The following is a 115,343-nucleotide window of genomic DNA, read 5'->3' as shown; positions in this document are numbered from 1 at the left end:
ATGCGCTGCGCCAGGGCGGAGCCAAAATTGACTATCTGGAGCAGGAAAACTATCCACCTTTACGTCTGCGCGGTGGCTTTACCGGAGGCCAGGTTGAGGTAGACGGTAGCGTTTCCAGCCAGTTCCTCACTGCGCTGCTGATGACTGCGCCGCTTGCGCCGCAGGATACGACGATTGCAATTAAAGGTGACCTGGTATCCAAACCTTACATTGATATCACACTGAACCTGATGAAAACGTTTGGTGTTGAAATTGAAAATCAAAACTACCAGCGCTTTGTCGTGAAGGGGCAGCAGCAGTACCAGTCACCGGGTGCATACCTGGTTGAAGGTGATGCTTCTTCCGCTTCCTATTTCCTCGCGGCGGGTGCCATTAAAGGCGGTACGGTAAAAGTTACCGGGATTGGCCGTAACAGCATGCAGGGTGATATTCGTTTTGCCGATGTACTGGAAAAAATGGGTGCTACCATTACATGGGGCGACGATTTTATTGCCTGTACTCGCGGCGAGTTGAACGCAGTGGATATGGATATGAACCATATTCCTGATGCGGCGATGACCATTGCAACGGCGGCGCTGTTTGCGAAAGGCACCACGACATTACGTAATATCTACAACTGGCGCGTCAAAGAGACCGATCGTCTGTTCGCGATGGCGACGGAGTTACGCAAAGTGGGCGCGGAAGTGGAAGAGGGGCATGACTTTATCCGCATCACCCCGCCTGCAACATTGCAATTTGCGGACATCGCGACCTACAACGATCACCGCATGGCGATGTGTTTCTCGCTGGTGGCGCTGTCTGACACGCCTGTGACCATTCTTGATCCAAAATGTACCGCCAAAACTTTCCCGGATTATTTCGAACAGCTGGCGCGTATTAGTACATCTGCCTGATTTCATTGCCGCACTTTCGGGTGCGGCACATTCTGACATCTCCGATTGCCTATTTATTCTACACTCAGCTTCAATGATTCTGCATTTTTCACACAAAGATAACGATCGTTGGCGTTGGCGCGTATAATGCGCGGCGTTCACGTTAATGTACGCCCGTTTAAGGAGAAAAAGATGACGGCAATTGCCCCGGTTATTACCATTGATGGCCCAAGTGGTGCAGGAAAAGGCACCTTGTGCAAGGCAATGGCGGAAGCATTGCAGTGGCATCTGTTAGATTCAGGCGCGATCTACCGCGTACTGGCGCTCGCAGCGTTACATCACCATGTTGATGTAACATCTGAAGATGCTCTGGTACCGCTTGCCTCACACCTTGATGTGCGTTTTATCTCAACAGACGGCAACCTTGAAGTTATTCTTGAAGGTGAGGATGTCAGCGGTGAAATCCGTACCCAGGAAGTGGCGAATGCCGCCTCTCAGGTCGCGGCGTTTCCTCGCGTGCGTGAAGCGCTTTTACGTCGTCAACGCGCATTTCGCGAAACCCCAGGTCTGATTGCTGATGGACGTGATATGGGGACCGTGGTGTTCCCGGATGCGCCGGTGAAAATTTTTCTGGACGCCTCCTCGCAAGAACGTGCGCATAGACGTATGCTACAGTTGCAGGAGAAGGGCTTTAGTGTTAACTTTGAACGCCTTTTGGCCGAGATCGAAGAACGCGATTATCGCGATCGTAACCGTGCTGTAGCGCCGCTGGTTCCTGCTGCTGATGCTTTAGTTTTGGATTCAACCCGATTAAGCATTGAGCAAGTGATTGAAAAAGCGTTACAATACGCGCGCCAAAAACTGGCTCTCGCTTAAGTGCGACCGAATTTGCAGTACCCCCGTTGCAATGGATTGACAGCGGGTATGTTAAACAACCCCATCCGGCATGGAGCCAGGTGGACGTTAAATATGAAACCTGAAGATTAAACATGACTGAATCTTTTGCTCAACTGTTTGAAGAATCCTTAAAAGAAATCGAAACCCGTCCGGGTTCCATCGTTCGTGGTGTTGTTGTTGCTATCGACAAAGACGTAGTACTGGTTGACGCTGGTCTGAAATCTGAGTCCGCCATTCCGGCAGAGCAGTTCAAAAACGCCCAGGGCGAGCTGGAAATCCAGGTTGGTGACGAAGTTGACGTTGCTCTGGATGCAGTAGAAGACGGCTTCGGTGAAACCCTGCTGTCCCGTGAAAAAGCTAAACGTCACGAAGCTTGGATCACGCTGGAAAAAGCTTACGAAGAAGCTGCAACCGTTACTGGTGTTATCAATGGCAAAGTCAAGGGTGGCTTCACTGTTGAGCTGAATGGTATTCGCGCGTTCCTGCCGGGTTCCCTGGTAGACGTTCGTCCGGTCCGCGACACGCTGCACCTGGAAGGCAAAGAGCTTGAATTCAAAGTAATCAAGCTGGATCAGAAGCGTAACAACGTTGTTGTTTCCCGTCGTGCCGTTATCGAATCCGAAAACAGCGCAGAACGCGATCAGCTGCTGGAAAACCTGCAGGAAGGCATGGAAGTTAAAGGTATCGTTAAGAACCTCACTGACTACGGTGCATTCGTTGATCTGGGTGGCGTTGACGGCCTGCTGCACATCACCGACATGGCATGGAAACGCGTTAAGCATCCGAGCGAAATCGTAAACGTTGGCGACGAAATCACTGTTAAAGTGCTGAAGTTCGACCGCGAGCGTACTCGTGTATCTCTGGGCCTGAAACAGCTGGGCGAAGATCCATGGGTAGCTATCGCTAAGCGTTATCCAGAAGGTACCAAACTGACTGGTCGCGTGACCAACCTGACCGACTACGGCTGCTTCGTTGAAATCGAAGAAGGCGTTGAAGGCCTGGTTCACGTTTCCGAAATGGATTGGACCAACAAAAACATCCACCCGTCCAAAGTTGTTAACGTTGGCGACGTAGTGGAAGTTATGGTTCTGGATATCGACGAAGAACGTCGTCGTATCTCCCTGGGTCTGAAGCAGTGCAAAAACAACCCATGGCAGCAGTTCGCGGAAACCCACAACAAGGGCGACCGTGTTGAAGGTAAAATCAAGTCTATCACTGACTTCGGTATCTTCATCGGCCTGGATGGCGGCATCGACGGCCTGGTTCACCTGTCTGACATCTCCTGGAACGTTGCAGGCGAAGAAGCAGTTCGTGAATACAAAAAAGGCGACGAAATCGCAGCAGTTGTTTTGCAGGTTGACGCAGAGCGTGAGCGTATCTCTCTGGGCGTTAAACAGCTCGCAGAAGATCCGTTCAACAACTGGGTTGCACTGAACAAGAAAGGCGCAATCGTAAACGGTAAAGTCACTGCAGTTGACGCTAAAGGCGCAACCGTAGAACTGGCTGACGGCGTTGAAGGTTACCTGCGCGCTTCTGAAGCTTCACGTGACCGCGTTGAAGATGCAACTCTGGTTCTGAGCGTAGGCGACGACGTTGAAGCTAAATTCACCGGCGTTGATCGTAAGAACCGTGCAATCAGCCTGTCTGTTCGTGCTAAAGACGAAGCTGATGAGAAAGATGCAATCGCAACTGTTAACAAACAGGAAGATGCTAACTTCTCTAACAACGCAATGGCTGAAGCTTTCAAAGCAGCTAAAGGCGAGTAATATCGAGTGCTCTAAATCCTTTGTGCCGTTAACAGCACAAAGGATGACGAGTAGCTTGACAGATTACAGGATTCGTCCTGTAATCAATGACAAAGGGCGGCTACGGCCGCCCTTAATCAATGCAGCAGCTAATTATGCCTTTAAGGAACCGGAGGAATCATGACCAAGTCAGAATTGATTGAAAGACTTGCAACCCAGCAACCTCATATTCCCGCGAAAGCGGTTGAAGATGCAGTTAAAGAGATGCTGGAACATATGGCCTCGACTCTTGCGCAGGGCGAGCGTATTGAAATCCGCGGTTTCGGCAGCTTCTCTTTGCATTACCGCGCACCACGCACCGGACGTAATCCGAAGACCGGCGATAAAGTGGATCTGGAAGGGAAATACGTTCCGCACTTTAAACCAGGTAAAGAACTGCGCGATCGCGCCAATATTTACGGTTAAGTTTTTAGCGAGACTTAACGCCGAGAAAAGCACCCGCATGGGTGCTTTTTTCATTTCTGTGCGCCTATCCTGGAATCCTCATCCCAGTTAATTTGTACGTTACAACCCCCACTAAATGTCTGCGGAACTCAGGTCGTATAACGATAAATTGATGCCAGACAACCGTCGAAGAGTACTGCACACTCCCTATAACAGGGAGGTTATTGATGAAAATAACAACGGTGAGTACGTGTGCATTATTCGGCATTCTCCCACTCATGCTATTACCTACGCTGCCAGGCATGTTGTGTATCGGCATTGTATTTTGTCTGGCATGTCTGCTCTGTTTTCTCCCCCACAAATACATACGTTCCGCCGGACTAACCCTGCTGTTTTTTCTTTGGGGAATCCTGGCTGCGAAAGAGGCTCTGTGGGCCGGTAATACGCTGCCTGCGAAAACCCAGCAAGCCATTGTGCAGATAACCGGAACTGACAATATGACAACGCACTACGGCCAAATCACTCACCTTCAGGGGAGACGAATCTTTCCTGCACAAGGAATCGTCTTGTACGGACAGTATTTACCCGGTGATGTTTGTGCGGGTCAGACATGGGCGATGACATTGAAAGTCCGCGCCGTACACGGTCAATTAAACGAAGGCGGATTTGATAGCCAGCGTTACGCATTGGCGCAGCATCAACCGTTGACGGGGCGATTCTTACAGGCTTCGGTTATCACACCACAATGCAGTTTGCGTTCGCGATTTCTCGACTCATTGAAAACGGTACTCGCCGACTATCCCTGGCAGCAGGTCATACTGGGTCTGGGAATGGGTGAGCGCTTGTCCGTGTCACAAGAGGTGAAAACGATTATGCGTGATACCGGCACGGCTCATTTGATGGCAATCTCCGGGCTGCATATTGCGTTTGCTGCACTTCTGGCTGGCGGAATAATTCGCGCGGGACAATTTTTTATGCCCGCCAGATGGATTTGCTGGCAGGTTCCATTAGTGGGTGGGATTGTCTGCGCCACATTATATGCCTGGCTGACGGGGCTGCAACCCCCGGCATTACGAACGGTTGTTGCGCTGCTAGTCTGGGGGGCGCTAAGACTTAGCAGCAGGCAGTGGAGCGGATGGTCGGTATGGATCTGCTGTCTGGCAGCCATTCTGGTGGTGGATCCTGTTGCCGTTCTTTCGCAAAGCCTATGGTTGTCTGCATCCGCCGTTGCGGCACTGCTGTTCTGGTACCAATGGGTACCGCTCCCGGACTGGCCGCTGTCGCGTGCTGGTCGTCAATTTCTGGCGCTGGCTCATCTGCAATTGGGTATTACGCTTCTGCTTCTTCCCGTACAAATCGCAATGTTTCACGGTTTTAGTCTGACCTCGTTTCCGGCTAATTTGTTTGCCGTCCCTTTGGTCACGTTTGTTTCCGTACCCTTGATATTAGCAGGCATGATCGTGCATTTAGCCGGACTGGTGATGATTGAATCGAATCTGTGGTATTTAGCGGATCGCTCTCTGGCGCTACTATTTTGGGGGCTCAGGAGCCTGCCTGAAGGGTGGATCAATATTGATGCACGCTGGCAATGGCTCGCATTTTTACCCGGAATGATGATTACCGCATGGCGACTAAATATCTTGCTTACGCTACCGGTGGTCTGTTTCTCTGCGCTACTTTTGCTGAGTGGGCCGCTTTGGCGTGCACCGCGTACAGATGTGTGGCAAGTGCATATGCTGGATGTCGGGCAGGGGCTGGCGATGGTGATTGTGCGTAATGGAAAAGCGCTGCTTTACGATACCGGTCTGGCATGGCCTGAAGGCGATAGCGCGCAACAGCTGATTATTCCCTGGTTGCGTTGGCATAATCTGGAGCCGGAAGGGGTCATTTTAAGCCATGAACATATGGATCACCGGGGAGGGTTGCACTCCTTACAACAAGTCTGGCCATCACTATGGATAAGAAGTCCGCTAGGCTGGAAAGGACACCTCCCGTGTTTTCGCGGAGAACGTTGGCAATGGCAAGGGTTAACCTTCAGTGCGCACTGGCCTGTGCGTGGAAATACAGGGCAGGGGAATAACCACTCCTGCGTGGTTAAAGTTGATGATGGGTATCAGAGTGTTCTGCTGACCGGCGATATTGAGTCTCCCGCTGAACAAAAAATGCTAAGTCACTACTGGCAGCATCTGCAGTCTACGGTGGTACAGGTTCCGCATCATGGCAGCAATACTTCATCATCACTGGCACTCATTCAGCGAGTTGACGGGCAGGCCGCACTAGCCTCTGCATCTCGTTACAACGCCTGGCGTCTGCCATCCTGGAAAGTGAAGCAACGTTATCGGAAACAAAATTATCAATGGCTGGATACACCACATCAGGGGCAGATTACGCTGGATTTTTACCAAAAAAACTGGCGAATACACAGCTTGCGGGATCAGATTTTACCTCGTTGGTATCATCAGTGGTTTGGCGTGTCGGAGGATAACGGGTAGAATATGCGGCTATTCTAACAAATGCTGGTTTTTTGAATGCATAACGATAAAGATCTCTCTACGTGGCAGACGTTTCGCCGACTATGGCCAACCATAGCGCCTTTTAAATCGGGTCTGATCGTGGCGGGTATAGCGTTAGTCCTTAACGCGGCCAGCGATACCTTCATGTTATCGCTCCTTAAACCATTACTGGATGATGGTTTTGGTAAAACGGATCGTTCGGTGCTGCTGTGGATGCCGCTGGTGGTCATTGGGCTGATGATAGTTCGTGGCTTAACCAGTTATGTCTCCAGCTACTGTATCTCATGGGTGTCAGGCAAAGTGGTCATGACCATGCGTCGCCGCCTGTTTGGTCATATGATGGGCATGCCAGTCTCCTTTTTTGATAAACAGTCTACAGGTACGCTGTTGTCACGTATTACCTATGATTCAGAGCAGGTCGCGTCATCGTCTTCCGGCGCGCTGATCACCGTGGTACGTGAAGGGGCATCAATCATTGGCCTGTTTATCATGATGTTCTATTACAGCTGGCAGCTGTCACTGATCCTGATTGTACTGGCGCCAATTGTGTCAGTGGCGATCCGTGTGGTTTCCAAGCGCTTTCGTAGCATCAGTAAAAACATGCAAAACACTATGGGGCAGGTTACGACCAGTGCGGAGCAGATGCTGAAAGGCCACAAAGAAGTTCTGATTTTTGGTGGTCAGGAAGTCGAAACCAAGCGCTTTGATAAGGTCAGCAACAAGATGCGTTTGCAGGGTATGAAGATGGTTTCCGCTTCTTCTATCTCCGACCCTATCATCCAGTTGATTGCGTCTCTGGCTCTGGCCTTCGTGTTATATGCGGCCAGCTTCCCAAGCGTAATGGAAAACCTGACGGCAGGGACAATTACGGTTGTCTTCTCCTCAATGATCGCGCTGATGCGTCCGTTGAAATCGCTGACCAACGTCAACGCGCAGTTCCAGCGCGGTATGGCGGCATGCCAGACCTTATTTACGATTCTGGATAGCGAACAGGAGAAAGATGAAGGTAAACGTGTTATCGAGCGTGCTACCGGCGATCTCGAATTCCGCAACGTGACTTTCACCTATCCGGGACGTGAAGTACCGGCTCTGCATAACATCAACCTGAATATTCCCGCGGGTAAAACCGTTGCTCTGGTTGGCCGTTCGGGCTCAGGAAAATCCACCATCGCCAGCCTGATTACGCGCTTCTACGATATTGATGAAGGGCAGATTCTGATGGACGGACACGATCTGCGCGAATATACCCTGGCATCCCTGCGCGATCAGGTTGCGTTGGTTTCGCAGAATGTGCACCTGTTTAACGATACGGTTGCCAACAACATCGCCTACGCGCGTACCGATATGTACAGCCGTGAGCAGATCGAAAAAGCGGCACAGATGGCCTACGCCATGGATTTCATCAACAAGATGGATAATGGTCTGGATACGGTGATTGGTGAAAACGGCGTCCTGCTTTCCGGCGGACAACGTCAGCGTATCGCTATCGCCCGTGCCTTGTTGCGTGACAGTCCAATTCTGATCCTTGATGAAGCAACATCAGCTCTTGATACCGAATCTGAACGTGCGATTCAGTCTGCGCTGGATGAGCTACAGAAAAACCGTACTTCTCTGGTCATTGCTCACCGTCTTTCAACCATTGAACAAGCCGACGAAATCATCGTGGTGGAGGATGGTCTGATTGTCGAACGCGGAACCCATAGCGACCTGATTGAGCAGCGCGGGGTCTATGCGCAATTACACAAAATGCAATTCGGTCAATGATCGCACGTATCTGGTCTGGTGAATCGCCGCTGTGGCGATTGTTACTTCCACTCTCCTGGCTTTATGGCCTGGTGAGTGGCGGGATCCGTCTATGCTACAAGCTTGGGCTGAAACGCGCTTGGCGCGCGCCAGTACCTGTTGTGGTGGTCGGAAACCTTACAGCCGGCGGCAATGGCAAAACACCGGTGGTGATTTGGCTGGTTGAACAACTGCAGCAACGCGGGATTCGCGTGGGCGTGGTGTCGCGTGGTTACGGCGGGAAAGCGGCTGCTTACCCGTTGTTATTGACCGCAGAGACCACTACCGCAGAAGCGGGTGATGAACCTGTGCTGATCGCCCAACGTACCGGCGTGCCGGTAGCGGTATCCCCGGTAAGATCGGATGCGGTAAAAGCCATTTTGGCCCAACATGACGTGCAGATTATTGTGACCGACGATGGGCTACAGCACTATCGTCTGGCGCGAGATGTTGAAATCGTGGTTATTGACGGCGAACGTCGGTTTGGCAACGGCTGGTGGCTTCCCGCTGGTCCAATGCGGGAACGCGCAGGTCGCTTAAAATCGGTGGATGCGACTATTGTTAACGGTGGCGTTGCGCAACCAGGGGAAATCCCTATGCGACTTGAACCGGGGCTGGCCGTTAACTTACGTACAGGTGAACGCCGTGATGTATCGCAATTGCCCAATATTGTCGCCATGGCGGGCATTGGCCATCCACCGCGTTTTTTTGCCACGTTGAAAGCATGTGGTGCTAGCGTGCAAAAAAGCATTGCGCTGGCAGACCATCAGTCTCTGACCTACAGTGACGTCAGTGCGTTTGTAAACGCCGGGCAAACGCTGGTGATGACGGAAAAAGATGCGGTTAAGTGCCGGGCATTTGCCGATGAAAACTGGTGGTATTTACCTGTTGACGCTCATTTGTCAGGCGATCGGCCTGACGTGTTGCTGGATAGTTTAATCTCGCTGACTCGCTAACTGATTCACGCTGCGGCAGCGAATCATTTATGAGGCCATAGATGTCGTTGCCGCACCTTTCTCTGACGGATGCCCGTCATCTTCACCTTGCCGCTCAAGGTCTGCTGAAAAAAACACGCCGTCGGGCAACCCCGGCAGATATTCTCGCGACTATTTCGCGCATGTCGTTACTGCAAATCGATACTATCAATATTGTGGCGCGAAGTCCTTACCTGGTGCTGTTTAGTCGTTTAGGAGATTATTCACCCCAATGGCTGGACGACTCATTACAGCAGGGCGAACTGATGGAATACTGGGCGCACGAGGCCTGCTTTTTGCCGCGCAGCGATTTTATGCTGATACGTCACCGCATGCTGGCCCCGGAGAATATGGGCTGGAAGTATAAAGCGGCGTGGATGAAAGAACATGCTCATGAAATTGAGCAACTGCTCCAGCACATCCAGCATAACGGACCGGTACGATCTGCTGATTTTGAGCATCCACGCAAGGGGACCAGCGGCTGGTGGGAATGGAAACCGCAGAAGCGTCATCTTGAAGGGCTGTTCACTGCCGGGAAAGTGATGGTGGTGGAACGGCGTAATTTCCAGCGCGTGTATGATTTAACCCATCGCGTCATGCCACACTGGGACGATGAACGCGACCCACTTTCGCAGGAAGATGCTGAAAGCGTTATGCTGGATAACAGCGCCCGCAGTCTGGGGATTTTCCGCGAACAATGGCTGGCAGACTACTACCGCCTGAAGCGCCCGGCGCTAAAAAACTGGTGCAACGAACGGGCGGAACAGCAACAGATTATTCCTGTCGACGTTGAAGGGCTGGGAACGCTATGGCTGCATAGCCACCTTCAGCCGCTACTCGAACAGGCGCTGGCGGGCAAATTAACGGCGACCCACAGCGCAGTGTTATCGCCTTTTGATCCGGTGGTTTGGGATCGTAAACGGGCAGAGCAGCTATTCGATTTTAGCTACCGGCTGGAGTGTTACACGCCAGCACCAAAACGTCAGTACGGTTATTTCGTCTTGCCGTTGCTGCACCGCGGGCAGTTGGTTGGGCGAATGGATGCCAAAATGCACCGTAAAACGGGCGTGCTGGACGTGATTTCGCTGTGGTTACAGGATGGGGTTAAGCCTGGGGTGACTTTGCAAAAAGGATTGTTTCAGGCGATTGACGATTTTGCCCGCTGGCAGCAGGCAACACGCGTTACGCTGGGACGTTATCCTGAAGGTTTATTTGCTGATGCACGCCATGGTTGGGAAATAGAACCAGCCCTTTAAGCGATTATGTTAATATTTACGGATTCACAATCCGGTCCATCTGGAGGAACTATGGATCATCGTCTACTTGAAATCATTGCCTGCCCGGTATGCAATGGCAAACTCTGGTTTAACCAGGAAAAACAGGAACTGATTTGTAAACTGGATAACCTTGCTTTCCCACTGCGTGATGGCATTCCTGTGTTACTGGAAACCGAAGCCCGCGTTCTGACTGCTGATGAGAGTAAATCATGAGTTTTGTGGTCATTATTCCTGCGCGTTATGCGTCCACTCGTCTGCCGGGCAAGCCGCTACTGGATATCAACGGCAAGCCAATGATCGTGCATGTCCTGGAGCGTGCGCGTGAATCTGGTGCTGAACGTATCATCGTGGCCACCGATCACGAGGATGTCGCTCGCGCGGTAGAAGCGGTGGGGGGGGAAGTATGCATGACCCGCGCCGATCACCAGTCTGGTACGGAACGCCTGGCGGAAGTCGTCGAGAAATGTGGTTTTAGCGATGATACCGTTATTGTGAACGTACAGGGTGATGAGCCGATGATTCCGGCGGTCATTATTCGCCAGGTGGCTGAGAATCTGGCGCAACGTCAGGTCGGTATGGCGACTCTTGCGGCTCCGATTCACAGTGCGGAAGAGGCATTTAATCCGAATGCGGTAAAAGTCGTTTTGGACGCTGAAGGATATGCGCTCTATTTTTCACGCGCGACCATCCCATGGGATCGCGATCGTTTCGCCAAAAGTCTGGAAACGGTGGGGGACACCTTCCTGCGCCATCTGGGCATTTACGGCTATCGCGCCGGTTTTATTCGCCGCTATGTTAACTGGCAGCCTAGCCCGCTTGAGCATATCGAAATGCTGGAGCAGCTGCGAGTGCTGTGGTACGGTGAAAAAATTCACGTCGCCGTCGCAAAAGAAGTCCCGGGTACCGGCGTAGACACTACCGAAGATCTCGAGCGCGTTCGCGCCGAAATGCCTTAGTTTTTCTCACGGCACTCCCCCATATTGATGCGTATTTTTGGGAGGAGTGTCGTATCGTTGCGCTTTCCCTCCACTTTTCTTTTCATCAATTGATCTCATCCGGGTGACATCTGTCTGCCCGACGCTCATTATGAAAGCAGTAGCATTTATGAGGGCAATCTGAAATGGAACAGTTGCGTGCCGAACTCAGCCACCTGCTGGGCGAAAAACTCAGTCGTATAGAATGCGTGAATGAAAAAGTGGATACGGCCCTGTGGTCACTGTACGACAGCCAGGGAAATCCGATGCCGCTGATGGCGAGAAGTTTCACCACGCCAGGTATGGCGCAGCAACTGGCATGGAAAACCTCCATGTTAGCGCGCAGCGGTACGGTGCGTATGCCCGTCATTTACGGGGTCTTAACCCACGAAGAGCATCCCGGCCCCGATGTGTTACTGCTTGAGCGTTTACGGGGTGTGCCGGTGGAAGCGCCAGCCCGAACGCCCGAACGCTGGGAACATTTAAGAGATCAGATCGTAGAAGGTCTGCTGTCATGGCATCGGCAGGATAGCCGTGGCTGCGTGGGAATGGTGGATAACACGCAAGAGAATATCTGGCCATCCTGGTATCGCCAGCGTGTTGAGGTGCTGTGGACCACGTTAAATCAGTTCAACAATACTGGCTTGACGATGCAGGATAAGCGGATCCTGTTTCGTACCCGTGAGTGTTTACCCGCTTTATTTGAAGGATTCAATGATAACTGCGTACTGATCCACGGTAATTTCAGTTTACGTAGCATGCTCAAAGACGCCCGTAGCGATCAGCTACTGGCCATGGTGGGACCGGGGTTGATGCTGTGGGCGCCCAGAGAGTATGAATTGTTCCGTTTAATGGATAACGCGCTGGCGGAAAGCCTGCTTTGGCAATACCTGCAACGCGCGCCCGTGGCGGAGTCCTTCATCTGGCGGCGCTGGCTGTATGTGTTATGGGATGAGGTGGCGCAACTAGTCAACACCGGACGTTTTAATCGCACCAACTTTGATCTGGCAACGAAATCACTGCTGCCGTGGCTCGCCTGAACCTTTTAACCACTGCCAGATGCGACCCAATGTTTCGTAACCAGCGCGATCGCTGTGCATCAACCAGACGGGAGAGGGGAGCGCGCGTTCCCACGGATTTAGCGGTGAATCAATTGCTAACTGATTAGCCGGCGCGGGCAACGGGTGTAGTCCAGCCTGTTGGAAGAAAATCATTGCTCGTGGTAAGTGCGATGCGGAGGTCACCAGCAGGAACGGCGCGCTGCCGATGGCCTGCTTAACTGCTGCGGCTTCTTCTTCAGTATCTTTAGGTTTATCCAGCGTGATGATATCACCGGGTGGCACACCCAGTGACTGCGCTACGCGGGCTCCCGCTTCTGCAGTACTGACGCTATTGCTCTTTGCCGCAGCACCGGTAAAGATAAGCTTCGATCCCGGATTAGCACGCCAGAGGCGAATACCTTCATTCAGACGCGGAAGACTGTTGCTGATTAGGTTTGAACTTGGTGCCCACTGAGGATTCCAGGTATACCCTCCGCCCAGCACCACAATGTATTCCACTTTTTGTGTATCCTGCCAGGTTGGATAGCTGTCCTCAATCGGTTTCAGTAGGCTATCAGCGACGGGTTGCAAGCTAAGAAGTAACAGCGCCAGCCAACTCAGGCTAATGCACACTTTCCCTGTTTTTTGAAAGCGGCTAAACCAGAGCAGCGCCAGGCCTATACCCATGATAATGAGCATTAGCGGAAGTGGCAGCATCATACCGCCAATCACTTTCTTCAGCGTAAAAAGCATCCTTTTTGGTTCCTTTTTTAACCATACAGCAGGGGATCTGCAGCGATATTACACCAGGAAGGTTCATTCTCGGCGTGGGTGTGACAAAATAGCGGTTTTACTTAGTCACCCTAAAGCCAGCATGTGGAGAGCCTGATGCGGGATCGCAATTTTGATGACATTGCAGAGAAGTTTTCCCGTAACATTTACGGCACCACTAAAGGTCAGCTTCGCCAGACGATCCTCTGGCAGGATCTGGACAAACTTCTTGCCGACTACGCGGGCCAAACATTGCGTGTGCTTGATGCGGGTGGCGGAGAAGGGCAGACAGCCATTCTGATGGCGCAGCGGGGCCATCACGTTACCTTGTGCGATCTTTCTGCTGAGATGGTGGCGCGAGCGCAACGGGCGGCAGAAGAGCAAGGTGTGAGCGACAACATGCATTTTATACATTGTGCCGCTCAGGACATCCCACAGCATTTGGATTCTCAGGTTGATCTGATATTGTTTCATGCTGTGCTGGAATGGGTGGCCGATCCACAAGCCGTCTTAAAAACATTGTGGTCGATGTTACGCCCGGGCGGTGCTTTATCGCTGATGTTCTACAATGCAAATGGCCTGTTGATGCGTAATGTGTTGGTCGGTAATTTCGGCTATGTACAGCAGGGAATGTATAAAAAGAAACGGCGCACGTTGTCTCCCGATTTCCCGCGCGACCCTCAGCAGGTCTATGGCTGGCTGGAGGAGATTGGCTGGGAGATAACCGGTAAAACGGGCGTGAGGGTGTTTCATGATTATCTGCGTGATAAACAAAAACAGCATGACTGTTTTGATGCTTTAACAGAAATAGAAACGCGCTATTGCCGCCAGGAACCGTATATCAGCCTTGGGCGCTATATTCATGTCACCGCGATTAAACGTCCGGCCCGAGCCGCAGATGCAAGGATAACCTATGAGTGAATTTTCCCAGACAGTCCCCGAACTGGTTGCCTGGGCCAGAAAAAATGACTTCTCCATCTCTCTGCCGGTAGACAGACTTTCGTTCCTGCTGGCGGTCGCCACATTGAACGGTGAGCGACTTGACGGTGAGATGAGTGAAGGTGAACTGGTGGATGCGTTCCGCCATGTGAGTGATGCGTTTGAGCAAACCAGCGAAACCATCGGCGTCCGCGCCAACAACGCGATCAACGATATGGTGCGTCAACGTCTGCTGAACCGCTTTACCAGCGAGCAGGCTGAAGGCAACGCCATTTACCGTTTAACGCCGCTCGGGATTGGCATCACAGATTACTATATTCGTCAGCGCGAGTTCTCTACGCTGCGTCTTTCCATGCAACTGTCGATTGTTGCAGGCGAACTGAAGCGCGCGGCGGATGCGGCAGCGGAAGGTGGCGATGAGTTCCACTGGCACCGCAACGTCTATGCGCCATTGAAATACTCGGTGGCGGAGATTTTCGACAGTATCGATCTGACCCAGCGCATCATGGATGAACAGCAGCAGCAGGTAAAAGACGACATCGCACAGTTGCTAAACAAAGACTGGCGGGCGGCGATTTCCAGCTGTGAACTGTTGCTTTCTGAAACGTCTGGTACGCTGCGTGAACTGCAGGATACGCTGGAGGCGGCGGGGGATAAGCTACAGGCTAACCTGTTACGCATCCAGGACGCCACAATGACGCATGATGATTTGCATTTTGTTGATCGGCTGGTGTTTGATTTACAAAGCAAGCTCGACCGCATTATTAGCTGGGGTCAGCAGTCCATTGACTTGTGGATCGGCTACGATCGTCATGTGCATAAATTTATCCGTACCGCGATCGATATGGATAAAAACCGCGTCTTCGCCCAGCGTCTGCGTCAGTCCGTGCAGACCTACTTTGACGACCCATGGGCGCTGACCTATGCCAACGCCGATCGTCTGCTGGATATGCGTGACGAGGAGATGGTGCTGCGTGACGAAGAGGTCACCGGTGAACTTCCGGAAGATCTGGAATATGAAGAATTTAACGAGATCCGTGAACAACTGGCGGCGATCATCGAAGAACAGCTGGCTATCTACAAATCCAGACAAACACCACTGGATCTCGGTTTGGTAGTGCGCGAGTATCTGGCGCAATACCCACGTGCGCGTCATTTCGACGTCGCGCGTATTGTTATCGATCAGGCGGTACGCCTTGGCGTAGCGCAAGCAGACTTCACCGGACTGCCAGCCAAATGGCAGCCGATTAATGATTACGGAGCCAAGGTACAGGCGCATGTCATTGACAAATATTGAACAAGTGATGCCGGTAAAGCTGGCGCAGGCGCTGGCGAATCCGTTATTTCCGGCGCTGGATAGCGCCTTACGTTCGGGCCGCCATATCGGTCTGGATGAACTGGATAATCATGCCTTCCTGATGGATTTTCAGGAATATTTTGAAGAGTTTTACAGCCGCTACAACGTGGAATTGATCCGTGCGCCGGAAGGGTTCTTTTACCTTCGTCCGCGTTCAACGACGCTCATTCCGCGTTCGGTCCTGTCTGAACTGGACATGATGGTGGGTAAAATTCTGTGCTATCTCTATCTCAGCCCGGAACGCCTGGCGAACGAAGGGATTTTTACCCAGCAAGAGCTGTATGACGAGCTGTTAACGCTGGCGGATGAAGCCAAACTGCTGAAGCTGGTAAACAACCGTTCAACCGGTTCTGACGTTGACCGCCAGAAGCTACAGGAAAAAGTGCGTTCTTCGCTCAACCGCTTGCGCCGCTTAGGCATGGTGTGGTTTCTGGGCCACGACAGCAGCAAATTCCGTATTACGGAATCTGTCTTCCGCTTTGGCGCGGATGTGCGTAGCGGTGACGATCCGCGTGAAGCACAGCGTCGCTTAATTCGTGATGGTGAAGCGATGGCGGTCGAGAACCGTCTGCAGCTCAACGATGAGCCCGAAGAGAATCAGCCGGACAGTGGAGAAGAAGAATAATGATTGAACGCGGAAAATTTCGCTCACTTACGCTGATTAACTGGAATGGTTTTTTTGCCCGTACGTTTGATCTCGATGAGCTGGTCACCACGCTGTCCGGTGGTAACGGTGCGGGTAAATCCACCACCATGGCGGCATTTGTTACGGCGCTCATTCCGGACTTAACCCTGCTGCATTTCCGTAACACCACCGAAGCTGGTGCAACCAGCGGTTCACGTGATAAAGGTCTGCACGGTAAGCTGAAAGCAGGGGTCTGTTACTCAATGCTCGACGTCCTCAACTCGCGTCATCATCGCGTGGTCGTGGGTGTGCGTCTGCAACAGGTTGCGGGTCGTGATCGCAAAGTGGATATCAAACCGTTTGCCATTCAGGGGCTGCCGATGTCGGTACAGCCAACCCAACTGGTGACGGAAACGCTGAACGAACGCCAGGCGCGCGTACTGTCTCTACCTGAGCTGAAAGAGAAGCTTGATGAGATGGAAGGTGTGCAGTTTAAGCAGTTCAACTCAATAACCGATTATCATTCGCTGATGTTCGATCTGGGCATCATTGCCCGTCGTCTGCGCTCCGCGTCTGATCGTAGTAAATTCTACCGTCTGATTGAAGCCTCGCTGTACGGCGGGATCTCCAGCGCCATTACCCGTTCACTGCGTGACTACCTGCTGCCGGAAAACGGCGGCGTCCGTAAAGCGTTCCAGGATATGGAAGCCGCGCTGCGTGAAAACCGCATGACGCTGGAAGCGATTCGCGTAACCCAGTCTGACCGCGACCTGTTTAAACATTTGATCAGCGAAGCGACCAACTATGTGGCTGCGGATTATATGCGCCATGCCAACGAACGTCGTATCCATCTGGATAAAGCACTGGAATATCGTCGTGAACTGTATACCTCACGTAAGCAACTGGCGGCAGAGCAGTACAAGCACGTGGATATGGCGCGTGAACTGGGCGAGCATAACGGCGCCGAAGGCGATCTGGAAGCCGATTATCAGGCCGCGAGCGATCACCTGAATCTGGTGCAAACCGCGCTGCGTCAGCAGGAAAAAATTGAACGCTACGAAGCGGATCTCGAAGAACTGCAGATCCGTCTTGAAGAACAAAATGAGGTGGTTGCGGAAGCCGTTGACCGCCAGGATGAAAACGAAGCCCGCGCGGAAGCCGCCGAACTGGAAGTGGATGAGCTGAAAAGCCAGCTTGCCGATTACCAGCAGGCGCTGGACGTCCAGCAGACGCGAGCCATCCAGTATACCCAGGCGATCCAGGCCCTAAATCGGGCGAAAGAGCTCTGCCACCTACCGGATCTGACAGCCGACAGCGCCGCCGAATGGCTGGAGACTTTCCAGGCCAAAGAGCAGGAAGCCACTGAAAAACTGCTAACGCTTGAACAAAAAATGAGCGTGGCGCAAACCGCGCATAGCCAGTTCGAACAGGCTTATCAGCTGGTGGCGGCTATCAACGGCCCGCTGGCACGTAGTGAAGCCTGGAGCGTGGCGCGTGAACTGCTGCGCGAAGGCGTTGAACAGCGCCACCTGGCGGAACAGGTTCAGCCATTGCGTATGCGACTGAGCGAACTGGAGCAGCGTCTGCGCGAACAGCAGGATGCCGAGCGTCTGCTGGCCGAATTCTGCAAGCGTCAGGGTAAACAGTTTGATATCGATGAGCTGGAAGCGCTGCACCAGGAACTGGAAGCGCGCATCGCCGCCTTGTCGGACAGCGTCTCGTCTGCCAGCGAACAGCGTATGACGCTGCGTCAGGAACAGGAACAGCTACAATCCCGTATTCAGCATTTGATGAAGCGGGCACCTGTCTGGCTGGCTGCGCAAAATAGCTTGAATCAGCTTAGCGAGCAGTGTGGCGAAGAGTTTACCTCCAGCCAGGATGTGACCGAGTATCTGCAACAATTGCTGGAGCGCGAGCGTGAGGCCATTGTTGAGCGTGATGAAGTCGGTGCACGTAAAAATGCGGTTGATGAAGAGATTGAACGTTTAAGTCAGCCGGGCGGGGCGGAAGATCAGCGTCTGAACGCGCTGGCGGAACGCTTTGGCGGCGTGCTGCTGTCAGAAATTTATGATGACGTTAGCCTTGAAGATGCCCCGTACTTCTCTGCGCTGTATGGTCCTTCGCGCCATGCTATCGTGGTACCAGATCTATCACTAATTACCGAACAGCTTGAAGGGCTGACGGATTGCCCGGAAGATCTCTATTTCATCGAAGGGGATCCGCAGTCGTTTGATGATAGCGTCTTCAGCGTTGATGAACTGGAAAATGCGGTGGTGGTGAAAACCGCCGAGCGTCAATGGCGTTATTCCCGCTTCCCGAAGGTGCCTATTTTTGGTCGTGCAGCCCGTGAAAGCCGTATCGAAACCCTGCATGCCGAGCGTGAAGGGCTGTCTGAACGTTTCGCCACGCTCTCCTTTGATGTCCAGAAAACCCAGCGTCTGCATCAGGCGTTCAGCCGCTTTATCGGCAGCCATCTGTCGGTGGCGTTTGAAGCCGATCCAGAAGCGGAAATTCGCCAACTGAATAGCCGTCGCGTTGAACTGGAACGTGCGCTGACTAATCATGAAAATGATAATCAGCAAAGCCGTATGCAGTTTGAACAGGCGAAAGAGGGCGTCTCCGCGCTGAACCGCCTGCTGCCACGCTTGAATCTGCTGGCCGATGACACGCTGGCCGATCGCGTGGACGAAATTCGCGAGCGTCTGGATGAAGCTCAGGAAGCCGCGCGTTTTGTACAGCAACATGGCAATCAGTTAGCGAAACTGGAACCTATCGTTTCAGTTCTGCAAAATGACCCTGAGCAGTTTGAACAACTGAAGGAAGACTATACGTATTCCCAGCAGATGCAGCGCGACGCACGTCAGCAGGCTTTTGCGCTGACTGAAGTCGTACAGCGTCGGGCGCACTTTAGTTATTCCGACTCAGCCGAAATGCTGAGCGGTAATAGCGATCTGAACGAAAAATTGCGTGAACGCCTGGAACAGGCGGAAGCCGAACGTACCCGCGCTCGTGAGGCGCTGCGCAGTCATGCTGCACAGTTAAGCCAGTACAACCAGGTCATGGCATCGCTAAAAAGCTCTTATGACACCAAAAAAGAGCTGCTTAATGATTTACAACGTGAACTGCAGGATATTGGCGTTCGTGCGGACAGCGGTGCCGAAGAGCGCGCGCGTATCCGTCGTGACGAACTGCATGCGCAGCTCAGCAACAACCGTGCACGCCGCAACCAACTTGAGAAAGCACTGACCTTCTGCGAAGCGGAGATGGAAAACCTGACCCGCAGACTGCGCAAGCTGGAACGTGATTATCATGAAATGCGTGAGCAGGTAGTCACCGCCAAAGCCGGCTGGTGTGCAGTCATGCGGATGGTGAAAGATAACGGTGTGGAACGTCGTCTGCACCGTCGCGAGTTGGCCTATCTTTCCGGTGACGAACTGCGTTCTATGTCGGATAAGGCGCTCGGTGCGCTACGTCTGGCGGTTGCGGATAACGAACACCTGCGCGATGTGTTGCGTATGTCTGAAGATCCAAAACGCCCAGAGCGCAAAATCCAGTTCTTCGTCGCGGTTTACCAGCATCTGCGTGAACGTATTCGCCAGGATATTATCCGTACCGACGATCCGGTTGAAGCCATCGAACAGATGGAGATTGAGCTGAGCCGTCTGACGGAAGAGTTAACCTCTCGTGAACAGAAACTGGCGATCAGCTCACGCAGCGTGGCGAACATTATTCGTAAGACCATTCAGCGTGAACAGAACCGTATTCGCATGCTGAACCAGGGGCTGCAAAGTGTGTCGTTTGGCCAGGTTAACAGCGTTCGCCTGAACGTCAATGTGCGTGAAACGCATGCTACCTTGCTGGACGTACTTTCAGAGCAACATGAACAGCATCAGGATCTGTTTAACAGCAATCGCCTGACCTTCTCAGAAGCGCTGGCGAAGCTGTATCAGCGCCTGAATCCGCAGATCGACATGGGGCAACGCACGCCGCAAACCATTGGTGAAGAGCTGCTGGACTATCGTAACTATCTGGAAATGGAAGTTGAGGTTAACCGTGGTTCTGACGGCTGGCTGCGTGCTGAATCTGGCGCGCTGTCAACGGGTGAGGCGATCGGGACCGGGATGTCTATTCTGGTGATGGTGGTGCAAAGCTGGGAAGATGAAGGTCGCAGATTGCGCGGGAAAGACATCTCTCCTTGCCGCCTGCTGTTCCTTGATGAAGCAGCACGACTCGATGCGCGCTCTATTGCGACTCTGTTTGAGCTGTGTGAGCGTTTGCAGATGCAGCTGATTATCGCTGCGCCGGAAAACATCAGCCCAGAGAAAGGCACCACCTACAAACTGGTGCGTAAAGTCTTCCAAAACACCGAGCACGTTCATGTGGTGGGGCTGCGCGGATTTGCGCCTCAGTTACCGGAACCACTGCCGGGGACTGAAGATGCCTCCTCGCAGGCAAGCTAAGCAAAAAGGCGGCTACAAGGCCGCCTTATTTTTTTCCGCAAAGACGTCATGCCTGGTGTAATTTCTTTAGACTTCTTTACATTAGGTTAGGCAAAAACTTTTTGATGTTTATATACTAAAGGTAAGCCCAACGCGTCACGGGCTTGCTCGTCATACTTCAGTTTGTATTGGCGTTTTACAGGTCCGACCCCGTCAAAATAAAGGGGAATACAGGCGGCCTGGCTATTCAGAGTATGATAAAGAAAACAGGGGGCAAGGGATGTTGCTTAATAAAATGTGTGGTCGTCGGCTGTCGGCAATCAGTTTATGCCTGGCCGTAACATTCGCTCCACTGTTCAATGCGCAGGCCGATGAGCCTGAAATGATCCCTGGCGATAGCTCTGCGACCGTCAGTGAACAGCCAACAGCGTTGTCGCAGCCGCAGGTTCAATCTTCTGCGACGGCTATTATGGCGGGGATTCAACCGTTACCGCAGGGCGTGTCAGTTGATCAAGCCCGCGCCGAATTACAATCTCAACTTCCAGCGGGCTTCACGCCAGTGTATATGAGCCAGCTGGAATTGCTGTATGCCGCACGTGAAATGAAGCCGATGTGGGAAAATCGTGATGCGGTAAAGGCCTTTCAACAACAGTTGGCCGAGGTCGCGATTGCTGGCTTTCAGCCGCAGTTTACTACCTGGGTTGCACTTCTGACTGATCCGGCAGTAACCGGTCAGGCGAGAGACATTGTGCTCTCGGATGCGATGATGGGGTATCTGCACTTTATCGCTAATATCCCTGTCAAAGGTAATCGCTGGCTTTACAGCGGTAAGCCCTATGCGCTAACGACGCCGCCGATTTCTGTCATCAACCAGTGGCAGGTCGCACTGGATAACGGTCAACTAACTTCGTTTGTTGCCAGCCTGGCACCGCAGCATCCGCAGTACGCCGCAATGCATGAATCGCTGCTCAAGCTGGTAGGTGATACACGTCCCTGGCCGCAGCTCACCAGTACAGCAACGCTACGTCCGGGGGAGTGGAGTAATGACATCCCTGCGTTGCGTGAAATTTTGCGTCGTACGGGAATGCTGGAGTCCACCGTCAGTACATCTGCTAAAGAAGGACGTAGCGCTTACGATCGTGAACTTGTCGATGCGGTAAAGCGTTTTCAGACGTGGCAGGGACTTGGCGCCGATGGCGCGATTGGCCCTGCCACGCGTGACTGGCTGAACGTGACGCCCGCTCAGCGTGCGGGCGTGCTGGCGTTAAATATTCAGCGCTTACGCCTGCTGCCGAGTGAGCTGTCTACCGGTATCATGGTGAACATTCCTGCCTATTCGCTGGTTTATTATCAGAATGGCAATCAGGTGCTGGCCTCGCGCGTTATTGTCGGGCGTCCAGATCGCAAAACGCCGATGATGAGTAGTGCGCTGAATAACGTGGTCGTTAACCCACCGTGGAACGTTCCACCGACGCTGGCCCGAAAAGATATTCTGCCTAAGTTATGGAATGATCCGGGATATCTTGAACGTCACGGCTATACCGTAATGCGCGGCTGGAACAGTAAAGAGACGATAGATCCGTGGCAGGTTGACTGGGCCACCATCACTGCGTCCAATCTGCCGTTCCGCTTTCAGCAGGCTCCGGGCGCACGTAACTCGCTCGGACGCTATAAATTCAATATGCCGAGTTCGGACGCTATTTATCTGCACGATACGCCGAACCACAATCTGTTCCAGAAAGATACGCGGGCGTTAAGTTCCGGCTGTGTGCGTGTGAATAAGGCATCTGAGCTGGCGAATATGCTGCTACAGGACGCGGGTTGGAATGATACCCGCATCTCGGATGCCCTGAAGCAAGGGGATACGCGGTACGTGAATATTCGCCAGAATATTCCGGTCAACCTCTACTATCTGACCGCATTTGTTGGCCCTGATGGTCGCACGCAGTATCGTACAGATATTTACAATTACGATCTGACAGCGCGATCCAGCGCACAAATTGTGTCAAAAGCCGAGCAATTAATCAGATAAATGAAGCAGTTCGAGGAAAATGATTGTCGTAAGTTATGCTGGAAACGGGGCAAAATGGCTGTGAGCCCCGTATTTCCTGGGGTTGGGAGCCTTGACGTGGACTACTTAGCCAGATAAGGTTTCCCGCGTGCGCTAGAGCATACATACGATAACATTGACCTTGTAGACCTTAATACCATGGACAAATTTGACGCTAATCGCCGCAAACTGCTGGCGCTTGGTGGTATTGCCCTCGGCGCTGCCATCCTGCCTACGCCTGCGTTTGCAACACTCTCTACCCCACGTCCGCGTATATTGACTCTGAATAACCTGCATACCGGTGAGTCAATAAAAGCAGAGTTTTTTGATGGCAGGGGCTATATTCAGGACGAATTAGCAAAACTTAACCACTTTTTCCGTGATTTTCGGGCCAATAAAGTGAAATCCATTGACCCCGGACTGTTTGATCAACTCTTCCGTCTGCAGGGCCTGCTGGGTACGCGTAAACCCGTACAGCTGATCTCCGGTTATCGTTCCGTCGATACCAATAATGAACTACGTGCGCGCAGTCGCGGTGTGGCCAAGAAAAGCTACCACACCAAAGGGCAGGCCATGGATTTCCATATTGAAGGCATCGCATTAAGTAATATTCGCAAAGCTGCGTTATCTATGCGCGCAGGTGGTGTAGGATACTACCCCAGCAGTAACTTTGTGCATATTGACACCGGCCCTGCACGGCACTGGTGATCCATAAGCTTAATGAAACAGGAGCTGTATGAACTATCGTATTATTCCGGTCACTGCATTCGCCCAGAACTGCTCGCTAATCTGGTGTGAGCAGACTCGTCTGGCCGCGTTGGTCGATCCCGGCGGCGATGCCGAGAAAATCAAACAGGAAGTGGATGCCAGCGGTCTGACGCTAATGCAGATCCTGCTTACTCACGGTCATCTTGATCATGTTGGGGCTGCAGCTGAACTGGCACAGCATTATGGTGTACCGGTTATTGGTCCGGAAAAAGAAGATGAGTTCTGGCTACAGGGTCTCCCTGCGCAGAGCCGCATGTTTGGCCTGGGCGATTGTGAGCCGCTGACGCCCGATCGCTGGCTGAACGAAGGTGATCGGGTCAGCGTTGGCAACGTGACGTTGCAGGTGTTGCATTGTCCGGGTCATACACCGGGACATGTGGTCTTCTTTGATGAGCAATCAAAGTTACTGATTTCGGGTGACGTGATTTTCAAAGGTGGCGTAGGGCGCAGCGATTTTCCGCGCGGAGATCACAGCCAACTGATCGATTCGATTAAACGTAAACTGTTGCCGCTGGGCGATGACGTGACGTTTATTCCGGGTCACGGCCCACTTTCTACGCTGGGTAACGAACGGCTTCATAACCCGTTCCTGCAGGACGAAATGCCTGTCTGGTAATACCGCAGATAAATAAAAAGGCCGCTATTGCGGCCTTTTTTGTACGCGATAGATTACAGTACTGCGACAATCGCTTCGCACAGCGGCGCCATGTTATCTGGCGTCATTCCAGCTACGTTTACACGTCCGGAAGCGACAGCGTAGACACCAAACTCTTCACGCAGACGCAGAACCTGCTCTTTTGTCAGGCCGCTGAATGAGAACATGCCGTTCTGTTTGATGATAAAGCTGAAGTCGCGATTCGCACCTTTCTCCTGCAGCGTATTCACGAACAGTAAACGCATGCGCTGAATGCGTTGGCGCATATCGGTCAGTTCCTGTTCCCAGATGGCACGCAGCGCGTCATTGCTCAGAATCGTGGCAACTACGGATGCGCCGTGTGCTGGCGGGTTGGAATAGTTAGCGCGAATGGCTGATTTCATCTGACTAAACGCACGGTCGACGGTTTCAGCATCAGCAGCAACCAGCGTACAGGCACCTACGCGCTCATTGTACAGACCAAAGTTCTTGGAGTAGGAACTGGCAACGATCAGCTCTTTGTGCAGCGCGGCGAATGCGCGCAGACCTTCTGCATCTTCTTCCAGACCGCGGGCAAAGCCCTGGTATGCAAAGTCAAACAGCGGCAACCATCCTTTCTCGACAGAAAGCTGAGCCAGCGTTTGCCACTGCTCAAGCGTAGGATCGATACCGGTTGGGTTATGGCAGCAGCCGTGGAACAGTACCACATCGCCAGCCTGAGCTTCGCTGAGGCTGGCCAGCAGCGCATCAAAGTCTAATGAGTGGTTCGCTGCATCGTAATAGTTGTATTCACGAACTTCCAGACCGGCAGAGTTAAAGATGCTCTTATGGTTCGGCCAGCTTGGGTTGCTCACCCATACGCGTTTAGCCGACGTATTTCTTGCGAGAAAATCAGCTGCCACGCGCAGTGCGCCAGTGCCGCCAGGGGTCTGTGCTGTACGTGCGCGTTTATCGTTGATAAGCGAACTCGTTTTACCAAACAGTAATTCCTGAGTGCAACGACCAAACTCTGGAATACCGTCAATGCCAAGGTAGTTTTTGGTGGTTTCATTTTCCAGTATATATTGCTCGGCTTTTTTAACGCTGGTCAGCACCGGCGTTTTGCCTGTCTCATCTTTATATACACCGATCCCGAGGTTTATTTTTCCAGGGCGGTCATCGGCACGAAACAAATCAGCCAGACCCAAAATGGGGTCGGCAGGAGCGGCGGTAATGTTCTCAAACATGACGAGGTTCCATAGTGATTACAGAAGGGAAGTCCGCTATCAGGTTAACGGTAGATTTACAAAATGCCAACCGTTACTGACGAAAAGCTGAGGTGTTTTTTTAAGACGCAAGAATTCGCTAGCAGATATAAAAAAACAGGACCGAAGTCCTGTTTTTAAGGCATTTAACAAAGAGGTCTGCTATTAGAACTGGTAAACGATACCGAGTGCTACGGTGTCGTCAGAGTTCACACCCAGTTTGTTGTCAGAGTCGATCTGGTTGATCTGGTAGTCAACATAGGTGGACATGTTTTTGTTGAAGTAGTAGGTTGCGCCTACTTCAATGTAGTTCACCAGATCTTCGTTGCCTACACCTTCTACGTCTTTCGCTTTAGATTTGTTGTAGGAGATGGACGGGCGCAGACCGAAATCGAACTGATACTGAGCGACAACAAAGAAATCTTGCGTTTTGTTGGCGAAGCCGCTGGTGGTCACGCCATTCTGGGTAGTGGAGAGGCGGGTTGCGTTACGGGTTTCACCGTAGTTCGCTGCCAGGTAGATGTTGTTAGCATCGTACTTCAGGCCGGTTGCCCACTGCTCAGCTTTTTTGCCACCGTTAGCGTAGAAAGAGTTTTCCTGCGCGTTGGTACGGTCAGCTGCACCGTAAGCACCAACGATACCGAAGCCATCCATTTCGTAGCTTACAGAACCGCCAACGCCGTCGCCGTTAGAACGACCGGTATTGCCATCACGCTCGTTTTTACCCAGATACTGGATACCGAAGTTCAGGCCGTCAACCAGACCGAAGAAGTTAGAGTTACGGTAGGTCGCAACACCACCTACACGGCCAACGAAGAAGTTGTCGCTGTACGCGGTATCACCACCAAATTCTGGCAGCATATCGGTGTAACCCAGAGCATCGTAAACGATACCGTAGTTACGACCGTAGTCGAAAGAGCCCAGATCGGCATATTTCAGACCAGCAAATGCCAGACGGGTTTTGTTACCGTTCTGAGCGTCGCTGCCGCCTTCAGAGTTGTTACCGGCAAAGTTGTATTCCCACTGACCGTAACCGGACAGATCGGAATTAATCTGAGTTTCCCCTTTGAAACCAAGACGGGCATAAGTCTGATCGCCATCGTTGCCAGCGTTATCAGAAAAATAGTGCAGACCTACGGTTTTACCGTATACATCCAGCTTGTTGCCATCTTTGTTATAAACTTCTGCAGCGTTAGCTGCCCCGGCTACCAGCAGAGCAGGGATAACCACTGCCAGAATATTGCGCTTCATCATTATTTATTACCCTCATCGGTTTTTATATGACACCTGCCACTGCCGCCAATAAATTCCGTCAATGAAAATTTACGGAACTATTGATGAGAGTTTGGTGTCTTTATGTGCCTGACAGGCATCTTTCCATTCAAACTACCGTTTCGCTACCGTCAAAGTGCTACAAATATAAAGATTTGGTTTCAAAAAGAAAAAATGTGTAACAAAATGTTATTTTTGTGCGACTTTGTGAACAGCGTCAAACTTCGGATACCCTTGCGCCCAAAATTCTCGTTTTTATTTCTATTTATATGATTTTCTTATATTTAATTTTGCTAAGGTTATTTTTTCTCCGTAATACCGGAAAGTTTGGATTTTACGGGTAACGATTTTTGGACGTCTGGAGTGCCGTGCGAAAGGCTAAAAAATGTACTATTTAATCAGAAAATGCTAATCCACAATAAAATTACTGGTTATTTTTTGTGCAAATGTATTGCGATGAAATATTACGTAACAGGTGGAGGGGATTGAAAGGTTGTGTTTAACGTGAGATGGGTATCCAGATAACATGAAAAGGGTATAAAAAAGGCCAGCAATGCTGGCCTTTGAAACAATAACGCACGTTTAGAAGGTGGCGTTACGCGGAGTACGCGGGAACGGAATAACATCACGGACGTTTTGCACGCCGGTGACGTAAGCGATCAGACGCTCGAAGCCCAATCCGAAGCCGGAATGCGGAACGGTACCGTAGCGACGCAGGTCGCGATACCACCAGTAATCCTCTTTGTTCAGACCCATTTCCAGCATACGGGCATCCAGCACGTCCAGACGCTCTTCACGCTGAGAACCACCGATGATTTCGCCGATTCCAGGAGCCAGAACGTCCATTGCAGCAACGGTTTTACCGTCTTCGTTAAGGCGCATATAAAACGCTTTGATATCTTTCGGGTAGTTTTTCACCACCACCGGCGCTTTAAAGTGCTCTTCAGCAAGATAACGTTCATGCTCGGAAGACAGATCCACACCCCAGTAAACCGGGTTTTCAAACTGTTTGCCGCATTTTTCCAGAATGCTTACCGCGTCGGTGTAATCCACCTGCGCGAAGTCAGCGTCAATGAAACGTTCCAGGCGTGAAATCGCGTCCTTGTCGACACGTTCAGCGAAGAATTTCATATCATCCGCACGCTCTGCCAGTACGGCTTTAAACGCGTATTTCAGCATCGCTTCAGCCAGGCCTGCAACATCGTTCAGGTCAGCGAACGCCACTTCTGGTTCCAGCATCCAGAACTCTGCCAGGTGACGACTGGTGTTAGAGTTTTCTGCACGGAACGTCGGGCCAAAGGTATAAATTTTGGACAGGGCGCAGGCGTAAGTTTCACCGTTCAACTGACCGGAAACGGTCAGGAAGGCTTCCTTACCAAAGAAGTCTTTATCGAAATCGACTTTACCCTGATCGTTGCGCGGCAGGTTTTCCAGATCCAGCGTAGAAACACGGAACATTTCACCGGCACCTTCCGTATCGGAAGCGGTGATCAGCGGAGTCGATACCCAAAAGAAACCCTGCTCGTGGAAGAAGCGATGCAGCGCTTGCGCCAGCGTATGACGTACGCGCGCTACCGCACCAATCATATTGGTGCGCGGACGCATATGCGCCACTTCACGCAGATACTCGATGCTGTGACGCTTAGCCGCCATTGGGTAGGTATCAGGATCTTCAACCCAGCCCGCGACTTCAACTTCAGTGGCCTGAATTTCAAAGCTCTGTCCTTGTCCAGGTGATGCAACGACTTTACCCGTTACGATAACTGAACAACCCGTCGTCAGGTGCAGTACGTCCTGATTGTAATTGGGCAGAGAATTATTGATGACGGCCTGTACAGGATCAAAGCAGGAACCGTCATAAACGGCGAGGAAGGAGATGCCAGCTTTTGAATCTCGGCGGGTACGCACCCATCCGCGCACGGTGACTTCGCTGTCAACGGCTACGCGGCCCTGGAGTACGTCGGCTACAGGCACAACGCTCATAATATTCTCTCTGTTAATAGTCGGATATATAAACACATGTCCACCCATAATGGGGGGGATACCTATGTTACCTGGCATCTGCAATCAGACAAGCAGAATTCGTAGCTGGAGTGAAAGATTTCGGAAATAAACGCGAATAAGGGAGCCAAAATGGCTCCCTGGAAGGATTAACTGGCTTTTTTAATATGCGGGAGATCGAAGGCTTTGCGCAGTGCACGAACAAATGCTTTATCGTGGCAGATGGTTTTACCCGGGCTGTCAGATAACTTCGCCACTGGTTTGCCGTTACATTCCACCAGCTTAATTACGATATTAAGCGGCTTAACCTGTGGAATGTCGCATGTTAGCCGTGTCCCAATACCAAAACTCAACTGTACGCGGGAAGAGAAGTGGCGGTAGAGTTCAATCGCTTTTTTCAGATCGAGGTTATCTGAAAAGACCAGCGTTTTGCTCAGCGGATCAATACCCAGTTTTTCATAATGGGCGATGGCTTTTTCACCCCATTCCACCGGATCGCCTGAGTCATGGCGTAATCCCTGGTAGCGGGTCGCAAACTCAACGCCAAAGTCGCGTAAAAATGCGTCCATGGTGATGCAATCGGTCAATGCAATGCCGAGTTGATCAGGATACTCATTTAACCAGGCGGCCAGGGCTACACGTTGGCTGGTGGCAAGTTCAGGACTGATTTGCTGATGAGCCTGGAACCACTCATGCGCCTGCGTACCCATTGGGGTTAATGACAGGCGGCGGGCCAGATCGTAGTTACTGGTGCCGACAAACCAGGGCTCTTGCTGCAGGCGTTTAACGATAGCCTGCTGTACTTCGCGCGAAAAACGACGACGCGTACCGAAATCCATCAAATGGAAGCGGGACATATCGACATCTTTTGTTAAAGCAGAGAATTCTACTAGTTTGCTTTCCAGCTCATCGAGTGCCTGCGGGACGCCTGATTCAGGTGAGCGGTAACGGTGTACCAGTTCGCTAATCACCGCTAACAGCGGGACTTCCCACATGATCACTTCACGCCACGGACCGGTTAAGCGGATGTTTAGCTTACCGTTATCATTGGTGACGCAAACCTGTTCCGGGTTATAGCGGAAATCACGTAACCAGGTGAGGTAATCAGCTTTAAAGAAAGGCAGGCTGGAGAGCCACTGGTACTCATCCTCCTGCAGTCGCAGGTGCTGCATAGCATTCACCTGCTCACGAATAGAATCGGCATAAATACCGAGCAGGTCATCGCCACGGCAACGAAATTCAGCCGCTACTTGTACGTCATAGTAGTGGTGAAAAACGGCTTGCTGCATATGCAACTTATAAGCGTCTGTATCCAGCAGCGAGTGCAGAACAGGAGAAGCGAATTGTGTCATAGGTGCGCAGTAGCATCCTCTCACGGGAGCGTTTAGTACAATAAACAACTAAGAAAACCGCTGGAGTATACCCTGTTTAGCGATTTATTGAACCCCGATCACACCATAAGCTCTCTTTCTGGTCGAGGGCAATTCGTGCCACGTGTTATAAAAATGTAGCAAAAAGGGTGTTTGTGCCTGAAAAGATGAACATTCTGCGTAGCGCGATTTACGCAACAGGAATAGACTGAAGCCGAGACTCTATTAAAGATGCTAAAGGTTTTTTTATGACACAACAGCCACAAGCCAAATACCGTCACGACTATCGTGCGCCGGATTACCAGATTACTGATATTGATTTGACCTTTGACCTGGATGCTGAAAAAACCGTGGTCACCGCAGTGAGCCAGGTTGTCCGTCATGGCGCGTCCGACGCGCCCCTGCGCCTGAATGGCGAAGATCTGACGCTGGTGTCGATCCACGTAAACGACGAGCTGTGGACAGAGTATAGAGAAGAAGAGGGCGCTCTGGTCATCAATCAACTGCCGGAACGTTTTACGCTGCGTATCGTGAATGAAATTAGCCCAGCGGCGAATACCGCGCTGGAAGGGCTGTACAAGTCAGGCGATGCGCTGTGTACCCAGTGCGAAGCAGAAGGTTTCCGCCATATTACCTGGTATCTTGATCGCCCGGACGTGCTGGCGCGTTTTACTACCAAAATAATCGCCGATAAAACGCAATATCCGTTCCTGCTCTCCAACGGTAACCGCGTGGCGCAGGGTGAACTGGAAAATGGTCGCCACTGGGTTCAGTGGCAGGATCCATTCCCGAAACCGTGCTATTTATTTGCGCTGGTGGCCGGTGATTTTGACGTCCTGCGCGATACTTTTACTACCCGCTCAGGGCGTGAAGTAGCACTGGAACTGTACGTCGATCGCGGTAACCTGGACCGCGCGCCATGGGCGATGACCTCGCTGAAAAACTCCATGAAATGGGATGAAGAGCGCTTTGGCCTCGAGTATGACCTCGACATCTATATGATTGTCGCTGTGGATTTCTTCAACATGGGCGCGATGGAGAATAAAGGTCTGAACATCTTTAACTCCAAATACGTGCTGGCGCGTACCGATACCGCCACCGACAAAGATTACCTCGATATTGAGCGCGTCATCGGTCACGAATATTTCCATAACTGGACCGGCAACCGCGTGACCTGTCGCGACTGGTTCCAGTTGAGCCTGAAAGAGGGTTTAACTGTGTTCCGCGATCAGGAGTTCAGTTCCGATCTCGGCTCACGTGCGGTAAACCGCATCAGCAATGTGCGTACCATGCGCGGTCTGCAGTTTGCTGAGGACGCCAGCCCGATGGCGCATCCTATCCGCCCGGATATGGTCATCGAAATGAACAACTTCTATACCCTGACCGTGTACGAGAAGGGTGCGGAAGTGATTCGTATGATCCACACCCTGCTGGGTGAGGCTAACTTCCAGAAAGGGATGCAGCTGTACTTTGAGCGTCACGACGGTAGCGCTGCAACCTGTGATGATTTTGTGCAGGCGATGGAAGATGCGTCTAACGTTGATCTCTCCCATTTCCGCCGCTGGTACAGTCAGTCCGGTACGCCGATTCTGACCGTGCGTGATGACTATAACCCATCAACTGAACAGTACACGCTGACCATTAGCCAGCGCACGCCGACCACGCCGGATCAGGCCGAAAAACAGCCGTTGCATATTCCTTTCGCTCTCGAGTTGTATGACAACGAAGGGAAAGTGATCCCGCTACAAAAAGGCGGGCACCCGGTGAATTCCGTACTCAACGTCACCCAGGCAGAGCAGACGTTTGTCTTTGATAACGTCTACTTCCAGCCGGTTCCGGCGCTGCTGTGCGAATTCTCCGCGCCGGTAAAACTGGAATATAAATGGAGCGATCAGCAACTGACCTTCCTGATGCGTCACGCGCGTAATGATTTCTCTCGTTGGGACGCGGCGCAAAGCCTGCTGGCGACCTACATTAAGCTCAACGTTGCCCGCCATCAGCAGGGACAACCGCTGTCGCTGCCGGTACACGTGGCCGATGCATTCCGCGCAGTTTTGCTGGATGAGAAAATCGATCCGGCGCTGGCGGCAGAGATCCTGACGCTGCCTTCAGTAAATGAAATTGCCGAACTGTTCGACATCATTGATCCGGTGGCGATAACCGAAGTACGCGAAGCGTTAACCCGCACGCTGGCCGCCGAGCTGGCGGATGAATTCCTCGCCATCTATAACGCTAATCATCTTGATGAGTACCGCGTTGAGCATGCCGATATTGGCAAGCGTACGCTGCGTAACGCCTGCCTGCGATTCCTGGCCTTTGGCGAAACCCATCTGGCTGACACGCTGGTAAGCAAGCAGTACCGTGAAGCGAACAATATGACCGATGCGCTGGCGGCGCTATCCGCGGCAGTCGCGGCGCAGCTTCCTTGTCGTGACGCGTTGATGCAGGAGTATGACAATAAGTGGCACCATGACGGTCTGGTGATGGATAAATGGTTTATCCTGCAATCCACCAGCCCGGCTAGAAACGTGCTGGAAACGGTACGCGGCCTGTTGAAGCATCGCTCTTTTAGCATGAGTAACCCAAACCGCATCCGTTCGCTGATCGGTGCCTTCGCGGGCAGCAACCCGGCAGCATTCCATGCGGAAGATGGTAGCGGTTATCAGTTCCTGGTTGACATGCTGACTGAGCTCAACAGCCGTAACCCGCAGGTGGCGTCACGCCTGATTGAGCCGCTGATTCGCTTAAAACGTTATGATGCAAAACGTCAGGCGAAGATGCGTGCGGCGCTGGAACAGCTGAAAGGTCTGGAGAATCTGTCAGGCGATCTGTTCGAAAAGATCTCTAAAGCGTTAGCCTGATAATATTGCCGGATGGGTCCGGCCTACCATTCACGCGTAGGCCGGATAAGCGGTAGCGCCATCCGGCATTTTTAACCTTGCTTGCGTAGCTGAACTTCATTGTCGCCACGCTGCATCACCCGGTTCAACACCTCGGCTTCCAGTTCTGTCAAACGCACGGTACCAATCCGGCGAGGTCGTGCAATATCCACCGTTAAATCCAGCCCGATTTTTCCGTCCTCAATCAGCAAAACGCGATCGGCCATTGTTACCGCTTCGCTGACGTCATGGGTGACCAACAGTACGGTAAAGCCGTGCTCTTGCCATAAAGAGACGATCAGCTCCTGCATTTCAAGGCGGGTTAAGGCATCCAGTGCGCCGAGGGGTTCATCCAGCAGCAGCAGACCAGGACGATGAATTAATGCCCGGGCCAGGGCCACGCGCTGTTTTTGTCCGCCAGAAAGCGCTGCGGGCCACTCCTGAGCACGATTCTCCAGTCCAACGGCGGCCAGCGCATCTCGGGCTGCATTGTGCCAGTGACCTTTCAGACCCAGACCGACGTTATCGATAACCGTCTTCCATGGCAGCAGACGCGCATCCTGAAACATCATACGCGTATCATCCTGAATTTCCGCCAGTGGGGTGGTTCCGGCAAGTAATGCGCCTGAGGTGGGCGACTCCAACCCTGCCAGCAGACGCAGCAACGTGCTTTTACCACCACCGCTGCGGCCAACCACGGCAACGAATTGCCCGGCCTGTATATGCAAATCTAACTGATTGAGCACCGTATTGGCGGCGTATTGTTTTGTCACGGCGCTCAGCAACAGCGGCGTACCTTGGTTCAAGCGAGCGGTATTCATACGGTAGCCTCCTTTATATGGTAAGCCGGGTGCCAGCGCAGCCAGACTCGCTCCAGCAATTGGGCGCTGACGTCGGCAAGTTTGCCGAGTAAGGCGTAGAGAATAATGGCCACCACGACCACATCGGTTTGCAGAAATTCGCGGGCGTTCATCGCCAGGTAGCCAATACCGGCATTGGCTGAAATGGTTTCTGCGACGATAAGCGTCAGCCACATCAGCCCGAGAGCGAAACGCACGCCGACCATAATTGAGGGCAGAGCGCCAGGGAGGATGACATGAACAAACAGTGAAAAGCCGGACAACCCATAGCTACGCGCCATTTCTACCAGCCCACGATCGATATTACGGATCCCATGCCAGGTGTTGATGTAAATCGGAAACAGCGTGCCCAACGCAACGAGAAAGATCTTGGCGGATTCATCAATGCCGAACCACAAAATCACCAGTGGGATCAGCGCCAGATGCGGTACGTTACGCAGCATCTGCACCGAGGTATCTAGCAGGCGTTCTCCCCAACGCGAAAGACCGCTGATCAGTCCCAGCGTCAGGCCAATCGATCCACCGATGGAGAATCCGATCAGCGCGCGCCAGGAACTGATGGCCAGATGCTGCCAAAGCTCGCCGCTGGCGGAAAGCGTCCAGAAGGCTTCGATAACACCCTCTGGAGAGGGCAGTATGCGGTTGGACAGCCAGCCCATTGATGATGCGAGCTGCCAGAGCGCCACCAGACCTACCGGTAAAAACCAGGGCGCGAGGCGCAATAACCATCTGTTTTTCGTCGTTGCCATTAGCCGCTCCTTAGCTTTGTGCGACTTTGCGCGGGATGAATTCGTTTGCAACCGCTTCTCCTTGCTGTTGCAGGCGCTGCGGTTGCGGAATTTCTGGTATCGCGACATCCAGATGCGGGAACAGCAGCTCACCAACCTTGTACGCTTCTTCCAGATGCGGATAGCCGGACAGCACAAAGCTGTCGATTCCCAGCGCGGCATACTCGTTAATACGTGCTGCGACCGTAGGACCGTCTCCAACCAGTGCGGTCCCTGCGCCACCGCGTACCAGTCCTACCCCTGCCCACAGGTTCGGGCTAATTTCCAGTTTGTCGCGTTTACCGTTGTGCAGTGCAGCCATTCGCTGCTGACCAACCGAATCCGTTTTTGAGAAGGCGGCCTGGGCTTTGGCGATGGTGTCGTCATCCAGATGGGCTATCAGACGATCCGCTGCCTGCCATGCCTCGTGCGTTGTCTCTCGTACGATCACATGCAGACGAATACCGAAGCGAATCTTACGCCCGAGCGCCGCTGCTTTGGCCCGCACCTGTTCAATCTTCGCTTTCACCTGTTCGGGAGGCTCGCCCCAGGTCAGGTAGAGATCAACCTGTTCTGCAGCAAGATCTTGTGCGACATCAGACGAGCCGCCGAAATAAAGCGGTGGTCGGGGTTGTTGTACGGGAGGGAAAAACAGCTTCGCGCCGCGGACGTGAATATGTTTGCCGTTGAAATCCACCGTTTCACCTTGCAGCAAGCGCCGCCAGACCTGAGTAAATTCAGCAGAGGCTTCATAGCGCTCGGTGTGATCGAGGAACACGCCGTCGCCTGCCAGCTCCTGTGGATCGCTGCCGGTCACCAGGTTAAATAACGCCCGGCCATTTGAGAGTCTGTCGAGCGTTGCAGCCTGACGTGCGGCAACCGTTGGCGAGGTAACGCTTGGACGCAGCGCGACCAGAAACTTTAATCGCTGGGTGACCGGGATCATCGAGGCGGCGACCAGCCAGGCATCTTCGCAAGAGCGACCTGTTGGGATCAGAACGCCGGTAAACCCAAGACGATCGGCCGTTTGCGCGATTTGTTGCAGATAACCGTGATCGACAGGGCGCGAACCTTCTTCCGTTCCAAGATAATGACCGTCACCATGGGTGGGTAAAAACCAAAACATGTTCAGACTCATAATTTTTCTCCTGCCTGCTGAGTGGGTTGCCAGATACGCTGGCGAATATCGATTTTTTTCGGCACCAGACGGTTGTCATAAAACAGATCGGCGGTTTGTTGTTGCAGGGCTGCAACAGAGGCGTTGACTGGCACAATGGTGGTTGGCGGACGGTGATCCAGATAAGACGCAATCACCGGTGCTGGCAGTCCCATGGTTTTGGCCAGCAGGGTAATACTTTGCTGGCGCTGGCTGAGGGTTAACGCATCGGCCTGGCTAAAGGTATCCAGTACGCCAAGAACAAATGCGCCATTTTTCTCGGCATAGGGACGGGCGGCGAGATAAAACGAACCGGTTTGCTTGAGGTCTGAGCCGTCTTTTAGCACGCGTACATCACCTTGCAGTAACGCGGCGGAATAATAGGGGTCCCAGATAGCCCATGCATCAACGTTTCCTTGCTGAAAGGCTGCTCGCGCGTCGGCGGGAGTCAGATAGGTCGGTTGAATATCGGTAAATTTCAGTCCGGCCTGCTGCAGCGCCCGGAGCAGTAAATTGTGGGCGCTGGACCCTTTCTGGAAGGCGACTTTATGTCCTTTAAGCTGCGCGACGCTCTGGATCGGGCTATTTTTCGGCACCAGAATCACTTCTGCTTTCGGCTTGGGCGGCTCGACGCCCACGTAAACCAGATCGGCTCCGGCAGCCTGGGCGAAAATTGGCGGAATATCACCGGTGCTGCCGAGATCGATACTGCCGATGTTGAGCGCTTCCAGCATTTGCGGCCCAGCCGGGAATTCGACCCACGAGATTTTAGTCTGCGGATAGCGTTTCTCCAGTAGCTGATGGCTTTTGGCCAGCACCATACTGACGCTTCCTTTCTGGTAACCAATACGCAGGGCATCGGGGGCCGATTCTGCGGCATGCCCCAGAGTTGACAACGACAACAACCCACTCAGTGCCAGCCATGACGTGTGACGCTTGAGAAGATCAAGCATGGGCGGCACCTCGCAGGGTGTTCAGTTGAGGAAGTTGGACATCGCGACGATGCAACGCCAGCCAGAAGGTATCAAGCGCACTGTCCAGACGCTGCTGAAGGTTGGGCGTAAACTGAGGTTTATGTTGATAATCAATTACCTGCGAATCATCGGCAAACACACCGTGCAGGATCTCCTGGGCCTTTAATGCGCTCAGTACCGGTTTCAGCGCGTAATCGACGGCAAGCAAATGCGCCACGCTGCCGCCGGTAGCCAACGGCAAAACTACTTTCCCTTCCAGCGCTCGCTCGGGGAGCAGATCGAGCAGGGTTTTCAGGGCGCCAGAGTAAGCGGCTTTATAGACCGGCGTGGCGACAATCAGCCCGTCTGCATCCTGCAATTGTTCGCTAAATGTCTTCAACGCCGGACTGTCAAAACGGGCATAGATTAGGTCTTCCGGGGCAAAGTTATGCAGGTTCCAGTGAAAGACTTCGACATCATGACCGTTTAGTTTTTCTCGGGCATATTCCAGTAACGCGCTGGAGCGAGAGGGAAAGCGTGGGCTTCCCGCCAGAGTAATGACGCGCATAATTTTAATCTCCCCTTATAACTAATTGTTTGCTTTTGCTTAACATTGATAACAATTTATGCAGTCTGGCAGAGAGATTTTGTTTATCGAAATGATTTATACGGGATAGAAAAGTTGGAAATTGAATAAAAAGGCAGGGACCAGGAAAACGATTGCTATTTATTGCCGCAGGTCAATTCCCTTTTTGCTCGCGATCGCACATAATACGCCCCCGGTTTGCACACCGGGAATCCAGGAGAGTTCATGTACTACCCCTTCGTTCGTAAAGCCCTTTTTCAGCTCGATCCAGAGCGCGCTCATGAATTGACATTCCAGCAATTACGTCGCATTACCGGCACACCGCTTGAAGCGCTTGTGCGCCAGAAAGTACCGGCAAAACCGGTTACCTGTATGGGGTTGACGTTTAAGAATCCGCTCGGGCTTGCTGCCGGACTGGATAAAGACGGGGAGTGCATTGATGCGCTCGGCGCGATGGGATTTGGTTCCATTGAGATTGGTACCGTGACGCCACGCCCTCAGCCGGGTAACGATAAACCGCGTCTGTTCCGTCTGGTCGATGCAGAAGGTTTGATCAACCGTATGGGGTTTAATAACCACGGGGTTGATAACCTGGTTGAGAACGTTAAAAAATCGCATTTTGACGGTATTCTGGGGATTAATATTGGTAAGAATAAAGATACCCCAGTAGAGAACGGCAAAGATGACTATCTGATTTGTATGGAAAAAGTCTATGCTTATGCGGGTTATATCGCGATTAATATCTCTTCACCGAATACGCCGGGATTACGTACGCTGCAATACGGCGAGGCGCTAGACGATCTTCTGACGGCAATTAAAAATAAGCAAAATGATCTGCAAGCGATCCACCATAAATATGTTCCAGTGGCGGTAAAGATCGCGCCGGATCTTTCTGTGGAAGAACTGATCCAGGTTGCTGACAGTTTAGTTCGTCATAATATTGATGGCGTAATTGCGACTAACACTACGCTCGATCGTTCTCTCGTTCAAGGAATGAAAAATTGCGATCAAATGGGTGGCCTGAGCGGTCGACCGTTACAATTAAAAAGTACAGAAATTATTCGCCAGTTGTCTCAGGAATTAAAAGGCCAGCTGCCGATTATTGGTGTTGGTGGTATCGACTCGGTGATTGCTGCACGTGAGAAAATAGCTGCTGGTGCCACCCTCGTACAGATTTATTCGGGCTTTATTTTTAAAGGTCCGCCGTTGATAAAAGAAATCGTCAGCAATATCTGAATGCTACCTTAATCACAAACCAGGGCTTTATTTCTAGCCCTGGTTGTTTTATATTCCTTTACTGTTGCTTATTTAAACATTCTGAGCTTTTATTATTAGGGCAATAAACGAAGCGGCAAAAGGATACTGTCGTAACGGTGATGATTAAGGAAAGGAGAGAAACTGATGCGAATTAAACCCGACGATAACTGGCGCTGGTATTATGATGAAGAGCACGATCGTATGATGCTCGATTTAGCCAATGGCATGTTATTCCGTTCGCGTTTTGCTCGTAAAATGCTCACTCCTGATGCATTTTCTCCGTCAGGTTTTTGTGTTGATGACGCCGCGCTTTATTTTTCCTTTGAAGAAAAATGTCGCTACCTGGATTTAGCCAAAGAACAAAAAGCGGAACTGGTGCTCAATGCGCTGGTGGCGATTCGTTATCTCAAACCGCAGATGCCGAAAAGCTGGCACTTTGTTGCACACGGTATTAACTGGTCACCGGTCGTGGGTGACGCTGCCTGTGTTGATTTAAGCGATACCGATGAACAGGTAAACCTGTTAGTGGTTGAGCCGGGTGAAAACGCCGCGCTTTGTCTGCTTGCGCAACCTGGTGTGGTTATCGCCGGGCGTACGATGCAGCTTGGCGATGCGATTAAAATAATGAATGACAGACTGAAACCGCAGGCAGTAGTTGACAGTTTCAGCCTTGAGCAGGCGGTTTAGCTCTCCAGCCTGATTGCTGTTTTGGGAACACAGCTGCAGCACAGAATCGTTCCGTCGTCCCCTATCGCTGATTTCTTCAACGGGCTAACTTCGCCATCTACCAGTCGAATTCGACAGCATCCACAAATGCCTGCCCGGCATGAATAGGGAACCCGGATACCCTGGTTTTCCAACTGCTCAAGCAATACCTGCTGATTATTTCCGCGAAAGGTCTGTCCCTGCCAGTCAATAAGCACCGTGGCATCAGGTTGTTGTTCGGGTGCAGTGTCGTCTAATTCCGCTGCGCCGTACGCCCTGGCGGGGCCGGTTGCCAAAATCTCTACCTCATCGCCGACGCGAATAACGCCACTGTTGCGTGCGATAAGATTCTGGCCGAAATCGACATCGCCATTATCTACCGCAGTACGGAAGGTTTGCAGTGTTGCGAGCGGTTCGCCGGATGGATGTTTCTGGCCTTTTTCCGGGCTAACGGTAGTGAAAATACAGCGGCTACAGGGTTTTGCAACATCAAAAATGACGTCGCCAATACGAATCACTTTCCAGGTATCTTCTTCCCAGGCGGCAGCTCCCGAAACCACCAGATTGGGGCGAAACTGTTCCATTTTGACGCTTGCCGGACAGCGCTGTTGCACATCGCGCAGGGATGCTTCGTTGGCCAGCAGATAGGGATAACCATCAGCGAAGGATAAAGGAACATCAACATGTCGTTTTACACGGCGCGTCAGCTGCGGACCGACCCAGCGTAGCTGCACGTCACGGGAGAAAAAACTGCTAAGCCACTGGTTAATAGCCACTGGCGCAATGCGCGCGGTAAAATGATTACCCCATACTTCAGTTGGCGCATCCTGGGTGGCGAAGTCGGCAAACCGTACGAGCGCACTGCTGCCGTCTGGAGCCGTAAGATGCAGCCCATCGTGGAATGGGGAAGGCGTAAAACGGACCATTTGTGGGAACTGGCGGGCGGTTATGAACGTTCCGTCAGGTTCAGTGATCATAAATATGCGATCAAAGGCGAGACCGCTAATATCTGCCAGGGCATGCGTAAGCCCAATGCCGCGCATTGATTTAACCGGATGAATAAAAAGTCGGGTTAACGTGACCACTGTACAGCCCCTCGAATGAAAATAAGCCTTCAACTTTATGACATACAGCCCATATTAGCTATAATGCGCAGCAATTTTCTCGGAGTAAAAGTGACATTATGAATTCTCTGTTTGCCAGTACGGCCCGCGGGCTGGAAGAGCTGTTAAAAACTGAACTGGAAAACCTCGGCGCGCTGGAGTGTCAGGTCGTTCAGGGTGGGGTCCATTTTAAGGGCGACACGCGGCTTGTTTACCAGAGCCTGATGTGGAGTCGCCTGGCCTCGCGCATTATCCTGCCGATGGGAGAGTGCAAGGTCTACAGCGATCTTGATCTGTACCTCGGCGTTCAGGCAATCGACTGGACAGAGATATTTAACCCTGGTGCTACGTTTGCCGTTCATTTTAGCGGCCTGAACGAAACCATTCGTAACAGCCAGTACGGTGCGCTAAAGGTCAAGGATGCGATTGTCGATGCATTTACCCGTAAAAATATGCCGCGTCCGAATGTGGATCGTGAATCTCCGGATTTGCGCATCAACGTCTGGTTGAACAAAGATACCGCCAGCATTGCGCTCGATCTGAGCGGTGATGGTTTGCACCAGCGTGGCTATCGCGATCGCGCGGGTCAGGCACCGATTAAAGAAACGCTGGCCGCCGCTATTGTTATGCGTTCTGGCTGGCAACCGGGAACCCCGTTACTCGATCCGATGTGTGGTTCCGGCACACTGCTGATTGAAGCGGCGATGTGGGCAACCGATCGCGCGCCGGGCCTGCACCGCGGGTACTGGGGCTTCAGCGGTTGGACGCAGCACGACGAAGCCGTCTGGCAAGAAGTTAAAGCCGAAGCGCAGGTGCGTGCGCGTAAGGGACTGGCTGACTATACCTCGCATTTTTATGGATCCGACAGCGATGCGCGAGTGATTGAAAAAGCGCGCAGTAACGCTCGCCGCGCCGGTATCGCCGATCTGATGACGTTTGACGTTAAAGATGTCGCCAAACTGAGCAATCCGTTGCCGAAAGGACCGTATGGGACAGTTATCAGTAACCCGCCTTACGGCGAACGTCTGGATAGCGAACCGGCGCTGATTGCCCTGCACAGCTTGCTGGGCCGTACGATGAAAAACCAGTTTGGCGGCTGGAATTTGTCGCTGTTCAGCGCCTCTCCGGATCTGCTCAGCAGCCTGCAATTACGTGCCGACAAGCAGTTCAAGGCGAAAAACGGCCCGCTGGATTGTGTGCAGAAAAACTATCACGTTGCAGAGATCACCGCGGACAGCAAGCCTGCCACGGTCGCGGAAGATTATGCTAACCGCCTGCGCAAGAACATCAAGAAACTGGAAAAATGGGCGCGTCAGGAAGGCATTGAATGTTATCGCCTGTATGACGCTGATCTGCCGGAATACAACGTTGCTGTGGATCGTTACGGTGAGTGGGTCGTGGTTCAGGAATATGCTCCACCGAAGACCGTTGATGCGCAAAAAGCGCGCCAACGCCTGTTTGACATTATTGCCGCAACGCTGTCAGTACTGGAAATCGCGCCCAATAAACTGGTGCTGAAAACCCGTGAACGCCAGAAAGGCAAGAATCAGTATCAGAAGATGAATGAGAAGGGTGAATTCATTGAGGTAAGCGAGTACAACGCGCGCCTGTGGGTGAACCTGACTGACTACCTTGATACGGGTTTATTCCTCGATCACCGTATTGCGCGCCGTATGCTGGGGCAGATGAGTAAAGGTAAGGACTTCCTTAACCTGTTCTCCTACACCGGCAGCGCCAGCGTACATGCAGGATTGGGCGGTGCGCGTAGCACCACGACGGTTGATATGTCGCGTACCTATCTGGAATGGGCGGAACGCAACCTGCGTCTGAACGGCCTGAGCGGTCGCGCTCACCGTTTAATTCAGGCCGATTGCCTGGGCTGGTTGCGTGATGCCAATGAACAGTTTGATCTGATTTTCATCGATCCACCGACGTTCTCTAACTCAAAACGTATGGAAGACTCGTTTGATGTGCAGCGCGATCATCTGGCGCTGATGAAAGATCTGAAACGTCTGCTGCGTAAAGACGGCACGATCATGTTCTCCAACAACAAACGTGGGTTCCGTATGGATCTCGACGGTTTGGCTGAACTGGGATTGAAAGCACAAGAAATCACCCAAAAAACGCTTTCCCAGGACTTTGCCCGTAACCGTCAGATCCACAATTGCTGGCTGATTACCGCAGCCTGAAAGGAAAATTAAATGTCATTAATCAGTATGCATGGTGCATGGCTGTCGTTCAGCGATGCGCCGCTTCTTGATAATGCTGAACTGCATATCGAAGATAACGAGCGGGTCTGTCTGGTTGGCCGTAATGGCGCGGGCAAATCGACGCTGATGAAGATCCTGAACCGTGAACAGGGTCTTGACGATGGGCGTATTATTTATGAGCAGGATCTGGTTGTGGCGCGTCTGCAGCAGGATCCGCCGCGCAACGTGCAGGGTAGCGTCTACGATTTTGTCGCCGAAGGGATTGCAGAACAGGCGGTTTACCTCAAGCGTTATCACGATATCTCGCATCTGGTGATCGCCGATCCGAGTGATAAAAACCTCCAGGAACTGGCGAAGGTTCAGGAACAGCTGGATCACCACAATCTGTGGCAGCTGGAAAACCGTATTAATGAAGTACTGGAACAGCTTGGCCTGGAAGCAGACATGGAGCTGGCATCGCTTTCCGGCGGCTGGCTACGTAAGGCGGCGCTGGGCCGCGCGTTAGTGAGCAACCCGCGCGTGCTGCTGTTAGATGAACCGACGAACCACCTGGATATTGAAACCATTGACTGGCTGGAAGGGTTCCTGAAAACCTTCGATGGGACAATTATTTTCATTTCCCATGACCGTTCATTTATCCGCAATATGGCGACGCGTATTGTCGATCTTGACCGCGGCAAGCTGGTGACCTATCCGGGGAGTTACGATCAGTATCTGCTGGATAAAGAAGAAGCGTTGCGCGTAGAAGAGTTACAAAACGCGGAATTTGACCGCAAGTTGGCGCAGGAAGAAGTCTGGATCCGTCAGGGTATCAAAGCGCGTCGTACGCGTAACGAAGGTCGCGTGCGCGCACTGAAAGCCATGCGTCGCGAGCGTGGCGAACGTCGCGAAGTAATGGGCACAGCGAAGATGCAAGTCGAAGAGGCTAGCCGTTCAGGCAAGATTGTTTTCGAAATGGAGAATGTGGATTACCAGGTTGACGGAAAGCAGCTGGTGAAAGATTTCTCCGCGCAGGTGCAGCGTAGCGACAAGATCGCGCTAATCGGACCTAACGGCTGCGGCAAAACAACGCTGCTGAAGTTGATGTTAGGTCAGCTTCAGGCTGACAGCGGACGCATTCACGTCGGTACCAAGCTGGAAGTGGCCTATTTCGATCAGCACCGCGCCGAACTGGATCCCGATAAAACCGTGATGGACAACCTGGCTGAAGGTAAGCAAGAGGTGATGGTTAACGGTAAACCTCGCCATGTGCTGGGTTACCTGCAGGACTTCCTGTTCCATCCAAAACGTGCGATGACGCCAGTACGTGCGCTCTCTGGCGGGGAACGTAATCGCCTGTTATTGGCGCGTTTGTTCCTGAAACCCAGCAATCTGTTGATTCTCGATGAACCAACGAACGATCTTGACGTCGAAACGCTGGAACTGCTCGAAGAATTGATTGATAGCTACCAGGGCACCGTGCTGCTGGTGAGCCACGACCGTCAGTTTGTCGATAATACCGTGACCGAATGCTGGATCTTCGAAGGCGGCGGTAAAATTGGTCGTTATGTCGGCGGTTATCATGATGCGCGCAGTCAGCAATCGCAGTATGTGGCGTTTAAGCAGCCAGTTGCGAAAAAAACAGAGGAGCCAGCCGCTCCTAAAGCAGAAATTGTCAAACGCGGCACCAGCAAACTAAGCTATAAACTGCAGCGCGAACTGGAGCAGCTCCCCGCGTTGCTTGAAGAACTGGAAGCTAAGCTGGAAGCCTTACAGGCTCAGGTTGCTGACGCCGCGTTTTTCAGTCAGCCTCACGAGCAAACGCAACAGGTGTTAGCTAATTTGAACGAAGCGGAACAAGAACTTGAGCAAGCCTTTGAGCGCTGGGAGTATCTTGAGTCTTTGAAGAATGGCGCATAATTAAAGGAGCACCTATGTGCGAACATCACCATGCCGCGAAGCATATTTTGTGCTCGCAGTGTGACATGCTGGTGGCGTTACCTCGCCTTGAGCATGGTCAGAAAGCGGCATGTCCACGATGTGGCACTACGTTAACCGTTGAGTGGGACGCGCCCCGGCAGCGTCCCACTGCCTATGTTTTAGCCGCACTATTTATGCTGCTGCTGTCAAACCTCTTTCCCTTTGTGAATATGAACGTCGCAGGGGTGAGTAGTGAAGTGACGTTGCTGCAAATTCCCAGCGTGCTCTTTTCTGAAGATTACGCCAGTCTCGGCACCTTCTTTATCTTATTCGTTCAGCTGGTTCCGGCTTTTTGCCTGCTGACGATCCTGCTACTGGTAAACCGGGTTCAGATGCCCGAGCGGCTTAAAGCATGGCTGGCGCGCATTTTGTTTCAGTTAAAAAGCTGGGGAATGGCAGAAATCTTCCTCGCCGGCGTGCTGGTGAGCTTTGTTAAGCTGATGGCCTACGGCGATATCGGCGTGGGCAGCAGCTTTATTCCGTGGTGCTTCTTTTGCGTTTTACAGTTGCGTGCATTTCAGTGCGTTGACCGTCGCTGGCTATGGGATGATATTGCGCCAATGCCTGTCATAAAGCAGGCCTTAAAACCTGGCGTGCCTGGTATTCGACAGGGACTGCGTTCCTGCTCTTGCTGCACTGCAATACTTCCCGCTGATGAACGGGTGTGCCCACGCTGTCAGACGAAAGGCTATGTGCGGCGTAAAAACAGTCTGCAATGGACGTTGGCATTACTGTTTACGTCAATCATGCTTTATCTTCCTGCCAATATTCTGCCGATTATGATTACCGATTTGCTCGGGTCAAAGCTGCCGTCAACCATACTTGAGGGGGTGGTTTTAATCTGGAGCGAAGGCTCGTATCCGGTGGCTGCGGTTATCTTTATCGCCAGTATTATGGTGCCGACGTTGAAAATGATCGCCATTGCCTGGCTATGCTGGGACGCCAAAGGGCACGGCAAACGCGACAGTGAACGTATGCACCTGATTTATGAAGTTGTGGAATTTGTCGGTCGCTGGTCAATGATCGACGTATTTGTGATTGCGGTACTCTCTGCGCTGGTGCGCATGGGAGGGTTAATGAACATTTATCCTGCAATGGGTGCTTTGATGTTTGCTTTAGTCGTCATTATGACAATGTTTTCTGCGATGACATTTGATCCGCGTCTGTCGTGGGATCGTGAACCAGAACCAGGCCATGAGGAGTCCTGACAGCATGGAATCTAAAAGCGGGGAAGCCAAAGTGCAAAAGGTAAAAAACTGGTCGCCCGTGTGGATATTTCCTATCGTCACTGCACTCATTGGCGCGTGGGTTCTGTTTTATCACTACAGTCATCAGGGGCCACAGGTCACGCTTATTACCACCAATGCCGAAGGTATTGAAGGGGGCAAAACGACGATTAAGAGCCGCAGTGTAGACGTCGGCATTGTTGAGAGCGCAACCCTGACGGATGATCTGACCCATGTGGAGATTAAAGCGCGTCTTAACTCCGGAATGGAAAAGCTGCTGCATAAAGATTCTGTCTTTTGGGTGGTGAAGCCGCAGGTTGGACGTGAAGGTATAAGTGGGCTCGGCACGCTATTGTCCGGGGCTTATATTGAACTGCAGCCTGGCAATAAAGGCAGTAAGCTGGAAAATTACCAACTGCTGGATTCACCGCCGCTGGCCCCGCCAGATGCAAAAGGGATCCGTGTGATTCTGGACAGCAAAAAAGCCGGTCAGTTGAGTCCGGGCGATCCGGTGCTTTTTCGCGGCTATCGTGTAGGTTCGGTTGAAACCAGCACATTTGATGCGCAAAAGCGTACGATCAGCTATCAGCTTTTCATTAATGCGCCTAACGATCGTCTGGTGACCAGTAATGTGCGTTTCTGGAAAGACAGCGGGATCGCCGTAGATCTTACCTCAGCAGGTATGCGCGTAGAAATGGGTTCGCTCTCCACGCTGTTTGGCGGTGGTGTAAGTTTTGATGTGCCAGAAGGTTTAGAGCAGGGCGAGCCGGTCGCACAACAGTCAGCGTTTAATCTTTATGACGATCAAAAAAGTATTCAGGATTCACTGTATACCGATCATATCGATTATCTGATGTTCTTTAAAGATTCGATTCGTGGCCTGCAGCCTGGTGCGCCGCTGGAATTCCGTGGCATCCGCTTGGGTACGGTGAGTAAAGTACCTTTCTTCTCACCGAATATGCGCCAGGTGTTCAACAATGATTACCGCATTCCGGTGCTGGTACGCATCGAACCAGAACGTCTGAAGGCGCAGCTGGGCGAAGATACTGATGTTGGTGCTCATCTGGCGGAATTGCTTAAACGCGGATTACGGGCATCGCTCAAAACCGGGAACCTGGTGACCGGCGCGCTGTATGTCGATCTCGACTTCTACCCGAAAGAGCCGCCGATTACTGGTGTGCGTGAATTTAATGGTTATCAAATTATTCCGACCGTGAGCGGTGGTCTGGCGCAGATCCAACAGCGTCTGATGGAAGCGTTGGATAAGATTAATAATCTGCCGCTGAACCCGATGATTGAGCAGGCAACCAATACGCTGTCGGAAAGCCAGCGCACGATGAAGCATCTGCAAACCACGCTGGATAACATGAACAAGATCACGTCCAGCCAGTCGATGCAGGATCTTCCGGCGGATATGCAGAACACGCTGCGTGAACTAAATCGTAGCATGCAGGGCTTCCAGCCTGGTTCCGCGGCCTACAACAAGATGGTGGCAGATATGCAGCGTCTTGATCAGGTGCTACGTGAACTGCAACCGGTACTGAAAACGCTGAACGATAAGAGTAATGCGCTGGTATTTGAAGCGAAGGACAAAAAAGATCCAGAGCCGAAGAGGGCGAAACAATGAAAAAGTGGCTAGTGGTGATGATGGCGGTCTGGCTGACGTCATGCAGCTCCAGCGGAGAGAATAAAAGCTATTACCAGCTCCCTATCGCACAAGGCGGTGTGCAGAGCTCCGCCAATCAGGGAAACCGTCTGCTGTGGGTTGAACAGATTGCGGTACCTGATTATCTGGCCGGTAATGGGGTGGTTTACCAGACCAGCGATGTGCAATATGTTATAGCCAATAATAATCTCTGGGCCAGCCCATTAGATCAGCAATTGCGCAATACGCTGGTTGCTAACCTCAGCATGCAGTTGCCTGGCTGGGTTGTTGCTTCGCAGCCGCTGGGAAGCACTCAGGACACGCTGAACGTCACCGTAACCGGCTTCCACGGTCGTTACGATGGTAAGGTTATCGTGAGTGGAGAATGGTTGCTGAATCATCAGGGACAACTGATCAAACGTCCATTCCACATCGAAGCTGTACAGACTAAAGACGGCTACGATGAGATGGTGAAGGTTCTTGCCAACGCCTGGAGTCAGGAAGCGACGGCTATTGCTCAAGAGCTGAAACGCATCCCATAAGCTTAAATAATTGTAAATTATGCCGCCCCTGGCTCACTGCCCGGGGCGGTTTTTTTATTTTTTTAGCCGTGGAGATAGCTGTTCTGAATGACTATTTTTGTACAAATGATTTAGAGGCTAGCTCACAAATATGACACTGGCGTGAATTTTGCGCATTGACGAGCCTAATGTTTAGGGGTATTCGTTTAGTGTGATTGCACACTTAGTAATCACTGTTTTCTTTTCCACCAGACCAAAAAATGAGGGAAACGAGGCATGAAGAGACAAAAACGAGATCGCCTGGAACGGGCACATCAACGTGGATATCAGGCCGGCATTGCCGGACGCTCAAAAGAAATGTGTCCCTATCAGACGCTGAATCAGAGGTCATACTGGCTGGGAGGCTGGCGAGAAGCCATGGGGGATAGGGTTTTAATGGCCTGATTCTGTCTCTTTAGATAAAAGAAACCTCCGCAGAGCGGAGGTTTCGCCTTTTTGCACACCAGATAAAACGGAGAAACGTTAATGTCTGGCTGCTACGCAGTCCTGGATTAAAACGCGGAAGTGTCCTGGAACAGACCCACTTTCAGATCGTTTGCGGTGTAGATCAGACGACCATCAACCAGCACTTCACCATCAGCCAGGCCCATGATCAGGCGACGGTTAACGATACGTTTGAAGTGAATGCGGTAAGTGACTTTCTTCGCAGTCGGCAGAACCTGGCCGGTGAATTTAACTTCACCTACGCCCAGCGCACGGCCTTTACCTTCGCCGCCCAGCCAGCCGAGATAGAATCCAACCAGCTGCCACATGGCGTCGAGACCCAGGCAGCCCGGCATCACCGGATCGCCGATAAAGTGACAACCGAAGAACCACAGGTCTGGGTTGATATCCAGTTCAGCTTCAACATAACCTTTGTCAAAGTTGCCACCGGTTTCGGTCATCTTGATGACACGGTCCATCATCAGCATGCTTGGTGCTGGCAGTTGTGGCCCTTTTGCGCCAAACAGTTCACCGCGACCAGAGGCAAGAAGGTCTTCTTTCGTATAGGATTCGCGTTTATCTACCATGTTCTCTGTAAGCCTTATTTTATTGAAGCACGCAGGATAGCTAACACGTGTACGCTGAACAAGTCCGATCAGTTCGGAATAATCCAGTTCAGCCAACGTAGCGGCCATGGAAAACGGTGACGACCTTCCTGTTGCGTAGCCGTGGCAATACGCTCCTGAATGGTTTGCATCAGCGTTGTCTGGCCTTCGCCATCCCACACCAGATTTAACAACAGTGGCAGCGCATCAGTTACGTCGTCCACCGCCCAGATAGTGAATTTTTCTTCTTCTATGGCCTGTAGCAGCGCGGGATGCAGGCTGAGGTGTCTGACGTTAGCCGAAGGAATGATAACGCCCTGCGTGCCCGTCAGCTCACGCTGCTGGCAGATGGCGAAGAAACCTTCAATTTTCTCATTCAGACCACCGACAGGTTGCGCCCGACCAAACTGATCGACAGAACCGGTAATGGCGATACTTTGATTAACAGGCACGTCGGCGAGGGCGCTGATCAATGCGCACAGTTCTGCCATAGACGCGCTGTCACCGTCCACTTCGCTGTAAGATTGCTCAAAGGTCAGCGAGGCAGAGAAGGGGATTTGCTGCTCAAGCTGGAGTTCCGACATCAGGAAAGCCTGCATAATCATCATACCCTTGGCATGAATATTTCCGCCGAGCTCGGCTTTGCGCTCAATGTCCGTAAACTCGCCGTCACCAATATGCACGACGCAACTGATACGAGAAGGCTCGCCAAATGCGCGTGGGTGGCCGGGAAACTCAATCACCGACAAGGCGTTGATCTGGCCAATACGCTCGCCTTCTGTCTCGATAAGGATCTGCTCTTGCAGAATTTCATCCTGCATGCGTTCAGCCAGGAATCCCTCACGCCATTCGCGCTGAGCCAGCATCAGGCTGAACTGCTCAGCGTTGCAGGTTTCGCTCTCGCATAACGGGGCCACCTCTTTGAACTGTCTGGTGATCCACAGCGGGTTAAGAGGCAATGTATCCTGTTCACCGGTATAGCGAACGGCTTCACGGATCAAAACCTGCCAGGCATCAGGAGCGGGGTAAGGCAAATTATTGCGCATGGCAGTATGCGTGACCCACTGACACCACTGCGTCATGGTTTCGGCATCCACTATCTGCAGATTATCTTCAAACTCGCTGTAAATGGCCTGCTCAGCCAACTCTGGTTCCATATCCTGGAAATCCGCCAGCGATTCACGCTCACCCACCAAAATCACTTTCAGTTTAAGCGGCATAGGCGGAACAGAGACAGGCAGTGGGCGAGACTCATCAAAAGCCACCCAATCAAAACGCTCGTGGCTGACAATGGCTTTCAGACGCATCCACAACAGAGGTTGGGCCAACAGCGTGCGCAATGAGATAACCAGCACCCCCCCATTGGCCTGATGTACCAGACCTGGCTGCAGCGTAATTTCGCCATTGAACTGACGTAGACAGCCAAACAGTTGTTCGGCTTCGGCCCAGTCAGCGCTGACCACCTGCGTCAATGTCGCAAAATTGTCTTCCGCTTTTTCAGCTGTACGATAACGAATAGTGTGACCGGAGATGTCGTAATGACCGCCAGTCAGGCTTCCTGCATCCGTGTGTAAGGGACGTGCAGCCTTTGCAATAAGGTTGAGATACTCAAGCTCCTCCGGTGCTTTCACCAACATGAACGAGGATGTAGTCCAGTGCTGAAGAAGCTGCTCTAGCGCGAATTGTAAACGTGGCTGAGTATCACTAAGTAAGGTGTCGGTGTCGTCAGTGACGTGCGGCTGTGCAAATACTTCCTGATAACTGTCGGTATCAGGAACCAGATCACGCCATGCAAGTTTCGTAATGGTCAAAGTTGATGTTTTTTAGTCTGTTGTAAAAAACGAGATTATACCGTAACCCTCACCACTAAACACCTGGAAAGCGCCGCGAAACGGTTGTGATGACGCGCGGCAGTTCACAGGCTGGATATTCTTTTCTTCAGATGCCGAAAAAGCTGATATTCTGATAAGAGTTACACGGTAACATTGAGATCGCAATGAAATATCAACAACTTGAAAATCTTGAAAGCGGATGGAAATGGAAGTACCTGGTGAAGAAGCATCGCGAGGGGGAGTTGATTACCCGCTATGTGGAAGCCAGCGCTGCCAAAGAAGCCGTTGATTTGTTGCTAACCCTCGAAAATGAACCGGTTCGGGTCAACGCCTGGATTGAAGAATACATGAACCCTGCACTGCTCAATCGTATGAAGCAAACGATCCGGGCGAGGCGTAAGCGGCACTTTAATGCAGAACATCAACATACGCGTAAGAAATCGATCGATCTGGAGTTTATGGTCTGGCAGCGTCTGGCTGGTCTTGCGCAGCGGCGTGGAAAAACGTTTTCTGAAACTATAGTGCAGCTGATTGAAGACGCAGAGCATAAAGAGAAGTACGCGAACAAAATGTCGACATTGAAACAGGATTTACAGGCGTTGCTGGGAAAAGACTAGCGGTTGGCTGGTGTAACAAGAGGCTTGTTTTGAGTGGAAACAGATGAAAAAAACCCCGCATAGCGGGGTTTTTTTATAAGACGATAACTTAAGCCTGAGGCTGAGTTACAACGTCTTTGATGCCTTTAACTTCGATCTCAACACGACGATCCGGAGCCAGGCAGTCGATCAGTGCAGCGCGAGCTTTCACGTTGTCACAGGTGTTGCCAGTAACTGGGTTGGATTCACCCATGCCACGTGCAGAGATTTTGTCAGAAGGAATACCTTTAGAGATCAGGTAATCAACAACGGACTGAGCACGTTTCTCGGACAGACCCTGGTTGTAAGCGTCAGAACCGATGCGGTCAGTGAAGCCCAGAACCACTACGGAACCGTCTTTCGGATCCAGGTTGCTCAGCTGGCTGTACATCTGGTCCAGAGCCTGCTGGCCTTCTGGTTTCAGAGTTGCTTTGTTGAAGTTGAACAGAACGTCAGACTTCAGAGTGAAGTGCTTGGTCTGTACTTCTGGAGCCGGAGCCGGAGCAACAACTACTGGAGCTGCTTCTTCCTGCTGGCCGAAACGGTAAGAAACACCAACGCTCAACAGGCCGTTATCCGGACGACCACCAACGGTGTTCGCGTCACCGATGTTGTTGGTCCACTGGTATTCCAGACGGGTAGCGATTTCAGGAGTAATTGCATACTCTACGCCACCAGCGAATACTGGGGATACACCAGTGTCGTGGTCTTTGAAGCCTTCGTTGTTTTTAGCGTCTGCACGCCAAACCATACCACCCAGACGGGTATAAACGTCCAGATCGTCAGTGATTGGGTAACCCAGTTTAGCGGTCAGCTGAACGCCCTGAGCTTTGAAAGCGCCGTTTTGATGAGTCTGGTCGGTGTAGCCTTTGTACGGCATACGGCCTAACCAGTCGTAACCCATTTCAAAACCAACGTACGGGTTAACCTGATAACCACCGAACGCACCGGCACCCAGTTGGCTTTCGTGGGTCGGACCGGCGTTGTTGATCTGGTTGTTGCCAATATCATGGTACTGAGACCAGCCCATTTTAGCACCAGCGTACCAGGTGTTATCTTTCGGAGCGGCCTGCGCCACGGTAGCGAAACCAGCCAGTGCCACTGCAATTGCGATAGCTGTCTTTTTCATTTTTTGCGCCTCGTTATCATCCAAAATTCGCCATGAATATCTCCGAAGAGAGATAACACGGTTAAATCCTTCACCCGGGGACCAGTTCAATAGTTGCTCTACCGATATCTGCGGCTTACGCCGAGCACCCCTGGCGATGTAAAGTCTACAACGTAGTTGAAAACTTACAAGTGTGAAGTCCGTCAGGCATATGAAAAAAAAAGGCTTGTATACATAATATTTAACATTTATTGATGACTAAATGCACTGAGGATTTCCTGAAAACCGCTTGAGACAGGCGTTCGGACGAAAAACGCGTTAAAGCTCAAAGGCAAATTGAAGCATGAAAAAAAATTCCAGGATAAATCCTAATTTTACTCAATGATACAAATTCGAGTGAATTTTTAGCCCGGAATGCTGTCTCCCCGCAAGTGACTGTGCGCAAACAGGACGCATGATAAAACCCATCGCATTTCCTTCATTAGCCGCTTTTACCAGCTCGGCATGTTCATCTTCCGTTAATTCTTCTGCCAGCCAGCCGATAACGACACTGTAATTACCTGTGCGCAGCGCACGGATCATCGATTCCAGCGTATTGCAGGGGGAGAGTTGGCTAATCTGCATTACTTTTGTCAATGGAAGTCCGGCTGACTGCACCCACTCCCGGCTTAATTTTTGCTGAGGCGTCAGCCACAGCTGCCAGCGTGATTGCTGCCCTAACTGTTGCAGCAGAGGAAGCAGCAGTAGTTGCGTCATCATGGGCTGGTCCTCGCGATAGACTACTTCACTGATAAGCCCAGCGGTTGCGTTCTCTGATGAAACGCGCGCAATGTTGCTTGATGCGGAAGAGAACGACGAAGAACGATTTGCATAGCCTGAAGTGTACATAATCAATCCAGCCCTGTGGGTTACTGTATGGATATACAGTAACCCTGCTATCAACAAAGATCAACCTTATTTTCGGAAACAGGTTCGCAATTTTTAGTCATCGTCACGGGAAAAATAAAATTCATCTTGCCCCATACGCATAAGTTGCCTATTTTCGTCATTAACGGATCCGCTATTGAAAATCATTTGCTTACGTTATGATTTAAAAAGGATTTTTATGAAAGAGCTTTCTTATGCACGGATCTATAAATCGCAGGAATATCTGGCTTCTCTGGGGACAATTCACTATCGCTCACTGTTTGGTGGCTACAGTCTGACGGTTGGCGATACTGTCTTTGCCATGGTCGCCAATGGTGAGTTGTATCTTCGCGCCTGTGAGCAGAGCGCCCAGTATTGTGTACAAAATTCTCCTGTCTGGCTGACATTTATTAAGCGAGGACGTCCTCTTGTACTTAATTATTACCAGGTGAATGATGCCCTGTGGCAAAACCAGCAGCAACTGGTGTCGTTATCGCGATATTCGTTGGATGCAGCGGTTAAGGAAAAACAGAGTCGCTTTACCCAGCATCGTCTGCGGGAATTGCCGAATATGACGTTTCATCTGGAGACTCTGCTGAATGAAGTTGGAATTAAAGATGAGGGGACAATGCGGTCGTTGGGAGCACAAATGTGCTGGCTGAAACTTCGGCAAAATAACCCGGCTCTGACGGTAAAAGTACTCTATGCCCTTGAAGGCGCGGTAGGGGGGATACACGAAGCCGCGCTCCCGGCGACGCGTCGCCAGGAGCTGGTGGAGTGGGTAAGTTCTCTTACGCCGGAACCGGGGTATTAGAAGGTAGTACGGCAATTTGCTGCTGTAATCGCCGGATTTCCGGGAGCAGAGCGATCAATAACCCAACTTGCTGAACGACCAGAGGCTCTTTACTGTCCGGGCGTGGTTCCAGGTGCTGAATTCGCTGCTTCAGCCCTTCTAACGCCTGGTATACGCGTTGCTCGTCAGCGGGTTGATGGTGAAGGGCATCATCAACATAGCAAACAGCGTCATCCAGCAATGCCAGAACGTCTGGATTGGTCAACTGTTCGCGATGTGCGCCAAGCGCAGAAATATAGCTGGTAAACGTATGGTTGAGACACAGTAAACGGAACGCCGTTTCGCGGGTTTGGGCCGTCACATCCGGCTCGCTCGACATGTTTGACACCACGGAGGCGAGTTCAGCATCACGGTTATGCGCGTCACGGCGAGCGATACGGTAGGCCAGGCGATTATCACGACCCTGATGATATTGTTCGAGAATTGCATCAAGGTAGCGGCAGTTAGCGTCAGTCGCCCGCTCAATTACCCGTGGTAGATTACGAAAACGCCAGTCTGGCCAGATGAAACTGACAGCCGCCCAGGCGATAGCACAGCCAATTAGCGTATCGATGACACGCGGCAGCGCAACCTCAAAGCCTTCGCCGAGCAGGTTAAAGCACAGTAATACCAGCAGCGTGATAAACATGGTGGCATGCGCATACTGGACGTTGCGAAAGGCAAAAAACAGTACACCAGTGATCACTAAAAGTATTAGCTGCCCTTCTAAAGAGGGCACAAACCACAGGATCGGTAAACCGATGGCAATCCCAACCAACGTGCCGATAATCCTGAGCGCCAGGCGATGTCGGGTGGCATTGTAGTTTGGTTGACAGACAAACAGGCTGGTCAGCAAGATCCAGTATCCGTGATTCATGCCGGTTACCTGGATAATGGCATAACCAACACAGAGCACTAACGACATGCGGACGGCATGGCGAAACAGTGCGGACTCTGGGGTGAAATTACGGCTCAGGCGTAACCAGATATCACTGAATCCATGGGGACTGTCATCAGCAAGCTGATTTTCAGACTCATTGCGCGAGAGTACCTGAGCCTGTTCAGACTCAATGGTGGCCAGTTGCGCATCGATAGCCCGCAGGTTCGATAGTAAGAATCCCAGCGTATTGAGCAGATCTGCAGGCTCACCACTGGCACGCATGCGCTCAAGTGCGGCATCTATATGGGTGAAGACGCGTTCAAAGTGCGGATCGTGCTGGTAAGGCGTACGTAATAAAATACAACGAGACAATTGTGAACAGGCTTGTCCTTGCATCGACATCAACCGCTGGAAGCGGAACATCACATCGCTGTGACGGAAATGATCGCGTAGCGTTTGATACTGAATATGTGAGGAGCTTGCGCGTTCATGAATATCCTGCGCCACAAAATAGTAATGTAGCGTGCGACGTGTTCCCCGTTGTCCACGGTCACCGCGCAGGCGAGTCAGCAGCGACACTTTGGTCTGGTTTAGCGTTGCCATCAGTTGCCCATTAGCGAGGGCTAAATCATACAACGGCGCCTGGCTTTCATCTTCTATGTCGGGATCAAAAAGACGCGACTTCAGTTCCAGGTAGTGCGCTAATTGTTCGTAGCTGCGTGCAAGATTATCCTGTAAGGGGCGGATGGGAAACAGAAGATGTCCGGTGAGCGTCAGCAGGTTATACCAGATAGCGCCCGCGAGCAGCAGGATTGGTTGTTGATACCACTGATCGTAAAGCGAGGTGCCCAGCATCGTGTAAATGGCGATCAGCAACGCGCCAAAAGCGATGGTTGCATAGCGCTGGCCTAATCCCCCCAGCAGAATAAAACCGCTGGTGGAAAGCGTTAACCCAATAGCAAACAGCCAGGGCCATGGGAAGAGCAGTTCAACGGAGGCTGAGGCAATAAAAAAGCACACCAGCGTGATGATTAAATTGCGCAGTCGGCCCGCGAGACGATCGTCGAGATCGGTAAGTGCGGCAGCGACCATACCTAGCGTGAGGGGGATGGTCAGCTTGACGTCACCCAGCCACCAGGGCAGCGCCGTTGTACCGCATAGCGCGATAAAAATCCGCACGTAGTACAACCAGGTGCTGTTCCAGGTATAGCGTTTGAGCAGAGGACTTAACATAAAGGCCATTGGTCCTGATTATTCAAAGCGACGACGTGCATTGGCTTCACGCGCTGCACGGGCAACTTCTACTGAAACTACCCGGCGACCCACCGGCCAGAGCGCAATAGCAGCGATTTTAAAGTTCGCAATGCCAACCGGAATACCAATAATCGTTATGCACTGAGCAATACCAGAGACAATGTGCATCAGACACAACCACCAGCCGAAGAAAATCAGCCAGAAAATATTGAGCACGGTGCCGCCGGTATTCAACAGGACGCTTTTACCGGCCGGATTCAGTTCATCGACATGTATCGCTTCGTTGCCATAGGGAAACAGCGAAAGTCGGGTTATCTCCCAGCATGAACGGGTCAAGGGTAAAGTAAAAATAAGCACGATACTGACCAGCGTTGCCAGTAACCAGGCCAGGGTGGTGGCGAACCCCCCAAGCACAAAATTTAAAATATTCAGAACAGTACGCATAAACCCTCGGTTAACTCTGGTTTTCTGTGAATTCGGCAATTGTAACGTTTTTTTGGGCTGGAGCACGTTTTCTCTGGCGGTTACACTGATAAGCAAACCTCTTCGTGTGGATCCGCTTGAGTCTTATGGAACTGAAAGCTACTTCTCTTGGAAAACGTCTGGCACAACACCCTTACGATCGGGCCGTTATTCTCAATGCCGGGATTAAAGTTTCCGGCGATCGCCACGAGTATCTTATTCCCTTCAATCAGTTACTGGCTATTCATTGCAAACGTGGTCTGGTGTGGGGCGAGCTGGAGTTTGTACTCCCGGATGAGAAGGTGGTTCGTCTTCACGGTACAGAGTGGGCGGAAACCCAGCGCTTTCATCATCATTTGAATGCACTCTGGCAGCAGTGGAGCCAGGAAATGAGTGACGTTGCTGCGGGGGTTTTACAGCAGCAGTTGGATGCGATAGCGGCGCGTACTAGTGAAAGTAAATGGCTGACGCGCGAACAAACGTCAGGGTTGCAGCAGCAGATTCGCCGTGCCTTTGCTGCTTTACCGCTCCCGGTTAATCGGCTGGAAGAATTTGAAAATTGCCGGGAGGCGTTACGTCAATGCCAGGCGTGGTTGAAGGACATTGAAGCCTGCCGCTTACAGCACAATCAGGCGTACACCGAGGCAATGCTGGAAGAGTATGCTGAGTTTTTCCAGCATATTGAATCTTCGCCGTTGAATCCGGCTCAGGCGCGTGCGGTAGTGAACGGTGAGCAATCCTTATTGGTTCTTGCGGGGGCCGGAAGCGGCAAAACATCCGTATTGGTCGCCCGTGCGGGCTGGCTGCTTGCTCGAGGAGAGGCGGCGGCTGAACAGATCCTGTTGCTGGCGTTTGGACGCAAAGCAGCCCAGGAGATGGATGACCGCATTCGTGAGCGTCTGCATACGGACGAGGTCACTGCGCGGACGTTCCATTCACTGGCGTTGTACATTATTTCGCAAGGTAGCAAAAAAGTTCCAACAGTGAGCAAGCTGGAAAATGATGCCGCCGCTCGCAGTAAACTCTTTATAACGACCTGGCGTCAGCAGTGCAGTGAGAAAAAGGCTCAGGCTAAAGGCTGGCGACAATGGTTAGAAGAAGAAATGCAGTGGTCTGTACCCGAAGGTAACTTCTGGGATGACGAAAAATTACAGCGCCGTCTGGCCTCCCGGTTGGATCGCTGGGTTAGTTTGATGCGGATGCATGGTGGAGCACAGGCGGAGATGATTGCTAATGCTCCGGAGGAGATCCGCGATCTGTTCAGTAAACGCATAAAGCTAATGGCGCCGCTGCTCAAGGCCTGGAAGAGTGCCCTGAAGGATGAGAATGCCGTCGATTTCTCCGGGTTGATCCATCAGGCTATTGTCATTCTGGAGAAGGGGCGGTTTATCAGTCCGTGGAAACATATTCTGGTCGATGAATTTCAGGATATTTCCCCTCAGCGCGCCGCCCTGTTAGCCGCCTTGCGAAAGCAAAACTCGCAGACCACGCTGTTTGCCGTGGGAGATGACTGGCAGGCCATTTACCGGTTCAGCGGAGCACAGCTTTCTCTGACGACCGCATTCCAGCAAAATTTTGGTGAGGGCGATAGCTGTAATCTGGATACGACTTACCGTTTTAATAGCCGGATTGGCGAAGTCGCAAACCAGTTTATCCAGCAAAACCCACATCAGCTCACGAAACCGCTGAACAGTCTGACGACCGGTGATAAAAAAGCAGTCACGTTGCTCGATGAAAGTCAGTTAGATCTGTTGCTGGATAAGCTGTCGGGTTTTGTGAAAGCTGAAGAGAGAATTCTGGTGCTGGCGCGGTACCATCATCTGAAGCCAGCCAGCCTGGACAAAGCGACCACCCGCTGGCCCAAGCTGCAGTTGGATTTTATGACTATTCATGCCAGCAAAGGGCAGCAGGCGGATTACGTCATTGTTATGGGGCTTCATGACGGGAATGACGGTTTTCCGGCTCCGGCTCGCGAGTCGATTATGGAAGAGGCGTTACTCCCGGCTGTTGAAGATTTTCCTGATGCTGAAGAGCGGCGGTTGCTGTATGTGGCGCTAACGCGTGCACGACATCGGGTATGGCTACTGTTTAGCAAAGACGCGCCATCATGTTTTGTTGATGAGCTTAAGCAATTAGACGTTCCGGTGACCCGGAAACCCTGAAAAGCAGGCGGCAGTTGCCGCCTGCTTAGCATTTATTTGAGGCGTTCTGCAAGATAACGGGCGTAATCCGGGATCAAGATATCCGTTGCGTCGTTGAAGTTTGGCGACTGGATAATAAAATCAGCCGTTGACACGTTGGTGGCGACCGGAATGTTCCAGACTGTGGCCAGGCGTAGCAGGGCTTTGACATCAGGATCGTGGGGAACGGCGTTGAGCGGATCCCAGAAGAAAATCAGCACATCAATTTTCCCTTCTGAAATTAGCGCACCCACCTGCTGGTCACCCCCCATCGGGCCGCTCAGCATGGCGTTGACGTCCATTCCTGTCGCGCGTTGAATTAAATTTCCTGTTGTTCCTGTAGCATACAGAACGTGTTTTTCCAGTAATGGCTGGTGGCGTTCAACCCAGCTCATCAACATCTTTTTGCAGTGATCGTGTGCGACCAACGCAATATGTTTCTGCGCTGGTAATGTGCGAGTCGTTAATTCCATAGTACAGCTCCCAAGTTAACCTTGTTACAGAGTACTGGAAGCACTTGACGCTGCAAGAGAAAGACAAAAAAAATGCGTATACGAACATAAATGTCACGATGGGGGCTGTTTCTCAGCCCATTGTAAGAAGTTACTTCGCGTTTGTGCGTCAGCCTGTTGAAACCAATATTTTAAGCGTTGCTCAGTCAGCGTTTGCGACTGAGGCGGCACGCGGTCCAGTTCAGATACCCCGGAAAGCAGCGAACTGTCATCGGCCATCATCGTGGCAAATTGCGGTAAAGACGCATGCTTAGCCGCTTTGTTATAGCGCTCTGTTTCCATTTCATAATCTACGATTTTTGCGGTGGATGTGATTGACAGAATATCCAGCTTAACCGGTATAGGCATGGAATCCCCATCCAGCAGTTCTACGCGTGGGGCATCATCAAAATGCGTTGCATCTCGCTCGTTGCTCAGACGTGGCAGGTGAAAATTAACCTGACTGACGAGTTGGGTATCAAAGCTGATGACCAGCGGGGGCGAAATATACAGACGTTCTTCGTGGCTGGACAGGCGAATGGTTTTTTCTACGCGAAACACGAGCTGGTGTCGACCATTTTCCAGCTCAATACTTTCGGCACCACGCAGTAATGAGCTGGAGACTTTTTTTCCGTCCAGCACCAGAAGGTCAATATCATTAGACAGACGTAGAGAGGTAGCAAAAACGGTTACCGGCAAACACAGGGCAATTAAGGCTGTCACAATGCCGGCTTTCATAGGTTTCTCCTGTCCAGAAAAAATCTGTATAAGATGTATCTAAATTTTTCGATAATCATGTTTACTAACATATAGACATATTTTTGAGTTTAGCTCTCATGCGCCAGTATGGGATGAATGGTCGCAAAGTCCGGTTTGTCGTACACTTTGCTAAACAGCCTGGAGGAAAACGATGAAAGAGACCGATATTGCTGGCATTTTGACAACGACCCGCACGATTGCACTGGTGGGAGCAAGCGATAAACCCGATCGCCCAAGCTATCGGGTTATGAAATATTTACTCGATCAGGGCTATCACGTTATTCCTGTTTCACCGAAAGTTGCCGGAAAAACATTGCTGGGGCAGCAGGGCTATGCGACGCTGGCAGATGTACCAGAGAAAGTGGATATGGTAGATGTCTTCCGTAATTCCGAAGCGGCGTGGGGTGTTGCTCAGGAGGCAATTGCCATCGGCGCGAAGACCCTATGGATGCAGCTCGGCGTGATTAACGAGCAAGCAGCCGTACTGGCTCGTGATGCAGGGTTGACGGTGGTGATGGATCGTTGCCCGGCGATTGAGATCCCGCGGCTGGGACTGGCTAAGTAAGGTTGATCTGTAGCCGAACAAAACGCACAGACCCGATTAGCTAATCGGGTCTGTGTTTGCATCAATTGCGCAGGCGCGGGGCCTGAAGCTGTTTTCGAATTGTTCGCGCCAGTTCATCCATCGACGGTTGCTCCGGATGTTCTTCCTGTAGCTCGCTACTCAGTTGTGCTTCGGCCAGATACGTATGTACTGGCAGACCATTATCGTCTTCCATCACCACGTGATACCAGGGAGCGGCGCGAAGTTCGTCGTTAACCGCCAACTCATCGGCTGACGGTTGATCAAGCGAATATTCCGGGTCGATATCCACGACCACTCCGAGGTAACCTAACAGGGAATGGCGGACCTGCTGGCCGATACCGAATTTGCTGGCAATCATAGTCACCTCCCGGGAAATAGATACCCTCTATGTAAGGGTAATATTCCACTTTTCAAGTTACATGATGCGACAGGCAAACCCTTTGAGATACAGCCCTTCCGGGTAGGTAGCGATCACCGGGTGATCGGCGGCCTGACGGAACTGCTCTATAAATTGTACATCACGACCAGCATCTATTGCGGCATCAGCGATGATTTTCTGAAATAAATCGGTGGTCATCAGCCCAGAGCAGGAGAAAGTCAGCAGTACGCCGCCCGGATTGAGCAACTGAATAGCCAGCATATTGATGTCCTTATAGCCGCGGCAGGCGCCCATCAACTGGCTTTTGTTTTCGACAAATTTCGGCGGATCCATCACGATGACGTCGAATTTCTCACCACGATCGCGATAAGCTCGCAGAAGTTTGAACACATCATCACGCACGAACTCAGCTTTGCTCAGATCCAGCTTGTTCAGTTCCACGTTCTGGCGGGCAATATCGAGCGCTTCCTGAGAGGTGTCAACGCTGACGACCTGACGGCAGCCACCCATTAATGCTGAAACCGCAAATCCACCGGTATAAGAGAAACAGTTCAGCACACGCTGATTTTCCACATAACGACGCGTGGCCAGGCGGCTATCGCGTTGATCGAGGTAGTAGCCGGTTTTGTGACCATGCTGAATATCAACCAGCAGCTTCATGCCGTGCTCTTCAATTGGCAGCAGTGCTGGCGGAAGCTCGCCCGTTACTGGCCCTTGAGTCAGCTCCATACCTTCTTTTTTACGCACCGCAACATCGCTACGGTCATAAATGGCGCAGTTCGGGAAAACAATTTGCAGAGCGCTAATCAGCGCGGCGCGTTGGTATTCAGCCCCCGCACTGAGCAACTGCAACACCAGGAAGTTGCCGAAGCGGTCAATGGTGACACCCGGCAGACCATCGGATTCGCCGGCGATCAGACGGTAGCTGTCCAGACCGTCTTTTTTCGCCAGCCAGTCACGCCATGTCTGCGCCTGCTGCAGACGACGGGTGAAGAAATCAATATCGATGGACTCAGACTTGTCAAATGTCCAGACGCGTGCGCGGATCTGCGACGCGGGTGAGTACGCGCCGCGTGCTAACCATTTACCCTGATGATCAACAATATCGATGGTTTCACCGAGGTTGGCTTTACCTTCCATACGTGCGACAGCACCGGAAAATACCCACGGATGGCGGCGCAGTAATGATTTTTCGCGCCCTTTGGCTAACACTAAACGTACACTCATAATTTACTATTCTGTCAATTCAAAGAAATGGGCGCCATTGTCCTGAGTTTTACGCATATTTGCAACGCGCGCTGTGATGATAAGGAGAACCGCAATGTCGAAAGTCTGCATAATCGCCTGGGTCTATGGCCGGGTTCAGGGGGTAGGATTTCGCTACACCACCCAGCATGAAGCACAACGGCTGGGATTGACCGGATACGCGAAGAATATGGATGACGGCAGCGTAGAGGTTGTCGCCTGCGGTGAAAGTGACCGGGTGGAACAACTGATGAAGTGGTTGAAAGCCGGGGGGCCGCGAAGCGCCAGGGTAGACAGAGTTCTCAGCGAACCCCATCGTCCTGGCGACGAGCTAAAGGGATTTAGTATCCGTTATTAAATACATTTCACCGGTTTCGGCAGGCCGGCAATTTTAGTCGCCTGCTTGGCCGGACCTTTCGGGAACAGGCGGTAGAGATAACGGCTGTTGCCTTTCTCTTCGCCAAACTTGTTGGCCATCGCTTTTACCAGCATGCGGATAGCGGGGGAGGTATTAAATTCCAGATAAAAATCGCGGACAAAACGCACCACTTCCCAATGTTCTGCGGAGAGCGTAATGCCTTCGTTTTCGGCGATTTTCTCCGCCAGCGGCTCGCTCCACAGCGTGGTATCTTTCAGATAGCCTTCGCTATCGGTACTGATTTCTTTACCTTCAAAGATCAACATAATTCGTCACTACGTTAGTCAAACTGGCGGCAGTTTACCAAAAAAGAAAGCCCCGCATAAGCGGGGCTGGATAGTGCGAGTTGACAACTTAGTCGCGGCTGGCGAAGCCCAGAATGCTCAGCAGGCTGACGAAGATGTTGTACAGCGAAACATACAGGCTGACCGTTGCACGGATGTAGTTGGTTTCACCGCCACGGATGATATTGCTGGTTTCAAACAGGATAGCGCCTGAAGAAATCAGAATAAACACCGCGCTGATGGCCAGATGCAGAGCTGGCAGTTGCAGGAAGATATTCGCAACCATACCAATCAGCACCACCACGATACCTGCCATCAGCATACCGCCGAGGAAGGACATGTCTTTACGGGTGGTCAGCACATAGGCAGAACAGCTGAAGAAGACCAGAGCAGTGCCGCCCAGCGCCATACCGATAACATCACCCATGCCTGCAGACAGGTAGGTGTTCAGAATCGGTCCCAGAATGTAGCCCAGGAAGCCGGTGAATGCGAAAGCAGACAGAATTCCGACCGGCTTATCCGCAGTTTTATATGTCAGGAACATCAGACCATACATACCCACCAGCGTCAGGATTAGACCCGGGGATGGCAGCATCAGCACGGTGCTTGCCGTTGCGGTGATGGCAGAAAACGCCAGCGTCAGGCTGAGCAGAAAATAGGTATTGCGCAGCACTTTATGCGTGCTGAGTAGCGATGTACGGTCGCGCGAAGAACTAATAATACGATCCATGAGTCACTCTCTTATGACAGATGTAATTAATGACGGAGGATAATGAAATCACGGGTAATGACACAGCGATTTTACCCATCTTTACGCATTTTAACCCGCCAGACTTAAGCATTTTATTTCAGCAAAAGTGCCTAAATCAGATGTTACCACTTATTGTTTGAAAATGTCAGATCGACATCTTATAGGTCACTGAAAAATATTGCGTTATTTACTGTATCCCTTTATGAGTGATTGCGGTGTCATCACAAAACAGAACAATAAGGTGCAGGGAATGACTCAACACAAATCGAAGGTATTTACGTTTACGCTGTTGGCCGCCTGTGTGATATCAATAAACGGCGCGGCATGGGCAGCTCATGTTCCCGCAGGAACAGCATTGGCTGAAAAGCAGGAACTGGTGAGAAATAACGGCAGTGAGCCGGCATCGCTGGATCCGCATAAAGTCGAAAGCAACGTTGAGTTTAATTTAATCAGCGATATGTTCGACGGTCTGGTTGCTGTCAAGCAGGATGGGTCTATCGAGCCCCGCCTTGCGGCATCCTGGGAGAATAAAGACAATACTATCTGGACCTTTCATTTACGTCCGGGCATTACCTGGTCTGATGGCTCTGCGATTACCGCACAGGATGTTGTCTGGAGCTGGCAGCGTCTGGTCTCGCCGCAAACGGCTTCACCTTATGCTTCGTATCTGGGCAATATGCATGTTGCGAATGCGGTTGATATTGCCCAAGGGAATAAAGATCCCGCTACACTAGGGGTCAAAGCCCTGGATGATACCACGCTGGAAATTACCCTGACGCAACCGACGGCGGCGTTTCTGGCGATGCTGGCGCATCCATCGCTGGTGCCGCTGGATAAAGTTCTGATTGGGCGTTTTGGCGACAAGTGGACCCGACCAGAACATTTTGTCAGCAGTGGGCCGTACAAACTATCGCAATGGGTGGTCAATGAGCGCATCGTTGCCGAGCGTAACCCACATTACTGGGACGATCGGCATACGGTTATTAATAAAGTTACTTATTTGCCCATCAGCTCAGAGTCTGCTGACGTAAATCGCTATAAGGCCGGTGAAATCGACATTGTTTATAGCGTACCGGTCAATCAGTTCGCCCAACTGAAAAAAACGATGGGCGATGAACTGCATGTCTCTCCTCAGCTTTCAACGTATTACTATCAGTTCAATACAACCCGCGCGCCGTTTAATGATCCGCGCGTGCGCCGGGCGCTGAATATGGCGTTGGATAAAGACATCATTGCGCAAAAGGTGATGGGGCAGGGACAGCGAGCAGCGTGGGTTATCAGCCAGCCGGAAATAGGTGGGGTGAAACTGCATGCACCGGAGTATGCGTCATGGCCGCTCGAAAAACGTATTGCTGAAGCCAAAAAACTGCTTGCTGAAGCCGGTTTTGGTCCTGAGCATCCGCTTAGCTTGAATTTGCTCTACAACACCTTCGAAACGCACCAGCGTATTGCGATTGCCGCATCGTCGATGTGGAAGAAAAACCTTGGCGTCGAGGCGAAGCTGCAAAACCAGGAATGGAAAACCATGCTGGACACTATGCACACCGGTAATTTTGACGTCGTGCGCTATGCGTGGATAGCCGATTATGATGATGCTTCAAGTTTCCTCAATATTTTCCGTACCGGTGATAGCGAGAATACTACCAAGTACAGCAATCCCGCCTTTGATGAAGCGATGCGTAATGCGGCGAAAGCAAATTCACTGGAAGAACGAGGCAAATACTATCAGCAGGCTGAAGATCTTTTAGGTGATGATGTCCCTGCGATTCCGGTTTACCACTATGTCCGCACGCATCTGGTGAAGCCGTGGGTGGGGGGATTTGCGCCGGATAACCGGGGAAATTACTACACCAAAGATATGTACATCAAAAAACATTAAGCGTTGTAGCTGGTATTTGTGCTGATTAAATGGTCAATCTGTTGTTATTTCAGTCGATTAACAATATTTTGGCTGTTTTTCAGGCAAACGAACACATTGGTGCTTTACAGGCCCGTTCGGGATGTTTATAGTGCGCCTCATTGGAAGCGTGGCCGAGCGGTTGAAGGCACCGGTCTTGAAAACCGGCGACCCGAAAGGGTTCTAGAGTTCGAATCTCTACGCTTCCGCCAAACATAAACCCCAAGCTATCAAATAGCTTGGGGTTTTTTCGTTTTGCTCGGTTTATATTTTGTCTTCCTTTACTCGTCTTAGTCGCGCAAGAGCAACAGTGCTGCTGACCGGTTGAATGCTGGTGAACTGAGTAATCCCCCGCCTCGCAAGACCTACATGAGCGAACGTCTCTTCATTCGTCGTAATATCCATAGCAGCCCCAGCATAATAGCCAGATAGCCCATAACGTAATTCCCTTGCTGTTTTCGTTCAGAGAGCGCCGGATCGGCTGCCCATGCCAGAAAGGCGGTAACATCCCTGGCGTATTGCTCCTCAGTTTCAGCTTTCTGTGACGCCGGACTCCATTGGATCTCTCCGCTATTCAGCGGTTTCGGCATGTTAATCACGCCGCCCGGAAAATAGCGGTTAGCCTTCAGTTCGGGATCGTCAGGCAGATAGCCGGTGAGTAGTGCGTAGACGTAATCAGCTCCCTGGTCCGTGTAGGGCAGAAAAGCATCTAACAGGAATTGCGGAAATCCACGATCGTATGAGCGGGCGCGGACGATATAGCTCAGGTCAACAGGTTCTGCGCCATTATTAAGGTATCGAGCTTCCCGCTCGTTTAAATATGGCGATATAAAGCTGTCATTTAGCGTCCCGTCCCGCTCACCCATCTGGCCGTCATCCTGAATCTCAGGAAACTGATAGCCGTTAGCGATACTTCTTGCTTCTTCTTCCGTGAGTTCCGGGCCGCCGGATCTGGTCAAGGTTCGAAAGGTAAGGTGCTTCATGCCGTGACAAGCGCGACACTTCTCTTCATAAACCTGCAGACCACGCCGAAGCTGCTCTTTATCATACTGGCCATTGATGCCGCTGAAACTCCATTCCTGTCGTTCAGGCGTGGTTTCTTGCGCATAGGTGGAGCCCAGTCCCAATAGAGAAAAACACAGAACACTGAATTTCAATAGTCGTTTCATTATCAGTCCTGTTTTTCCAGAAAACGACGGCAAGGTAATACGATTAAAAACCAGGCAAACCAAATCAGCGTCGAAAGCTGGGACGCGGCACGTATCCAACCTTCTTCGTTACGAAAACCGTCAAGAAGGTCGGGGCCAACCAGCGCTTTCGATCCTAACCAGCCTAAAAAGCAGGCATTGATGACCCACAGCCAGAATCCGCATTTGACCAGCTTGCTGTAATGGCGAAAACGAGCCCGGGAGGTATCAAGCCAGGGAAGAAAATAGAAAATCAGTATCGAACCGCACATCGCGGCTAGTCCTACGAATTCATTCGGGAAGCAGCGCAAGATGGAGAAGAAGGGAAGGAAATACCATTCTGGCGCAACAATTGCCGGTGTAATCGTTGGGTCTGCGGGAATAAAGTTATCGGCGCTGCTCAGATAGTGCGGAGCAAAGAATAAAAACCAGGCGAAGAGCATCATAAAAAGGGTGATTTTGATGGCATCGAGATCGGTAATTTGGTAATCGAACAACAGGCTCCTGGACTCTTTCTCGCTGAACCTCTTTTTCATCGCTTGGGCAAACGCTGACTGTACGGTACGTATATGAAAAACCGTTGCCACGACAATCACAAAAGGAAGAATAAAGTGGATAACAAAAAAGCGGCCAAGCATCGGTGTTCCCGGCGTATGGCTACCGACTAAATATGCGTATAACGTATCACCCACTAGCGGAATGGCCTGGGCAAAGCGAGTAATGACCGTTGCCGCCCAGTAGCTTTTTTGCCCCCAGATAAGACTATAACCAAGAAATGCGGTTATCATCAGGAGGATATACAGCGTGACGCTAATCAACCACATTGTTGTCCAGGGCTTGCGGTACACGTTGTAGTACATACCGCGAAAAATATGCAGATAACAGGCAAAGAAAAAGAGCGATGCGCCAATAGCATGCATATTGCGTATCAGTTCTCCATGGCGAACCGCACGCATAATATGAATAATGGAGTCAAATGCCAGCCCGGCTGTCGGCACGTAAAACATCGCCAGTACGATACCTGTCAGGATCTGCACGCCGAGCATAACCAGCAGGATTGCGCCGATAGCGAACAGCCAGAGTCCGGCAATCGAACGAGGAAAAGGAATTCGCCAGCGAAGCGAATAGACGCGCTCACTCATCATGTCAGGCTTCCTTAGTGCCGATACGCACGATCTGACCATCAGAATGAAAGGCGTAATCCGGGATTGCCAGGTTGGCCGTTGCGGGGCCGCGCGTCACGCGCCCGGAGGTATCAAATTCCGAGCCGTGGCACGGACAAATCCAGCCCAGCCCTCCCGGCTGGGCGTTGGGGACACATCCGGCATGTGGACAGTACCCTTGAACCACTAGCCATTGGGGATGAACGGCAGAGACCCTCTCGCTGTCAGACTGTGGGTCAATAAGCGTATGCCAGTCGGTATTTCTGGCGGCGACAATCTCTTCCTGCGTGCGGTGGTGAATAAGAATCAGCTTTCCCTGCCATATGCGCCTGATGGTTTGTCCAGCAGCAACACCCGCAAGAGAAACATCAATCGGTTCATTTTCCCCTAGCGTTTTCTCATCCGGGCTTAAGGCCGAAACCAGCGGCCACACGGCAGCCGCGACGCCCGCCGCGCCGACGAATTTCGTCAGTTTACACAGGCATTCCCGACGCTGTTCCTGGATTTCGCCATCTGCAAGTTTTTTATCTGCCACCTTGTATTTCTCCCAGAGTAATGCGGATTATTGTTTGTCGATACGCGCGTAAATTTCCTGAAAGCGCTTATCAGCAATACCCGGCGCTTTGAATGCCCGATAGCTGTCCGGTAACGTGGTATCGCCAACCTTAATCATCATCACCATGCCCTGAGCGTAATGCGGTGAACATTTGATGCCGTAAAATCCAGGATTGTCATAAGTCACCTCGATCTCTTCATCTATTTTTCCCATGAAACCGGGATAGTCAGCCGGAGACAATTCAGCAATTGAAGCCGCGTTGTGGCTCTTATGCTTACGGATAAACTTCACCGTATCACCGGGTTGGATCTCCAGATAATCCGGCTCGTAGACCATCGGCCCCGCAGACCCACGATTCTTCATCAACACTTCGTGAGTTTGCGCGAAGGCTGAAGAGGCGAGGGCGAGTAAACACAAAACTTTCAGACTCTATTTGAGGTATTTCATCGATTCTTCCTTAAAATTCATCAGGTCTTTGATAACGAATAAAACAGTTTTCACTACCCGCTTCATGTTCGACAATGGCGTCGATACCAAACCAGGCATGGAGATTTTCGCGGGTAAAAACGGTGCAAGGTTTACCCTGCATCGCCATATGTCCGGAGGTCATTACGATGATGCGATCGCAGAACATCGCGGCATGATTAAGGTCGTGCAGAGCAGCAATCACCGTGAGCTTTTCACGTTTAACCAGACTCAGCAGGCCAATCTGATGTTGAATGTCGAGATGGTTGGTGGGTTCATCCATCAGCAACAATTGAGGCTGCTGCGCCAGCGCCCGTGCGATATGCAGGCGCTGTTTTTCTCCCCCGGAAAAGGTATGCCAGCAGCGGTGCTGGAATTCACTGAGATCGACCTTCTCCAGCATCGTTTGTACGATATCGTCATCTTTGGCAGACCAGGGGGTGAGCAGGCTAAGCCAGGGGGTCCGTCCCAGAGAAACGGCTTGTAAAGCGGTAAGCCGCTCGCTGGTTTCAGCCTGTTGTTCGACCAGCGCCACCTGTTGCGCAAGATGACGCCGCGAATAGTGCTGGAGCGCTTTTTGCCGCAGAGTGATGTGCCCGGAAGTCGGCTTCAGCAAACCGGCCAGCAGTGAAATCAGTGACGTTTTGCCCGAGCCGTTGGGACCGATGATACCGACAAACTCGCCGGGAGTTACGCGAAGAGAAATATCATCAACAATCGTCTTACCCTTTACCTTCCAACGCAGATTGCAGGCTTCAATAACGGCTTGCGCAGAGGTAACAAGTGGCTGTACGAGGTTTACCGTCATTTGTTCTGGTTTCCTCTTATCAGAATGATTGAAAACGCAGGCGCGCCGACTAAAGCCGTGATCACCCCAATTGGCAGTACCTGACCGGGTAGTAACGTGCGGGAAATAACATCGGCGACAATGAGGAAAATGGCGCCGGTAAGCGCACTAACCGGCAGCAGTCGATGATGCTGGTTGCCGACCAGCAAACGAGCGGCATGAGGGATCACCAGACCGACAAAGCCGATCGCACCAACAATGGAGACCATAATCGCTGTCATACCGGTGACAGCAGCAATCAGTACTGCGCGGGTACGTTTGACCGGAATACCCAACGATGCCGCGGATTCAGCGCCAAAGGAGAACGCATCAAGGTGGCGGACATAACAGAAGCACAGCGCAATACCGACCAGAGCGGTAGGAATAGCTAAGACAACATCGGGCCAGCGTACACCGCTCAAATTGCCTAACAACCAGAACATAATACCGCGCGCTTGCTCGGCGTTTGCTGAGCGGGTGATGATAAGCGACGTAATCGCATTGAACAGTTGCGAACTGGCGATCCCGGCAAGAATGATTTGGGTTGTAATCCCGCCACCTTGTTTACCGCCAGCGGCCATCGCCAATAGTGCAACGAACAGAAATGCCGTCAGCGCACCAATGAACGCCCCTAAAGACATACTGATGATGCCAGCCCCCAGTCCCGTGAGCGCAATCAGCACCGCACCGGTAGATGCTCCGGCAGAAATCCCCAGTAGATAAGGTTCGGCGAGCGCATTGCGTAGCAACGACTGTAACACTACGCCGGAAACAGCCAGGCAGGCGCCGCAGCTGGCTGAGACCAGTGCTCGGGTCAGGCGGTAGTTCCAGACGATCCCGGCATCCAGTGCATCGACAGGATAGTGGGTATCGAAAAGATGATTTGCCAATGTGCTGAGTACGTGCTGCCAGGGGATAAACGTTTCGCCGATGGAAATCCCCGCCAGCAGTACGCAACACATCAGCGCACTGACCCAAACGGCATGACCACCGACTCTCACCGCAAGCTGACCAACAGCGCGACGCATCCTGCGAGAATCACTCATGATTATCTGCGTTCCTGAGTAACGGAGATGCGCTATACCGTGCCGTGATATAGCGCAAAATGTAGATTAATGAGCAGCCTGCGGATGCGCTAAGCCATATTCAACCAGAGCGTCAGCCAGTTTTTCCACTCCATCAATAGTTCTGATCCCGGCATTCATTGTCTGTACGTCAATGGCCGGCAGATGGTTTTCTTTGACGGCAGGAATCAGTTTGGTGACAGGATCGGACTGGAGGTATTCCATCTTGATCTTCCAGTCATCTGCCGGGAAGCGTCGGCGGCTCATCTCACCGAGCACAATGACAGAAGGGTTAGCTTTAGCGATGGTTTCCCAGCCCACCGTTGGCCACTCTTCAGCAGAATCAATGACATTTTTCACACCCAACGTTTGGGCTATCCATGCTGCTGGGCCAAACTTCCCGGCAACGTAAGGATCGAGCTGTAAATCGGCGCTTGAGAACCAGAACACGGCGGAAACATTCTTATCCATGCCGGTAATTTTATTTTTTGCTGCTGATTCACGTGCTTTAAGGCTGGCAATCAGCGCTTCGCCTTTATCCTGAACATCAAAAATTTTTGCCAGATCGGCGACTTCCTGATACACCATGGCAATATCAAACATGCCCTTACGAACACCATCACCCCCATCTTCGTTATCCTTAGCACAGTCAGCTGGTGCAGTGTAAACGGGCACCTTCAGTTCACTAAACTGTTCGTATGAGGCAACTGTGCCAGCAGGGCCGATTTGCCACTCAAATTGGCTGGCAACCAGATCTGGTTTTTTAGCCACAATTCCTTCAAAGCTGGGAATATTTTGCGCAATAACGGCAACTTTTTCATTTGCTGCTTTGTAAGCATCCAGTACTGGGCCAAACCACAACGAAGTACCCACGACACGATCGGCCAGTCCCAATGAATAGAGAATCTCGGTACTGTTCTGACCCACCGTTGCCACACGCGTTGGTGCCTGATTAAAGGTAATATCGCGGCCACAGTTTTTAATCGTCAGAGGATATTCGGTTTTTGCCGCGTTAGAAAAACCGGAAGTCAACAGTACAGTGGTTCCAACAATAGCCAGAAGCGTTTTTTTAGAAGAGAAAAATGTAGAATTAGCGTGCATTATCATCGTCCCGTTGATGCCAGAATCTTAAAGTCTGGTCATGGCTCATTTCATTCCATATATCGGGAGGAGACATGAAGATAGATGACATTGAATCGTGAATTTTAAGAATGAAGATATGCAACAAATGCAAATAAGCCTTACTTAGCCAAAATCTTATTCATAAATACACTACTGCTTGCGTCAAATAATTCATCCCATGGACCATCCCGTCCACTTAATGGTATACATCGTTGACAGCAGGTCTCCTGACTCACGGTAATCAGAATATCGGCCTTCCCATAAAGACGAGCTTTACAGTGACCTGTGGCTTATTAACCACACAAGGATATTCTGCATCCGCCTACAGTTGCGGGGGCAGTTATGGAATTGAATAATTCTCACCATATTCCTATTCATATACAAAAATGTAATGAAATGCTGTCAAAAGCGACTCTAACGGCAATTGTTAACGAGGTCAACCGTATGAATAAACAGGGAAAACCTCACACCTCTGGTAAAATTGTTATGTTTTACAGTTGGTTATGCTTAAATCCTTTATCTCGGATGTATACATGAAAATAACAATAAAAATCTAAATGAGAATTGATTGATATTGATCAAGCTATAAACGCGGTTTTATTTTTTCAATTTAATCATATTGATCGTTATCAATAACGCAGTTAATTAGCGTTGGGTTAATTTAATAATGTGATCTCTGCATATGTACCAATTGCCATTCATCCTGCATATCCATAACGACGCTAAAATCTTTACGCAACCAAAAATGATACCCTCCAGGCAAGAAATGATGAGTATGAAGATATAAGGTTTTATATTTTTGCTGCTGGCAGAACATTTGAGCTAAAGCAAACAACCGGCTTCCGATTCCCTGTCTGCGGTAGCGCGCATCCACGTAGCAACGACAAATTTCTGCCGTTTCAGGCAAATTATAGTGCCCACGTAGCTCAGTGATACGATCATCATATTGACATACCGCAAGTGTAGCGATGAGCTCTTGTTTTTCACTCCATGCGCAAAGTAATAGATTTCTTTCTTGCAAAATATACTGCTGCTTGAGATCGAAGATATCTTCCTCGGCAGCAGGCATGACTCTCCCGGCATTGAAGAACAAATTAAGATGCTTAATAAGGAACGACTGAACAGCAGGTATATCGGCGTGAGTCATCTCACTAAACCTTAATCGGGTCATGGCAGGCATCCAAGCTTAGAGTGGAATACGATAATAACAATAAGACCACTTTCAAAACAATATTGACGCTGCTATGGCTACTCGCGCCAACGCGGTAGTCACCAGCGATTTGGGGGCTAATCTGTTCTTTTATTGTTCTGGGTCTTGCTTTTCCTAACTGTTGCCGGGGCATAGTTTTCCTCTGCATCCTAAGCCTGCAACTCTAACTCTCAGAAATGAGAGGCCGATCCTTTGAGCAGGACTTTTGTCCTCAATCCTCTGCAAACGTCTGGTTACAATCCCTGCATATCTCCAATACCCATAATTCAGGAATTGTTATGACTGCACATATTAATGCTAAAGCGGGTGATTTTGCGCCAACTGTGATTATGCCGGGCGATCCGCTGCGCGCAAAATTTATTGCCGAAAATTATCTTATGGATTACCGCGAAGTTACCAACGTGCGTAATATGCTGGGCTATACCGGTCTTTATTTTGGTCAACCTGTTTCGGTGATGGGACACGGTATGGGTATTCCGTCTATGACGCTATACGCCCATGAGCTGGTACATGATTTTAATGTGAAAAGAATTATTCGCGTCGGTAGCCTGGGGGCAACACAACCGCATGTCAAAATGCGCGACATTATTCTGGCTCTCGCTGCCGGAACGGACTCTGTCACAAATTTAAAACGTAGCGCGGGCTACACGATGGCGACATCCGCTCACTTCCCATTACTACAACAGGCGTGGATGCTGGCGCAGAAGGCCGGAATCGACATTAAGGTCGGTAATGTTTTCAGTGGCGATCTTTATTACGATCCTGACGAAAACCTCATTCCTGCACTGGAAAAGTTTGGTGTACTGGGTGTGGATATGGAGGTGGCCGGCTTATACGCCTTAGCACACCAATTTAATATTGAAGCACTGGCTATTTTAACGGTGTCCGATCATTGCCTGACAGGCGAAGAAACCACGGCAGAGGAACGACAATTAACTTTTAAAAATATGATTGAGCTGGCGCTAAATACAGCCGTTACGGCTTAGCATTGGCTTTTAATTGAACCAATCAGGGATGTCATTATATGAAGAATAAAATAGCACTTACACTGATTAGTTTTCTGGCAAATTTTATTATGGCGGGGTTTGCCAGTCAGTTTGGAATGCTGATTGAACCGATTGCGGTACGTTACAGTGCTGATGTGAATACCGTTGCCTCGATATTTTCGCTGCTTAACGGTGGGGCATTAGCCGGGACCATCGCCGCCTTTTTCCTGATAGAAAAAATTGGCGTCAAGCGAATGACGTTTATTATCTATTCGATAGTGTTCCTTTGTTCGCTGGCAATGCACTTAAGCCCCGACTTATGGCCGGTGATGGTTGCCATGACTTTGGTGGGCTTTTGCGGTGGGATTGGCCTGTGTGTGGCAGGAACGATTGTTGTTTCGGTATGGCAGGATCGCATTCAAAGTACAATGTTGGTGGTACAAGACGCCACCTTTAACGTCGCAGGCGTGGTTTTTCCGCTGATCACCACCTACGCCCTGACGCACAATATGTCATGGAGTTACAGCTATCTAAGTGTTGGCATGGTAGCCTTACTTACGTTAGGTGTGGTGGCGCTCACTCGTTTTACTGCCTGTGAAACCGCGTCTGTGGAAGATCGGACAGACGCGGTGAAGTCTGAGTGGAACCCAGGGATTATTAGCGGAGGTATTGGTCTGTTCTTAGGTATGCTGGCGCTGTATACCTTCCTGACCTGGGCACCATTATTTGTGAAGAATAAATTTGGCATTCCATTTGAAGAAGCCGGTAATATTATTACGCAATACTGGGGAGCGGCGTTGGTTGGGGCGCTAGTATCAACTGTCATTGTTTCTCGAGTGAGGATACATTATTTCCTGTTGAGTATTATTTTGCTCGCTTGCGTTATTACGACCATTATTGTAACGAAAGACAACATCTCGGGGCTTGATTATCTGGCTTATAGTTACGGATTCGTCTGTGCGGCGCTGTATAACTCCTTTATTGCCTACGGAGTTTCATTTGTGAAGCGCGCAAGTAGTCAGAATGTTTCATATATTTTAATTAGCGGTAGCGCCGGGGCTATGTTTAGTCCAGCGATCAGTGCGCTAATGGAAAAAACAATGGGCTTGCAGAAAATTATGTACGCAATACCAGTATTATATTTAATAATCTTTATCATGTTGATGGGTACATTAAAACTTAAACGTAACAAAGCACAGTAATAACACTTACCTCTCTAATTAGATAGTCAGTCGCCACACCATTTATTTGGTGGGGCGACACTCAACCTTGCTCAAAGGAATTGAAAATGATGAAGAATAAATCAATGATTAAAAAAACAGTTCTGGGCGCAATCGTTGCAATGAGCTGTACGCAAGCGCTTGCTGCTGATTATACCGATGGCAACGTCCGTAAAAATGATTTTAACTGGATGCAGATGAACTTAATGCAAAGTGTGGATGCGAAAGTGCCTTATGGTATTCGTAATGACACTTATCTGGAACTGGAGTTTGGGGCGCGTTCCGGAATTATCGATCTGTATGGTTATGTCGATTTCTTTGATATTTTTGACCGCAAGCAGGATGACCGCCATGGTGGCGATAACTTTTTCGCCAAGATATCCCCACGGTTTTCCCTGGATGCTATTTTTAATAAAGATTTATCCGTTGGGCCATTTAACGAATTCTATATCGCAACGGTAAATAACATTGGCGACCGGGAATTATTTGAACATTATGTCGGTCTGGGCACAGATGTTAAGGTTCCGTGGTTTGGTCTGGTGGGAATGAACATCTATGCGCATTATGTGCGTGAAAACTACGGTGCGGATAACGAAGGCAAGTGGGATGGCTACATGTTCTCGACTAACTGGTCGACGCCGTTCTATACCTTTGCCAACGGCAGCTACCTGAACTATCAGGGTTACTTTGACTATCAGTTCGCCGCTAACAAGATTGCTAATCAACCGTTATACAGCAATAACGCGATTGAATGGTATAACGGTATCTACTGGCATTCAGAGCATTATGCGGTGGGTTATGGCCTGAAGTATTTCCGCAATATGGCATTGATGGAAAATCACGGCGGAGCAGGGCGCACCACCGGACTCGGTCACTACTTCAACCTTACCTATAAATTCTGATTGCGCTGAACTGACACACCAACCTTCTCTACGGGGATGGTGTGTCAGTCAATGATGTCATTGCCGAGGAATTTACGCAGCCCATCCAGATCCTTAATTTCCAGTCCTTGCTTCGTGCGCGTTACCAGTCCGGCATCCGTCAGGGCTTTAACCGCCCGCCGATAGACCCGATCGGTGGTGCCGAACCGTTCTGCTTCCTGGTATTTTTTATGGAAACCATCCATCGGCTGTTTGTTCTGATGCTGGCGATACAGATCATACGCCACGTTATGAACGATAGGGTAGAGCATCCGGTGCAGGAAGATTTCCAGCATATCCTGATAATCAATCGCCATCGCACTGGCAAAAAATATCGCCAGTCTCGGGTGCTGGTTTAGCGCTTCTTCCAGACGCTCACAGCTGCACACCGCCACGGTCAACGGCTCTTCGGCCACGATATCAAGCTGGCAGCGATACCCGGTAAAAAACTCCATTTCACCAAATAGTTGCTCATCACATTCCATTGCGCCCAACTGAAAACGGCGACCATTTTCCGCGCTGTAACGCAGGGAAATTCTGCCTGATTGCACCATGATAAGTCGATCGACTACCTGTCCCTGGCGATAGAGATACTCATCTTCGTGGATCATCTGCGTTTCAGAGAGCAGTTCCTGGAATATCTTCTCAATTAAGGCATCATCTTGCTGCCAGATATTGTTAAAACGACCTTTTGTGAGGGGCTTAAGCTGCATGGCTCAACGTCTTATTGTTTGAGATAATTCTTATCGCTGACTGTATGCCATCTACTGCTTAATGTCATTAAGAGCAGGTTTCGGGACAATAAAAGGGCCAGCACCATGCTGGCCCTGACGCACTAAGGATGGCTGATAAAACGGGACAGCCGCTGGCGCAGCAGGCGGTTTTCCTGACGCAGCTGCGCGTTCTCTTCCAGCAACGTCAATGCAACGGCAATCCCTGGCCAGTCAAGTTCCAGCTCCTGACGCAGGCGCACCGCGCGACGCATTACGGTCAGCGCATGATCGTCAAACGTCTCGTCTTCGTAGGGTTCTATCACCCCTAAGCCGACAACCTCATGCAGTTCTTCTTCTGACACACCAGTGTACAGACAAAATTCGGTAATGGTAAAAGTGACGGTAACGTTAGCCATTATGCTTTCCCCCACTCTTTGCGCGGATCAAAGGTCTTTTGTGCATCTGCCAGTTGTTGCCACAGGGCGGCACTGGTGTCGTCAGGTTTCGGTGGCATGACGATCTTGATCACCGCATACAAATCGCCTGTATGTTTTTTACTTACCAGACCCTTGCCTTTAATGCGTAGCCGCTGACCGGCCTGGCTGCCTGCAGGAATGGTCAGCAGGATGCTCTCTTTCAGCGTCGGAACGGTTACTTTCGCACCCAGCGCAGCTTCCCACGGCGCCAGAGGAACGACAACTTCCAGATCCTGATTAACGATATCGAACAGCGGATGCGGCGCAATATGAATCACCAGCCACAAATCACCGTTCGGCCCACCGTTTTCGCCGGGCGTACCCTGACCTTTCAGACGGATACGCTGACCGTTACCGACGCCAGCCGGAATTTTCACGTTCAGTGTTTTAGGAATTTCTCGTTCTACCATGCCAAACGCATTGTAGACTGGCAGGTTGTAACTGATAGTGCGGCTATGCTCAGTAAGCGTTTCTTCGAGGAAGACGGCAACTTCTATTTCGATGTCGTGCCCGCGGCTGGCAGGGCGCTGGCGCGACTGGTGCGCACGCTGACCAAAAATGGAGGAGAATATATCGTCGAAATCTTCGGCGCTGTAGCTTTGCCCCTCTCCTTGCTGGAATTGACGGCTGAACTGAGGGTCGTTGCGATGCTGCCACAGTTGGTCGTACTCGGCTCGTCGCTGTTCATCACTCAGGACTTCCCAGGCTTCAGCAACCTCTTTAAACCGGGCCTCAGCGTCAGTCTCTTTGCTGACATCAGGATGGTATTTACGGGCGAGTCGACGATAGGCGGTCTTGATTGTCTTGAGATCGTCTGTCGGTTTCACGCCCATAATGGCGTAATAATCCTTTAATTCCATAGCGTTCTCTCGTGTAAATCAACACTTGAAGAAGGTGTACCCCGACAACAGGTAACACCGCTAAGTTTAGGGTAATCCTGATAACGGCGAATGCCAACCGGGAAGAAAGGATATTGGTCTAAATGATGTGATTGCGCACCACCAACAGCGCTTTTGACTGTTGTGTGGTGCGAAAAGTGAGATTAGAGAAACGTCAGGATTTGGTGATCAGATAGCGAACCGTATCCGCGTAGCTCTTCACAAAAGAGTTTAGGTCGTCAGATTTCAGTCCTTTTGGATTGATCATATATTTACCGTTGATAAAAATGGCGGGCACACCGGTTAAATCTACCGCTTTAGCCATTTCTTGTTGTTTCGCGGTCAGGGATTTCACGGCAAAACTGTTCCAGGCGGCATCATAATCACTGGCGCTGACGCCCGCGCTGATAAATACGTTACGAATATCATCCGCTGTTTTAACGGTTTGTTTTTTCTGAACGGCATCAAAAAGCAACGGTTTAACTTTATCTTGTACGTTTAACAGCATGGCGACGGACCAGGCGTGCGTCATGTCTTGCCCCAGCGGACCTAAAAAGTCGACGTGGTATTCGGTGAGTTTGACATCAGCAGGCAGTACTTTTTTCACGTTATCCGTGATTTCAAAAACTTCATCGTACTGATAACAGGAAGGACAGTAAAATGAGAAAAACTTCAGCGCAGCTGGGGCGGAAGCGACGGGTTTTTCCAGGGTGATATACTCTTTACCGTCGGTAAATGATGCTGCCTGAGCGCTAACTGTAAAAAGTAACCCAATCAGGGGTAATAAATATTTTTTCATTTTCATATACTCTAAATAACATTTGATAAACAAATTATCTGCTAATGAATACGTTATTCATTGCGTCTGGATATAATAAGGAAATCCCCTGAAAATGCGCTGACCCTTACTTTCATTTACGCATCAGTACGTAGCGGGCATTATTTGTGTGCTGACATTGAAATATTCTCTGGCATTCTTCGTAAATAGTGAATGATAACTTCCGTGATATTTCCAGGGGTGTTTTTAGCAATGTTATAGTGTAATAAACAAAAACGAAAATATGATTAATTATCATTTCGACTTTAAAGCGTGAATGGCATGGTATTTCGCTAAGTTCTGCAAATACCCCTGTAGATTGTCTTTTTCTTGTCGCGCGTGAATGAATAGGGTAAGTGTCAGAGATGAGCAACCCAAATGGATATCACTATGATCGACCACCTGGATCACCTGGTACTAACCACCAATCATGAAGAGGCTTGCGTTCGTTTTTATGTCGAGCTTTTAGGCATGAGGTTGGAAACTTTCGCACAAGGTCGGAAAGCCTTCGTCTTTGGCAATCAGAAAATCAATCTCCATATTCGGGGAAAAGAGTTTGAACCTAAAGCCTACGCGCCAACGCCGGGGGCGCTGGATTTGTGTTTTATCACCACGCGTACACTGGAAGAGGTGACAGAGACGTTTCAAACCCATGGAGTCGAGATTATTGAAGGGCCCGTTGCACGAACCGGTGCGACAGGACCGATTCGCTCGGTTTATGTCAGGGATCCCGATCTCAATCTGATTGAAATCGCGGTATATCCAGCAGATGCCAGGACATAACTTTACAGCGCAAAGGTTGCCAAAAACCGGCGAGTGGTTAAGATAACTCGCATCAATGAGTGAGGGTATAATGGCGAAACGTCAACGGATGGGATGGTGGTTCCTCTGTCTGGCATGTGTTGTGGTGATGGTTTGCACCGCACAACGCATGGCGGGTCTGCACGCGTTGCAGATGGATACCGCTGTTACAAGCGTTGTCGCCAGCGCACAAGTGCAGGCCGATGAGGCCTCACCCGTTACCCCTTGTGAACTGAGCGCGAAGTCATTACTGGCTGCGCCACCCGTACTGTTTGAAGGTGCTATTCTGGTGCTGTGCCTGCTGCTGTCGTTGCTGGCGCCAGTGCGGGCGTTTCGTCTACCTTTTTTCCCACCGCGAGCCATCTCGCCGCCCACTCTCCGGGTGCATCTCCGATTTTGCGTCTTCCGTGAATGACAGAACAGCCGTTGCTGACTGTTAGATAATTATTCACGGAGAAAAACTATGATGACTGTTTTCAGGCAGACACTGCTCTGTCTGTTATTGCTATGGCTGCCCGTATCCTGGGCGGCTGAACCCGGCTGGCTGCGTTCACCCGATAACGATCACGCCAGCGTGCGGTTACGCGCTGATACGTCCGCTGGCGGTGAAACCCGTCTGTTGTTGGATGTCAAACTGGAGGACGGCTGGAAAACCTACTGGCGTTCTCCGGGCGAGGGGGGCGTTGCGCCTGCTATCGCCTGGAAAGAGGAAATGCCTGCGGTCGACTGGTTCTGGCCAACCCCAGCTCGTTTTGAGGTCGCCAATATCACTACCCAGGGGTATCACGATAAGGTGACGTTCCCGATGGTGGTGCGAGGTAGAGCGCCCGCCACGCTCAGCGGCGTTTTGACGCTATCCACCTGTAGCAACGTTTGCCTGTTGACGGATTTTGCTTTTTCCGTAACGCCCACAGCCCAGGACCCGACTTTTGCACATGACTATGCTCAGGCGATGGGACAGATCCCACTTGCCAGCGCCCTGACCGATGCTCTGAGCGCCGGCGCACGGGCGGGAGAGTTAGTCGTCGAGGCTCACCGTGCGGGAGGCTGGACTGCACCAGGGCTGTATCTGGATGCTGTTGATGATGCGGATTTTGGCATGCCGCAAATCCATGTTGAGGGGGAGACATTACGCGCCACGGTACCTGTACATGACGGTTGGGGAGAAGGCGCGCCGGATCTGCGTGGTAAGTCAGTCACCCTGGTGCTGGCAGATAACGGTGTTGCCCAGGAAAGTCGTCTTGCGATTGGCGAAGCCCCGGTTGTTGAGAACGCCTCACTCCCACTGTGGCAAGTGGTGCTAATGGCGCTGCTGGGCGGTTTGATCCTCAATCTGATGCCCTGTGTGTTACCGGTTCTGGGCATGAAGCTGGGCTCGATTTTGCTGGTCGAGGAAAAAAGTCGTCGCCAGGTCCGTCGTCAGTTCCTCGCATCGGTAGCCGGAATACTTGTCTCATTTATGGCTCTGGCTCTATTGATGACGGTGCTGCGTTTAACCAATCAGGCGCTTGGCTGGGGGATCCAGTTTCAGAATCCATGGTTCATTGGCGTGATGGTATTGGTGATGCTGACGTTCAGCGCCAGCCTGTTCGGGTGGATTGAATTCCGACTCCCTTCTGCGATGACTACCACGCTGGCGACTCACGGCGGCAACGGTCTGTCGGGACATTTCTGGCAAGGTGCATTTGCGACGCTGCTTGCTACGCCGTGCAGTGCCCCGTTCCTTGGAACGGCGGTGGCGGTGGCATTGACCGCTTCGCTGCCGACATTGTGGGGATTGTTTATCGCACTTGGGCTGGGAATGAGCTTACCGTGGCTGCTGGTGGCTCTGCGTCCCGGTCTGGCGCTGCGTTTGCCGCGGCCAGGACGCTGGATGAATATTTTGCGGCGTCTGCTCGGCGTGATGATGCTGGGTTCCGCTATCTGGCTTGCGACGTTGCTGCTCCCGCATTTCGGGTTCGTAGGGCAAAGCACCGGCAAAGAGAGCGTGAACTGGCAACCGCTAAGCGAGCAAGCTATTGAGGATGCGCTGGCGCAACATAAGCGCGTGTTCATTGACGTCACAGCAGACTGGTGCATCACCTGTAAGGTAAACAAGTTCAACGTCTTGCATAAAGATGACGTACAGGCCGCATTGCAACAGCCGGATGTGGTGGCGCTGCGCGGCGACTGGACACTCCCTTCTGAAGCCATTACCGAATTTCTAAAAAAACGCGGCCAGGTTGCTGTGCCGTATAACCAAATTTATGGCCCCGGTCTGCCGGAAGGCCAGGTGTTACCCACGTTGTTAACCCGCGATGCGGTACTGCAAACGTTGAACGATGCCAAAGGAGTTACCCCATGAAGATGATGATTGTTCTGCTGTTAACCCTGTTTTCTGCCGTCAGTATCGCGAAAGAGCCTGCACCGTTTACCCCGGAACAGGAAAAGCAAATTGAAGCATTAATTCAGGAAGCCCTGTTTAACGATCCCAACAGCCCGCGGATTGGCGCAAAGCAGGCAAAACTGACCCTGATAAACTTCACCGATTACAACTGCCCATACTGCAAGCAGTTGGATCCAATGCTGGAAAAAATTGTGCAGAAATATCCTGACGTGGCGGTAGTGATCAAACCGTTGCCGTTTAAAGGTGAAAGCTCGGAACTGGCGGCGCGGACCGTGCTGACGACATGGCATCAGCATCCGCAGCAGTTTCTGGCGCTACATGAAAAACTGATGCAGAAGAAGGGCTACCATACCGATGTCAGTATCAAACAGGCGCAGGAAAAAGCGGGGGCCAGTCCGGTGACGCTGGACGCCCAAAGTGCTGAAACGCTGAGCACTAACCTGCAACTGGCGCGACTGGTGGGTGTACAGGGAACCCCCGCAACGATCATTGGTGATGAACTTATTCCCGGTGCGGTGCCGTGGGAAACCCTTGAGGAAGTGGTAAAAGAAAAACTGGCGGCGGCCAATGCTCAGTAAACTGCGCCGCTGGTTGCGCGAAGGGCTGATCTTATTGGCACTGTTGGCGGGGGCGATGCTGCTGATGGATGCCTGGCGCGCGCCGCAGCTCCCTGCCTCTTTTGACAGCACGCCTTTACAAACGCTGGATGGTGAAACCGTCACGCTGGCGGCGCTCAGCAAAGACGAGCCAGTGTTGCTTTATTTCTGGGCGAGCTGGTGCGGCGTATGCCGCTTCACAACGCCGGAAGTCGCCAGGCTGCGCTCGGAAGGGGAAAATGTGATGACCATTGCGTTACGCTCCGGAAATGAAGCTGAGGTATCTCGCTGGCTGTTGCGTAAAGGCGTGGAATTTCCGGTCATCAATGATGCGAACGGGGCTATTTCCCGCAGTTGGGCGATTAGCGTCACGCCCACGTTGGTGGTGATGTCAGAAGGTCGGGTGGTATCAACCACCAGCGGCTGGACCAGCTACTGGGGCATGAAACTTCGGCTGTGGTGGGCGAAAATATTCTGATATTTGTGCCGGGGGAACCCGGCATTTTTTTACGATAAAAAGGTAAGAAAAACATGTTGTTCTGATATTTGATCCTAAAGCTACACACTAATAGTTATATATTTTTGATTTTTTTCTGTAGTTGCAAATTCACAAGGATAATGGCATATCTGATGATGTTTTAAATATCTTATTTCTCGCAGGGATTATAGAATAATGCGCAAGGGTAAAGTTATTGTTATATCAATGATGTTTTTTTGTATCCTTATTTTTATTGCTGCTATTGTCTGGTTTATGATGTATCAGGGGGAACTCACTGAACCTACCAGTGAAGAGAAATATGCCGCCATTCTGCATGCTTCAGGCCTGTTGAAATCAGATGAGCACGATAAAAAAACAATTAAAAATTTGTATCAACGTTATATTTTAGCGCGTAAGGTTAATCTGGATTCCGGTGAATGGGTAGCTGATGACGTCCAGACGCAGGGATGTAAAAAACTCGCTCCGGAACATGATCCCGCGAAGATCCATCAGCGCTGTACTATTGCAGATGTATATCTTGTAAAAGATAAAAGTAATAAAATTCAACAAATTATACTCCCTGTTTTCGGTGGGGGTGCGAAGTCAATGATGTATGCCTTTCTGGCTCTTGACCCAGACGGACGTACGGTTAAAAGCCTGTATTACTATCAGCAGCGGGAAACTCCTTTTTTGGGAGCCAGAGTGGAAGATGAAAGTTGGCGCAAGCAATGGCCGGGTAAAAAAGTGGTTGATAATAACTGGATGCCAGCGCTAAGAATAACTCAGGAGAAACCAGAGAATATCGATGAATATACAGTGGATGGTATTTCTGGCGCGACCCTGACATCGAATGGGGTTGAGAGAAGCATCAACTACTGGACAGGCGAACAGGGTTACGGCCGTTTTTTGCAACGGATTACTCGTGGTCCTGATATAATAGTTCCCTGATCACTTTTGTCTTAAATAACGTTTATCTTCATACTCACTGTTGGCCTCATTTGCGTCAGTGAGTATGGGGCAACTCTATTCCATATCACCGATAAATTCTCCTGTATTGACGGCATCACTAATCAATCCCAAATGTCTCAGTTTCGTATTCATCACATTTTCATGAGATAAATTTACATAACTTGTTACCCGTTGACATTTTTATGATCCAGGTCATGTACAACGCAAGCTAAAATCGATAATGATAATAATTATCATTTGTATTTTACGGGATGCGTACCGTGCGTAAGTTCTGTGTTTTCCTGCTGACCACTTTGTGTAGCTTGCTTGTAAGCCTTCATGTATGGGCCGCAACAAACTATGCTCCATTCATTGAGGATATTGAGCAACGTCTTGATAAAACAGCAGAACTTTACTCTCAGCAACAAACTGATGAAGCGCGGCGAACGGTGCAAATGGCCTACTTTGAGGTATTTGAAAACCTTGAAGGTCCTATTCGAATCAACATTTCCGCCAGCAAAAGTTATGAGATGGAAAGCGCTTTTGGTGAGATCCGTCGCATGATTGGCGCAAAAAAATCGCTCTCTGACGTGCAGTCTAAAATCGACTGGCTCAAAGCCTCGCTGCGCGAAGTTGAACCTGTGTTAGATGGCGGACATCGCCTGGTTGCCGAAGAGCAGCACAATGCGTTTTCCAGGACAGATATCGCCGTACACTGGCAAGAGAGTTTTCGTGTTATCGACGATTTGTTGGCCCAGGCAGTAAATAACTATCAGGCCGGGAATTTAAGCGTAGCCAGCCAAAACGTTCAACAAGCGCACTATCAGGGTTTTAAAAACTCAGAGATGGAAATGTCGGTCAGACAGAATCGATCGGCAAAAGACGCTGCTGCGATTAACCAGCAATTTTCTGCGTTGATTGCGCTCACCGCAGAGCCAGATCGCCTTAATGATGTCTCTTATCAGGTCACTACGTTGTTACAGGATATTGAGGATCTTCTGCCTGGTTTGCCTACTACCCGTGACGAACAGCAGGTCACGGCGGTGCAAAATACGGGGAATACGCCCACGACACAGGATGATATAGCCCGCGCAGACTGGGCTGCCGTCTCGTTGGGTATCCATCAAAGTATTCAGAAAGCGATTGCCCGTTACCAGGAGGGCGATGCGAAGAATGCCATTCTGGATGTGCAAGACAGTTATTTTGACCGCTTTGAAGCTAGCGGTATGGAAAACAAAATCGGTTCTCGCGATTCGGCGTTTAAAACCTCGCTGGAGGCTTACTTCACGCGTCTGGTTAGTCTGATGAAAGCGGGTCAGCCAGTGGAAAGACTCAACGCCGAAGCCAGCGCACTGGAGCAGGATTTACAAAAAGCGGTGGTGATGTTGGGAGAAGGAGTAGAAACCCAGTGGAGCCTGCTGCTCTACAGCCTGATGATCATTGTCCGCGAAGGACTGGAGGCCCTGCTTATTGTGGCGGCCATCGTGGCTTATATGGTGAAAAACAATCACCAGGATAAGCTTCCGTTAATTCGCCAGTCGGTGATTGTTGCATTATTCGCCAGCGTCATTACCGCTGTGATATTCCAACTCCTGTTCACGAATTCCGGCGCCAGCCGAGAACTGCTGGAAGGCGTAACGATGCTGATTGCCGTCGTCATGCTGTTCTTCATGAGCTACTGGTTACTGTCTAAAGTCGAGGCTCGCCACTGGAAAGCATGGCTGGAAGGGAAACTGTCCCACTCACTTTCCCGTGGTTCACTGGTTGGACTGTGGCTTACCAGTTTCCTGGCGGTTTACCGCGAAGGGGCGGAGACCGTGCTGTTTTACTACGCCCTGATCGGGGATGCGAATGATATTTCTGGGCATATGGCGATTGCGGCAGGTTTTGTTATCGGCTGTGTTGTTCTGCTGGTCGCCTGGCTCATTATGCGCTACTCGGTTGTACGCCTGCCTTTGAAGCCGTTCTTTATGTTTACCGGCAGTTTTATGTACCTGATGGCCTTTGTATTTGCGGGCAAAGGGGTTCTGGAACTGGTGGAAGGTAAGCTGTTCCAGCCAACGTTGATTAACGGCTTCCCCGAAATCAGTTGGTTGGGAATTTATCCCTACGTGGAAACGTTATTACCGCAGGCCATATTGCTACTTGCGGCGCTGGCGGCGCTGTGGGTGATGCGGAGGAAAAGCACTGTTCCTGGGGAAACGATAAAAACTAATCTATAGCTGTTATTTGAGACGAGAGGATATGTCTGATGACCATGAAGAAAACCCTGATTGCCAGTGCAGTGATGGCCGGTATTTTCACTGCTCCGGCAGCGTTTGCCTTTAAGGAGTATCCGGCAGGTGAGCCTGTCACCATGAATGAGATGGAACTGGCCGCTGTTTACCTGCAGCCAATCGATATGGAACCGCGTGGCATGGGATTACCGGCAGCAAAAGCCGATATTCACCTTGAGGCGGATATTCATGCCGTGGAAGGCAGTAAAAATGGTTTTGGCGCAGGCGAGTGGATCCCTTATCTGACTATCAGTTACACCTTGATTAACAGTGATACGGGTGAAAAACAAGAAGGTACGTTCATGCCGATGGTTGCCAGCGATGGCCCTCATTACGGTGCGAACATCAAAATGATGGGGGTGGGTAACTATAAAGTGACCTATCACATCGAACCGCCGTCAAAAGCAGGTATGCACCGTCATACAGACAGTGAGACCGGCGTTGGTCGTTGGTGGAAACCATTTGACGTGAGTTATGAATTTAAATACGTCGGCCTGAACTAAGCGCTTTTCCATCAGGCTGCTTGATTTGCCATTTTGGACCGGGCAGTGCTCACAATCTTACGTACGAAGTGTACCCACGATTTGTTTTGCGCTGCTCATGTCTTAACTGACCGCGAACTTATCCCCCTGATGGGCTGGCTCTAAATTATCGATGTACCTGGATAGTTACATCATTCAATCCGCCGTACAGAGTCGATGTTATGAGTTATTTTTTTGTCACGACGCTACAGGTTTTTTTCTGCATTGCGCTGCTCTCCGGGGTTCTCTGGAGTCGCATCGATCCCCCTTCTTTGCGCCCACTCGTCTGGACCTTACTCACAGGTTTAATCGTTGGCGTGCTGGTGGGACTTACCCTCCGTGGCTCGCAGCCAGTGCAATTGTTGCTGGTTGGCACAGAAGTGATGATTACGCTGCTGTTTGTGTTGAGCTTCTGGTGGGTATCAAAGCGCATTCGCTACCTGTGGCAGGGGATTTTGGTGTTTGGCGCAGCCCGACATTGGGCTTTGGATCCCAATCTCGGCGGATTAACCAGCACCCATGTGCTAAATACCGATCTGCTGTTGAATCTGACGGCAATGCTATTGGCATTTGCGATCCTCTGCCTGGTTGGGGTACTGAGCGCCATGCTGTTGCGTCGTATTCGTGGACTCTACTGGCCGTTGACGCTGATTCTGATGGTCATGATTTGGCTGCCATTAAGCGGTAATTTGTTGCTACTGCTAATGAAACTGCAGGTGCTACCGCTGGCGAAATCGCTATTGAGTTTCGTGGCCAAAGTGACAAACAACGCGGCGATGTATAACTGGTTGGGGGCCGCCCTATTACTTGCTCTGGCACTGTGCTGGGTACCGGCGTTGTTATGCGCGTTCCGCCAGACGCGTAAAGCCGATGAGCCGATTGCTTATCGACTGGCGCTGGCGCATCGTCGAAATGCGTTTCGTCTTTGGCTGGTCACGCTAGGTTGTGCGGTGGTGGTGATCGCCGGACAACTGTGGTGGGAAAAAGTCGCCTCTCAACCGCCGCAGTTGTCAGAAGCCATTCCGGTACAACTTGCCAGTGATGGCATGGTTCATCTGCCAATAGAACGACTCCGTGATGGCAAGCTGCACCGCTTTGTTTGGGTGGCTGATGATGGTAAAGCGGTACGTTTTTTCGTGATTAACCGTTATCCCGACAAGTTGCGTTTGGGGGTAGTTTTTGATGCCTGTCTACTGTGCGGCGATCAGGGTTACGTGATGGAAGGTAATCAGGTTATCTGCGTGGCATGCGGGGTACACATTTTCATTCCTTCGATTGGTAAACCTGGTGGTTGCAATCCTGTGCCAATTGAAAACTGGCGTAATGATGAGAAAGAGCTGGTGATCCCAGGTAAAGAGCTGGCTGCTGGCGTGAATTACTTCTCGACGGTCATGACCATCAAGGTGACCGACCCGGTTGATGGTTCCACATTGACCAATACTTCTGCTGACTACAAATACAGCTATGGTGGCAAAACCTGGTTTTTCTCGTCCGAGGCCAATTACGATCGCTTCCGTAAAACCCCGGAACAGTTCGTCCCTGCTGAATTGAGGGAGGAGTAACAATGCTGTGGAGAATGTTACGACAATCCTGGGGGCGTAATCTCCGACGCAAGGGGCTGGCTATTATGACCGTCTTTCTTGCGTCCAGCCTTATCTCCGCCCTGCTGGCGGTGTCGATTGATATTGGCGATAAAATGTCCAGAGAATTGAAGTCCTATGGTGCCAATATTTTGATTGAACCTGCCGGACAGGCGGCGCTTCCTGCACTTTTCAGTGAAAACAGTAATCCACTATCAGGACAGGATTTCCTTGATGAAGCGGAACTCCCCAACATTAAGGATATCTTCTGGCGCAACAACATTGTCGGCTTTGCCCCTATGCTTGGCGGTGATGTCGACGTTAACGGCAAAGAAGTACGTATTCTCGGCACCTTCTTCAGCCAACCGGTAGATATTCCAGATGAAGAAGGGTTTGAGACGGGGCAAAAAACGATAAGCCCGTTCTGGCAAGTGACAGGCCACTGGCCGCAAGAGCCTGCTGGTGATGCTCCTCAAACACTGGTAGGGCATGCGTTGGCACGACAAACGGGCTGGAAGCCAGGCGATAAACTGGTGATCCGTACCAGCAATACAACGTTGAATGTGGCCGTCAGCGGCATTCTCTCCAGCGGCGGGGACGAGGATAACCAACTGGTTATGCCGTTGAGCACGGCGCAAACGTTGCTGGATTTACCCGGCAAAGTACAGGCCATTCGTGTCTCAGCGCTGACGGTGCCGGAAAATGAATTGTCGCGTCGGGCGCGTGAAAATCTCGATGCACTGAATGCTGAAGAGTACGACCTTTGGTACTGCACTGCCTATGTCTCGTCCATTGCTCATCAACTGGAGGAGGCTATTTCCGGTGCAGAAGTTCGCCCTGTGTGGCAGGTTGCTGCATCTGAGGGGGTTGTAATCGATAAAATTCAGTTGCTGATGGCCGTAGTGACCGTCGCAGCACTGGCAGCTTCGGCTATGGGAATTGCGTCACTTATGACCAGCACCATTATGGAACGCGCTAAAGAGATCGGCCTGATGAAGGCGCTTGGCGCGCATCAGTGGCAAATCATGCTGTTGTTCTATCTTGAAGCCGCGTCCAGTGGACTGGCCGGAGGGGCATTGGGATGTGTTGCTGGATGGGGAATGGCGAAAGCGATTGGCCTGATGCTATTTGATGCGCCATTGAATTTTGCCTGGATTGTGGTGCCATGTGTATTGGTTATTGCGGTCCTGATTGCCCTGATTGGCACCTGGTTCCCGGCCCGCCGTATTGCCCGCCTGTATCCTGTGGAGGTGCTGTATGGCCGCTAAACGTACGATGCTCTGGTTGCTGGTATGGCGGGCACTGCGTCTGCGTTTTCAGCGAGTTAGCGTAGTATTTGCCGCATTGATGGTCGGGGCGACCATTGTGACCGCGCTATCTGCGGTGTGGTTCGACATCAATACCAAAATGAGTGAAGAATTGCGGACCTTTGGCGCAAATTTCTACATCGGGCCAGGCCATGGCTCCGGCATGCCGCAGCAAGCGTTGCAGACTATTTTAGATCAGGCACCGCAAGGCCTGGTTCACGGAGCCAGTCCTTGGCTTTACGGTATGGCGCGTACCGAGCTGGAGAAGGTGGTGATTGTCGGCGTGTGGTTTGAATCCTTGCAAAAGCTGGTGCCGTACTGGCAGGTTCAGGGGAATTGGATTGGTGTCAGCTTTGACGATCGCAATGCGATGATTGGCATCAAATTGGCTGAGCGTCTTAACGTCCAACCGGGCGATAACATCATCCTGGTGGATCACAATCAGCGCAAAAACTTACAGATAAAAGGCATTGTTGAAGCCGGTGATGCGACAGATAACATGCTAATTGTGAGTCTTGAAGTGGCGCAGGCGTGGTTGCATCAGCCCGATAAAATCAGCCATGGGCTGCTGAGTGTCAGTAACGATGTCGGTCAGGTGGAAAACTATGCCAGCCGATTGCAGGCTCAATACCCGGATCTGGAGATCCGTCCAATACGGAAAGTCTCCGCATCAGAAGGACAGGTACTGGATAAAATAAAAGGGTTAATGGGGCTGGTATCGGTTGTGATCCTTGCGCTGTCATCTTTGTGTGTGAATACCACGTTGATGGCCATTGTGGGTGAGCGGGCAAGGGAATTTGCGCTGCAAAAAGCGTTGGGGGCCAGCAACGGTGATATTGTCCGGCAAATTCTCCTTGAAACCTGCATTATCGCGCTGGCTGCAGTGGTTTGTGGGTGGATCTTAGGGTACATGTTGGCCCAACTACTGGGACTGACTGTATTCAATGCCGCAATATCGCTACGCTGGCCAGTGCTGCCCATCACCCTGACATTATCTTTACTGGTCGCCATTCTGGCGGCGATTGTTCCGGTCCGTCGCGCGGTTAGCATCGAACCCGCAAAAGTGTTGAAAGGAGAGTAACGCCATGTCCGTTGTGCAGACCCCATCAATGGCGATTGAAACCCGCCATTTATATAAACGGTTCGGCGATGTTACCGCCTTAGATGACATCAACCTGCAAATAGTGCAGGGGGAGTTTGTCGCGATTATGGGCGCTTCTGGTTCGGGTAAAACGACACTGATGAATATTCTGACCTGCCTGGACACCGCGACAGAAGGTCAGGTGTTTTTAGATGGGATTGATGCTGCCGCACTGGATGAAGAGGGGCGTCGCCGTTTTCGCGCTGAGAAAATAGGGTTGGTATTCCAGCAGTTTCATCTGATCCCGTTTTTAACCGCGCTGGAGAATATCATGCTGGCGCAACACTACCATAGCGTGGTAGATGAAGCGGCGGCCAGGAAGGTTCTGGAACAAGTCGGTCTTGGGCATCGAGTAACGCACCTGCCGAGTCAACTTTCTGGGGGAGAGCAGCAACGGGTGTGCATTGCCCGGGCGCTGGTCAATGAGCCGCCGGTGATTTTTGCCGATGAACCTACGGGTAACCTCGATGAAGAGAATGAACAGCGGGTGTTGGATCTACTCACTGACCTGCATCGGCAGGGGCGCACGATTGTGATGGTGACGCATAATCCGGCGCTGGGGTTATTTGCCGATCGTATTATCCGTTTGCAGCATGGCAAATATCACGGTGAGGAGGCTAATCAACATGCGCTGGATTAACGTATTAACTTTCGCCATTTTGGTTCTGATTAGTGGATGTAAAGAAGAGAAGTTGGTGGTTGGGCAGCAAGCCCCGGCGCTGGCAACATTCGACCTGCAGGGGGGGAAGGCTGGGCTTGAGCGCTGGCGTGGAAAGGCTATTTATCTAAACTTTTGGTCGGCGGGATGCGGTGGCTGTCTTGCCGAAATGGACGCGCTGGAAGCGCTAAGTAAAAAGTGGGGCGATAACGTTGTGGTCGTGGCTGTGAATACCGATCCGGCAACGGTTAACATAGATGACTTACTGGTGAAACATCAGGTTTCTTACCCGGTACTCCGCGATCAGCTTAAGATTTCCCAGGAACGCTATCAGGTCATCGGCACGCCAACCTCTGTGTTAATTGACAGGGATGGTCGTGTACTGGAATTACACCAGGGGATGCGGAAACCGCCTGAGTTAGATGCAACGTTTGCGCGACTGGCCGCCCGATGAACGCGATACAAAGAGAAACACTATATGGCATTCAGGTGGAATAAAGAGAGTCTGGCCGTCCTGCGTGAAAACGCAGGCGTTCTCACGACGGAGCAGATTGCGGGGATGCTTCACACTAATATTACGGTTGTGCGCAATATGGCGTATCGACTGAAACTCAGCCTGCGGGTATCCGCCTACAATCAAAAACGTATTGAACAGGTACAAACACTCTATACGTCTTCTGAACCACTAAATCTGAAAGAGATTGCTGCAAAAACTGGACTGACATTCAGTACGGTGCAATACATTGTGTATGTGAAATTAAAAAGTAAACCATATACCAAACGGGAATACGTTTCCTTTGAAACTGATGATGCGGTTCATTATCGGATACAACGAGAGTTCATTGATACTGAGCGTTCCCTTTTACACAACATCCCAGATAACACGCGCTTTCATCAATTGTATTTGACAGATGGAACCTTATATTGTGCACGCAATATCCGCAGCGAAGTGATTATCTGCGAATAATTGAATGGCATATTTCGTCAACCGACGAAGCAAGTATTCATAGTTGCGTTTAATCTGGCTTATCTTTTTTTGTGGGAAAATAAAGAATGGCCAATGTATACGCATTTGAATCCTCCCTGGTGATGATGATTGCCGCCACATTTGTCCTCGCCGGGATGGTGAAAGGCGTTACGGGTATGGGGTTGCCCACCGTGGCGATGGGGATCCTCGGATCGCTTATTTCACCGGTTGCGGCGGCGGCTATGCTGCTATTGCCTTCGCTGATAAGCAATTTGTTCCAGTTTGGCGGTGGTGGAAATACACGCCAATTACTCAAACGACTGTGGCCAATGCTGCTGACAGTGGTAGTGGCGACTCTGCTTGCCAGCGCCTGGATTACCGGGGGCGACACCACCCGAACTCAGTTTGCGCTCGGCGTGGCGCTGGTGGCCTACGCTATCTGGACGCTGGCGGGAAAGAAAATCACGGTGGCCCCGCAGCGTGAAAAACCGTACTCCCTCGTTATTGGATTTGTGACCGGCTTATTGACCGGCGGAACCGGGGTGTTTGTGATACCCGCCGTACCCTGGATCCAGTCCCTGGGCTTTGAGAAAGATGAACTGGTACAGGCGCTCGGGATCTCTTTTACCTTTTCGACCCTGGCATTGGCGCTGGGTCTGTGGTGGCACAACGCGCTGCCCGTACAATCTTTAAGCTTGTCGGCTTTGGCCATTGTTCCTGCACTTATTGGCCAGTGGATAGGAACCCGTGTGCGAAGGGTTATTTCTCCGCTCGTGTTTAAACGCTGTTTTCTGTTTTGTCTGGTCGGGTTGGGTACAGAGATGATGCTGCGTGCTATGTGACCGGTTCGGTGACTTTGCGCGACTTTCATGGCATCGTTAATTCAGTGATTCAGGGGCAATGAGGTCGTTATGGCATCCGTGATGTTACATGAAGAAGAGGGCGATCTGGAGTCGAGAATGGCGCTTACTGCGGCGGCAATGGCCGATAAGTCGCGCTCGCGTATGCTGTGCGCCCTGATGGATGGCCGTGCCTGGACCGCGACCGAGCTCAGCGCTGTGGCGGATGTGTCCGCGTCGACCGCCAGCGCGCATCTCGCGCGTCTGTGCGAACAACGCTTTGTTGTGGCGTTGGCGCAGGGCAGGCATCGTTATTTTCGCCTTGCGAGTCCCGATATCGCCGAACTGCTGGAGCGCCTGATGGGCGTGGCGTGGTGCACATCCGTACCACGAAAAATTACTACGCCGCTAAGCTTGCGGCATGCCCGCACCTGCTACGACCATCTCGCCGGAGAGGTGGCGGTAAGGCTGTTCGATACGCTGGTTTCCCGCCAGTGGTTAACGCCGGATGGCGAAACGCTGACGTCACTTGGACGGGAAAAGCTGGCGCTGATGGGGATTGTCCTCACTGCTGGCTCATCCCGGCGGAAGTTAACCTGCGGTTGTCTGGACTGGAGCGAGCGACGTTATCATCCTGGTGGTGTGCTTGGCGCAACGTTGCTGCGCTGGTTCAGTGAACAGCGATGGATAAAAACAGTACAGGGCAGCCGCCACGTCATCTTCACACCTCTTGGCATTCGTAAACTCGAAACCGAGTTTGGTGTTAAAACGACACGCTAGATGGTCTGTTTTGCGAAAGCGTTCCCGGAAATATGTCATATTTCTGTCACACTCTATTGTGATTGATAACAACAAGAGGTCGTAGGGATGAATAAATCGTTAATCGCCGCAGCCGTGGCAGGGGCTGTATTATGGTCAACCGCCGCGCAGGCGCAGACCGCGCCGGAAGGGTATCAGCTTCAACAAGTATTGATGATGAGTCGGCATAACTTACGTGCACCTTTAGCCAATAATGGCAGCGTTCTTGAACAGTCCACCCCCAAGCAATGGCCAGAGTGGGATGTCCCCGGCGGACAACTCACCACCAAAGGCGGTGTGCTGGAAATCTATATGGGTCACTACATGCGAGAGTGGCTGGCAGAGCAGGGGATGGTGAAATCGGGCGAATGTCCGGCACCGGATACGGTTTATACCTATGCTAACAGCCTGCAGCGCACTGTTGCTACGGCGCAGTTCTTTGTCACCGGCGCTTTCCCTGGTTGCGATGTTCCGGTCCATCATCAGGAAAAAATGGGCACCATGGATCCTACCTTTAATCCGGTGATCACCGATGATTCCGCCACCTTCAGCCAGCAGGCCGTTCAGGCCATGGAGAAAGAGCGTAGTAAAATGCAACTCAACGATAGCTATCAGTTGCTTGAGCAAATGACCGACTACAAAGACTCTCCATCCTGTAAAGAAAAACAGCAGTGTTCCCTGACCGATGCCAAAGATACGTTCAGCGCGAAATATCAGCAGGAGCCAGGCGTATCGGGGCCGCTGAAGGTGGGGAATTCGCTGGTCGATGCCTTCACGCTGCAGTATTACGAAGGCTTCCCGATGGACAAGGTTGCCTGGGGCGAGATTAAATCGGATCAGCAGTGGAAGGTTCTGTCGAAGCTGAAAAATGGCTATCAGGACAGCCTGTTCACCTCCCCGGAAGTGGCGCAGAACGTCGCCAAACCTCTGGTGAAATATATTGATAATGCGCTGGTTACTGAACGCGCGAAAGCACCGAAAATAACCGTGCTGGTGGGACATGACTCAAACATCGCTTCGCTGCTCACCGCGCTGGATTTCAAACCATACCAGCTTCACGATCAGAACGAGCGTACGCCGATTGGCGGGAAGATTGTCTTTCAGCGCTGGCATGACAGCAACGCAAATCGTGATCTGATGAAAATCGAGTATGTGTATCAGAGCTCGCTGCAGTTGCGTAATGCAGACGTTCTGACGCTGAAATCCCCGGCGCAGCGCGTAACGCTTGAGCTGAAAGGATGTCCGATAGATGCGGATGGTTTTTGCCCGATAGATAAGTTCGACAGCGTGCTGAATGAGGCGGCTAAATAAAAGAAAAACTCCCCCGTGTTCGCGGGGGAGTCTGAGCGCTAGACGTTTTTACGTTCGATAGTCTGTTCACCCCAAAAGAGCGAATCTTTGTCTGTTTTTTCAAAGGCTTTGATGAGTACCTCATCGCTACCTTCTTCCCAAATTTTTTCCGCCAGTTTCTCGTCATAATGTGCGACTTCAAAAATGGCTTCGGCTATTTCCGGCGATGTATTGCGCAGACTTGCCCATTCGCCGACGCGATGGGCTTTCGCTTCTTGAGTTGGCATTCGAATCCTCCTGTTGAAGATTAGCCGTTGAGTTTTACTGCCAGACCTGCGACATATTCACCCTGATAGCGGGCGATAGATAATTCTTCCTGACTTGGCTGGCGGGAGCCGTCGCCTCCGGCAATGGTGGTTGCACCGTAAGGGGTACCGCCGCGAACTTGAGAGACATCAAACAGCTCTTGCGCCGCGTAACCGATAGGCACAATCACCATCCCATGGTGGGCAAGCGTAGTCCAGGTTGAGGTAATGGTTTGTTCCTGACCGCCGCCGGTTCCCGTTGAGCTGAATACGCTGGCGAGTTTGCCGTACAGACCACCAGAGGCCCACAGCCCGCCAGTCTGGTCGAGGAAGGTACGCATCTGACCGGACATATTGCCAAAGCGCGTGGGGGTACCAAAAATGATGGCGTCGTAATCAGCCAGTTCTTGCGGGGTTGCGACTGGTGCGTTTTGTGTTTTGCCGCCAGCCTTAAGGAAAATCTCAGGCTGCATGGTCTCTGGTACGCGCTTAATAATCACTTCCGCGCCATCTACCTTATTTGCGCCTTCTGCGACTGCATGGGCCATAGTTTCAATGTGTCCGTACATGGAATAATAAAGCACCAGAACTTTTGCCATTTTACACTACTCCTCGAGTTAACCGTGTCCGTAGCGACTCGCTACCTACCTTTAAAGATATGACGTACTGTCAGGAGTGCAAATTTCACAATCACTTCTTTGATTTATAACAATTTTTATAACAACCTGCTTTGTAGCAAAATGATACATATTTAACTGGGTTGAATTCGGTAGTCATAAGAAAGACTTATTGATTTCTTAAGGTGATTATTTCTTTGGCACTCCTGATCCTGTTGCAGGATATTACAGTTAGCGTCTGCCCAGTCCACGCTTCACTATGCTTAATCCCACGCAGTTATTTTCAGGGCCTCGCCCGTAACGCTGCGTGAGGTATCACTCCTCAGTACCTATGCAATATGATGTCTAATCAATGACGGAGGTCAGTAATGGCAAACCATCGGGGCGGTTCCGGCAACTTTGCGGAAGACCGCGAAAGAGCATCAGAAGCAGGTCGAAAAGGTGGCCAGCACAGCGGGGGCAACTTTAAGAATGACCCGCAACGCGCTTCAGAGGCAGGCAAAAAAGGGGGCAAAAATAGCCACGGCAACAACAAATCGTAATTGTCGGGCTATCTGTCAGATATGTCGTGACGCCTGAGCGTCAGAGACAGACGTTACGTAGCCACCGCCGCCGGATCCTTCCGGCGGTTTTTTTTGTCTGCAAGGTTGAACTGTAACAAAACGCAACGCAGACTAATGACATTCAGTTAATCGGGTGTCTCATGTCATTACTCTCTCGTTATTCCTTTTCTGTTAAACCTCAGGAAGCGATCCTCATTGTGATCACCATGTTCTGGGGTGGCACGTTTCTGGCGGTGCAATATGCCGTTACCCTGAGCGGGCCTTTTTTCTTTGTCGGTGTGCGTTTTGCCACTGCCGCACTGGCGGTCGCGCTTTTGTCGTTACACACACTGCATAAGCTGACATGGCTGGAAGTCAAAGCAGGGGTTGCAATCGGTATCGCCATTGCGCTGGGTTATAGCCTGCAAACCTGGGGGCTACAGTTTATTCCCAGCAGTAAATCGGCGTTTATTACCGCGATGTACGTTCCGTTGGTACCGCTTTTACAATGGCTGTGTCTGGGGCGCATGCCTGGACTGATGCCGTGCGTCGGTATTGTACTGGCCTTTATCGGATTGATTTTTCTTGCCGGACCGGGAGGTAATTTACTGGCTTTAGGCGAAGGCGAGTGGATCACGCTCGCCGGTGCGGTGGCGATTGCGGCAGAAATTATCCTGATTAGCGCGTGGGCGGGAAAAGTGGATGTACGGCGGGTAACGGTAGTGCAACTGGCAACTGCTTCGATAGTGGCGTTTATTGCGATGGGACCAGCCGGAGAGGCCGTACCGCCAATGTCTACCGGATTGCTGGTGGTGGCGCTGGGGCTGGGGATTTTCAGCGCGATTATTCAGGTCACCATGAACTGGGCGCAGCGTAGCGTTTCGCCGACGCGCGCGACGGTTATTTATACCGGTGAGCCGGTGTGGGCGGGGATCTTTGGCCGTCTGGCGGGTGAACGCTTACCGCTACTTGCATTGCTTGGCGCGGCATTCATTATTGTTGGCGTGCTGGTCAGCGAGCTGAAGTTCAAAAAGAAAAAAGCGCAGCCGCAAGAGGCGCCTCCGGAATCGCTTTAATTTAACCATTCACCGCGTGATTTGGTATGCTGATGCCCTCACAAGAAGGAGAGGGCGCATGGTCCAACGCGCAGAGAAAAAAACAGGTAAGCGTTCGCAGGCCGTCAGTGCAAAACGCCAGGCCATATTAACCGCGGCATTAAATATCTTCTCCCAATATGGGATCCACGGCACGCGCCTGGAACAGGTGGCAGAACAGGCTGGCGTGTCAAAAACCAATTTACTTTATTACTACCCGTCAAAAGAGGTGCTTTATATTGCCGTTTTACGGCAGATCCTCGACATCTGGCTGGCTCCATTAAAAGCTTTTCGCGAAGACTTTGCGCCGCTGGTGGCCATTAAAGAATACATTCGCCTTAAGCTGGAAGTGTCGCGCGATTACCCTCAGGCATCACGGCTGTTTTGTATGGAGATGCTGGCCGGAGCGCCTTTATTGATGGCTGAATTGGAGGGGGATCTCAAAACGCTAATTGATGAGAAATCCGCGCTGATTGCCGGTTGGATCAAAAGCGGAAAACTGGCTCCGGTCGATCCGCATCATCTGATTTTTATGATTTGGGCTTCAACTCAGCACTACGCCGACTTTGCCCCACAGGTAGAGGCGGTGACAGGCGCAACGCTGCGTGATGAAGCCTTTTTTAACCAAACGGTCGAGAGCGTACAGCGGATGATTATTGAAGGGATCCGCGTGCGTTAACTGGCCGGTGGTAAAGGGCAGCTTAAATCGCCTTCTTCACACTGCAAGAGCGAGGCGAGAAACGCTTCGCGCTCGTTGGTCTTATCCGTCAGGCACTGGCTGGTAATCATCGCCTGAACGCTACCGCCTTCGGTGCCAGAACTGAGTAATGCACAGTCCGCATCGCGCAAAGTTATCCAGGATATTTGCGCTTTTTTCAGTAAATCGCGCTGGGTTGGAGCGGCGCGCTTCAGCGCATTCTGATAAGTTTCATTAAGTTTGGCGTCGGCCGCCTTATACTGCTCAGCCGCACAGGTGTTCATCTCAATCTGCGTGTTCGCGTTGGCGCAGTCATCCGCCAGCGCCTGGCCGCTCAGCAGCAGCGCTACACATGTCAGTACGATTCGTTTCATGCTTCCCTCTGGCTTCATAAAAAAAGGCCCCGTTACCGGAGCCTTAATTAACCACAACCTTAGCCGATTGTCATCAGGCTGGCGTTCCCGCCAGCTGCGGCGGTATTGACGCTCAGGGAGCGTTCAATGTACAGCCTCTCCAGCAGAATATTGCTCTCGCCACGGGCAAAGCCCTGGACCGACACAATCGCCCCTTCGCGGGCCGCCACTGCTTCACACAGTGCGCGAAGCTGATCGGAATCGCCGTGGAAAATAACGGCATCAAACGGCTGCGTGGCGATGTTGTCCGCTTTGGCAAACTGAATGCGCCCGGAGACCGCGGCTGGCAGGCGTTTTGCCAGGTCGCGATGGAACGTATCATCTGGCCACAGGATTAAGCTACCAACGGAAGTTACAGCGGCAACCTGTACCAGTGCATCCTGCTCATCATCGGCGATACACAGCACGCGTTCGCGCGGCAACAGCGTCCAGGTATTGCGCTCGCCGGTGGGTCCTGGCAGCAGGCGTTGCGTTCCGGCCTGCGCCAGTTCGCCAAACTGCTGGCAGAGCGCACGCAGTGCTGGACGGTCGGTTGCCCATTCGCTGAGCGCTTCCAGTGGTTGAACCAGTGCGGCTTTAAGCTGCGCATCGACCGGGTAGTCTGCATCCTGGCGGGCAAGGGTAATGCCTAACGCATTTTCCGGTCGGTTTGCCAGCAGGCGGTACAGATACAGCGGCCCACCCGCTTTTGGCCCGGTTCCTGACAAGCCTTCGCCACCGAATGGTTGCACGCCGACGACGGCGCCGACCATATTGCGGTTAACATACAGGTTCCCCACATGTGCTGAGCCCGTGACCTGGGCGATGGTTTCATCGATACGGGTGTGTACGCCCAGCGTCAGACCGTAGCCGGAGGCATTAATTTGCTCAATCAGGCTGCCCAGATTATTACGGGTGTAACGCACGACGTGCAGTACCGGACCAAACACCTCTTTTTGTAATTCATCGAAGCTTTCCAGCTCAATAAGCGTCGGGGCGATAAAGGTACCGGTTTGCCATTCCCGCGCATCGTCGCTATTTTCGCGCACGGCCTGGAACACCGGACGCCCTTTGGCGCGCATGGCCTGAATATGGCGCTCAATATTGGCTTTGGCTTCTTCATCGATAACCGGTCCAATATCGGTGGTCAGGCGGCCCGGGTTACCCATGCGGCATTCCGCCATCGCGCCGCGCAGCATTTTCAGCGTATGGTCGGCTACATCGTCCTGCAGACACAGGACGCGAAGCGCAGAGCAGCGCTGCCCGGCGCTGTCAAAGGCAGAAGCCAGGACGTCGACCACCACCTGTTCCGTCAGTGCGGAGGAGTCGACGATCATGGCGTTCATCCCGCCGGTTTCGGCGATAAGCGGGATTGGACGTCCCTGAGCATCCAGGCGGGTCGCGATATTGCGTTGCAACAGCGTGGCAACTTCCGTTGAGCCAGTAAACATGACGCCGCGTACGCGCTCATCGGAAGTGAGCTGCGCCCCGACCGTTTCGCCCTGACCAGGCAACAGTTGCACCACGCCTGGCGGTACACCTGCTTCGAGTAAAATGGCAATACCCTGGGCGGCAATCAGCGGGGTTTGTTCCGCGGGTTTTGCCAGTACGCTGTTGCCCGCCGCCAGCGCGGCGGCAATCTGCCCGGAGAAAATAGCCAGCGGGAAGTTCCAGGGGCTGATACAGACTACAGGCCCTAACGGACGATGGGTTTCATTATCGAAGTCATCGCGGACCTGACCGGCATAATAGTGCAGGAAGTCTACCGCTTCGCGCACTTCCGCAATGGCGTTGCTGAAGGTTTTACCTGCTTCGCGCACCAGAATGCCAATCAATTGCTGCATCTGGCCTTCCATTAGAACGGCGGCGCGATGCAAAATAGCGGCGCGCTCTTGTGGCGGTGTGGCGAACCAGATCGGCGCGTTATTTACTGCGTTCTGCAATGCCTGTTCCACTTCGCTGTGAGTCGCTTCACGCACGTAACCGACAATATCTTTCGGTTCGGCCGGGTTGACGACTGGCGTCATTTCACCGTCAGCAACCGGATGTTCGAGTATTGGCTTAGCGTGCCATTTTTGCAGCGCGCTGTTGAGCAGGGCGGAGGACAGCGAGGCCAGACGATGTTCGTTAGCTAAATCCAGTCCGCCTGAGTTTTCGCGGCCTTTACCGTACAGGTCACGCGGCAGGGCAATCTTCGGATGTGGCAGACCAGCCTGGCCTTCCTGCTGCGCCAGTTTTTCAACGGCTTCGACCGGGCAGGCTACCAGTTCATCCAGCGGCAGGGTAGTGTCTGCAATGCGGTTGACGAATGAAGTGTTGGCGCCGTTTTCCAGCAGACGACGCACCAGATACGCAAGCAGCGTTTCATGCGTGCCTACCGGTGCATAAATGCGGCATGGACGGTTCAGTTTGCCATCGGCAACTTTACCGGTGACCTGCTCATATAGCGGTTCGCCCATACCGTGCAGGCACTGGAACTCGTACTGACCCGGATAGTAGTTTTGACCGGCTAATTGATAAATCGCCGCCAACGTATGGGCGTTGTGGGTGGCGAACTGCGGGTAGATCAGATTCGGTACCGCAAGCAGCTTTTTCGCACAGGCCAGATAGGAAACGTCGGTGTACACCTTACGGGTATAGACCGGATAACCTTCCAGACCGTCCATTTGCGCACGTTTGATTTCGCTATCCCAGTAGGCGCCCTTAACCAGGCGGATCATCAGGCGACGGCGGCTGCGCGTGGCGAGGTCAATCAGGTAGTCGATAACATACGGGCAGCGCTTCTGGTAGGCTTGAATAACAAAGCCGATACCGTTCCAGCCCGCCAGTTCAGGTTCAAAACACAGTTTTTCCAGCAGATCGAGGGAGATCTCCAGTCGGTCTGCCTCTTCAGCATCGATATTGATACCGATGTCGTACTGGCGGGCCAGCAGAGTAAGCGACTTCAGACGCGGATAGAGTTCATCCATCACGCGGTCATACTGCGCGCGGCTATAACGCGGATGCAACGCCGACAGCTTGATAGAAATACCTGGCCCTTCATAGATGCCGCGACCATTTGAGGCTTTACCAATGGCGTGGATTGCCTGTTGGTACGAAACCATATAAGCCTGGGCATCAGCGGCGGTTAGAGCCGCTTCACCCAGCATGTCATAAGAGTAGCGGAAACCTTTTTCTTCCAGTTTACGCGCGTTAGCCAGCGCTTCGGCGATAGTCTCTCCGGTGACGAACTGCTCGCCCATCAAGCGCATTGCCATGTCGACGCCTTTACGCACCAGTGGTTCACCGCTCTTGCCGATAATACGGTTGAGTGAGCGTGAAAGGCTGGCTTCATTATGCGTAGAAACCAGACGACCGGTAAACAACAGCCCCCAGGTCGCCGCGTTGACGAAAAGTGACGGACTGCGTCCAATGTGCGACTGCCAGTTGCCGTTGCTGATTTTGTCGCGGATTAACGCATCGCGGGTTGCCTTATCAGGAATACGCAGCAAGGCTTCCGCCAGACACATCAGTGCGACGCCTTCCTGTGAAGAAAGGGAGAATTCCTGCAATAAACCTTGTACCATCCCGGCGCGGCCGCTGGCGGTCTTCTGGTTACGCAGTTTGTCGGCCAGGCTGTACGCCAGCTTGTGCGCTTGCTCAGCGATGGGTTGCGGCAGACGAGCCTGCTCCATCAGCATCGGCACTGCATCGGTTTCGGCGCGGCGGTACGCGGCGGTGATTGCTGCGCGGGAAACTGACTGCGGCAGGATCTGTTCGGCAAATTCCAGGAAAGGCTGATGCGCTTCATTCTGCGGCGTGGTTGACTCCTCACCCTCATTCGCGGCACCCGCCAGCAGGGCCGGTAGTTCAGGAAGCGCGTCGTTATTTTCCAGTCTTTCGAGATAATTAAAGATGGCTTGTTTGATCAGCCAATGTGGCGTGCGATCGATTCGTGATGCTGCTGTTTTAATACGCTCGCGAGTGGCGTCATCCAGCTTAACCCCCATCGTGGTGGTTCCCATGCCGTTTACTCCTGTTGTACTGAAATACGGGTCTGATAGTTACCGAGAAATATCCACTATGTTGCAACTTTGTGCAACCGTGTTAAATGTGACTTGGTTTGCAAGCTTGGAAATGAATGAGATGTTAATAAATATGAGTCTTATGATGTGGGCTGTAAAAATTACAGAATCTTTTTCTCTGCGGTAGTTAACACTTTTAAAAGGTGCAACCGAAAAAAATGTGAGAGAGTGCAACCTACAGAAAAATGCTATCTACTCTGGATCAAATTTGATGTAAATGGTGTGTTAAATCGATTGTGAATAACCATCGCTTCCGGCAGGATACGGTCGCCCTGGTCAACATAGATATCTTTGCCACGTTCCGGCAGGGTAATAAAACGGCAAGCCACGGCATTGCTGATACATAATTTTGGAGAGTTTTGATGGCTATTAGCACACCGATGTTAGTGACATTCTGTGTCTATATTTTCGGCATGATATTGATAGGGTTTATTGCATGGCGTTCAACCAAAAACTTTGACGATTACATTCTGGGGGGACGCAGTCTGGGTCCGTTCGTGACCGCGTTATCCGCTGGGGCATCTGACATGAGCGGCTGGTTGCTGATGGGTCTGCCTGGCGCAATTTTCCTGTCGGGCATTTCAGAAAGCTGGATCGCCATCGGCCTTATTTTGGGCGCCTGGATCAACTGGAAGCTGGTGGCCGGACGTTTACGCGTACACACCGAATACAATAACAATGCGCTGACGTTACCGGATTACTTTACCGGTCGCTTTGAAGATAAAAGTCGAATTCTGCGTATTATCTCCGCGCTGGTTATTTTGCTGTTTTTCACCATCTATTGTGCTTCAGGGATTGTGGCAGGGGCGCGTCTGTTTGAAAGTACCTTTGGCATGAGCTACGAAACAGCACTGTGGGCGGGCGCGGCCGCGACGATCATTTACACCTTTATCGGTGGTTTCCTGGCAGTAAGCTGGACCGATACCGTCCAGGCCAGCCTGATGATCTTTGCTCTGATCCTGACGCCGGTGATGGTTATTATTGGTGTGGGTGGGTTCGAGGATTCGCTGGAAGTGATTAAACAAAAGAGCATTGAGAACGTGGACATGTTCAAAGGGCTGAATTTTGTTGCCATCATTTCCCTGATGGGCTGGGGTCTGGGCTACTTTGGTCAGCCGCATATTCTGGCGCGCTTTATGGCTGCAGATTCCCACCATAGCATCGTTCATGCTCGCCGCATTAGCATGGCCTGGATGATCCTGTGTCTGGCAGGTGCCGTGGCTGTGGGCTTCTTTGGTATTGCTTACTTTAACAACAACCCACAGCTTGCTGGTGCCGTTAACCAGAATGCCGAGCGTGTGTTTATTGAACTGGCGCAAATCCTGTTTAACCCGTGGATTGCCGGTATTCTGCTGTCTGCGATCCTCGCTGCGGTTATGTCGACCCTGAGCTGCCAGCTGCTGGTGTGCTCCAGCGCAATCACCGAAGACTTGTACAAAGCATTCCTGCGTAAAAATGCCAGCCAGAAAGAGCTGGTATGGATTGGCCGCATCATGGTGCTGGTCGTGGCGCTGGTGTCTATCGCGCTGGCGGCGAACCCGGAGAACCGCGTGCTGGGCCTGGTAAGCTACGCCTGGGCGGGCTTCGGCGCGGCGTTTGGCCCGGTGGTTCTGTTCTCGGTAATGTGGTCGCGTATGACCCGCAACGGCGCGCTGGCAGGGATGATCATCGGTGCGGTGACGGTAATCGTCTGGAAGCAGTTCGCCTGGCTGGGTCTGTATGAAATCATCCCGGGCTTTGTTTTCGGCAGCATCGGTATTGTGGTCTTCAGCCTGTTGGGGAAAGCACCTTCAACTGCTATGCAGCAACGTTTTGCCGAGGCTGACGCGCATTATCACTCAGCTCCGCCATCGCGTTTACAGGCAGAATAATTTATCTCCTGTCCCTGAAGCCCGCCGTGCGCGGGCTTTTTATTGCGCCCCCGCAAACCTGCATAACCATTACCCGCCTAACTGTTTACATTAAGTCATCATTCTCAAAACATTCTGCTTGAGTTTTTCTTTGCTGTAATGATAATCACTATCACTGTAATTTACTTTTCTTTTCATCAATTGACCGAGAATAACGTTTAAGGGTTCTTCGCATGTTTGTTCCATTTCTAATTATGTTGCGCGAAGGGTTAGAGGCCGCGCTGATTGTCAGCCTGATTGCCAGCTACCTGAAACGGACTCAGCGTGGTCGATGGATTGGTGTGATGTGGATTGGTGTTCTGCTGGCGGTGGCGTTATGCCTGGCGTTAGGGATTTTCATCAACGAAACCACCGGGGAATTTCCGCAAAAAGAACAGGAGCTGTTTGAAGGCATCGTGGCGGTCATTGCCGTGGTGATCCTCACCTGGATGGTGTTCTGGATGCGTAAAGTTTCCCGCAACGTCAAAGTCCAGCTTGAACAGGCTGTCGATAACGCGTTGCAACGCGGTAATCATCACGGCTGGGCGCTGGTGATGATGGTCTTTTTTGCTGTTGCGCGAGAAGGGCTGGAATCGGTGTTCTTCCTGCTGGCGGCATTCCAGCAGGATGTAGGCATCTGGCCGCCGTTAGGCGCGATGCTGGGACTGGCTACCGCAGTAGTGCTGGGATACCTGATTTACCTCGGCGGCATTCGCCTCAACCTCGGGGCATTCTTTAAATGGACCAGCCTGTTCATTTTGCTGGTAGCTGCCGGTCTTGCCGCTGGGGCGATCCGCGCTTTCCACGAAGCTGGGTTGTGGAATCATTTTCAGGATGTGGCGTTTGACCTGAGCAGTGTGCTGTCGACGCATTCGCTGTTTGGCACATTGATGGAAGGTATTTTCGGCTATCAGGAAGCGCCAAGCGTTAGTGAAGTCGCTGTCTGGTTTATCTACCTGATTCCGGCGTTGATTATGTTTGCACTACCGCCGCGTTCAGGCACTACGGCATCGCGTACCGCACCTTGATAAAAACGCGATGCAGAATACTTTTTAGTTACAACATACTTATTTATAGGGATAGGTTATGACGTTTAATTTTCGCCGTAGTGCGCTGCAGTTGGGTATTGCCGCGCTGTTTGCATCCGCTTTTTCTGCACAAGCCGCCGATATTCCGCAGGTGAAAGTCACGGTTAACGACAAACAGTGTGAACCGATGACGATCACGGTTAACGCCGGGAAAACGCAGTTCATCATCCAGAACCACAGCCAGAAAGCGCTGGAGTGGGAAATTCTTAAAGGCGTTATGGTGGTTGAAGAGCGCGAAAACATTGCACCAGGCTTTAGCCAGAAAATGACCGCTAACCTGCAGCCTGGCGAATATGATATGACCTGCGGTCTGTTGACTAACCCGAAAGGCAAACTGATCGTAAAAGGCAGCGCAACGGCGGATGCCGCACAGAGCGATGCTCTGCTGAGTCTGAGCGGCGCGATTACCGAATATAAAGCTTATGTGACAGCTGAAACCGCGCAGTTGGTTGCGGGCACTAAAGCCTTCACTGATGCGATTAAAGCAGGCGATCTGGAAAAAGCGAAATCGCTGTATGCGCCAACCCGTCAGCATTATGAGCGTATTGAACCGATTGCTGAACTGTTCTCCGATCTCGACGGCAGCATCGATGCGCGTGAAGATGATTATGAGCAAAAAGCCGCCGATCCTAAATTCACCGGCTTCCACCGCCTGGAGAAAGCGCTGTTTGGCGACAATACCACCAAAGGTATGGATCAGTACGCCGACCAATTAAATAGCGATGTTCTTGACCTGCAAACGCGTATTAGCGAGCTGGCTTTCCCACCGTCAAAAGTTGTTGGCGGGGCAGCAGGACTGATTGAAGAAGTTGCTGCCAGCAAAATCAGTGGGGAAGAAGATCGCTACAGCCATACCGATCTGTGGGATTTCCAGGCCAACGTCGATGGCGCGCAGAAAATTGTCGATCTCCTACGTCCTCAGTTGCAAAAATCCAATGCTGAGCTGCTGGCGAAGGTGGATGCGAACTTCAAAAAGGTTGATACCATTCTGAGCAAGTACCGTACCAAAGACGGTTTTGAAACCTATGACAAACTGACTGATGCCGATCGTCATGCGCTGAAAGGGCCAATCACGACGCTGGCGGAAGACTTGTCGCAATTACGCGGTGTTCTGGGTCTGGATTAAGCACTATGCAGCAAGATAATGAAAACGGCGTGAGCGAACCGTCACGCCGACGTTTACTGAAAGGGATGGGCGCCCTGGGTGGGGCGCTGGCGCTGGCGGGTGGGTGTCCGGTTGCCCACGCGCAAAAACCACAAAGCGCGCCGGGAACGCTGTCTCCGGATGCGCGTAGTGAAACGCAGCCGTTTTATGGTCAGCATCAGGCGGGGATCCTGACGCCGCAGCAGGCATCAATGATGCTGGTGGCATTCGATGTTCTCGCCAGCGATAAGGCCGATCTTGAGCGTTTATTCCGGTTGTTGACTAGCCGATTTGCGTTTCTGACCACCGGTGGACCGGCACCGGATACGCCCAATCCGCGTCTCCCTCCTATGGATTCAGGTATCCTCGGCGCATACATTGCGCCAGACAACCTGACGATGACGTTGTCGGTTGGTTCATCGTTGTTCGATGAACGTTATGGCCTGAAATCGCAGATGCCGAAAAAGCTGCAAAAAATGACCCGCTTCCCGAATGATTCGCTGGATGCGGCGCTGTGCCATGGCGATTTGCTGCTGCAGATTTGTGCCAACACCCAGGACACGGTCATCCACGCGTTGCGCGATATTATTAAACATACGCCCGATCTCCTCAGCGTGCGCTGGAAACGTGAAGGGTTTATTTCTGACCACGCCGCGCGGAGCAAAGGCAAAGAGACCCCGGTCAACCTGCTTGGCTTTAAAGACGGCACCGCGAATCCGGACGCTACGGATGCGAAGTTGATGCAAGACGTGGTGTGGGTGACGGATGGGCAGGGCGAACCTGCCTGGGCGCAAGGTGGCAGTTATCAGGCCGTCAGGCTCATTCAGTTCCGCGTTGAGTTCTGGGATCGTACGCCGCTGAAAGAGCAGCAAACGATTTTTGGTCGTGATAAACACACCGGCGCGCCGCTGGGTATGCAGCATGAGCATGATGTGCCTGACTATGCCAGTGATCCTGAAGGTGAGGTGATTGCGCTCGACAGTCATATCCGCCTGGCAAACCCGCGCACGAAAGAGACCGACTCGAGCCTGATGATGCGTCGTGGCTACAGTTATTCGCTCGGTGTGACTAATTCCGGTCAACTGGATATGGGGCTGTTGTTTGTTTGCTATCAACACGATCTGGAAAAAGGATTTTTGGCGGTGCAGAAACGTCTGAATGGTGAAGCGCTCGAAGAGTATGTCAAACCGATTGGCGGGGGATATTTCTTTGCTTTGCCGGGCGTTAAAACTTCAGACAATTATCTGGGACAGTCTCTGCTCGAAGCCTGATGATGATGCCCCGCAGTACAGCGGGGTTTTTCCTGACATCTTGATGAAGGAACAAACTATTTTTTATGATCGGTATGCGACTGAAATAATTCTGTCATCTCTCTGCAAGAGACTGTCTCTGGTGATAAGATAGAATTTAAGTTAACAATAAGTAAAAATATTGTTGCATTAGCGAAAGGTTATGATGTAATTATAAGTAATAGCGGTAGTTCCCGGCGGTGATAGTCATTCACTATGGAGATCGCGAATGGAAAAGTCCTGTACTGGACACGTTTTTCACAGTAACAGCAGTACCTTACGCGGACGTTTCTCTTCCGGTAGCCACCTCGTCACCGATAAATCTCTCTCTCATTCACTTCTTATCCTTGTTACTGACGCCCTGTACGGTGCGCGTAGCCGTGTGTGGCGTCTTATCCGAAAGCAAGCAATGGCTTACAAGGAAGCCAACCCTCAGATGTTCGTGCGCATAATCGTGCCGCCAACGGCGCGTGTGATGTATACCTACAACTCAAGGTGCTATCCATGGGAAGACAAAAAGCAGTGATCAAAGCTCGTCGTGAAGCAAAACGTGTGCTGAGGCGGGATTCGCGTAGTCATAAGCAACGTGAAGATGAATCGGTCACCTCGCTTGTGCAGATGGGCGGCGTAGAAGCGATCGGTATGGCGCGTGACAGTCGCGACGCCACGCCAATCACGGCGCGGAATGAAGCTCAGGCGCACTACCTGAATGCTATCGAGAGTAAACAGCTGATCTTCGCCACCGGTGAAGCCGGGTGTGGTAAAACCTGGATCAGCGCGGCAAAAGCTGCAGAGGCTCTGATCCACAAAGACGTGGACCGGATCATTGTAACCCGTCCAGTTCTGCAAGCTGATGAAGACCTCGGCTTCTTACCTGGAGATGTTTCCGAGAAGTTCGCTCCTTATTTTCGCCCCGTGTATGACGTGCTGGTGAAACGGCTGGGAGCCTCCTTCATGCAATATTGCCTGCGACCTGAGATTGGTAAGGTGGAAATCGCGCCTTTCGCCTATATGCGTGGACGTACATTTGAAAATGCAGTGGTCATTCTTGACGAGGCTCAGAACGTCACTGCTGCGCAAATGAAGATGTTTTTGACCCGCCTCGGGGAGAATGTGACGGTGATTGTGAATGGGGATGTGACCCAGTGCGATCTTCCAGCTCACGTTCGCTCAGGGCTTAGCGATGCGCTGGCCCGTTTCGAAGAAGATGATATGGTTGGGATTGTTCGTTTCAATAAAGACGATTGCGTCCGCTCTGCGCTCTGTCAGCGGACGCTCAACGCTTACAACTGATAAGTACTCCGTCTTCAAGGCCCGGGAAACCGGGCTTTGTTATTTGTGTGTTATTAAGTAAATTTTAGAAATTGAAATAGTATGCTCTGATGAAATAGAACATCGAAAACGAGTACAAACCAGGATATCTGAAGTCGAGGGGGAACCTTGCCTGACTTGAGATATGTCAAAAGTTTGATTTATGAACTGTGGAATAGAGAACACCTTATTTTAGACTCATGCGTTTATCCAGTGATGAATGCGTCTCGCGGATCAGCGACCCGTTGAGCTCACAGCACTCAGCGGACGTTCGTGTAATGGTTCGCCAACGCGGAACGATAGCTACGCTTTTATCGAGATGTCGCATTCATCAGCCAGTTTCTGAGCTGAGTTACGACATTATGTTACATCTGATTTTGCAGAAGAATCATGATTTCCTCATTAATATGATCCAACAGGTCATACCGTCTCCGGTATTCCGCGCGTTTTTTACTGGCAAGCTCATTAAATGACTTACGCTCTACATAAATTGGCAACTTATACCAATTACCGTATGGACGACCAGCAACTGATTCCCAAAAATCACTGTACAGGGCAACAAAGTATTTACGTTTCTTGTACCGGTATCGCCATTGCCTGAAAACATGGCTCTGTTCACTAACTGCTAAAATATTAGTGATATCACAGCAACGCATCAATGAACAAAGAACCTCAAAAACGATCCGCTTAGGGAATAGTCCATAGCAGGCTTTAGTAGCGTCACGAATAATGTCTGGGCCAATATTTTTTGGTGCCCCCTGCAGACCGCCAATAAATGCACAATGTCCTTTTTTTGACGGGATAACCGAGAAGGACAATCGGGCCACCGGGGTGTTGTTAAAACTCAGAGATAACATCAGTTCTCCTTCACGATCAAAACCGCCTGAAGAACAGTGAATATCAAAATCCTCACCATTTTTTCCGGTGAAATGGACCAATAGCACATCTCTGTCGGGTAATAATAACGCCTGGTGTTTCACTGGTAAACTCTGGACAAAACGGTAGTGACCAATAATGTTTTTCCTTCGATTCCATGCCAGCCCTCCTTTATGTAAATAGGGACGATGAATTTTGGCTGGTAACGTAGGTTGCATCTCCAGAATCTTATCAATTGATTTAAGGGAATGTAATTCTTGATAATACCGAATACTGGAGACAGGGCTTATCATAGATCGTAAAAGATACATGAGTCGAAATTTTTTGTTCTTCCATTTGCTATGCAAAGGGCCACGTGCCAATAGAATTTGGTTAAAGAAACTTAGATATGATGTATTTTTCATAAGTATCATTATTAATTCAGGGTGTTTAAATTTATTTACGTGCAAGGTGTAAATACTGGAATCTCTGACGCTGTTTTGTTAATGCGAAACATTTTGAAAATAAATTCATGTCTGACATGCCAGTTTTGTTGATAATCATTAGGCGCTCTCTCGTTCGCATATCCTGATGAAAACTAATTTTTTTCATTCTACAGAGAAGAACATATATATTTGTTAAACAAAGTATACTTTACAAACATACCGATGTTCATTGAGTAAACTGGTAGGTTGACTTGTCAACCACATAACGAAGTAAATCATGTGATTCAGCGAGCCATGGGTGTTTGGAAAACGCACGACTTTGAACGTCAGGACAAATTTTGAACGATGACAGCTATCACAATTGGCTGTATTCCCGCGCAATACGCCGGTTTTCGTGGATTATTGTCAAATTGAATAACTTAAATTGGGATATACACATTCCTGACTTTCTTTCCAGATATAATGCCCAGTATATTTTTGGTAACCTTTTGTACTGAAAAGGAGTTTGCATTGTATGGTTATGAAACAGGCCCGCAAAACAATACCAAGGGGAACCTGATTCGCTGGCTGACGCACGAATAGGGTACTGCCGTTAAGAATATTTCCGGATACAGAGACTTTACCGATCGGCCGCAACATTCTCTGGTCACTCACGTTCTCAGAGAAATGCACTAGCTCGATGCCTGGTTGCAGTGCGGCAGTGTTCCGGGGGATTCACCGGTGATGAACAGTGCCAATCTGTATAAAGGTATCGGAAAAATTTTTTTGTCCGGCTTTAACCATGAACATGCAGTCAACTGTCCTGTGTACCTAAATGACGTGGTAATCTTGAATAAATAAACTCGAATTGTTTACTCATTCATACCTGAGCGCGTGCTCCAGGGAAACGAATAAGCGTAATGAGTTTTATATTCTGCATGTACATCACCGTAAAGTGCCTGCAGGATGATTACTTTCAGACCGTGGAGGATTACGTCGGTAATGATAGTAAAGACTCTCAAATATACATAGCAACAATCCAAACCATACCGCTGAAAAACAAAATAGCTCGGAGTAATTAATAACTTCTCCAAATATAAGTATGGCAATGAGAAATTGCAAAGATGGTTCTATATACTGAGCAAGACCTGTCACAATAAGAGATGTACGATTTAACGCTACTGCAAATAACACTAACGGAATTACTGTAACGGGAGCGGTTAATATATAAAGGAACAGAGAGATGTCAGATGATGTAGTTATACTCGAGCCAGTATAGATAAAGATGAAAAGAGCAACAGGTAGAGCCCAGAATGTTTCAAGCGTGATTGAGGTTATTGCATCGTAATGGATAAATTTTCGCGCCAGTCCGTACAATGCAAATGAAAACCCCATGATTAACGCTAGTGAAGGAAAACTGTTTGCGGAAATAATCTGATAGCCAAGACCACATACGCCGGATATTACTGCTATAAATTGAAATAATGATGGTTTTTCTTTAAGAAAAATACAGCCAAGGCAAATGACAATAAGTGGGTTGATAAAATATCCCAGACTGGCGTCGAGTACCTTATGATTTGTTAATGCATAAATAAAAGCTGACCACGAAATTACCATTAGCAAGCCTGCTATCATGCAGGATATGAAGGAGGTTTTATCTTTCAGTAAATCGCGAAAAAACGTTCTCTTACGGAATAATAATCTTATTGGCAGTAATAGAGGTATAGACCAGAAAACTCTATACATCAAAATTTCAGCGAGGGCTCCGCCAGATAGATATTGATAAAACAATGGGATCAGGCCCCATAATATAAATGCCAGAACAACAACTGCGGGTCCATTTCGCAGAAACTTTACCATTTATGTGTATCCTTGCTTGCCATACCGACATATTCTTCTGAAGAGCATTGTCAACCCTTCACTCTGGCATGTACCTGCTCTTAAGAGAAACGTGTGCTGTTACAGTACTCAATCTCATTTACAGTCAGGGTGATATAAAAAACAAGGTGAAATTTATCATAATCGTATCTATAAAATGATGATAAAAATCAAGGGGAAGACTTCCGATTTGTATTGCGGGCTGGATCATCTTTCAGACGTCTGACGGGGAGTATTTGCCTTTCCCTGATTTCCTCGTCAATATCAAATAAGCACTCGTCGCAGAATTCTTTATCGAGTGAGAGCCACTATTCAAAGACGCTCCTTTTCTTATTACACCGTGCGCATCTCTTCATCACATCATCCTTTATGCTATTTCCCTGCCGAGCTTCCAGGACAAAAGGTGTTCGCTCCTAAATAAGACAGGAATTAGATTTATAAACAATCAGTTAAATTCGTTTTAGAGATTGTGGCACAGGGACAATCATGCGGGATAATTCATTTTGCAGATCAATTTTTACGTAATCGATCGACGAAATCGATCGATGCTTACACCCCTGTATTACACACCATTCGTGATGCTGCCGGACTCACAACACCTGGCCAGCATTCCTTGCTTAAGCGCATCATTACCGGGTGCAATGCCGCGCTGGAATAAATTAAAGCGATGCTCCACCAGCTTGCTGATATCTCAGCACAACCGGGAGTATTGGCGGGCAAACTGCGCAGGACTAGGCAATGGATGATGGCTTCCGCTGCTGGTTGCTTGAGAAAGAGTAAACCGCTATGAAGGTCATTACCTGCAATCTGGACCGGAGGATCTGGCGTGATTTGTTGAAGATATCCGGCATGATAAGTCTCATGCATGCCGCTACCAGCGATAAGTGGAGCAGAAACCTTGAGCGGGGCGATATCCCCGCCAGGCTGTGCGACATACGAAAAAAAGCCCTTACTTGCGTACGAGCTCTTCTTAAAATATGGCGGTGTGGCGGGGATTGACTCGCTTCGCTCGCCCTGCGGGCAGCCTGTTCGCTGTGCTCTCAGTCTGTCCAACTGGCTGCGCCAGTAGTCGAACCCCGGTCCGGGCTTCTCATACCCGCCATGCTGTGCAACATGCGAAAAAAAAGCCCGTACTTGCGTACGAGCTCTTCTTAAAATATGGCGGTGAGGCGGGGATTCGAACCCCGGATACGTTGCCGTATACACACTTTCCAGGCGTGCTCCTTCAGCCACTCGGACACCTCACCATATTGTTGTTCCTGTGCTACCGGAACGGGCGCTAATGTAGGGGAAACACCGCCCCGTCGTCAATCAACTTTTTGAAAAAAATGTGCATTTACACAAACTTCAAGCAACATGGAGCATAAATAAGCGGGAATTGTTTTTTTTGCCAGCATCCTAAAATTTGCTACTCTGATGTTCCCTCGGAAAATGATGATAATAAGTGCGAGAAAGTTCCGCACAACAATGTTCAGGAGATAATGTGGATATAATTTTCTATCACCCAACATTCGATACGACCTGGTGGATTAATGCGTTGGCAAAGGCAATACCTGGTGCAAACGTACGTGAGTGGAAAGCGGGTGATAATGCGCATGCTGACTATGCGCTGGTCTGGCATCCGCCGGTTGAAATGCTCGCAGGACGAAAATTAAAAGCCGTATTTGCGCTAGGCGCGGGCGTCGATTCTATTCTCAGTAAACTCAATGCTCATCCGGAAATGTTGGATGCGTCGATCCCGCTTTTCCGTCTGGAAGATACG

105 protein-coding genes, 2 tRNA genes and 1 riboswitch (2 of these 108 running past the window's edge) are annotated in these 115,343 nt (G+C 51.1%); of the genes, 64 read left to right on the top strand and 43 right to left on the bottom strand.

What is annotated here, in order from left to right:
• The 11 genes from aroA to SK33_RS15265 all read left to right on the top strand — a co-directional run.
• A protein-coding gene (gene aroA / locus SK33_RS15315) for a 3-phosphoshikimate 1-carboxyvinyltransferase (RefSeq protein WP_003836893.1) crosses the window boundary here: on the top strand, window positions 1-893 show its 3' portion. 391 nt of this gene lie to the left of the window's left edge; only the last 893 of its 1,284 coding nucleotides appear in the window; the start codon falls outside the window, past its left edge; the stop codon is at window positions 891-893.
• 171 nt (window positions 894-1,064) lie between these two features.
• Window positions 1,065-1,748 (top strand): (d)CMP kinase, encoded by a 684-nt coding sequence (gene cmk / locus SK33_RS15310; RefSeq protein WP_003035772.1) that lies wholly within the window; start codon window positions 1,065-1,067, stop codon window positions 1,746-1,748.
• A 113-nt stretch (window positions 1,749-1,861) separates the two neighbouring features.
• Window positions 1,862-3,535 (top strand): 30S ribosomal protein S1, encoded by a 1,674-nt coding sequence (gene rpsA, locus SK33_RS15305; protein ID WP_003035776.1) that lies wholly within the window; start codon window positions 1,862-1,864, stop codon window positions 3,533-3,535.
• 159 nt (window positions 3,536-3,694) lie between these two features.
• Window positions 3,695-3,979 (top strand): integration host factor subunit beta, encoded by a 285-nt coding sequence (ihfB, locus tag SK33_RS15300; protein ID WP_003035780.1) that lies wholly within the window; start codon window positions 3,695-3,697, stop codon window positions 3,977-3,979.
• A 206-nt stretch (window positions 3,980-4,185) separates the two neighbouring features.
• Complete coding sequence (locus SK33_RS15295) at window positions 4,186-6,450, top strand: ComEC family protein (protein WP_048219175.1); 2,265 nt, start codon at window positions 4,186-4,188, stop codon at window positions 6,448-6,450.
• Between the two features lie 36 nt (window positions 6,451-6,486).
• Window positions 6,487-8,235 carry a lipid A ABC transporter ATP-binding protein/permease MsbA gene (msbA, locus tag SK33_RS15290; protein WP_048219174.1) on the top strand — a complete coding sequence of 583 codons (1,749 nt, stop codon included), beginning with the start codon at window positions 6,487-6,489 and terminating at the stop codon, window positions 8,233-8,235.
• The gene (lpxK, locus tag SK33_RS15285) at window positions 8,232-9,209 is read left to right on the top strand and encodes a tetraacyldisaccharide 4'-kinase (protein WP_048219172.1); all 978 of its coding nucleotides are present in this window, start codon (window positions 8,232-8,234) and stop codon (window positions 9,207-9,209) included. The genes msbA and lpxK overlap by 4 nt, the downstream gene beginning before the upstream one ends.
• Before the next feature lie 41 nt (window positions 9,210-9,250).
• Window positions 9,251-10,483 carry a winged helix-turn-helix domain-containing protein gene (locus tag SK33_RS15280; protein WP_048219170.1) on the top strand — a complete coding sequence of 411 codons (1,233 nt, stop codon included), beginning with the start codon at window positions 9,251-9,253 and terminating at the stop codon, window positions 10,481-10,483.
• A 51-nt stretch (window positions 10,484-10,534) separates the two neighbouring features.
• Window positions 10,535-10,717 carry a protein YcaR gene (ycaR, locus tag SK33_RS15275; protein ID WP_003035793.1) on the top strand — a complete coding sequence of 61 codons (183 nt, stop codon included), beginning with the start codon at window positions 10,535-10,537 and terminating at the stop codon, window positions 10,715-10,717.
• Window positions 10,714-11,460 carry a 3-deoxy-manno-octulosonate cytidylyltransferase gene (gene kdsB / locus SK33_RS15270; RefSeq protein WP_003035796.1) on the top strand — a complete coding sequence of 249 codons (747 nt, stop codon included), beginning with the start codon at window positions 10,714-10,716 and terminating at the stop codon, window positions 11,458-11,460. The genes ycaR and kdsB overlap by 4 nt, the downstream gene beginning before the upstream one ends.
• 164 nt (window positions 11,461-11,624) lie before the next feature.
• On the top strand, window positions 11,625-12,518 hold the full coding sequence (locus tag SK33_RS15265; protein ID WP_048219169.1) for a YcbJ family phosphotransferase: 894 nt from the start codon (window positions 11,625-11,627) through the stop codon (window positions 12,516-12,518).
• Here SK33_RS15265 and elyC read toward each other — a convergent pair.
• Window positions 12,495-13,271 (bottom strand): envelope biogenesis factor ElyC, encoded by a 777-nt coding sequence (elyC, locus tag SK33_RS15260; protein ID WP_048219168.1) that lies wholly within the window; start codon window positions 13,269-13,271, stop codon window positions 12,495-12,497. The two genes, SK33_RS15265 and elyC, sit on opposite strands and share 24 nt — an antisense overlap.
• A 135-nt stretch (window positions 13,272-13,406) precedes the next feature.
• Here elyC and cmoM point away from each other — a divergent pair, with 135 nt between their 5' ends.
• From cmoM to SK33_RS15225, 7 genes are all read left to right on the top strand, one after another.
• Window positions 13,407-14,210 carry a tRNA uridine 5-oxyacetic acid(34) methyltransferase CmoM gene (gene cmoM, locus SK33_RS15255; RefSeq protein ID WP_003035803.1) on the top strand — a complete coding sequence of 268 codons (804 nt, stop codon included), beginning with the start codon at window positions 13,407-13,409 and terminating at the stop codon, window positions 14,208-14,210.
• Complete coding sequence (gene mukF / locus SK33_RS15250) at window positions 14,203-15,525, top strand: chromosome partition protein MukF (RefSeq protein WP_003836877.1); 1,323 nt, start codon at window positions 14,203-14,205, stop codon at window positions 15,523-15,525. Before cmoM ends, mukF begins: the two co-directional genes overlap by 8 nt.
• Complete coding sequence (gene mukE / locus SK33_RS15245) at window positions 15,506-16,210, top strand: chromosome partition protein MukE (RefSeq protein ID WP_003035809.1); 705 nt, start codon at window positions 15,506-15,508, stop codon at window positions 16,208-16,210. The genes mukF and mukE overlap by 20 nt, the downstream gene beginning before the upstream one ends.
• Window positions 16,210-20,670, top strand: a complete 4,461-nt coding sequence (mukB, locus tag SK33_RS15240) for a chromosome partition protein MukB (protein ID WP_048219166.1) — start codon at window positions 16,210-16,212, stop codon at window positions 20,668-20,670. The genes mukE and mukB overlap by 1 nt, the downstream gene beginning before the upstream one ends.
• A gap of 259 nt (window positions 20,671-20,929) precedes the next feature.
• Window positions 20,930-22,681 (top strand): L,D-transpeptidase, encoded by a 1,752-nt coding sequence (gene ldtD, locus SK33_RS15235; RefSeq protein WP_008320228.1) that lies wholly within the window; start codon window positions 20,930-20,932, stop codon window positions 22,679-22,681.
• A gap of 177 nt (window positions 22,682-22,858) precedes the next feature.
• Window positions 22,859-23,407: a YcbK family protein gene (locus tag SK33_RS15230; protein WP_003035820.1), complete on the top strand. Its 549-nt coding sequence runs from the start codon at window positions 22,859-22,861 to the stop codon at window positions 23,405-23,407.
• Window positions 23,408-23,435: 28 nt separating this feature from the next.
• Window positions 23,436-24,083, top strand: coding sequence for an MBL fold metallo-hydrolase (locus SK33_RS15225; RefSeq protein WP_003035823.1), 648 nt, complete (start codon window positions 23,436-23,438; stop codon window positions 24,081-24,083).
• Between the two features lie 53 nt (window positions 24,084-24,136).
• Here SK33_RS15225 and aspC read toward each other — a convergent pair whose 3' ends face one another.
• The 4 genes from aspC to pncB all read right to left on the bottom strand — a co-directional run bounded on the left by aspC (window position 24,137) and on the right by pncB (window position 29,970).
• Complete coding sequence (gene aspC / locus SK33_RS15220; protein WP_048219165.1) at window positions 24,137-25,327, bottom strand: aspartate transaminase; 1,191 nt, start codon at window positions 25,325-25,327, stop codon at window positions 24,137-24,139.
• A 183-nt stretch (window positions 25,328-25,510) separates the two neighbouring features.
• The gene (gene ompF / locus SK33_RS15215; RefSeq protein ID WP_003035828.1) at window positions 25,511-26,599 is read right to left on the bottom strand and encodes a porin OmpF; all 1,089 of its coding nucleotides are present in this window, start codon (window positions 26,597-26,599) and stop codon (window positions 25,511-25,513) included.
• Between the two features lie 600 nt (window positions 26,600-27,199).
• A complete protein-coding gene (gene asnS, locus SK33_RS15210; protein WP_032936329.1) occupies window positions 27,200-28,600 on the bottom strand; it encodes an asparagine--tRNA ligase in 1,401 nt (466 codons plus the stop codon).
• 167 nt (window positions 28,601-28,767) lie between these two features.
• Window positions 28,768-29,970 (bottom strand): nicotinate phosphoribosyltransferase, encoded by a 1,203-nt coding sequence (gene pncB, locus SK33_RS15205; RefSeq protein WP_048219164.1) that lies wholly within the window; start codon window positions 29,968-29,970, stop codon window positions 28,768-28,770.
• Between the two features lie 266 nt (window positions 29,971-30,236).
• Between pncB and pepN the strand changes: the two genes are divergently transcribed.
• Complete coding sequence (gene pepN / locus SK33_RS15200; RefSeq protein WP_048219163.1) at window positions 30,237-32,849, top strand: aminopeptidase N; 2,613 nt, start codon at window positions 30,237-30,239, stop codon at window positions 32,847-32,849.
• Window positions 32,850-32,920: 71 nt separating this feature from the next.
• Here pepN and ssuB read toward each other — a convergent pair whose 3' ends face one another.
• Genes ssuB through ssuE form a run of 5 tightly spaced genes read right to left on the bottom strand, consistent with a single transcriptional unit; the run spans window position 32,921 to window position 37,171 of the window.
• Window positions 32,921-33,688, bottom strand: a complete 768-nt coding sequence (ssuB, locus tag SK33_RS15195) for an aliphatic sulfonates ABC transporter ATP-binding protein (RefSeq protein ID WP_048219162.1) — start codon at window positions 33,686-33,688, stop codon at window positions 32,921-32,923.
• Window positions 33,685-34,476, bottom strand: coding sequence for an aliphatic sulfonate ABC transporter permease SsuC (ssuC, locus tag SK33_RS15190; RefSeq protein ID WP_003035843.1), 792 nt, complete (start codon window positions 34,474-34,476; stop codon window positions 33,685-33,687). The genes ssuB and ssuC overlap by 4 nt, the downstream gene beginning before the upstream one ends.
• A 10-nt stretch (window positions 34,477-34,486) precedes the next feature.
• On the bottom strand, window positions 34,487-35,632 hold the full coding sequence (gene ssuD, locus SK33_RS15185; RefSeq protein WP_048219161.1) for an FMNH2-dependent alkanesulfonate monooxygenase: 1,146 nt from the start codon (window positions 35,630-35,632) through the stop codon (window positions 34,487-34,489).
• A complete protein-coding gene (locus SK33_RS15180) occupies window positions 35,629-36,603 on the bottom strand; it encodes a sulfonate ABC transporter substrate-binding protein (protein WP_048219160.1) in 975 nt (324 codons plus the stop codon). The genes ssuD and SK33_RS15180 overlap by 4 nt, the downstream gene beginning before the upstream one ends.
• Complete coding sequence (gene ssuE, locus SK33_RS15175) at window positions 36,596-37,171, bottom strand: NADPH-dependent FMN reductase (protein WP_003035849.1); 576 nt, start codon at window positions 37,169-37,171, stop codon at window positions 36,596-36,598. Before ssuE ends, SK33_RS15180 begins: the two co-directional genes overlap by 8 nt.
• 243 nt (window positions 37,172-37,414) lie before the next feature.
• On the opposite strand from ssuE, the gene pyrD reads away from it, so the two are divergent.
• Together pyrD and zapC are read left to right on the top strand one after the other, a co-directional pair.
• Complete coding sequence (pyrD, locus tag SK33_RS15170) at window positions 37,415-38,425, top strand: quinone-dependent dihydroorotate dehydrogenase (RefSeq protein WP_003831973.1); 1,011 nt, start codon at window positions 37,415-37,417, stop codon at window positions 38,423-38,425.
• A 165-nt stretch (window positions 38,426-38,590) separates the two neighbouring features.
• The gene (gene zapC, locus SK33_RS15165) at window positions 38,591-39,133 is read left to right on the top strand and encodes a cell division protein ZapC (RefSeq protein ID WP_003035852.1); all 543 of its coding nucleotides are present in this window, start codon (window positions 38,591-38,593) and stop codon (window positions 39,131-39,133) included.
• On the opposite strand, the gene SK33_RS15160 is transcribed toward zapC, so the two are convergent.
• On the bottom strand, window positions 39,130-40,236 hold the full coding sequence (locus tag SK33_RS15160; protein ID WP_048219158.1) for a YcbX family protein: 1,107 nt from the start codon (window positions 40,234-40,236) through the stop codon (window positions 39,130-39,132). The two genes, zapC and SK33_RS15160, sit on opposite strands and share 4 nt — an antisense overlap.
• A 98-nt stretch (window positions 40,237-40,334) precedes the next feature.
• On the opposite strand from SK33_RS15160, the gene rlmKL reads away from it, so the two are divergent.
• The 6 genes from rlmKL (at window position 40,335) to rmf (ending at window position 48,259) form a co-directional block, all read left to right on the top strand.
• Window positions 40,335-42,443: a bifunctional 23S rRNA (guanine(2069)-N(7))-methyltransferase RlmK/23S rRNA (guanine(2445)-N(2))-methyltransferase RlmL gene (rlmKL, locus tag SK33_RS15155; RefSeq protein ID WP_048219157.1), complete on the top strand. Its 2,109-nt coding sequence runs from the start codon at window positions 40,335-40,337 to the stop codon at window positions 42,441-42,443.
• Window positions 42,444-42,455: 12 nt separating this feature from the next.
• Entirely contained in the window at window positions 42,456-44,363 is a 1,908-nt protein-coding gene (locus tag SK33_RS15150) for an ABC transporter ATP-binding protein (protein ID WP_048219156.1), read from the top strand.
• A gap of 14 nt (window positions 44,364-44,377) precedes the next feature.
• On the top strand, window positions 44,378-45,631 hold the full coding sequence (gene pqiA / locus SK33_RS15145) for a membrane integrity-associated transporter subunit PqiA (protein ID WP_003035862.1): 1,254 nt from the start codon (window positions 44,378-44,380) through the stop codon (window positions 45,629-45,631).
• Between the two features lie 4 nt (window positions 45,632-45,635).
• Window positions 45,636-47,276, top strand: a complete 1,641-nt coding sequence (pqiB, locus tag SK33_RS15140) for an intermembrane transport protein PqiB (RefSeq protein WP_003836843.1) — start codon at window positions 45,636-45,638, stop codon at window positions 47,274-47,276.
• Entirely contained in the window at window positions 47,273-47,836 is a 564-nt protein-coding gene (gene pqiC, locus SK33_RS15135) for a membrane integrity-associated transporter subunit PqiC (protein ID WP_003035868.1), read from the top strand. The genes pqiB and pqiC overlap by 4 nt, the downstream gene beginning before the upstream one ends.
• A gap of 255 nt (window positions 47,837-48,091) precedes the next feature.
• Window positions 48,092-48,259 (top strand): ribosome modulation factor, encoded by a 168-nt coding sequence (rmf, locus tag SK33_RS15130; protein WP_003035871.1) that lies wholly within the window; start codon window positions 48,092-48,094, stop codon window positions 48,257-48,259.
• Between the two features lie 107 nt (window positions 48,260-48,366).
• Here the strand turns inward: rmf and fabA are convergent, their stop codons facing one another.
• Both fabA and SK33_RS15120 read right to left on the bottom strand, forming a co-directional pair.
• Window positions 48,367-48,885: a bifunctional 3-hydroxydecanoyl-ACP dehydratase/trans-2-decenoyl-ACP isomerase gene (gene fabA, locus SK33_RS15125; protein ID WP_003035875.1), complete on the bottom strand. Its 519-nt coding sequence runs from the start codon at window positions 48,883-48,885 to the stop codon at window positions 48,367-48,369.
• Window positions 48,886-48,953: 68 nt separating this feature from the next.
• The gene (locus tag SK33_RS15120) at window positions 48,954-50,714 is read right to left on the bottom strand and encodes an AAA family ATPase (RefSeq protein WP_003035878.1); all 1,761 of its coding nucleotides are present in this window, start codon (window positions 50,712-50,714) and stop codon (window positions 48,954-48,956) included.
• Between the two features lie 185 nt (window positions 50,715-50,899).
• Between SK33_RS15120 and matP the strand changes: the two genes are divergently transcribed.
• Entirely contained in the window at window positions 50,900-51,352 is a 453-nt protein-coding gene (gene matP, locus SK33_RS15115) for a macrodomain Ter protein MatP (RefSeq protein WP_048219155.1), read from the top strand.
• Window positions 51,353-51,440: 88 nt separating this feature from the next.
• On the opposite strand, the gene ompA is transcribed toward matP, so the two are convergent.
• Window positions 51,441-52,499 carry a porin OmpA gene (gene ompA, locus SK33_RS15110; RefSeq protein ID WP_003836839.1) on the bottom strand — a complete coding sequence of 353 codons (1,059 nt, stop codon included), beginning with the start codon at window positions 52,497-52,499 and terminating at the stop codon, window positions 51,441-51,443.
• A 357-nt stretch (window positions 52,500-52,856) separates the two neighbouring features.
• Window positions 52,857-53,366, bottom strand: a complete 510-nt coding sequence (sulA, locus tag SK33_RS15105) for an SOS-induced cell division inhibitor SulA (protein ID WP_032948945.1) — start codon at window positions 53,364-53,366, stop codon at window positions 52,857-52,859.
• A 217-nt stretch (window positions 53,367-53,583) separates the two neighbouring features.
• Between sulA and SK33_RS15100 the strand changes: the two genes are divergently transcribed.
• The gene (locus SK33_RS15100; protein ID WP_003035889.1) at window positions 53,584-54,198 is read left to right on the top strand and encodes a TfoX/Sxy family DNA transformation protein; all 615 of its coding nucleotides are present in this window, start codon (window positions 53,584-53,586) and stop codon (window positions 54,196-54,198) included.
• On the opposite strand, the gene yccS is transcribed toward SK33_RS15100, so the two are convergent.
• Both yccS and SK33_RS15090 read right to left on the bottom strand, forming a co-directional pair.
• On the bottom strand, window positions 54,176-56,329 hold the full coding sequence (gene yccS / locus SK33_RS15095; protein ID WP_032941200.1) for a YccS family putative transporter: 2,154 nt from the start codon (window positions 56,327-56,329) through the stop codon (window positions 54,176-54,178). The genes SK33_RS15100 and yccS overlap by 23 nt on opposite strands.
• An 18-nt stretch (window positions 56,330-56,347) precedes the next feature.
• Window positions 56,348-56,794, bottom strand: coding sequence for a YccF domain-containing protein (locus tag SK33_RS15090; protein WP_003035892.1), 447 nt, complete (start codon window positions 56,792-56,794; stop codon window positions 56,348-56,350).
• Window positions 56,795-56,919: 125 nt separating this feature from the next.
• Between SK33_RS15090 and helD the strand changes: the two genes are divergently transcribed.
• On the top strand, window positions 56,920-58,974 hold the full coding sequence (gene helD, locus SK33_RS15085) for a DNA helicase IV (protein ID WP_048219154.1): 2,055 nt from the start codon (window positions 56,920-56,922) through the stop codon (window positions 58,972-58,974).
• A gap of 32 nt (window positions 58,975-59,006) precedes the next feature.
• On the opposite strand, the gene mgsA is transcribed toward helD, so the two are convergent.
• Together mgsA and csgI are read right to left on the bottom strand one after the other, a co-directional pair.
• On the bottom strand, window positions 59,007-59,465 hold the full coding sequence (gene mgsA, locus SK33_RS15080; RefSeq protein WP_003035897.1) for a methylglyoxal synthase: 459 nt from the start codon (window positions 59,463-59,465) through the stop codon (window positions 59,007-59,009).
• A gap of 93 nt (window positions 59,466-59,558) precedes the next feature.
• Entirely contained in the window at window positions 59,559-60,221 is a 663-nt protein-coding gene (gene csgI, locus SK33_RS15075; RefSeq protein WP_003836835.1) for a curli synthesis inhibitor, read from the bottom strand.
• A 172-nt stretch (window positions 60,222-60,393) separates the two neighbouring features.
• Here csgI and SK33_RS15070 point away from each other — a divergent pair, with 172 nt between their 5' ends.
• Window positions 60,394-60,807 carry a CoA-binding protein gene (locus SK33_RS15070; RefSeq protein ID WP_003035903.1) on the top strand — a complete coding sequence of 138 codons (414 nt, stop codon included), beginning with the start codon at window positions 60,394-60,396 and terminating at the stop codon, window positions 60,805-60,807.
• 61 nt (window positions 60,808-60,868) lie between these two features.
• Here SK33_RS15070 and hspQ read toward each other — a convergent pair whose 3' ends face one another.
• Both hspQ and rlmI read right to left on the bottom strand, forming a co-directional pair.
• The gene (gene hspQ, locus SK33_RS15065; protein WP_003035905.1) at window positions 60,869-61,186 is read right to left on the bottom strand and encodes a heat shock protein HspQ; all 318 of its coding nucleotides are present in this window, start codon (window positions 61,184-61,186) and stop codon (window positions 60,869-60,871) included.
• A gap of 57 nt (window positions 61,187-61,243) precedes the next feature.
• Entirely contained in the window at window positions 61,244-62,434 is a 1,191-nt protein-coding gene (gene rlmI / locus SK33_RS15060; protein ID WP_048219153.1) for a 23S rRNA (cytosine(1962)-C(5))-methyltransferase RlmI, read from the bottom strand.
• Between the two features lie 94 nt (window positions 62,435-62,528).
• Between rlmI and yccX the strand changes: the two genes are divergently transcribed.
• On the top strand, window positions 62,529-62,810 hold the full coding sequence (gene yccX / locus SK33_RS15055; RefSeq protein WP_003035911.1) for an acylphosphatase: 282 nt from the start codon (window positions 62,529-62,531) through the stop codon (window positions 62,808-62,810).
• Here yccX and tusE read toward each other — a convergent pair.
• Complete coding sequence (gene tusE, locus SK33_RS15050) at window positions 62,807-63,136, bottom strand: sulfurtransferase TusE (RefSeq protein ID WP_003035914.1); 330 nt, start codon at window positions 63,134-63,136, stop codon at window positions 62,807-62,809. The genes yccX and tusE overlap by 4 nt on opposite strands.
• 88 nt (window positions 63,137-63,224) lie before the next feature.
• Window positions 63,225-63,884 (bottom strand): FtsH protease modulator YccA, encoded by a 660-nt coding sequence (gene yccA / locus SK33_RS15045; RefSeq protein WP_003035917.1) that lies wholly within the window; start codon window positions 63,882-63,884, stop codon window positions 63,225-63,227.
• Between the two features lie 271 nt (window positions 63,885-64,155).
• Between yccA and SK33_RS15040 the strand changes: the two genes are divergently transcribed.
• Window positions 64,156-65,784: an ABC transporter substrate-binding protein gene (locus SK33_RS15040; RefSeq protein ID WP_046671318.1), complete on the top strand. Its 1,629-nt coding sequence runs from the start codon at window positions 64,156-64,158 to the stop codon at window positions 65,782-65,784.
• Window positions 65,785-65,926: 142 nt separating this feature from the next.
• Window positions 65,927-66,014, top strand: a tRNA-Ser gene (locus tag SK33_RS15035).
• Between the two features lie 153 nt (window positions 66,015-66,167).
• Here the strand turns inward: SK33_RS15035 and SK33_RS15030 are convergent.
• From SK33_RS15030 to SK33_RS14995, 8 genes are all read right to left on the bottom strand, one after another.
• Window positions 66,168-66,971 (bottom strand): cytochrome c1, encoded by an 804-nt coding sequence (locus SK33_RS15030; RefSeq protein WP_032936279.1) that lies wholly within the window; start codon window positions 66,969-66,971, stop codon window positions 66,168-66,170.
• A 2-nt stretch (window positions 66,972-66,973) separates the two neighbouring features.
• Window positions 66,974-68,134 carry a cytochrome b gene (locus SK33_RS15025; RefSeq protein ID WP_048219152.1) on the bottom strand — a complete coding sequence of 387 codons (1,161 nt, stop codon included), beginning with the start codon at window positions 68,132-68,134 and terminating at the stop codon, window positions 66,974-66,976.
• 1 nt (window position 68,135) lies between these two features.
• The gene (gene petA / locus SK33_RS15020) at window positions 68,136-68,687 is read right to left on the bottom strand and encodes a ubiquinol-cytochrome c reductase iron-sulfur subunit (RefSeq protein WP_003846882.1); all 552 of its coding nucleotides are present in this window, start codon (window positions 68,685-68,687) and stop codon (window positions 68,136-68,138) included.
• A gap of 27 nt (window positions 68,688-68,714) precedes the next feature.
• Window positions 68,715-69,134 (bottom strand): pseudoazurin, encoded by a 420-nt coding sequence (locus SK33_RS15015; RefSeq protein WP_048219151.1) that lies wholly within the window; start codon window positions 69,132-69,134, stop codon window positions 68,715-68,717.
• A 31-nt stretch (window positions 69,135-69,165) separates the two neighbouring features.
• Window positions 69,166-69,981 carry an ABC transporter ATP-binding protein gene (locus tag SK33_RS15010; protein WP_032948950.1) on the bottom strand — a complete coding sequence of 272 codons (816 nt, stop codon included), beginning with the start codon at window positions 69,979-69,981 and terminating at the stop codon, window positions 69,166-69,168.
• The gene (locus SK33_RS15005; protein WP_032948951.1) at window positions 69,978-71,045 is read right to left on the bottom strand and encodes a FecCD family ABC transporter permease; all 1,068 of its coding nucleotides are present in this window, start codon (window positions 71,043-71,045) and stop codon (window positions 69,978-69,980) included. The genes SK33_RS15010 and SK33_RS15005 overlap by 4 nt, the downstream gene beginning before the upstream one ends.
• A gap of 66 nt (window positions 71,046-71,111) precedes the next feature.
• Window positions 71,112-72,164, bottom strand: coding sequence for an ABC transporter substrate-binding protein (locus SK33_RS15000; protein WP_003035934.1), 1,053 nt, complete (start codon window positions 72,162-72,164; stop codon window positions 71,112-71,114).
• Between the two features lie 221 nt (window positions 72,165-72,385).
• Window positions 72,386-72,604: riboswitch (cobalamin riboswitch) on the bottom strand.
• Window positions 72,605-72,846: 242 nt separating this feature from the next.
• Window positions 72,847-73,356: a GNAT family N-acetyltransferase gene (locus tag SK33_RS14995; RefSeq protein WP_016149892.1), complete on the bottom strand. Its 510-nt coding sequence runs from the start codon at window positions 73,354-73,356 to the stop codon at window positions 72,847-72,849.
• Between the two features lie 317 nt (window positions 73,357-73,673).
• On the opposite strand from SK33_RS14995, the gene deoD reads away from it, so the two are divergent.
• The 3 genes from deoD (at window position 73,674) to SK33_RS14980 (ending at window position 76,503) form a co-directional block, all read left to right on the top strand.
• Entirely contained in the window at window positions 73,674-74,381 is a 708-nt protein-coding gene (gene deoD, locus SK33_RS14990; protein WP_003035940.1) for a purine-nucleoside phosphorylase, read from the top strand.
• A gap of 38 nt (window positions 74,382-74,419) precedes the next feature.
• Entirely contained in the window at window positions 74,420-75,583 is a 1,164-nt protein-coding gene (tsgA, locus tag SK33_RS14985; RefSeq protein WP_048219150.1) for an MFS transporter TsgA, read from the top strand.
• Between the two features lie 86 nt (window positions 75,584-75,669).
• Window positions 75,670-76,503 carry an outer membrane protein OmpK gene (locus SK33_RS14980; protein ID WP_003035947.1) on the top strand — a complete coding sequence of 278 codons (834 nt, stop codon included), beginning with the start codon at window positions 75,670-75,672 and terminating at the stop codon, window positions 76,501-76,503.
• 44 nt (window positions 76,504-76,547) lie between these two features.
• On the opposite strand, the gene SK33_RS14975 is transcribed toward SK33_RS14980, so the two are convergent.
• The 4 genes from SK33_RS14975 to dsbA all read right to left on the bottom strand — a co-directional run bounded on the left by SK33_RS14975 (window position 76,548) and on the right by dsbA (window position 79,387).
• Complete coding sequence (locus tag SK33_RS14975; protein WP_048219149.1) at window positions 76,548-77,234, bottom strand: Crp/Fnr family transcriptional regulator; 687 nt, start codon at window positions 77,232-77,234, stop codon at window positions 76,548-76,550.
• 122 nt (window positions 77,235-77,356) lie between these two features.
• Window positions 77,357-77,650: a chaperone modulator CbpM gene (gene cbpM / locus SK33_RS14970; RefSeq protein WP_003035954.1), complete on the bottom strand. Its 294-nt coding sequence runs from the start codon at window positions 77,648-77,650 to the stop codon at window positions 77,357-77,359.
• Window positions 77,650-78,570, bottom strand: a complete 921-nt coding sequence (cbpA, locus tag SK33_RS14965; RefSeq protein ID WP_003035957.1) for a curved DNA-binding protein — start codon at window positions 78,568-78,570, stop codon at window positions 77,650-77,652. The genes cbpM and cbpA overlap by 1 nt, the downstream gene beginning before the upstream one ends.
• 193 nt (window positions 78,571-78,763) lie before the next feature.
• Window positions 78,764-79,387 (bottom strand): thiol:disulfide interchange protein DsbA, encoded by a 624-nt coding sequence (dsbA, locus tag SK33_RS14960; RefSeq protein ID WP_003035960.1) that lies wholly within the window; start codon window positions 79,385-79,387, stop codon window positions 78,764-78,766.
• Between the two features lie 396 nt (window positions 79,388-79,783).
• Between dsbA and SK33_RS14955 the strand changes: the two genes are divergently transcribed.
• The 17 genes from SK33_RS14955 to agp all read left to right on the top strand — a co-directional run bounded on the left by SK33_RS14955 (window position 79,784) and on the right by agp (window position 96,012).
• Window positions 79,784-80,188: a VOC family protein gene (locus tag SK33_RS14955; protein WP_003035964.1), complete on the top strand. Its 405-nt coding sequence runs from the start codon at window positions 79,784-79,786 to the stop codon at window positions 80,186-80,188.
• Window positions 80,189-80,258: 70 nt separating this feature from the next.
• Complete coding sequence (locus tag SK33_RS14950) at window positions 80,259-80,621, top strand: hypothetical protein (protein WP_003836824.1); 363 nt, start codon at window positions 80,259-80,261, stop codon at window positions 80,619-80,621.
• Between the two features lie 48 nt (window positions 80,622-80,669).
• Window positions 80,670-82,550: a protein-disulfide reductase DsbD family protein gene (locus SK33_RS14945; RefSeq protein WP_048219148.1), complete on the top strand. Its 1,881-nt coding sequence runs from the start codon at window positions 80,670-80,672 to the stop codon at window positions 82,548-82,550.
• The gene (locus SK33_RS14940; RefSeq protein WP_003035975.1) at window positions 82,547-83,170 is read left to right on the top strand and encodes a DsbA family protein; all 624 of its coding nucleotides are present in this window, start codon (window positions 82,547-82,549) and stop codon (window positions 83,168-83,170) included. The genes SK33_RS14945 and SK33_RS14940 overlap by 4 nt, the downstream gene beginning before the upstream one ends.
• The gene (locus SK33_RS14935) at window positions 83,160-83,666 is read left to right on the top strand and encodes a protein disulfide oxidoreductase (protein ID WP_048219147.1); all 507 of its coding nucleotides are present in this window, start codon (window positions 83,160-83,162) and stop codon (window positions 83,664-83,666) included. Before SK33_RS14940 ends, SK33_RS14935 begins: the two co-directional genes overlap by 11 nt.
• A 195-nt stretch (window positions 83,667-83,861) precedes the next feature.
• Window positions 83,862-84,614, top strand: coding sequence for an NADH:ubiquinone reductase (Na(+)-transporting) subunit C (gene nqrC, locus SK33_RS14930; RefSeq protein WP_048219146.1), 753 nt, complete (start codon window positions 83,862-83,864; stop codon window positions 84,612-84,614).
• A gap of 272 nt (window positions 84,615-84,886) precedes the next feature.
• Window positions 84,887-86,836, top strand: coding sequence for an FTR1 family iron permease (locus SK33_RS14925; RefSeq protein ID WP_048219145.1), 1,950 nt, complete (start codon window positions 84,887-84,889; stop codon window positions 86,834-86,836).
• A 29-nt stretch (window positions 86,837-86,865) separates the two neighbouring features.
• Window positions 86,866-87,393, top strand: coding sequence for an iron transporter (locus SK33_RS14920; RefSeq protein ID WP_003035987.1), 528 nt, complete (start codon window positions 86,866-86,868; stop codon window positions 87,391-87,393).
• 200 nt (window positions 87,394-87,593) lie between these two features.
• On the top strand, window positions 87,594-88,973 hold the full coding sequence (locus tag SK33_RS14915) for a Fe-S-containing protein (RefSeq protein ID WP_016149897.1): 1,380 nt from the start codon (window positions 87,594-87,596) through the stop codon (window positions 88,971-88,973).
• 2 nt (window positions 88,974-88,975) lie between these two features.
• Window positions 88,976-90,259, top strand: a complete 1,284-nt coding sequence (locus tag SK33_RS14910) for an ABC transporter permease (protein ID WP_048219144.1) — start codon at window positions 88,976-88,978, stop codon at window positions 90,257-90,259.
• A complete protein-coding gene (locus SK33_RS14905) occupies window positions 90,249-91,379 on the top strand; it encodes an ABC transporter permease (RefSeq protein ID WP_003836818.1) in 1,131 nt (376 codons plus the stop codon). The genes SK33_RS14910 and SK33_RS14905 overlap by 11 nt, the downstream gene beginning before the upstream one ends.
• Before the next feature lie 4 nt (window positions 91,380-91,383).
• Window positions 91,384-92,079, top strand: coding sequence for an ABC transporter ATP-binding protein (locus SK33_RS14900; RefSeq protein ID WP_003836817.1), 696 nt, complete (start codon window positions 91,384-91,386; stop codon window positions 92,077-92,079).
• A complete protein-coding gene (locus SK33_RS14895; RefSeq protein ID WP_048219143.1) occupies window positions 92,066-92,551 on the top strand; it encodes a TlpA family protein disulfide reductase in 486 nt (161 codons plus the stop codon). Before SK33_RS14900 ends, SK33_RS14895 begins: the two co-directional genes overlap by 14 nt.
• Before the next feature lie 24 nt (window positions 92,552-92,575).
• The gene (locus SK33_RS14890; protein ID WP_003036005.1) at window positions 92,576-93,064 is read left to right on the top strand and encodes a hypothetical protein; all 489 of its coding nucleotides are present in this window, start codon (window positions 92,576-92,578) and stop codon (window positions 93,062-93,064) included.
• 86 nt (window positions 93,065-93,150) lie between these two features.
• Entirely contained in the window at window positions 93,151-93,906 is a 756-nt protein-coding gene (locus tag SK33_RS14885; protein WP_048219142.1) for a sulfite exporter TauE/SafE family protein, read from the top strand.
• 69 nt (window positions 93,907-93,975) lie between these two features.
• Window positions 93,976-94,683, top strand: coding sequence for an ArsR/SmtB family transcription factor (locus SK33_RS14880; protein WP_048219141.1), 708 nt, complete (start codon window positions 93,976-93,978; stop codon window positions 94,681-94,683).
• Window positions 94,684-94,770: 87 nt separating this feature from the next.
• Complete coding sequence (gene agp, locus SK33_RS14875) at window positions 94,771-96,012, top strand: bifunctional glucose-1-phosphatase/inositol phosphatase (RefSeq protein ID WP_048219139.1); 1,242 nt, start codon at window positions 94,771-94,773, stop codon at window positions 96,010-96,012.
• 38 nt (window positions 96,013-96,050) lie between these two features.
• Here agp and SK33_RS14870 read toward each other — a convergent pair whose 3' ends face one another.
• Both SK33_RS14870 and wrbA read right to left on the bottom strand, forming a co-directional pair.
• The gene (locus tag SK33_RS14870) at window positions 96,051-96,278 is read right to left on the bottom strand and encodes a YccJ family protein (RefSeq protein WP_003036015.1); all 228 of its coding nucleotides are present in this window, start codon (window positions 96,276-96,278) and stop codon (window positions 96,051-96,053) included.
• 20 nt (window positions 96,279-96,298) lie between these two features.
• Complete coding sequence (gene wrbA / locus SK33_RS14865) at window positions 96,299-96,895, bottom strand: NAD(P)H:quinone oxidoreductase (protein WP_003832057.1); 597 nt, start codon at window positions 96,893-96,895, stop codon at window positions 96,299-96,301.
• Between the two features lie 386 nt (window positions 96,896-97,281).
• Between wrbA and SK33_RS14860 the strand changes: the two genes are divergently transcribed.
• The 3 genes from SK33_RS14860 to rutR all read left to right on the top strand — a co-directional run bounded on the left by SK33_RS14860 (window position 97,282) and on the right by rutR (window position 99,228).
• Entirely contained in the window at window positions 97,282-97,455 is a 174-nt protein-coding gene (locus SK33_RS14860) for a general stress protein (RefSeq protein WP_003036022.1), read from the top strand.
• 161 nt (window positions 97,456-97,616) lie between these two features.
• Complete coding sequence (locus SK33_RS14855) at window positions 97,617-98,531, top strand: DMT family transporter (protein ID WP_032948964.1); 915 nt, start codon at window positions 97,617-97,619, stop codon at window positions 98,529-98,531.
• Between the two features lie 58 nt (window positions 98,532-98,589).
• Window positions 98,590-99,228: an HTH-type transcriptional regulator RutR gene (gene rutR / locus SK33_RS14850; RefSeq protein WP_003036026.1), complete on the top strand. Its 639-nt coding sequence runs from the start codon at window positions 98,590-98,592 to the stop codon at window positions 99,226-99,228.
• On the opposite strand, the gene SK33_RS14845 is transcribed toward rutR, so the two are convergent.
• The gene (locus tag SK33_RS14845; RefSeq protein WP_048219137.1) at window positions 99,225-99,620 is read right to left on the bottom strand and encodes a lysozyme inhibitor LprI family protein; all 396 of its coding nucleotides are present in this window, start codon (window positions 99,618-99,620) and stop codon (window positions 99,225-99,227) included. The two genes, rutR and SK33_RS14845, sit on opposite strands and share 4 nt — an antisense overlap.
• A 59-nt stretch (window positions 99,621-99,679) precedes the next feature.
• Window positions 99,680-103,642 carry a trifunctional transcriptional regulator/proline dehydrogenase/L-glutamate gamma-semialdehyde dehydrogenase gene (gene putA / locus SK33_RS14840; protein WP_048219135.1) on the bottom strand — a complete coding sequence of 1,321 codons (3,963 nt, stop codon included), beginning with the start codon at window positions 103,640-103,642 and terminating at the stop codon, window positions 99,680-99,682.
• A gap of 422 nt (window positions 103,643-104,064) precedes the next feature.
• Here putA and putP point away from each other — a divergent pair, with 422 nt between their 5' ends.
• The 6 genes from putP to phoH all read left to right on the top strand — a co-directional run bounded on the left by putP (window position 104,065) and on the right by phoH (window position 110,405).
• The gene (gene putP, locus SK33_RS14835; protein WP_003036036.1) at window positions 104,065-105,573 is read left to right on the top strand and encodes a sodium/proline symporter PutP; all 1,509 of its coding nucleotides are present in this window, start codon (window positions 104,065-104,067) and stop codon (window positions 105,571-105,573) included.
• Window positions 105,574-105,785: 212 nt separating this feature from the next.
• Window positions 105,786-106,619, top strand: coding sequence for an iron uptake transporter permease EfeU (gene efeU / locus SK33_RS14830; protein WP_048219133.1), 834 nt, complete (start codon window positions 105,786-105,788; stop codon window positions 106,617-106,619).
• 58 nt (window positions 106,620-106,677) lie between these two features.
• On the top strand, window positions 106,678-107,805 hold the full coding sequence (efeO, locus tag SK33_RS14825) for an iron uptake system protein EfeO (protein WP_048219131.1): 1,128 nt from the start codon (window positions 106,678-106,680) through the stop codon (window positions 107,803-107,805).
• A gap of 5 nt (window positions 107,806-107,810) precedes the next feature.
• Window positions 107,811-109,094: an iron uptake transporter deferrochelatase/peroxidase subunit gene (efeB, locus tag SK33_RS14820; RefSeq protein ID WP_048219128.1), complete on the top strand. Its 1,284-nt coding sequence runs from the start codon at window positions 107,811-107,813 to the stop codon at window positions 109,092-109,094.
• 247 nt (window positions 109,095-109,341) lie between these two features.
• The gene (locus SK33_RS14815; RefSeq protein WP_178317607.1) at window positions 109,342-109,638 is read left to right on the top strand and encodes a hypothetical protein; all 297 of its coding nucleotides are present in this window, start codon (window positions 109,342-109,344) and stop codon (window positions 109,636-109,638) included.
• Window positions 109,617-110,405 carry a phosphate starvation-inducible protein PhoH gene (phoH, locus tag SK33_RS14810; RefSeq protein ID WP_003036052.1) on the top strand — a complete coding sequence of 263 codons (789 nt, stop codon included), beginning with the start codon at window positions 109,617-109,619 and terminating at the stop codon, window positions 110,403-110,405. The genes SK33_RS14815 and phoH overlap by 22 nt, the downstream gene beginning before the upstream one ends.
• A gap of 383 nt (window positions 110,406-110,788) precedes the next feature.
• On the opposite strand, the gene SK33_RS14805 is transcribed toward phoH, so the two are convergent.
• The 4 genes from SK33_RS14805 to SK33_RS14790 form a co-directional block, all read right to left on the bottom strand.
• On the bottom strand, window positions 110,789-111,712 hold the full coding sequence (locus SK33_RS14805; RefSeq protein WP_003036056.1) for a VirK/YbjX family protein: 924 nt from the start codon (window positions 111,710-111,712) through the stop codon (window positions 110,789-110,791).
• Between the two features lie 936 nt (window positions 111,713-112,648).
• Window positions 112,649-113,563: an EamA family transporter RarD gene (gene rarD, locus SK33_RS14800; protein WP_048219126.1), complete on the bottom strand. Its 915-nt coding sequence runs from the start codon at window positions 113,561-113,563 to the stop codon at window positions 112,649-112,651.
• A 567-nt stretch (window positions 113,564-114,130) separates the two neighbouring features.
• Window positions 114,131-114,448 (bottom strand): hypothetical protein, encoded by a 318-nt coding sequence (locus SK33_RS26455; RefSeq protein ID WP_127674221.1) that lies wholly within the window; start codon window positions 114,446-114,448, stop codon window positions 114,131-114,133.
• A 292-nt stretch (window positions 114,449-114,740) separates the two neighbouring features.
• Window positions 114,741-114,828, bottom strand: a tRNA-Ser gene (locus tag SK33_RS14790).
• 236 nt (window positions 114,829-115,064) lie between these two features.
• On the opposite strand from SK33_RS14790, the gene ghrA reads away from it, so the two are divergent.
• Window positions 115,065-115,343, top strand: partial view of a glyoxylate/hydroxypyruvate reductase GhrA gene (ghrA, locus tag SK33_RS14785; RefSeq protein WP_032948969.1) — the start only. Its footprint extends 660 nt past the window's final position; 279 of the gene's 939 nt are visible here — the first part of the coding sequence; the start codon lies at window positions 115,065-115,067; its stop codon lies off the right edge, out of view.

The sequence above is a fragment of the Citrobacter sp. MGH103 genome (genome assembly GCF_001034475.2).
GTDB classification, from domain to species: Bacteria; Pseudomonadota; Gammaproteobacteria; order Enterobacterales; family Enterobacteriaceae; genus Citrobacter; species Citrobacter freundii.
Note: the sequence above shows the minus strand (reverse complement) of the source record. Positions and strands in the feature narration are given on the sequence as shown.

Excerpts from the sequence above, each read along its gene's own strand:
- SK33_RS14940 (WP_003035975.1), top strand. The coding sequence starts at position 82,547 with ATGAAGATGATGATTGTTCTGCTGTTAACCCTGTTTTCTGCCGTCAGT.
- asnS (WP_032936329.1), bottom strand. The coding sequence starts at position 28,600 with ATGAGCGTTGTGCCTGTAGCCGACGTACTCCAGGGCCGCGTAGCCGTT.
- msbA (WP_048219174.1), top strand. The coding sequence starts at position 6,487 with ATGCATAACGATAAAGATCTCTCTACGTGGCAGACGTTTCGCCGACTA.
- hspQ (WP_003035905.1), bottom strand. The coding sequence starts at position 61,186 with ATGATTGCCAGCAAATTCGGTATCGGCCAGCAGGTCCGCCATTCCCTG.
- ycaR (WP_003035793.1), top strand. The coding sequence starts at position 10,535 with ATGGATCATCGTCTACTTGAAATCATTGCCTGCCCGGTATGCAATGGC.
- rlmI (WP_048219153.1), bottom strand. The coding sequence starts at position 62,434 with ATGAGTGTACGTTTAGTGTTAGCCAAAGGGCGCGAAAAATCATTACTG.
- SK33_RS14870 (WP_003036015.1), bottom strand. The coding sequence starts at position 96,278 with ATGCCAACTCAAGAAGCGAAAGCCCATCGCGTCGGCGAATGGGCAAGT.
- SK33_RS14815 (WP_178317607.1), top strand. The coding sequence starts at position 109,342 with ATGGAAAAGTCCTGTACTGGACACGTTTTTCACAGTAACAGCAGTACC.
- ssuE (WP_003035849.1), bottom strand. The coding sequence starts at position 37,171 with ATGCGCGTCATTACTCTGGCGGGAAGCCCACGCTTTCCCTCTCGCTCC.
- tusE (WP_003035914.1), bottom strand. The coding sequence starts at position 63,136 with ATGTTGATCTTTGAAGGTAAAGAAATCAGTACCGATAGCGAAGGCTAT.
- efeB (WP_048219128.1), top strand. The coding sequence starts at position 107,811 with ATGCAGCAAGATAATGAAAACGGCGTGAGCGAACCGTCACGCCGACGT.
- SK33_RS14955 (WP_003035964.1), top strand. The coding sequence starts at position 79,784 with ATGGATATCACTATGATCGACCACCTGGATCACCTGGTACTAACCACC.
- SK33_RS14950 (WP_003836824.1), top strand. The coding sequence starts at position 80,259 with ATGGCGAAACGTCAACGGATGGGATGGTGGTTCCTCTGTCTGGCATGT.
- ompA (WP_003836839.1), bottom strand. The coding sequence starts at position 52,499 with ATGAAAAAGACAGCTATCGCAATTGCAGTGGCACTGGCTGGTTTCGCT.
- SK33_RS15025 (WP_048219152.1), bottom strand. The coding sequence starts at position 68,134 with ATGATGAGTGAGCGCGTCTATTCGCTTCGCTGGCGAATTCCTTTTCCT.
- SK33_RS14935 (WP_048219147.1), top strand. The coding sequence starts at position 83,160 with ATGCTCAGTAAACTGCGCCGCTGGTTGCGCGAAGGGCTGATCTTATTG.
- SK33_RS14895 (WP_048219143.1), top strand. The coding sequence starts at position 92,066 with ATGCGCTGGATTAACGTATTAACTTTCGCCATTTTGGTTCTGATTAGT.
- nqrC (WP_048219146.1), top strand. The coding sequence starts at position 83,862 with ATGCGCAAGGGTAAAGTTATTGTTATATCAATGATGTTTTTTTGTATC.
- helD (WP_048219154.1), top strand. The coding sequence starts at position 56,920 with ATGGAACTGAAAGCTACTTCTCTTGGAAAACGTCTGGCACAACACCCT.
- rutR (WP_003036026.1), top strand. The coding sequence starts at position 98,590 with ATGGTCCAACGCGCAGAGAAAAAAACAGGTAAGCGTTCGCAGGCCGTC.
- pqiA (WP_003035862.1), top strand. The coding sequence starts at position 44,378 with ATGTGCGAACATCACCATGCCGCGAAGCATATTTTGTGCTCGCAGTGT.
- ompF (WP_003035828.1), bottom strand. The coding sequence starts at position 26,599 with ATGATGAAGCGCAATATTCTGGCAGTGGTTATCCCTGCTCTGCTGGTA.
- SK33_RS15090 (WP_003035892.1), bottom strand. The coding sequence starts at position 56,794 with ATGCGTACTGTTCTGAATATTTTAAATTTTGTGCTTGGGGGGTTCGCC.
- yccX (WP_003035911.1), top strand. The coding sequence starts at position 62,529 with ATGTCGAAAGTCTGCATAATCGCCTGGGTCTATGGCCGGGTTCAGGGG.
- putA (WP_048219135.1), bottom strand. The coding sequence starts at position 103,642 with ATGGGAACCACCACGATGGGGGTTAAGCTGGATGACGCCACTCGCGAG.
- SK33_RS14860 (WP_003036022.1), top strand. The coding sequence starts at position 97,282 with ATGGCAAACCATCGGGGCGGTTCCGGCAACTTTGCGGAAGACCGCGAA.
- pqiB (WP_003836843.1), top strand. The coding sequence starts at position 45,636 with ATGGAATCTAAAAGCGGGGAAGCCAAAGTGCAAAAGGTAAAAAACTGG.
- efeU (WP_048219133.1), top strand. The coding sequence starts at position 105,786 with ATGTTTGTTCCATTTCTAATTATGTTGCGCGAAGGGTTAGAGGCCGCG.
- cbpA (WP_003035957.1), bottom strand. The coding sequence starts at position 78,570 with ATGGAATTAAAGGATTATTACGCCATTATGGGCGTGAAACCGACAGAC.
- SK33_RS15230 (WP_003035820.1), top strand. The coding sequence starts at position 22,859 with ATGGACAAATTTGACGCTAATCGCCGCAAACTGCTGGCGCTTGGTGGT.
- zapC (WP_003035852.1), top strand. The coding sequence starts at position 38,591 with ATGCGAATTAAACCCGACGATAACTGGCGCTGGTATTATGATGAAGAG.
- aspC (WP_048219165.1), bottom strand. The coding sequence starts at position 25,327 with ATGTTTGAGAACATTACCGCCGCTCCTGCCGACCCCATTTTGGGTCTG.
- rlmKL (WP_048219157.1), top strand. The coding sequence starts at position 40,335 with ATGAATTCTCTGTTTGCCAGTACGGCCCGCGGGCTGGAAGAGCTGTTA.
- SK33_RS14975 (WP_048219149.1), bottom strand. The coding sequence starts at position 77,234 with ATGCAGCTTAAGCCCCTCACAAAAGGTCGTTTTAACAATATCTGGCAG.
- kdsB (WP_003035796.1), top strand. The coding sequence starts at position 10,714 with ATGAGTTTTGTGGTCATTATTCCTGCGCGTTATGCGTCCACTCGTCTG.
- rpsA (WP_003035776.1), top strand. The coding sequence starts at position 1,862 with ATGACTGAATCTTTTGCTCAACTGTTTGAAGAATCCTTAAAAGAAATC.
- pepN (WP_048219163.1), top strand. The coding sequence starts at position 30,237 with ATGACACAACAGCCACAAGCCAAATACCGTCACGACTATCGTGCGCCG.
- matP (WP_048219155.1), top strand. The coding sequence starts at position 50,900 with ATGAAATATCAACAACTTGAAAATCTTGAAAGCGGATGGAAATGGAAG.
- cmk (WP_003035772.1), top strand. The coding sequence starts at position 1,065 with ATGACGGCAATTGCCCCGGTTATTACCATTGATGGCCCAAGTGGTGCA.
- SK33_RS14845 (WP_048219137.1), bottom strand. The coding sequence starts at position 99,620 with ATGAAACGAATCGTACTGACATGTGTAGCGCTGCTGCTGAGCGGCCAG.
- SK33_RS14910 (WP_048219144.1), top strand. The coding sequence starts at position 88,976 with ATGCTGTGGAGAATGTTACGACAATCCTGGGGGCGTAATCTCCGACGC.
- wrbA (WP_003832057.1), bottom strand. The coding sequence starts at position 96,895 with ATGGCAAAAGTTCTGGTGCTTTATTATTCCATGTACGGACACATTGAA.
- sulA (WP_032948945.1), bottom strand. The coding sequence starts at position 53,366 with ATGTACACTTCAGGCTATGCAAATCGTTCTTCGTCGTTCTCTTCCGCA.
- cbpM (WP_003035954.1), bottom strand. The coding sequence starts at position 77,650 with ATGGCTAACGTTACCGTCACTTTTACCATTACCGAATTTTGTCTGTAC.
- mgsA (WP_003035897.1), bottom strand. The coding sequence starts at position 59,465 with ATGGAATTAACGACTCGCACATTACCAGCGCAGAAACATATTGCGTTG.
- lpxK (WP_048219172.1), top strand. The coding sequence starts at position 8,232 with ATGATCGCACGTATCTGGTCTGGTGAATCGCCGCTGTGGCGATTGTTA.
- SK33_RS15040 (WP_046671318.1), top strand. The coding sequence starts at position 64,156 with ATGACTCAACACAAATCGAAGGTATTTACGTTTACGCTGTTGGCCGCC.
- SK33_RS26455 (WP_127674221.1), bottom strand. The coding sequence starts at position 114,448 with ATGCATGAGACTTATCATGCCGGATATCTTCAACAAATCACGCCAGAT.
- SK33_RS14880 (WP_048219141.1), top strand. The coding sequence starts at position 93,976 with ATGGCATCCGTGATGTTACATGAAGAAGAGGGCGATCTGGAGTCGAGA.
- csgI (WP_003836835.1), bottom strand. The coding sequence starts at position 60,221 with ATGAAAGCCGGCATTGTGACAGCCTTAATTGCCCTGTGTTTGCCGGTA.
- yccA (WP_003035917.1), bottom strand. The coding sequence starts at position 63,884 with ATGGATCGTATTATTAGTTCTTCGCGCGACCGTACATCGCTACTCAGC.
- SK33_RS15000 (WP_003035934.1), bottom strand. The coding sequence starts at position 72,164 with ATGCACGCTAATTCTACATTTTTCTCTTCTAAAAAAACGCTTCTGGCT.
- elyC (WP_048219168.1), bottom strand. The coding sequence starts at position 13,271 with ATGCTTTTTACGCTGAAGAAAGTGATTGGCGGTATGATGCTGCCACTT.
- mukB (WP_048219166.1), top strand. The coding sequence starts at position 16,210 with ATGATTGAACGCGGAAAATTTCGCTCACTTACGCTGATTAACTGGAAT.
- SK33_RS14915 (WP_016149897.1), top strand. The coding sequence starts at position 87,594 with ATGAGTTATTTTTTTGTCACGACGCTACAGGTTTTTTTCTGCATTGCG.
- phoH (WP_003036052.1), top strand. The coding sequence starts at position 109,617 with ATGGGAAGACAAAAAGCAGTGATCAAAGCTCGTCGTGAAGCAAAACGT.
- pqiC (WP_003035868.1), top strand. The coding sequence starts at position 47,273 with ATGAAAAAGTGGCTAGTGGTGATGATGGCGGTCTGGCTGACGTCATGC.
- SK33_RS14980 (WP_003035947.1), top strand. The coding sequence starts at position 75,670 with ATGATGAAGAATAAATCAATGATTAAAAAAACAGTTCTGGGCGCAATC.
- rmf (WP_003035871.1), top strand. The coding sequence starts at position 48,092 with ATGAAGAGACAAAAACGAGATCGCCTGGAACGGGCACATCAACGTGGA.
- SK33_RS15030 (WP_032936279.1), bottom strand. The coding sequence starts at position 66,971 with ATGAAACGACTATTGAAATTCAGTGTTCTGTGTTTTTCTCTATTGGGA.
- SK33_RS14885 (WP_048219142.1), top strand. The coding sequence starts at position 93,151 with ATGGCCAATGTATACGCATTTGAATCCTCCCTGGTGATGATGATTGCC.
- SK33_RS15180 (WP_048219160.1), bottom strand. The coding sequence starts at position 36,603 with ATGCTTGATCTTCTCAAGCGTCACACGTCATGGCTGGCACTGAGTGGG.
- putP (WP_003036036.1), top strand. The coding sequence starts at position 104,065 with ATGGCTATTAGCACACCGATGTTAGTGACATTCTGTGTCTATATTTTC.
- ihfB (WP_003035780.1), top strand. The coding sequence starts at position 3,695 with ATGACCAAGTCAGAATTGATTGAAAGACTTGCAACCCAGCAACCTCAT.
- rarD (WP_048219126.1), bottom strand. The coding sequence starts at position 113,563 with ATGGTAAAGTTTCTGCGAAATGGACCCGCAGTTGTTGTTCTGGCATTT.
- SK33_RS14995 (WP_016149892.1), bottom strand. The coding sequence starts at position 73,356 with ATGACCCGATTAAGGTTTAGTGAGATGACTCACGCCGATATACCTGCT.
- deoD (WP_003035940.1), top strand. The coding sequence starts at position 73,674 with ATGACTGCACATATTAATGCTAAAGCGGGTGATTTTGCGCCAACTGTG.
- SK33_RS14900 (WP_003836817.1), top strand. The coding sequence starts at position 91,384 with ATGTCCGTTGTGCAGACCCCATCAATGGCGATTGAAACCCGCCATTTA.
- dsbA (WP_003035960.1), bottom strand. The coding sequence starts at position 79,387 with ATGAAAAAATATTTATTACCCCTGATTGGGTTACTTTTTACAGTTAGC.
- SK33_RS15010 (WP_032948950.1), bottom strand. The coding sequence starts at position 69,981 with ATGACGGTAAACCTCGTACAGCCACTTGTTACCTCTGCGCAAGCCGTT.
- yccS (WP_032941200.1), bottom strand. The coding sequence starts at position 56,329 with ATGTTAAGTCCTCTGCTCAAACGCTATACCTGGAACAGCACCTGGTTG.
- cmoM (WP_003035803.1), top strand. The coding sequence starts at position 13,407 with ATGCGGGATCGCAATTTTGATGACATTGCAGAGAAGTTTTCCCGTAAC.
- tsgA (WP_048219150.1), top strand. The coding sequence starts at position 74,420 with ATGAAGAATAAAATAGCACTTACACTGATTAGTTTTCTGGCAAATTTT.
- efeO (WP_048219131.1), top strand. The coding sequence starts at position 106,678 with ATGACGTTTAATTTTCGCCGTAGTGCGCTGCAGTTGGGTATTGCCGCG.
- SK33_RS14890 (WP_003036005.1), top strand. The coding sequence starts at position 92,576 with ATGGCATTCAGGTGGAATAAAGAGAGTCTGGCCGTCCTGCGTGAAAAC.
- SK33_RS15100 (WP_003035889.1), top strand. The coding sequence starts at position 53,584 with ATGAAAGAGCTTTCTTATGCACGGATCTATAAATCGCAGGAATATCTG.
- pncB (WP_048219164.1), bottom strand. The coding sequence starts at position 29,970 with ATGACACAATTCGCTTCTCCTGTTCTGCACTCGCTGCTGGATACAGAC.
- ldtD (WP_008320228.1), top strand. The coding sequence starts at position 20,930 with ATGTTGCTTAATAAAATGTGTGGTCGTCGGCTGTCGGCAATCAGTTTA.
- SK33_RS15225 (WP_003035823.1), top strand. The coding sequence starts at position 23,436 with ATGAACTATCGTATTATTCCGGTCACTGCATTCGCCCAGAACTGCTCG.
- SK33_RS14945 (WP_048219148.1), top strand. The coding sequence starts at position 80,670 with ATGATGACTGTTTTCAGGCAGACACTGCTCTGTCTGTTATTGCTATGG.
- SK33_RS15070 (WP_003035903.1), top strand. The coding sequence starts at position 60,394 with ATGAAAGAGACCGATATTGCTGGCATTTTGACAACGACCCGCACGATT.
- agp (WP_048219139.1), top strand. The coding sequence starts at position 94,771 with ATGAATAAATCGTTAATCGCCGCAGCCGTGGCAGGGGCTGTATTATGG.
- mukF (WP_003836877.1), top strand. The coding sequence starts at position 14,203 with ATGAGTGAATTTTCCCAGACAGTCCCCGAACTGGTTGCCTGGGCCAGA.
- fabA (WP_003035875.1), bottom strand. The coding sequence starts at position 48,885 with ATGGTAGATAAACGCGAATCCTATACGAAAGAAGACCTTCTTGCCTCT.
- SK33_RS14925 (WP_048219145.1), top strand. The coding sequence starts at position 84,887 with ATGCGTACCGTGCGTAAGTTCTGTGTTTTCCTGCTGACCACTTTGTGT.
- SK33_RS15150 (WP_048219156.1), top strand. The coding sequence starts at position 42,456 with ATGTCATTAATCAGTATGCATGGTGCATGGCTGTCGTTCAGCGATGCG.
- SK33_RS14905 (WP_003836818.1), top strand. The coding sequence starts at position 90,249 with ATGGCCGCTAAACGTACGATGCTCTGGTTGCTGGTATGGCGGGCACTG.
- SK33_RS15280 (WP_048219170.1), top strand. The coding sequence starts at position 9,251 with ATGTCGTTGCCGCACCTTTCTCTGACGGATGCCCGTCATCTTCACCTT.
- SK33_RS14805 (WP_003036056.1), bottom strand. The coding sequence starts at position 111,712 with ATGATACTTATGAAAAATACATCATATCTAAGTTTCTTTAACCAAATT.
- SK33_RS15005 (WP_032948951.1), bottom strand. The coding sequence starts at position 71,045 with ATGAGTGATTCTCGCAGGATGCGTCGCGCTGTTGGTCAGCTTGCGGTG.
- ssuD (WP_048219161.1), bottom strand. The coding sequence starts at position 35,632 with ATGAGTCTGAACATGTTTTGGTTTTTACCCACCCATGGTGACGGTCAT.
- SK33_RS15265 (WP_048219169.1), top strand. The coding sequence starts at position 11,625 with ATGGAACAGTTGCGTGCCGAACTCAGCCACCTGCTGGGCGAAAAACTC.
- pyrD (WP_003831973.1), top strand. The coding sequence starts at position 37,415 with ATGTACTACCCCTTCGTTCGTAAAGCCCTTTTTCAGCTCGATCCAGAG.
- SK33_RS14855 (WP_032948964.1), top strand. The coding sequence starts at position 97,617 with ATGTCATTACTCTCTCGTTATTCCTTTTCTGTTAAACCTCAGGAAGCG.
- SK33_RS15295 (WP_048219175.1), top strand. The coding sequence starts at position 4,186 with ATGAAAATAACAACGGTGAGTACGTGTGCATTATTCGGCATTCTCCCA.
- SK33_RS14920 (WP_003035987.1), top strand. The coding sequence starts at position 86,866 with ATGACCATGAAGAAAACCCTGATTGCCAGTGCAGTGATGGCCGGTATT.
- mukE (WP_003035809.1), top strand. The coding sequence starts at position 15,506 with ATGTCATTGACAAATATTGAACAAGTGATGCCGGTAAAGCTGGCGCAG.
- ssuC (WP_003035843.1), bottom strand. The coding sequence starts at position 34,476 with ATGGCAACGACGAAAAACAGATGGTTATTGCGCCTCGCGCCCTGGTTT.
- ssuB (WP_048219162.1), bottom strand. The coding sequence starts at position 33,688 with ATGAATACCGCTCGCTTGAACCAAGGTACGCCGCTGTTGCTGAGCGCC.